At 59.2% G+C, this 115,343-nt stretch carries 105 protein-coding genes and 1 pseudogene; 21 read left to right on the plus strand and 85 right to left on the minus strand.

What is annotated here, in order from left to right; genetic code table 11:
• Positions 1 to 379: 379 nt before the first annotated feature.
• Together ADB08_RS00255 and metX are read left to right on the plus strand one after the other, a co-directional pair.
• Entirely contained in the window at positions 380 to 1,702 is a 1,323-nt protein-coding gene (locus ADB08_RS00255) for an O-acetylhomoserine/O-acetylserine sulfhydrylase (RefSeq protein ID WP_049169920.1), read from the plus strand.
• Positions 1,703 to 1,747: 45 nt separating this feature from the next.
• The gene (metX, locus tag ADB08_RS00260; protein WP_049169922.1) at positions 1,748 to 2,884 is read left to right on the plus strand and encodes a homoserine O-acetyltransferase MetX; all 1,137 of its coding nucleotides are present in this window, start codon (positions 1,748 to 1,750) and stop codon (positions 2,882 to 2,884) included.
• Positions 2,885 to 2,890: 6 nt separating this feature from the next.
• On the opposite strand, the gene ADB08_RS00265 is transcribed toward metX, so the two are convergent.
• The 5 genes from ADB08_RS00265 to ADB08_RS00285 form a co-directional block, all read right to left on the minus strand.
• Positions 2,891 to 3,259, minus strand: a complete 369-nt coding sequence (locus tag ADB08_RS00265; protein ID WP_005510063.1) for a DUF3017 domain-containing protein — start codon at positions 3,257 to 3,259, stop codon at positions 2,891 to 2,893.
• 20 nt (positions 3,260 to 3,279) lie between these two features.
• Positions 3,280 to 4,137, minus strand: a complete 858-nt coding sequence (locus tag ADB08_RS00270) for a bifunctional methylenetetrahydrofolate dehydrogenase/methenyltetrahydrofolate cyclohydrolase (protein ID WP_049169923.1) — start codon at positions 4,135 to 4,137, stop codon at positions 3,280 to 3,282.
• Positions 4,138 to 4,204: 67 nt separating this feature from the next.
• Complete coding sequence (locus tag ADB08_RS00275; RefSeq protein WP_049169925.1) at positions 4,205 to 4,744, minus strand: tRNA (cytidine(34)-2'-O)-methyltransferase; 540 nt, start codon at positions 4,742 to 4,744, stop codon at positions 4,205 to 4,207.
• A gap of 31 nt (positions 4,745 to 4,775) precedes the next feature.
• A complete protein-coding gene (locus tag ADB08_RS00280) occupies positions 4,776 to 6,740 on the minus strand; it encodes an alpha/beta hydrolase family protein (RefSeq protein ID WP_049169928.1) in 1,965 nt (654 codons plus the stop codon).
• A gap of 18 nt (positions 6,741 to 6,758) precedes the next feature.
• Positions 6,759 to 9,998: an error-prone DNA polymerase gene (locus ADB08_RS00285; protein ID WP_049170054.1), complete on the minus strand. Its 3,240-nt coding sequence runs from the start codon at positions 9,996 to 9,998 to the stop codon at positions 6,759 to 6,761.
• A gap of 247 nt (positions 9,999 to 10,245) precedes the next feature.
• On the opposite strand from ADB08_RS00285, the gene ADB08_RS00290 reads away from it, so the two are divergent.
• The 3 genes from ADB08_RS00290 to ADB08_RS00300 all read left to right on the plus strand — a co-directional run bounded on the left by ADB08_RS00290 (position 10,246) and on the right by ADB08_RS00300 (position 12,924).
• Positions 10,246 to 11,112 (plus strand): MetQ/NlpA family ABC transporter substrate-binding protein, encoded by an 867-nt coding sequence (locus ADB08_RS00290; protein ID WP_049169929.1) that lies wholly within the window; start codon positions 10,246 to 10,248, stop codon positions 11,110 to 11,112.
• A 64-nt stretch (positions 11,113 to 11,176) separates the two neighbouring features.
• Entirely contained in the window at positions 11,177 to 12,226 is a 1,050-nt protein-coding gene (locus ADB08_RS00295; protein WP_049169931.1) for a methionine ABC transporter ATP-binding protein, read from the plus strand.
• 65 nt (positions 12,227 to 12,291) lie between these two features.
• The gene (locus ADB08_RS00300) at positions 12,292 to 12,924 is read left to right on the plus strand and encodes a methionine ABC transporter permease (RefSeq protein ID WP_224433327.1); all 633 of its coding nucleotides are present in this window, start codon (positions 12,292 to 12,294) and stop codon (positions 12,922 to 12,924) included.
• Positions 12,925 to 12,948: 24 nt separating this feature from the next.
• Here ADB08_RS00300 and ADB08_RS00305 read toward each other — a convergent pair whose 3' ends face one another.
• The gene (locus tag ADB08_RS00305) at positions 12,949 to 13,860 is read right to left on the minus strand and encodes a sucrase ferredoxin (protein ID WP_049169934.1); all 912 of its coding nucleotides are present in this window, start codon (positions 13,858 to 13,860) and stop codon (positions 12,949 to 12,951) included.
• 164 nt (positions 13,861 to 14,024) lie between these two features.
• On the opposite strand from ADB08_RS00305, the gene ADB08_RS00310 reads away from it, so the two are divergent.
• Positions 14,025 to 14,705 carry an AMIN-like domain-containing (lipo)protein gene (locus tag ADB08_RS00310; protein WP_049169936.1) on the plus strand — a complete coding sequence of 227 codons (681 nt, stop codon included), beginning with the start codon at positions 14,025 to 14,027 and terminating at the stop codon, positions 14,703 to 14,705.
• A gap of 40 nt (positions 14,706 to 14,745) precedes the next feature.
• Here ADB08_RS00310 and ADB08_RS00315 read toward each other — a convergent pair whose 3' ends face one another.
• The 3 genes from ADB08_RS00315 to ADB08_RS00325 form a co-directional block, all read right to left on the minus strand.
• Positions 14,746 to 16,410, minus strand: a complete 1,665-nt coding sequence (locus ADB08_RS00315; RefSeq protein ID WP_049169939.1) for a Y-family DNA polymerase — start codon at positions 16,408 to 16,410, stop codon at positions 14,746 to 14,748.
• A complete protein-coding gene (locus ADB08_RS00320) occupies positions 16,410 to 17,105 on the minus strand; it encodes a hypothetical protein (protein ID WP_049169941.1) in 696 nt (231 codons plus the stop codon). Before ADB08_RS00320 ends, ADB08_RS00315 begins: the two co-directional genes overlap by 1 nt.
• A gap of 216 nt (positions 17,106 to 17,321) precedes the next feature.
• Positions 17,322 to 17,627, minus strand: coding sequence for an antibiotic biosynthesis monooxygenase family protein (locus ADB08_RS00325; protein WP_038629377.1), 306 nt, complete (start codon positions 17,625 to 17,627; stop codon positions 17,322 to 17,324).
• 65 nt (positions 17,628 to 17,692) lie between these two features.
• Between ADB08_RS00325 and ADB08_RS00330 the strand changes: the two genes are divergently transcribed.
• Positions 17,693 to 18,454, plus strand: a complete 762-nt coding sequence (locus ADB08_RS00330; RefSeq protein ID WP_049169943.1) for a hypothetical protein — start codon at positions 17,693 to 17,695, stop codon at positions 18,452 to 18,454.
• Between the two features lie 4 nt (positions 18,455 to 18,458).
• Here the strand turns inward: ADB08_RS00330 and guaA are convergent, their stop codons facing one another.
• The 4 genes from guaA to guaB all read right to left on the minus strand — a co-directional run bounded on the left by guaA (position 18,459) and on the right by guaB (position 24,643).
• Positions 18,459 to 20,033: a glutamine-hydrolyzing GMP synthase gene (guaA, locus tag ADB08_RS00335; RefSeq protein ID WP_048731530.1), complete on the minus strand. Its 1,575-nt coding sequence runs from the start codon at positions 20,031 to 20,033 to the stop codon at positions 18,459 to 18,461.
• 13 nt (positions 20,034 to 20,046) lie between these two features.
• Entirely contained in the window at positions 20,047 to 21,795 is a 1,749-nt protein-coding gene (locus ADB08_RS00340; RefSeq protein WP_049169947.1) for an FAD-dependent oxidoreductase, read from the minus strand.
• A 119-nt stretch (positions 21,796 to 21,914) separates the two neighbouring features.
• On the minus strand, positions 21,915 to 23,063 hold the full coding sequence (locus ADB08_RS00345; protein WP_048731529.1) for a GuaB3 family IMP dehydrogenase-related protein: 1,149 nt from the start codon (positions 23,061 to 23,063) through the stop codon (positions 21,915 to 21,917).
• A gap of 50 nt (positions 23,064 to 23,113) precedes the next feature.
• Complete coding sequence (gene guaB / locus ADB08_RS00350; RefSeq protein WP_016422119.1) at positions 23,114 to 24,643, minus strand: IMP dehydrogenase; 1,530 nt, start codon at positions 24,641 to 24,643, stop codon at positions 23,114 to 23,116.
• Positions 24,644 to 24,906: 263 nt separating this feature from the next.
• On the opposite strand from guaB, the gene ADB08_RS00355 reads away from it, so the two are divergent.
• Together ADB08_RS00355 and ADB08_RS00360 are read left to right on the plus strand one after the other, a co-directional pair.
• A complete protein-coding gene (locus ADB08_RS00355; RefSeq protein WP_038629374.1) occupies positions 24,907 to 25,275 on the plus strand; it encodes a DUF5319 domain-containing protein in 369 nt (122 codons plus the stop codon).
• A 137-nt stretch (positions 25,276 to 25,412) separates the two neighbouring features.
• Positions 25,413 to 25,736 carry a WhiB family transcriptional regulator gene (locus tag ADB08_RS00360; RefSeq protein WP_016422117.1) on the plus strand — a complete coding sequence of 108 codons (324 nt, stop codon included), beginning with the start codon at positions 25,413 to 25,415 and terminating at the stop codon, positions 25,734 to 25,736.
• Positions 25,737 to 25,855: 119 nt separating this feature from the next.
• On the opposite strand, the gene groL is transcribed toward ADB08_RS00360, so the two are convergent.
• The 10 genes from groL to ADB08_RS00410 all read right to left on the minus strand — a co-directional run bounded on the left by groL (position 25,856) and on the right by ADB08_RS00410 (position 36,515).
• Positions 25,856 to 27,460, minus strand: coding sequence for a chaperonin GroEL (gene groL / locus ADB08_RS00365; protein WP_016422116.1), 1,605 nt, complete (start codon positions 27,458 to 27,460; stop codon positions 25,856 to 25,858).
• A 19-nt stretch (positions 27,461 to 27,479) separates the two neighbouring features.
• Positions 27,480 to 27,779, minus strand: coding sequence for a co-chaperone GroES (gene groES / locus ADB08_RS00370; protein WP_005510054.1), 300 nt, complete (start codon positions 27,777 to 27,779; stop codon positions 27,480 to 27,482).
• A 156-nt stretch (positions 27,780 to 27,935) separates the two neighbouring features.
• Complete coding sequence (locus tag ADB08_RS00375; RefSeq protein ID WP_049169953.1) at positions 27,936 to 28,577, minus strand: hypothetical protein; 642 nt, start codon at positions 28,575 to 28,577, stop codon at positions 27,936 to 27,938.
• Positions 28,578 to 28,680: 103 nt separating this feature from the next.
• Positions 28,681 to 29,760 carry a tRNA (adenosine(37)-N6)-threonylcarbamoyltransferase complex transferase subunit TsaD gene (gene tsaD / locus ADB08_RS00380; RefSeq protein WP_049170057.1) on the minus strand — a complete coding sequence of 360 codons (1,080 nt, stop codon included), beginning with the start codon at positions 29,758 to 29,760 and terminating at the stop codon, positions 28,681 to 28,683.
• Positions 29,761 to 29,818: 58 nt separating this feature from the next.
• A complete protein-coding gene (locus tag ADB08_RS00385; RefSeq protein WP_042388422.1) occupies positions 29,819 to 30,247 on the minus strand; it encodes a hypothetical protein in 429 nt (142 codons plus the stop codon).
• 55 nt (positions 30,248 to 30,302) lie between these two features.
• On the minus strand, positions 30,303 to 32,039 hold the full coding sequence (locus ADB08_RS00390) for a pyruvate dehydrogenase (RefSeq protein WP_016422112.1): 1,737 nt from the start codon (positions 32,037 to 32,039) through the stop codon (positions 30,303 to 30,305).
• 38 nt (positions 32,040 to 32,077) lie between these two features.
• Positions 32,078 to 32,557, minus strand: a complete 480-nt coding sequence (gene rimI, locus ADB08_RS00395; RefSeq protein WP_049169956.1) for a ribosomal protein S18-alanine N-acetyltransferase — start codon at positions 32,555 to 32,557, stop codon at positions 32,078 to 32,080.
• Positions 32,554 to 33,204 (minus strand): tRNA (adenosine(37)-N6)-threonylcarbamoyltransferase complex dimerization subunit type 1 TsaB, encoded by a 651-nt coding sequence (gene tsaB / locus ADB08_RS00400; protein ID WP_049169958.1) that lies wholly within the window; start codon positions 33,202 to 33,204, stop codon positions 32,554 to 32,556. The genes rimI and tsaB overlap by 4 nt, the downstream gene beginning before the upstream one ends.
• Positions 33,205 to 33,234: 30 nt before the next feature.
• The gene (locus tag ADB08_RS00405; RefSeq protein ID WP_016422109.1) at positions 33,235 to 34,848 is read right to left on the minus strand and encodes a bifunctional alanine racemase/tRNA (adenosine(37)-N6)-threonylcarbamoyltransferase complex ATPase subunit type 1 TsaE; all 1,614 of its coding nucleotides are present in this window, start codon (positions 34,846 to 34,848) and stop codon (positions 33,235 to 33,237) included.
• Entirely contained in the window at positions 34,845 to 36,515 is a 1,671-nt protein-coding gene (locus tag ADB08_RS00410) for an NAD(P)H-hydrate dehydratase (protein WP_049169959.1), read from the minus strand. Before ADB08_RS00410 ends, ADB08_RS00405 begins: the two co-directional genes overlap by 4 nt.
• A gap of 24 nt (positions 36,516 to 36,539) precedes the next feature.
• Between ADB08_RS00410 and ADB08_RS00415 the strand changes: the two genes are divergently transcribed.
• Positions 36,540 to 37,601, plus strand: coding sequence for an esterase/lipase family protein (locus ADB08_RS00415; RefSeq protein ID WP_070545669.1), 1,062 nt, complete (start codon positions 36,540 to 36,542; stop codon positions 37,599 to 37,601).
• A gap of 218 nt (positions 37,602 to 37,819) precedes the next feature.
• Complete coding sequence (locus ADB08_RS00420) at positions 37,820 to 39,172, plus strand: HNH endonuclease signature motif containing protein (protein WP_049169963.1); 1,353 nt, start codon at positions 37,820 to 37,822, stop codon at positions 39,170 to 39,172.
• On the opposite strand, the gene glmS is transcribed toward ADB08_RS00420, so the two are convergent.
• A complete protein-coding gene (gene glmS, locus ADB08_RS00425) occupies positions 39,155 to 41,029 on the minus strand; it encodes a glutamine--fructose-6-phosphate transaminase (isomerizing) (protein ID WP_049169965.1) in 1,875 nt (624 codons plus the stop codon). The two genes, ADB08_RS00420 and glmS, sit on opposite strands and share 18 nt — an antisense overlap.
• A gap of 111 nt (positions 41,030 to 41,140) precedes the next feature.
• On the opposite strand from glmS, the gene ADB08_RS00430 reads away from it, so the two are divergent.
• Positions 41,141 to 41,992, plus strand: coding sequence for a dienelactone hydrolase family protein (locus ADB08_RS00430; RefSeq protein WP_049169967.1), 852 nt, complete (start codon positions 41,141 to 41,143; stop codon positions 41,990 to 41,992).
• Between the two features lie 15 nt (positions 41,993 to 42,007).
• Here ADB08_RS00430 and ADB08_RS00435 read toward each other — a convergent pair whose 3' ends face one another.
• The 18 genes from ADB08_RS00435 to eccCa all read right to left on the minus strand — a co-directional run bounded on the left by ADB08_RS00435 (position 42,008) and on the right by eccCa (position 63,042).
• Positions 42,008 to 42,289: a hypothetical protein gene (locus tag ADB08_RS00435; RefSeq protein ID WP_049169969.1), complete on the minus strand. Its 282-nt coding sequence runs from the start codon at positions 42,287 to 42,289 to the stop codon at positions 42,008 to 42,010.
• A complete protein-coding gene (locus ADB08_RS00440; RefSeq protein ID WP_049169971.1) occupies positions 42,289 to 43,560 on the minus strand; it encodes a hypothetical protein in 1,272 nt (423 codons plus the stop codon). The genes ADB08_RS00435 and ADB08_RS00440 overlap by 1 nt, the downstream gene beginning before the upstream one ends.
• On the minus strand, positions 43,560 to 43,895 hold the full coding sequence (locus ADB08_RS00445) for a hypothetical protein (protein ID WP_049169972.1): 336 nt from the start codon (positions 43,893 to 43,895) through the stop codon (positions 43,560 to 43,562). The genes ADB08_RS00440 and ADB08_RS00445 overlap by 1 nt, the downstream gene beginning before the upstream one ends.
• Positions 43,896 to 43,995: 100 nt before the next feature.
• The gene (locus ADB08_RS00450) at positions 43,996 to 45,186 is read right to left on the minus strand and encodes a hydroxymethylglutaryl-CoA synthase (protein ID WP_048731506.1); all 1,191 of its coding nucleotides are present in this window, start codon (positions 45,184 to 45,186) and stop codon (positions 43,996 to 43,998) included.
• A gap of 184 nt (positions 45,187 to 45,370) precedes the next feature.
• On the minus strand, positions 45,371 to 46,426 hold the full coding sequence (locus ADB08_RS00455; protein WP_016422099.1) for a hydroxymethylglutaryl-CoA reductase (NADPH): 1,056 nt from the start codon (positions 46,424 to 46,426) through the stop codon (positions 45,371 to 45,373).
• 93 nt (positions 46,427 to 46,519) lie between these two features.
• Complete coding sequence (locus tag ADB08_RS00460; protein WP_049169975.1) at positions 46,520 to 47,605, minus strand: phosphomevalonate kinase; 1,086 nt, start codon at positions 47,603 to 47,605, stop codon at positions 46,520 to 46,522.
• A 12-nt stretch (positions 47,606 to 47,617) separates the two neighbouring features.
• Positions 47,618 to 48,595, minus strand: coding sequence for a diphosphomevalonate decarboxylase (gene mvaD / locus ADB08_RS00465; RefSeq protein ID WP_049169978.1), 978 nt, complete (start codon positions 48,593 to 48,595; stop codon positions 47,618 to 47,620).
• Positions 48,592 to 49,617 (minus strand): mevalonate kinase, encoded by a 1,026-nt coding sequence (gene mvk / locus ADB08_RS00470; RefSeq protein WP_101687816.1) that lies wholly within the window; start codon positions 49,615 to 49,617, stop codon positions 48,592 to 48,594. Before mvk ends, mvaD begins: the two co-directional genes overlap by 4 nt.
• Positions 49,618 to 49,621: 4 nt before the next feature.
• Positions 49,622 to 50,278: an isopentenyl-diphosphate Delta-isomerase gene (idi, locus tag ADB08_RS00475; protein ID WP_016422095.1), complete on the minus strand. Its 657-nt coding sequence runs from the start codon at positions 50,276 to 50,278 to the stop codon at positions 49,622 to 49,624.
• Positions 50,279 to 50,294: 16 nt separating this feature from the next.
• Positions 50,295 to 51,638: a phosphoglucosamine mutase gene (gene glmM / locus ADB08_RS00480; RefSeq protein WP_016422094.1), complete on the minus strand. Its 1,344-nt coding sequence runs from the start codon at positions 51,636 to 51,638 to the stop codon at positions 50,295 to 50,297.
• Between the two features lie 102 nt (positions 51,639 to 51,740).
• The gene (locus tag ADB08_RS00485) at positions 51,741 to 53,429 is read right to left on the minus strand and encodes a VanW family protein (RefSeq protein ID WP_049170058.1); all 1,689 of its coding nucleotides are present in this window, start codon (positions 53,427 to 53,429) and stop codon (positions 51,741 to 51,743) included.
• A gap of 43 nt (positions 53,430 to 53,472) precedes the next feature.
• Positions 53,473 to 55,395, minus strand: coding sequence for an acyltransferase family protein (locus ADB08_RS00490; protein WP_049169981.1), 1,923 nt, complete (start codon positions 55,393 to 55,395; stop codon positions 53,473 to 53,475).
• A 220-nt stretch (positions 55,396 to 55,615) separates the two neighbouring features.
• Positions 55,616 to 56,176, minus strand: coding sequence for a 30S ribosomal protein S9 (gene rpsI / locus ADB08_RS00495; RefSeq protein WP_016422091.1), 561 nt, complete (start codon positions 56,174 to 56,176; stop codon positions 55,616 to 55,618).
• The gene (rplM, locus tag ADB08_RS00500) at positions 56,173 to 56,616 is read right to left on the minus strand and encodes a 50S ribosomal protein L13 (protein WP_049170060.1); all 444 of its coding nucleotides are present in this window, start codon (positions 56,614 to 56,616) and stop codon (positions 56,173 to 56,175) included. The genes rpsI and rplM overlap by 4 nt, the downstream gene beginning before the upstream one ends.
• A gap of 320 nt (positions 56,617 to 56,936) precedes the next feature.
• A complete protein-coding gene (locus ADB08_RS00505) occupies positions 56,937 to 57,224 on the minus strand; it encodes a WXG100 family type VII secretion target (RefSeq protein ID WP_049169983.1) in 288 nt (95 codons plus the stop codon).
• Between the two features lie 73 nt (positions 57,225 to 57,297).
• On the minus strand, positions 57,298 to 57,624 hold the full coding sequence (locus ADB08_RS00510) for a WXG100 family type VII secretion target (RefSeq protein WP_005510029.1): 327 nt from the start codon (positions 57,622 to 57,624) through the stop codon (positions 57,298 to 57,300).
• 202 nt (positions 57,625 to 57,826) lie between these two features.
• Positions 57,827 to 59,215 (minus strand): type VII secretion-associated protein, encoded by a 1,389-nt coding sequence (locus ADB08_RS00515; protein WP_049169985.1) that lies wholly within the window; start codon positions 59,213 to 59,215, stop codon positions 57,827 to 57,829.
• Positions 59,215 to 63,042: a type VII secretion protein EccCa gene (eccCa, locus tag ADB08_RS00520; protein ID WP_152682198.1), complete on the minus strand. Its 3,828-nt coding sequence runs from the start codon at positions 63,040 to 63,042 to the stop codon at positions 59,215 to 59,217. The genes ADB08_RS00515 and eccCa overlap by 1 nt, the downstream gene beginning before the upstream one ends.
• 193 nt (positions 63,043 to 63,235) lie before the next feature.
• Between eccCa and eccD the strand changes: the two genes are divergently transcribed.
• Positions 63,236 to 64,651, plus strand: a complete 1,416-nt coding sequence (gene eccD, locus ADB08_RS00525; RefSeq protein ID WP_224783772.1) for a type VII secretion integral membrane protein EccD — start codon at positions 63,236 to 63,238, stop codon at positions 64,649 to 64,651.
• A 14-nt stretch (positions 64,652 to 64,665) separates the two neighbouring features.
• Positions 64,666 to 65,904, plus strand: coding sequence for a type VII secretion-associated serine protease mycosin (gene mycP, locus ADB08_RS00530; protein ID WP_222867607.1), 1,239 nt, complete (start codon positions 64,666 to 64,668; stop codon positions 65,902 to 65,904).
• On the opposite strand, the gene eccB is transcribed toward mycP, so the two are convergent.
• Complete coding sequence (eccB, locus tag ADB08_RS00535) at positions 65,863 to 67,305, minus strand: type VII secretion protein EccB (RefSeq protein WP_049169992.1); 1,443 nt, start codon at positions 67,303 to 67,305, stop codon at positions 65,863 to 65,865. The two genes, mycP and eccB, sit on opposite strands and share 42 nt — an antisense overlap.
• A gap of 114 nt (positions 67,306 to 67,419) precedes the next feature.
• Between eccB and ADB08_RS11240 the strand changes: the two genes are divergently transcribed.
• A complete protein-coding gene (locus ADB08_RS11240; RefSeq protein ID WP_080971451.1) occupies positions 67,420 to 68,571 on the plus strand; it encodes a hypothetical protein in 1,152 nt (383 codons plus the stop codon).
• A 589-nt stretch (positions 68,572 to 69,160) separates the two neighbouring features.
• Here ADB08_RS11240 and ADB08_RS00545 read toward each other — a convergent pair.
• From ADB08_RS00545 to map, 9 genes are all read right to left on the minus strand, one after another.
• On the minus strand, positions 69,161 to 71,302 hold the full coding sequence (locus ADB08_RS00545) for a DUF6541 family protein (RefSeq protein WP_049169996.1): 2,142 nt from the start codon (positions 71,300 to 71,302) through the stop codon (positions 69,161 to 69,163).
• A gap of 59 nt (positions 71,303 to 71,361) precedes the next feature.
• Positions 71,362 to 72,252, minus strand: a complete 891-nt coding sequence (locus ADB08_RS00550; protein WP_042388414.1) for a tRNA pseudouridine synthase A — start codon at positions 72,250 to 72,252, stop codon at positions 71,362 to 71,364.
• Between the two features lie 293 nt (positions 72,253 to 72,545).
• Positions 72,546 to 73,016 (minus strand): 50S ribosomal protein L17, encoded by a 471-nt coding sequence (gene rplQ, locus ADB08_RS00555; RefSeq protein ID WP_016422080.1) that lies wholly within the window; start codon positions 73,014 to 73,016, stop codon positions 72,546 to 72,548.
• A gap of 37 nt (positions 73,017 to 73,053) precedes the next feature.
• Positions 73,054 to 74,079 carry a DNA-directed RNA polymerase subunit alpha gene (locus ADB08_RS00560; RefSeq protein ID WP_016422079.1) on the minus strand — a complete coding sequence of 342 codons (1,026 nt, stop codon included), beginning with the start codon at positions 74,077 to 74,079 and terminating at the stop codon, positions 73,054 to 73,056.
• Between the two features lie 73 nt (positions 74,080 to 74,152).
• On the minus strand, positions 74,153 to 74,758 hold the full coding sequence (gene rpsD, locus ADB08_RS00565; RefSeq protein WP_005509964.1) for a 30S ribosomal protein S4: 606 nt from the start codon (positions 74,756 to 74,758) through the stop codon (positions 74,153 to 74,155).
• Positions 74,759 to 74,782: 24 nt separating this feature from the next.
• Positions 74,783 to 75,187, minus strand: a complete 405-nt coding sequence (gene rpsK, locus ADB08_RS00570) for a 30S ribosomal protein S11 (RefSeq protein WP_016422078.1) — start codon at positions 75,185 to 75,187, stop codon at positions 74,783 to 74,785.
• Positions 75,188 to 75,190: 3 nt separating this feature from the next.
• Entirely contained in the window at positions 75,191 to 75,559 is a 369-nt protein-coding gene (rpsM, locus tag ADB08_RS00575; RefSeq protein WP_005509836.1) for a 30S ribosomal protein S13, read from the minus strand.
• 296 nt (positions 75,560 to 75,855) lie between these two features.
• Entirely contained in the window at positions 75,856 to 76,077 is a 222-nt protein-coding gene (infA, locus tag ADB08_RS00580; RefSeq protein ID WP_016422077.1) for a translation initiation factor IF-1, read from the minus strand.
• A gap of 285 nt (positions 76,078 to 76,362) precedes the next feature.
• Entirely contained in the window at positions 76,363 to 77,163 is an 801-nt protein-coding gene (map, locus tag ADB08_RS00585) for a type I methionyl aminopeptidase (protein WP_049170000.1), read from the minus strand.
• Positions 77,164 to 77,389: 226 nt separating this feature from the next.
• Here map and ADB08_RS00590 point away from each other — a divergent pair, with 226 nt between their 5' ends.
• The gene (locus ADB08_RS00590) at positions 77,390 to 77,971 is read left to right on the plus strand and encodes a hypothetical protein (protein ID WP_016422075.1); all 582 of its coding nucleotides are present in this window, start codon (positions 77,390 to 77,392) and stop codon (positions 77,969 to 77,971) included.
• A gap of 147 nt (positions 77,972 to 78,118) precedes the next feature.
• On the opposite strand, the gene ADB08_RS00595 is transcribed toward ADB08_RS00590, so the two are convergent.
• The 3 genes from ADB08_RS00595 to secY form a co-directional block, all read right to left on the minus strand.
• Positions 78,119 to 79,543, minus strand: a complete 1,425-nt coding sequence (locus tag ADB08_RS00595; protein ID WP_239659995.1) for an HNH endonuclease signature motif containing protein — start codon at positions 79,541 to 79,543, stop codon at positions 78,119 to 78,121.
• 454 nt (positions 79,544 to 79,997) lie between these two features.
• Positions 79,998 to 80,549, minus strand: a complete 552-nt coding sequence (locus tag ADB08_RS00600; protein WP_005509947.1) for an adenylate kinase — start codon at positions 80,547 to 80,549, stop codon at positions 79,998 to 80,000.
• A complete protein-coding gene (gene secY, locus ADB08_RS00605; protein ID WP_088611995.1) occupies positions 80,549 to 81,880 on the minus strand; it encodes a preprotein translocase subunit SecY in 1,332 nt (443 codons plus the stop codon). The genes ADB08_RS00600 and secY overlap by 1 nt, the downstream gene beginning before the upstream one ends.
• Before the next feature lie 355 nt (positions 81,881 to 82,235).
• Between secY and ADB08_RS11870 the strand changes: the two are divergent.
• Positions 82,236 to 82,895, plus strand: a pseudogene (locus ADB08_RS11870) (6-carboxyhexanoate--CoA ligase); the annotation flags it as partial.
• Positions 82,896 to 82,943: 48 nt separating this feature from the next.
• Positions 82,944 to 84,095 carry an aminotransferase class I/II-fold pyridoxal phosphate-dependent enzyme gene (locus ADB08_RS11875; RefSeq protein WP_414630013.1) on the plus strand — a complete coding sequence of 384 codons (1,152 nt, stop codon included), beginning with the start codon at positions 82,944 to 82,946 and terminating at the stop codon, positions 84,093 to 84,095.
• Between the two features lie 103 nt (positions 84,096 to 84,198).
• Here ADB08_RS11875 and rplO read toward each other — a convergent pair whose 3' ends face one another.
• From rplO to rplN, 10 genes are all read right to left on the minus strand, one after another.
• Positions 84,199 to 84,645 carry a 50S ribosomal protein L15 gene (rplO, locus tag ADB08_RS00615; protein WP_016422071.1) on the minus strand — a complete coding sequence of 149 codons (447 nt, stop codon included), beginning with the start codon at positions 84,643 to 84,645 and terminating at the stop codon, positions 84,199 to 84,201.
• Positions 84,646 to 84,652: 7 nt separating this feature from the next.
• On the minus strand, positions 84,653 to 84,838 hold the full coding sequence (rpmD, locus tag ADB08_RS00620; RefSeq protein WP_005509843.1) for a 50S ribosomal protein L30: 186 nt from the start codon (positions 84,836 to 84,838) through the stop codon (positions 84,653 to 84,655).
• A gap of 5 nt (positions 84,839 to 84,843) precedes the next feature.
• Positions 84,844 to 85,461 carry a 30S ribosomal protein S5 gene (gene rpsE, locus ADB08_RS00625; RefSeq protein WP_005510059.1) on the minus strand — a complete coding sequence of 206 codons (618 nt, stop codon included), beginning with the start codon at positions 85,459 to 85,461 and terminating at the stop codon, positions 84,844 to 84,846.
• A 34-nt stretch (positions 85,462 to 85,495) separates the two neighbouring features.
• Positions 85,496 to 85,894 (minus strand): 50S ribosomal protein L18, encoded by a 399-nt coding sequence (gene rplR, locus ADB08_RS00630; RefSeq protein ID WP_005510009.1) that lies wholly within the window; start codon positions 85,892 to 85,894, stop codon positions 85,496 to 85,498.
• Entirely contained in the window at positions 85,894 to 86,430 is a 537-nt protein-coding gene (gene rplF / locus ADB08_RS00635; RefSeq protein ID WP_005509895.1) for a 50S ribosomal protein L6, read from the minus strand. Before rplF ends, rplR begins: the two co-directional genes overlap by 1 nt.
• Before the next feature lie 15 nt (positions 86,431 to 86,445).
• Positions 86,446 to 86,844: a 30S ribosomal protein S8 gene (gene rpsH, locus ADB08_RS00640; RefSeq protein ID WP_005509822.1), complete on the minus strand. Its 399-nt coding sequence runs from the start codon at positions 86,842 to 86,844 to the stop codon at positions 86,446 to 86,448.
• Between the two features lie 403 nt (positions 86,845 to 87,247).
• On the minus strand, positions 87,248 to 88,144 hold the full coding sequence (locus ADB08_RS00645; RefSeq protein ID WP_049170004.1) for a GDSL-type esterase/lipase family protein: 897 nt from the start codon (positions 88,142 to 88,144) through the stop codon (positions 87,248 to 87,250).
• 382 nt (positions 88,145 to 88,526) lie between these two features.
• Positions 88,527 to 89,081 carry a 50S ribosomal protein L5 gene (gene rplE / locus ADB08_RS00650; protein ID WP_005509901.1) on the minus strand — a complete coding sequence of 185 codons (555 nt, stop codon included), beginning with the start codon at positions 89,079 to 89,081 and terminating at the stop codon, positions 88,527 to 88,529.
• Positions 89,082 to 89,083: 2 nt separating this feature from the next.
• Positions 89,084 to 89,398, minus strand: a complete 315-nt coding sequence (rplX, locus tag ADB08_RS00655; RefSeq protein WP_005509963.1) for a 50S ribosomal protein L24 — start codon at positions 89,396 to 89,398, stop codon at positions 89,084 to 89,086.
• The gene (rplN, locus tag ADB08_RS00660; RefSeq protein WP_005510044.1) at positions 89,399 to 89,767 is read right to left on the minus strand and encodes a 50S ribosomal protein L14; all 369 of its coding nucleotides are present in this window, start codon (positions 89,765 to 89,767) and stop codon (positions 89,399 to 89,401) included. It abuts the gene before it with no gap.
• Between the two features lie 281 nt (positions 89,768 to 90,048).
• Between rplN and ADB08_RS00665 the strand changes: the two genes are divergently transcribed.
• Positions 90,049 to 91,290 carry a multidrug effflux MFS transporter gene (locus ADB08_RS00665; protein WP_042388406.1) on the plus strand — a complete coding sequence of 414 codons (1,242 nt, stop codon included), beginning with the start codon at positions 90,049 to 90,051 and terminating at the stop codon, positions 91,288 to 91,290.
• A gap of 132 nt (positions 91,291 to 91,422) precedes the next feature.
• Positions 91,423 to 92,139: a VIT1/CCC1 transporter family protein gene (locus tag ADB08_RS00670; protein ID WP_049170007.1), complete on the plus strand. Its 717-nt coding sequence runs from the start codon at positions 91,423 to 91,425 to the stop codon at positions 92,137 to 92,139.
• Between the two features lie 44 nt (positions 92,140 to 92,183).
• Here the strand turns inward: ADB08_RS00670 and ADB08_RS00675 are convergent, their stop codons facing one another.
• The 18 genes from ADB08_RS00675 to rpsL form a co-directional block, all read right to left on the minus strand.
• Positions 92,184 to 92,966 (minus strand): formate/nitrite transporter family protein, encoded by a 783-nt coding sequence (locus ADB08_RS00675; RefSeq protein WP_049170063.1) that lies wholly within the window; start codon positions 92,964 to 92,966, stop codon positions 92,184 to 92,186.
• Positions 92,967 to 93,069: 103 nt separating this feature from the next.
• Positions 93,070 to 93,726 carry a class I SAM-dependent methyltransferase gene (locus ADB08_RS00680; protein ID WP_049170009.1) on the minus strand — a complete coding sequence of 219 codons (657 nt, stop codon included), beginning with the start codon at positions 93,724 to 93,726 and terminating at the stop codon, positions 93,070 to 93,072.
• Positions 93,727 to 93,779: 53 nt separating this feature from the next.
• Positions 93,780 to 95,129: a magnesium transporter gene (gene mgtE / locus ADB08_RS00685; protein WP_049170011.1), complete on the minus strand. Its 1,350-nt coding sequence runs from the start codon at positions 95,127 to 95,129 to the stop codon at positions 93,780 to 93,782.
• Positions 95,130 to 95,329: 200 nt separating this feature from the next.
• On the minus strand, positions 95,330 to 95,608 hold the full coding sequence (rpsQ, locus tag ADB08_RS00690) for a 30S ribosomal protein S17 (RefSeq protein WP_048760623.1): 279 nt from the start codon (positions 95,606 to 95,608) through the stop codon (positions 95,330 to 95,332).
• On the minus strand, positions 95,605 to 95,841 hold the full coding sequence (gene rpmC / locus ADB08_RS00695) for a 50S ribosomal protein L29 (protein ID WP_005509851.1): 237 nt from the start codon (positions 95,839 to 95,841) through the stop codon (positions 95,605 to 95,607). Before rpmC ends, rpsQ begins: the two co-directional genes overlap by 4 nt.
• Positions 95,841 to 96,257 (minus strand): 50S ribosomal protein L16, encoded by a 417-nt coding sequence (gene rplP, locus ADB08_RS00700; RefSeq protein WP_049170015.1) that lies wholly within the window; start codon positions 96,255 to 96,257, stop codon positions 95,841 to 95,843. The genes rpmC and rplP overlap by 1 nt, the downstream gene beginning before the upstream one ends.
• Before the next feature lie 3 nt (positions 96,258 to 96,260).
• On the minus strand, positions 96,261 to 97,001 hold the full coding sequence (gene rpsC, locus ADB08_RS00705; RefSeq protein ID WP_005509954.1) for a 30S ribosomal protein S3: 741 nt from the start codon (positions 96,999 to 97,001) through the stop codon (positions 96,261 to 96,263).
• Positions 97,001 to 97,363, minus strand: coding sequence for a 50S ribosomal protein L22 (gene rplV, locus ADB08_RS00710; protein ID WP_005509775.1), 363 nt, complete (start codon positions 97,361 to 97,363; stop codon positions 97,001 to 97,003). The genes rpsC and rplV overlap by 1 nt, the downstream gene beginning before the upstream one ends.
• A 3-nt stretch (positions 97,364 to 97,366) precedes the next feature.
• Positions 97,367 to 97,645 (minus strand): 30S ribosomal protein S19, encoded by a 279-nt coding sequence (rpsS, locus tag ADB08_RS00715; protein WP_005509882.1) that lies wholly within the window; start codon positions 97,643 to 97,645, stop codon positions 97,367 to 97,369.
• Positions 97,646 to 97,659: 14 nt separating this feature from the next.
• Positions 97,660 to 98,502 (minus strand): 50S ribosomal protein L2, encoded by an 843-nt coding sequence (gene rplB, locus ADB08_RS00720; protein WP_016422056.1) that lies wholly within the window; start codon positions 98,500 to 98,502, stop codon positions 97,660 to 97,662.
• Between the two features lie 37 nt (positions 98,503 to 98,539).
• Positions 98,540 to 98,845, minus strand: coding sequence for a 50S ribosomal protein L23 (gene rplW, locus ADB08_RS00725; protein WP_005509869.1), 306 nt, complete (start codon positions 98,843 to 98,845; stop codon positions 98,540 to 98,542).
• Entirely contained in the window at positions 98,845 to 99,492 is a 648-nt protein-coding gene (gene rplD, locus ADB08_RS00730) for a 50S ribosomal protein L4 (RefSeq protein WP_016422055.1), read from the minus strand. The genes rplW and rplD overlap by 1 nt, the downstream gene beginning before the upstream one ends.
• On the minus strand, positions 99,489 to 100,145 hold the full coding sequence (rplC, locus tag ADB08_RS00735) for a 50S ribosomal protein L3 (protein ID WP_005509762.1): 657 nt from the start codon (positions 100,143 to 100,145) through the stop codon (positions 99,489 to 99,491). The genes rplD and rplC overlap by 4 nt, the downstream gene beginning before the upstream one ends.
• A gap of 31 nt (positions 100,146 to 100,176) precedes the next feature.
• Complete coding sequence (rpsJ, locus tag ADB08_RS00740) at positions 100,177 to 100,482, minus strand: 30S ribosomal protein S10 (protein ID WP_003938093.1); 306 nt, start codon at positions 100,480 to 100,482, stop codon at positions 100,177 to 100,179.
• Between the two features lie 670 nt (positions 100,483 to 101,152).
• The gene (gene tuf, locus ADB08_RS00745) at positions 101,153 to 102,343 is read right to left on the minus strand and encodes an elongation factor Tu (protein ID WP_049170037.1); all 1,191 of its coding nucleotides are present in this window, start codon (positions 102,341 to 102,343) and stop codon (positions 101,153 to 101,155) included.
• A 502-nt stretch (positions 102,344 to 102,845) separates the two neighbouring features.
• Positions 102,846 to 104,978, minus strand: coding sequence for an elongation factor G (fusA, locus tag ADB08_RS00750; RefSeq protein ID WP_016422053.1), 2,133 nt, complete (start codon positions 104,976 to 104,978; stop codon positions 102,846 to 102,848).
• A gap of 299 nt (positions 104,979 to 105,277) precedes the next feature.
• Positions 105,278 to 105,748 (minus strand): 30S ribosomal protein S7, encoded by a 471-nt coding sequence (rpsG, locus tag ADB08_RS00755; RefSeq protein ID WP_016422052.1) that lies wholly within the window; start codon positions 105,746 to 105,748, stop codon positions 105,278 to 105,280.
• Positions 105,749 to 105,751: 3 nt separating this feature from the next.
• Positions 105,752 to 106,123, minus strand: coding sequence for a 30S ribosomal protein S12 (rpsL, locus tag ADB08_RS00760; RefSeq protein WP_038627636.1), 372 nt, complete (start codon positions 106,121 to 106,123; stop codon positions 105,752 to 105,754).
• Positions 106,124 to 106,665: 542 nt separating this feature from the next.
• Here rpsL and ADB08_RS00765 point away from each other — a divergent pair.
• On the plus strand, positions 106,666 to 107,313 hold the full coding sequence (locus ADB08_RS00765; protein WP_049170040.1) for an SDR family oxidoreductase: 648 nt from the start codon (positions 106,666 to 106,668) through the stop codon (positions 107,311 to 107,313).
• 309 nt (positions 107,314 to 107,622) lie between these two features.
• Here ADB08_RS00765 and ADB08_RS00770 read toward each other — a convergent pair whose 3' ends face one another.
• Entirely contained in the window at positions 107,623 to 111,594 is a 3,972-nt protein-coding gene (locus ADB08_RS00770) for a DNA-directed RNA polymerase subunit beta' (RefSeq protein ID WP_049170042.1), read from the minus strand.
• Between the two features lie 148 nt (positions 111,595 to 111,742).
• A complete protein-coding gene (locus ADB08_RS00775; RefSeq protein WP_042388391.1) occupies positions 111,743 to 115,231 on the minus strand; it encodes a DNA-directed RNA polymerase subunit beta in 3,489 nt (1,162 codons plus the stop codon).
• Positions 115,232 to 115,343 lie beyond the last annotated feature (112 nt).

The following is a 115,343-nucleotide window of genomic DNA, read 5'->3' on the forward strand; positions in this document are numbered from 1 at the left end:
TTGCTTCACTACTTCTCCTGGTCGAAAGTGGTGATGCATTCACCGCCTGAACCTACCGCCTTCAAACTGTCATAAAGGTAGGCACTAACTCCTTCGGCAAACCGCCACCCGTCGAACACCACTCGCCACGCACCACCCACCACCCACCACGCGCCACCCACGCCCCCATATACAGCAGCCTCCACCCCCCCCACAACCGACCACGCCCCAGAACTAATCAAACCAATCCGTACTAAGCGGGCTATAGCACTCTCGACACAGATACACACACCCTCTTACCTTGGGTTTTTCCAAAACTTTGCAATAGACAGCTTGGTTCACTATTGTTTGTAAGCAACGTTTTGAACGACCTCAAAAAAACCGCAAGGAAGTATCTGAAATGACCACCAAGTACGACAACAGCAACGCCGCCAACTGGGGCCTGTCCACTCGCGCTATTCACGCCGGCTTCGCTCCGGACGCACAGACCTCCGCGCGCAACCTGCCGATTTACAACACCTCCTCCTACGTCTTCGATTCCGCTGAGCACGCTGCCAACCGCTTCAACCTCTCGGATGCAGGCCCGATTTACTCCCGCCTGACCAACCCGACTGTGGATGCCGTCGAGCAGCGCATCGCCAGCCTCGAAGGCGGCGTCGCTGCCGTACTGTTCTCCTCCGGCCAGGCAGCTGAGACCGCTGCTGTCCTCACCCTGGCTCGTGCAGGCGACCACTTCGTCGTTTCGCCACGCCTCTACGGCGGTACTGAGACCCTGTTCAAGGTCACCCTGCCGCGCCTTGGCATCGACTGCACTTTCGTCGAGAACCCGGATGACCCGGAGTCCTGGCAGGCAGCAGTTCAGGACAACACCGTCGGTTTCTACGGTGAGTCCATCGCCAACCCTCAGATCGACGTCCTCGATATCCCGGCCATCGCCGAGGTTGCACACCGCAACAACGTTCCGCTGATTGTCGACAACACGGTTCCGACCCCGGCCCTGCTGCGCCCGCTCGAGCACGGTGCTGACGTCGTGGTTTCCTCCACCACCAAGTTCCTGACTGGTAACGGCTCCTCCCTTGGCGGTGTCATCGTCGACGGCGGCAAGTTCGACTGGACTCAGACCCGCAACGGCCGTTCCATCTTCCCGAACTTCACCGAGGCCGACGAGGCTTACCACGGCCTGAAGTTCGCCGACCTGGGCGCCCCGGCCTTCGCACTGCGTGCTCGCGCTGGCATTCTCCGCGACACCGGCGCTGCCCCGGCTCCGTTCAACGCTTGGGTTCTGGCTCAGGGCCTCGACACCCTGGCTCTGCGCATCGAGCGCCACAATGAGAACGCCAAGGCTGTCGCTGAGTTCCTCGAGAACCACCCGCTGGTCGCCAAGGTCAACTACGCTGGACTGCCGAGCTCCCCGTGGTACGAGACCCTGACCAAGCTGGACCTTTCCGGCGCCAGCGGCGTGCTCTCCTTCGACCTGAAGGATGCCGACACCGCCAAGGCGTGGAAGTTCATTGACGCTCTGAAGCTGCACTCCAACGTCGCCAACATCGGTGATGTCCGCTCGCTGGTTGTCCACCCGGCCACCACCACTCACTCCCAGTCCGATGAGGAGGGTCTGATCCGCGCCGGCATTTCCCAGGCCACCGTTCGCCTCTCTGTCGGTATCGAGAACATCGATGACATCATCGCCGATCTCGAGGGCGGCTTCGCAGCACTCGCGTAGACCGTTTGTACACAGACACAGAACGGACTAAGTAGTCTATAAGGCATGAGCTTTTCCCCATCTACCCCGGCCGCCCTCGCACCCGAGGGCGAACCGGGGCGTGTCTTTATCGGCGATGTCACAACCGAGGCTGGCGCGGTCATCCCCGACGTCACTGTCGAGTTCGAACGCTGGGGCCGGCTTAACGACGACTGCTCGAATGTCATCCTCCTCGAGCACGCTCTAACCGGCGACGCCCACGCTTCCGGCCCCTCGGATGAGTACCACCCGACTGCGGGTTGGTGGAACGGGATGATTGGCTCTGCCCGCGCCCTGGATACCGACGAGTACTGCATTATCTGCACCAACGTCATCGGTGGCTGTCGCGGTACAACCGGCCCTTCCAGTCCACATCCGGACGACGGCAAGCCCTGGGGCTCTCGCTTCCCCGCAATCTCCGTGCGCGACACGGTGACGGTGGAGCACCTGGCGCTGCAAGAACTGGGAATTTCCCGCCTCCAAGCTGTCATTGGCGGCTCCTTGGGTGGGGCCCGAGCGCTTGAGTGGTCACTGATGCACCCGGATTTCGTCGGCAAGGCATTGGTGATGTGTGTCGGCGCACGTGCGTCTGCTTGGCAGATTGGTATTCAGTCTGCGCAGATTCAATTCATTGAGTCCGATCCCGATTGGCATGGCGGCGACTACTACGACCGCGGTGTGACTCCGGCCCGAGGTCTGGGTTTTGCACGCAGGGTCGCGCATTTGACGTACCGTGGCGAGCTGGAGATGGATGACCGCTTTGGCGCGGCAGCGCAGCCCGGTGAGGATCCGTTGGGCGCGATGCGCACGGAAGATCGATTCCAGGTAGAAAGCTACTTGGATCATCAGGCGAAGAAGCTGGCTCAGCGTTTCGATGCCGGCTCGTATGTCGTGCTCACCGATACCTTGAATCGGCACAATATTGGCCGTGGTCGCGGTGGCCTCAACGAGGCGCTGCACTCGTCAACCGTGCCGACCATGGTTGCCGGTGTGGACACAGACATTCTCTACCCCTTCCACCAGCAGGAGCACCTCGCCCGCAATCTGGGCAACTGCTTGGGGCTAGAAAAGATTGAATCCGCCGTGGGGCACGACGGATTCTTGACGGAGTTCGAACGAGTGGATTCGATTGTGCGTAATTTCCTCGCCCGCGATGTCAGCTAATGTCAGCTAGCTTCCCAGCGCATCCACGCTGACTGCAAGGAATACGATTCCCATCCCGATTATGGAGCAAAACCATAGGTCAAAGGCCCGAGATCGCACAGAGAACACACCTAAAATGCTGTCCGGCAGGTACTGCCTAGCCACGCCGAGCAGCATCATTGTGCTTCCCAGCATGAATGTGGCACGTCGCCACCGCTCCAGCCCCAGGAACACAACGAAGGCGGACATGCCGAAAAAGAGCGCGCCGTAAATCGTATACTGCACCCACATTGGCCACGATGCCCCCGGCGGCGGGGTCTTCGGGCTGTGCGGGTTCAGCATTGGATCCGGCAGATCTTCCCGCCGGGCACGCTGCGCAATTTCCCTTTTCGACACGAGTTGTTCCTCCTGGCTGGCTAGGCCAGACCAGCGAGCTTTTCAGCGCGCTCGACGACATTGCGTACGAGGAAAGCGCGAGTCAGTGGGCCGACACCACCTGGGTTCGGGGATACGTAACCGGCAATGTCCCAGACGTCATCAGCAACGTCACCGGCCAGCTTGCCGTCGACACGCGAAACTCCCACGTCGAGTACAGCAGCGCCAGGCTTGACCATGTCTGCAGTAAGCATATGAGCGACACCAGCGGCTGCGATGATGACATCAGCCTGACGGGTTTCAGCGGCCAAGTCCTTGGTGCCGGTGTGACATAGCGTCACGGTGGAGTTCTCGCTGCGGCGAGTGAGCATCAGGCCGATTGGGCGACCAACGGTGACACCGCGGCCGATAACAACAACCTTGGCACCGTTGAGCTCGACGCCGAAGCGTCGCAGCAGGTGGATACAGCCGTTTGGAGTACACGGCAGTGGTGCTGGCTCATTGAGGACCAGCTTGCCCAGGTTTACCGGGTGGAGGCCATCGGCATCCTTCTCCGGATCGATGAGCCCCAGAATACGGTTTTCATCCAGGTGCTTCGGCAGTGGCAACTGAACAATGTAGCCTGTGCACTCCGGGCTTTCATTCAGCTCGGTGATTACTGCCTCGAGCTCTTCCTGCGTGGTGTCAGCCGGAAGGTCACGGCGGATAGAGGCGATACCAATCTGCTCACAGTCGCGATGCTTCATCTTGACGTAAGAGTGGCTGCCTGGGTCATCACCAACCAACACGGTGGCCAGCCCCGGGGTGTAGCCGGCTTCCATCAAACGCTCAACGCGCTTTTCCAGGTCTTCAAAGATTTCGTCTCGGTAGAGTTTGCCATCAAGCTTTGTCGCTGCCATGGCATTTATCTTAGGCACAGGAGCGAATAATGCCCAGAAACGCCCCGTAACCGCCCTCGCCTTGGCCCTATTTACCGCCCACAAAGCCCTGCTGACGCCAGACTTCATAAGCAGCCACTGCTGCGGCGTTGGAAAGGTTCATGCTGCGACGAGCTGGCAGCATCGGAATTCGGATTAATTGTGTAATTCGCGGATCATCGAGCACTGACTGTTCCAACCCGGTTGGCTCCGGGCCAAAGAGCAGTACATCGGTATTCGTGTACTCAATATCGGTGTGCCAAGTGTCAGCGTGAGCGGTGAAAGCAAAGATGCGGCACCCTTGGCTGGCAAAGGTCTCCAACGCTTGATCGATGGAATCGTGAATACGCACATCAGCCAGGTCATGGTAATCCAGCCCGGCGCGACGCAGATTCTTGTCATCGAAGTTGAACCCCAATGGCTTGGCCAGATGCAGCATAGCTCCAGAGCCCGCACACATGCGGATAGCGTTTCCGGTGTTCGGCGGGATGACAGGCCGGTCAAAAAGCACGTGGCAGGTGTGGCTCGTAATCCAGTCTGTGGAGTTGGTTGGCTCGGCGTTCGTTGGCTCGGTCGTGGCGCTATTCATTTCTTCCGTCAGTTCTTTTCCGCTGCTTCTTTTACTGCTCGTTGTTGGTTTCTGCTGCCGCTGTCGTGGCAGGCGCCGCATCGCACACACCGTGCTCGGTGAAAAACGCGATGATGGTCTCACCGATTAGCGCTCGGCTCCTCGGCTTCGAGAACTTATGGCCCTCTCCCTCGACCACTAGAAAATCGGTGGGCACGCCGTATGCGTCCATGGCGTTGCGCATCTGACCGGACTCTCGCGGAGGCACGTTGGTATCCCACTCGCCGTGGATAAAGAGAGTTGGAACCTTCATTTCCTCCGCACGGTGCAGCGGCGAGATATCGCGCAGAAGCTCAGCATCCTGGTACGGGTAGCCGTATCGGGGGAACGCGGCCTGCGCCAACCAGGGCTCGGTGGATTGGTAGTAGGTTTCAAAACTTGTCATTCCGCAGGCATCGACGATGGCCGCAAACTGATCCGGATACCATGCCGAGGCCAACAACGACATGAAGCCACCGTAGGATCGCCCGCCCAGAGCAATGCGTTCTGGGTCCGCCAACCCGGCATCAACGAGGAAGGCACGCGCCGCTGCGATATCCGCAATAGCGGCAAAGCGTCCATAGCGGTCACCTGCGTGCTCGAATGACCTACCGGACCCCGAGGAACCGCGCACGTTAGGAGTGAACACCACGAAGCCCGCCTCCACAATGCTGGCTAGAACATCGTGGTGGATGGGTTTCGCCTGCAGCTCTGGTCCGCCGTGGATGTGGATGAAAGCCGGCGGTAGTGCGTTTCCGGAAACGTCATTAGAACTATTGCGCACCGACTCCGGAAGGTAGAGCCAACCAGACAGTTCCAACCCATCGCGGGAGACAAAGTAGACCAGCTCTGGGGCCGGCATAGTCTCCAGATTCTTCTCTTCCAGAGCCAAAATCCGTTCGGTGCGATCCATGTCCAATGGCTCAATGACACCACCGATATTGCGCAGAATCTCCACCGTTGGCGCAAGGCCTGGCCCTTCTACTGTCAGGGAGATCAGCTCACCGTCCCCGGAGATTGACAGCTCGCGCGCAACCATGCCCGGCAATTCCACATTGCGGCGCACCATCACCCGCATGTCGTCAGTCTGCGGGTGAAGGCCAAGGGTTAGCACCTCGAGCGTGCTGACCCCACCGCTATTCCACAGCACAGCCGCGGTGGAGGAATCCTCACTAATGACGAATTCTTCGACGTCTTGATCCGGATTGCCAATGAACTCCTCGACATCAACTTCGATGCCAATCTTCATATCCAAAATCTCCGCTGCGGTCGATTCCGCTGTACGCGGCTCCGTGGTGCTGATACCGCTGTCGGGAGTAATACCCAGGCGCAGGATGCGACGCTGTTCCGCGCCATGATCTGAGAGCACGAATGCGGTCAGCTTCTCCTGCCCCGGATGCGCCAATAAGACACCGACATCCGTGGTAGAGCCAGGATCGGATGGCAACAGCGGCTGCCACTGCTGCCCCGGCCCGACTAGTAGTAACTCCCGGTGGCCTCGCGGTCCCACCCGCACGAGGCCAAACCCACCTTCAGCCGCTACCAGCTGGCTGTCAGTGCGTTTATCAATGACCTCATACTTTGAGTCCGTCGGGTTGACCAAACGCGCATAGTTAATACCCTGGGCATCGACCGCGTTCATCGCTAGGAGATCGTTATCCCATTCCACCAGTGTGGCGCGCATATCCGCATCCATACGCAGGGGGCGGGCACCGTCGACCTCCGGATCGGTGGATACCAGCCAGGTCTGCAAACGCTCCGTACCGTACGGAGAGACCTCGCAGGCAATCCACTTTCCATCCGGAGAGTGCAGCACCCTGGTAACCGGGCCTTCCACCGGCAGTTTCACGGGGCGCTCCGCCCCTAGCCCCTCCGGAGTAATCTCCTGCTGTACCGCACGCGGGTAGCCGCTATCGCGGACAATAAAGGCGATTGCACTCCCATCCGGTGCTAACGAGGATTCATAGGTCTGGCGCATGACAATCCATTCTAGTAGTCAGCGAAAATCTCTACTTCGACCTGCCACCACCGGCTGCCCCAGAGCCTCGGACATATCCACCAGACGATCGGCCACGATTGTCACCGCACCAGAGGCTGTCTGCGCGATACCGCGCACCACCATCGCCCGCGAATTCACCGCTACCGGCCGAAAACGATTCCACAGCCCCGGTGTACACAGCACATTCACCAGCCCAGTTTCGTCCTCCATTCCCAAAAATGTCACTCCGCCAGCTGTCCCTGGACGTTGCCTATGTGTCACGACTCCCGCCACTTCTACTCGTGTTCCGTCGGGCACTGCTTTCAGTTCTGCCGCAGGCACCACTCCACGTTCCTGCAGGTCTGCCCGCAACGCGGCCACCGGGTACTGCCCCGGGGTCACTCCCGTTGCCATCAAATCGGCAGCTGCCAGCTCAAACTCCGTCATGCCGGGCAACGCCGGTGCGTCGGCAAGCGTGAGCCCCGGCAGCATGCCCTCACTTTCCGTCGCCGCCACGCCCGCCGCCCACAGTGCTTGACGACGGTCAATCCCCAGCGACCCAAGTGCTCCTGCGCGCGCCAGTGCTTCCATGTGCCCAACACCCAGCCGAGCTCTGCGGGCGACATCTGCTGCGTTGACAAATGGCCGCGCTGCGACGATACGTTCCGCCACGTCATTGCCCACACCGGCAATGGCACCGATCCCCAAACGAATACGACCATCGATGACGCTGGCTTCCACGCCTGAAACTGCGATATCCGGACCATCGCAGCCGATACCGTGCCGGCGGGCATCGGCAATCAACGACTGCGGAGAGTAAAACCCCATGGGCTGAGCACGGAGCAACGCTACACAGAACTCCGCCGGATAGTGGTACTTAAACCAGGCCGAGAAATACACCAAGGAGGCAAACGACTGCGCGTGTGATTCAGGGAAACCGTAGGCGGCAAAGGCCACTATCTTGTTCCACAGTTGTTCCCCAATATCCGCATCAATGCCACTGGTGCGCTCCAGCCCAGCCAGAAAACGGGCATGGAGCGCTTCCATTTTGGCCACTGAGCGCTTCGACCCCATAGCGCGGCGCAGCGAGTCCGCTTCCGCCCCGCTGAAATCCGCCGCATCGACGGCCATTTGCATCAGCTGCTCTTGAAATAGCGGAATGCCCAGTGTCTTCCCGAGAGACTTCTCCAACACCGGATGCTCATAGGTCACCGGTTCGAGTCCATTTCGGCGGCGAATGTAGGGGTGCACGCTACCGCCTTGAATGGGGCCTGGGCGAATGAGTGCCACCTCCACCACCAGATCAAAGAACTCCCTCGGCTTCAGTCGGGGCAAGGTGGCCAGCTGCGCGCGCGATTCCACCTGAAACACGCCCACCGCGTCCGCGCGTGCCAACATCTCGTAAACCTCCGGTTCAGCGACATCTATTTCCCACAGGTTCACTCGGCGCCCATGCTGTTCATAGACCAAGTCAATGCAATGGTGGATGGCCTCCAGCATTCCGAGGCCAAGCAGGTCGAACTTCACCAGTCCCGCTGCCGCACAGTCATCCTTATCCCACTGCACTACTGAGCGCCCCTCCATGCGTGCCCATTCCACTGGCACGACATCCGCAATCGGCCGATCACAAATCACCATTCCGCCAGAGTGAATGCCTAAATGACGAGGCTGCCCACGAAGCTGCTCCGCCAGTTTTCGCACCGGCTCCGGCGGACACGCTTCCCGGTCTCTGACCCACGCATCGATAACGCCCGGCGAGTATCCCAACACCCGCGCCGCATCGCGCAATGCGCCGCGCCGCCGGTAGGTAATGACATTGGCTACCTGCGCGGCATTGTCACGACCATACTTTTCATAGACGTATTGGATAACCTCTTCCCTACGACCAGACTCGATGTCTACATCAATATCCGGCGGACCATCCCGTTCTGGCGACAAAAACCTCTCGAACAACAGCCCGGCACTAATGGGGTCAACATTGGTGATCCCCAGCGCAAAACACACCACCGAGTTAGCGGCCGAACCGCGCCCCTGTGCCAGAATTCCCGCCCGGCGACAGAACTCACAGATGTCGTGCACGATGAGGAAGTAGCCCGGAAAGCCCAACTCTCGAATCACAGTCAGCTCATGTTCTAACTGCGCCCACGCCCGCGCTTGCACGGAGCCGTCCCCAGCTCCATCGACCGGACCATACCGCCGCCGTGCCCCCGCACGGGCAATTTCCCGCAGCCAGGAGTCCTCATCGTGGCCCTCTGGCACTTCCCAGCGAGGCAACTCAGGCGCAATGAGGTCAAGCGTAAAAGCACACTCACCTGCAATGTCCTGTGTTGACCGCAGCACCTGCACCCCCAGATACCGTGTTGCCGCCGCTAGCTCCTCCCACGAACGCAACCAAGCTCCGCCTGCCGGCTCCAGTCGTGACTCGAACCCGCCTAAGTCCTCTCTCACAGCAAGAGCCTGTTTAGCCCCAGCCAACCGGCTTGTCGCAGGCGAAGCTGACGTCGCAGCAGAGGAAACCACCTCCCGCAGGCCATACTTCACAGCTGCGGCTGAAATAGCTTCCGCGTCATCGGCCGCCTGCGCGGTGGGGCTCACGCGGTGTTCGAGTGCCACATTCTCCGCACCGAAGGCCGCAATAAGTTCTTCCAGGTCGCCGAGCCAGTTAACGTCGGCAAGCACCTGCCAGAAACCACCTGCAGCCTCCCCCAACTTTGGCAGTGGAGGATAGCGGACGACGGACTTCTCCCCTGCCGACATATGCGCATCACACAGCGCGTGGCTCAGGCGCCGATAGCCCTCGGGCCCCCGCCCCAGCACCGTGAGGGGCCGCTGCGGAAGCCCCAGCTCCGCGCCGATGATTGTGGCAATACCAGCCTCCGCTGCAGCCTCGGCAAAACGAGCGATTCCATAGAAACCATCGCGATCTGTCAGCCCCAACACGTTTAACCCCAAACGCACAGCCTCGGACACCAATTCTTCCGGATCCGATGCGCCATGCAGGAACGAATAACTCGAACGACAGTGCAATTCCGCCTTAATATCCGCAGGCGTAAATGACATGCCACCTCTGCCACCAGCGCCGCTTTCCGGAGCTTCAAAAGCCCCAACGATGGAATCTGACAGCTGTCCCCGCCAGCCGTTGAAGCTACCATTAGGCTGTAGTTTTCCTGAAAATTTACCCGATAGAATACGCTCAATCCGCGACCAGCTCAGTGGCCGACCGGACTGCTCCGACTGTCCGTCCGAGATGTTTTCCATGCCACGAACATTAACCCACACCGCGGACTGCATTCAAACGTACTTTCGACTGGCATCTGCATTAAACGTCACCCCCGGGACGCATCCGTAAGTCACATCTCAGCCACGCTCGACTGTTTAGGCTGAAGTTGAATTTTCAGCACTACCTGGGCAAGTGCTAGCCTTAACCCCAGAATTAAAGACAGCTTGGTCTAGTTCTGCCTTAAAACTTCAGCTAACAAATCCCATTAAATAAGGAGACCCCTCGATGAACCTCAAGCGTTTTTCCGCCGGTGTACTCACTGTCGCATTCGCCGCAACCGGCCTTACTGCCTGCGGCAGCTCGGATGATGCCATTCGCATCGGCACCACGGATGCCAGCAAGAAGGCCTGGACCGTTTTCGAGCAGAAGGCTTCTGAACAGGGCATTGACCTGGATGTTCAGAACTTCTCCGACTACCAGACCCCGAACCGCGCACTCGATGAGGGCCAGCTCGACGTCAACCTCTTCCAGCACATCAAGTTCCTGGCTGAGTACAACGTCGGCGCTAAGTCGGACCTGACTCCGATTGGTTCGAGCGAGATTGTCCCGCTGGCTCTGTTCTGGAAGGACCACAAGTCGGTTGATGAGCTGAAGAAGGGCACCGAGGTCGTTATCCCGAACGACCCTTCCAACCAGGGGCGCGCTATTAACGTGCTGGCTCAGGCTGGCCTGCTAAAGCTGAAGCAGGATGACCTGCTGACTCCGTCCCCGGCCGACATCGATAAGGAAGCTTCCACAGTCACGGTCCTGCCAGTGGATGCCGCTCAGACCCCGGCCGCTTACGGCGAGGGCAAGCCTGCCATTATTAATAACTCCTTCCTGGACCGCGCCGGCATCGACCCGAACACCGCCATCTTCCAGGATGACCCGAACTCCACGGAGGCAGAGCCGTACATCAACGTCTTTGTCACCAAGGCTGAAAATGCTGACAACCCGAAGTACGCGGAGCTCTCCAAGATCTGGCACTCCAAGGAGGTCCAGGACGCAGTCGCAGAGGACTCCAAGGGCACCTCGGTTCCGGTTGACCGTTCGGCTAAGGAGCTGCAGGACATTTTGGACCGCGTCGAAGAGCAGCAGCGCGAGCAGAACTAACGCCACTGCCACTTAAGTACCGCCCAACACCAGGGAACACAGACCAAGGGGCACTGATTCATTCGTGACCAACAGGGGAACGAAGCTCGAATTCCGCGAGCTGAACAAGCAATTCGGCGACGTCACCGCGCTCGCCGACATCAACCTAACCGTTGAACCCGGCGAAATCCTCGGCGTCATCGGTTATTCCGGCGCCGGTAAATCAACGCTCATCCGTATGATTAACGGCCTGGAAAAGCCAACCTCCGGGCAGGTTTTGCTAGATGACACCGACATCGTCGGCATCTCCGAGCGCCAGCTACGGGGCTTGCGCCGCAATATCGGCATGATTTTCCAGCACTTCAACCTCTTCCATTCGCGCAACGCGATTCGCAACGTTGAATACCCGCTGGAACTGGCCGGCATGCCGAAGGCCAAGCGCCGCGCTCGCGCCCAGGAGCTGCTGGAGTTCGTCGGTCTCGGCGACAAGGCGGAGTCCTTCCCCGAGCAGCTCTCGGGTGGGCAGAAGCAGCGTGTCGGCATCGCCCGTGCGCTCGCCACCGAACCGACGCTCTTGCTTGCCGACGAAGCCACCTCGGCACTCGACCCGGAAACTACTTCCGGCGTCCTGGATCTGCTGCGTCGCATCAATCGCGAAATGGGTGTCACTATCGTGCTGATCACCCATGATATGTCGGTTGTACGCGGTATCGCTGACCGCATGGCCATCATGGAAAATGGTCACATCGTCGAAACCGGTACGGTCCACGAGGTTTTTGCCAACCCCAAGACTGAGGTTGGCCGCCGCTTCGCCACCACCGCACTGCGCGATGTTCCAATTGGCCGTGAACGCGATTCGGTGAATCAGTCTGCCGAGAGCGCAGCAGCTCGCCTGGTCACCATCACTATCAATGACGGTGTTGACCTCGGTGCCCTAGCACAGGCCACTAGTGCCCACGGTGTCGCCGCCTCGGTGGCACACGGCGCGGTCGCCAATGTGCAGGCGAAGTCCTACGGCCGCCTTACTTTGCGATTGACTCCGCTGACAGGCAATTCCGCCTCGGATTCCTCTGATTTCGATGCCGCCATTGCTGCTATTTCCGAACTGACACAGGTAGAGGAGCTTGCATCATGATCGGTCTCTTAAACTCTCTGCCATCGGTGAGTGGCAAGGACACCAACTGGGATAGCCTCGGCCCGATGCTGGGCGAGGCATTCGGCCAGACGCTCTACATGGTCTGTGTCGCCATGCTGATTGGCGGTGTCGCAGGTCTGGCAATCGGCGTGCTGCTCTACACCACCCGCGATGGTGGCGTACTGCGCAACAAGTTTGTCTACCAGGTCCTCAATGTCCTGATTAACTTTGTCCGCCCAATCCCGTTCATCATCCTGGTTACGGCCATCGGCCCACTGACAAAGAACGTGGTCGGCACCACGATCGGCACCGAAGCCGCAGTGTTCGTCATGTCGATTGCCGCCACCTTCGCCATCGCGCGCCTGGTGGAGCAAAACTTGATGTCCATCGACCCCGGCGTGATTGAGGCCGCCCGTGCGATGGGCGCAAGTCCGTGGCGCATCATCCGGACGGTCGTCGTGCCGGAGGCACTGGGCCCGCTGGTACTGGGCTACACCTTCGCATTCATCGCCGTGGTCGACATGTCAGCTATGGCCGGCTACATCGGCGGTGGCGGACTGGGCAACTTCGCAATCACCTACGGTTACCAGGCATTCGACTGGAACGTCACCCTGGTGACAACCCTGGTCATCATCTTCATCGTCCAGTTGGCGCAGATCTTCGGCAACTGGCTCTCCAAGAAGATTATGCGCAGGTAGCCGCGCACATTAGCTAGCCACTAGCTAGCGGCGGGTTACCTCGACCGCAGCCCAGCCCTTCTTTGGCCCTGGAGCATCACCGCAGGAAGACACAACGCCTTCCGTGGTGATTTTCTCCAGGGCCACTTCATATTCCACGACCTTGTCGCGGTCGCTGGGGCCGTCGTAAAGCGCGACGACTGCAGTCGTGCCGTCGACGTCAACGCGTGCGACATCATCTACGCCCCACGTATCGGCTTGACGACGCACAGCCAACTCGGCCGCCTGCCCCTGCGGGGTGTAGACACCACGGCCGCGGCAGCCCTCTGCATGCACGATGCCCTGCTGAGCGTCTTCGATGACCCCCTTGGCATCCACCGCACTCAGACGTCCAAAGCTGTAATTCCATGGCAACAGCACGCTGGCCGGCGCAAAGCGGTGCCCCTTAGAGTGCGAGGTTTCCCAAACAACCTCTGGGTAGAGATTGTGCATCGCAGCAGCGAGCGGGCGACCTTTAATCGCACAGCAACGATCGCGCTTACCGTGCGTACAGATGAGAAACAGTGGATGGTCCAGACGAGTGGCCCCCTCGGTGGGCTGGCCAGGGCGGATATCCAGAGTCATCAGGTCTTCAACATCGGCAACCATGCGATGTTCGAGAAAAACCTCAGAGCCATCCACTGATTCACAATGCGCGATATAGACGTTAACGCCATCACACGGCTGCTGGCCGATTCGGCCTGGCTTTCGAATCAGCTGCAACGCGCCGCCGCGTTCAGACAGCCAGGCCTCTACCTGACCGGTGATCTCTGCTCCCCATACCCCGCCGTCAAAAATATCGTGCGACCAACCGAGTTGGTGCTCCAACGCAATAAAGAGCTTTCCGGTCTTCGCAGTACCGGGAAGCGGCTCAGTCATCTGAGCGGAACAGGTGGTATCAAATTTGGCCTGGCTCATACGCCTAAGCGTAATTGAGTGCCCCCTGCGATTGGGTCTTAGGTCGCAGCGTTCACCCCTGTTTTATTACTATTGTGCAACACTTTGACAACAAATACTTCTGACCTCGACTTTTGTAGTTCAGCTTGTTGAAATTCCGTAACTGCGCACATACCGTCAGACGTATGAATACGAAATCGCTGGATGTTTCGCGCACCCGTACCCGTATCGCGGCATCCCTGTGCCTCGCATTGGGCCTGGCTCTCGGCGCTTGCTCCTCTGACTCATCCCCAGACTCGGCTGCTGCAGTGTCTATGAAGACTGACTCAACCGCTGGCACCTCCGATTTGTCAAGCAGCTCTAGCAGCTCCACTAGCTCATCTGCGGCGGCGCAAACCACCATGGATGACGATGCTGCTCCGGAGGGCGATTTCAATAGTTCCTCCTCAGAAGCTGCCCCTTCCGATGGCGCTTACTTGGGTATTGAAGATGTCCGTGTCGGTTCCCACGACGGTTACGACCGCATTGTCTTTGAACTCACGGGCGAGGGCACTCCGGGATATTTCGTCCGTTACGAGGATGTGCCGACCCAACAGGGCTCCGGCAAACCGATTTCGGTCGACGGCACAGCCAAGCTGGTAATCGACTTGCGGAGCATGGGTTACCCCTTTGATTTCCAGATGGAGGACTTCCCCTCTGACCCGGTCAAGCCGACATCGACGTCCGTTATTAAGGAAGTCGTTGGCGCCGGAACCTTCGAGGGACAGACTCAGTATGTCGTCGGGCTCAAGGGCGATAAGACCCCGTTCAAGGTTTTCTCGTTGAACAACCCGAACCGCCTGGTTATTGACTTCCAATCGAAGTAATCGGGTTGCCCCTCCCCGGTGCCGGCCCCTCGCTACGCCTCTACGCGTAAGCCCCCTCGATTCTCCATGCGCCGGCATGCCCTATGAGCAACCAGGCGACGATGGTACCGTCATGCGCTACCGCACGGATTTGCAGTCTTGCCGCTCGGCGAGCCTCATCGGGTACCCACCAGCGCTCGTCAATCGGCCAGGGCCCAGCCCACGATGACACGCGGTACGTTGTCACTCCATGCCGCACCAGAGATGGTTCCGCCGTCATGGTCGCTCGCCCAGTTACGCCCACGGTCTGCCCATTGTCATCGAGCACTTCCACCTCAGCATTAGCAGTCGCGGGAATAGTTGCCGGATTGGGAGCAAGAACGGCTCCCGGCCACGGCTGATTATTTTCCGCGGTTTTTGTGTTTTTGGGTTTTTCTCCGAAAGCGACAAATCCCACTCTTTCCCCTGGGCCACGCCCGCCCTGCATGATTGGTTGCTGTACTGCCTCTGACCCCAGTAACCCCTGCACACGCTCGGCAGCCCGGCGCGCTTTGGCTCGCGCATCATCACTACCGTGCCACAGATCCTGCTTTACGGTCCCGGCGGCGGCCACATCCAGTGGCTCTAACTGCAGCTCTACAATTCCGCGGCTGTCATCTCCATCATTTTCCTCAGCGCCGTCAACAGTTCCAGCAACAGTGCCGCTGTCCCCTCGTGGCTGCTGCCGATTCCTGTTATTCAGCCAGCCATCGAGCTGCCACCGAACCCTGTCAGCCGTAGTCTGTTCTGCCAGTGGCTCAGTGCAGCGCCATACTCTGCGCACCTCTGAGCCGTCACTAAATTGCGCCACCACCGCTAAGCGGTAACACGAATACCCATGGTTAAAAAGTTTTTCATGCAGTTGCCCAGCTAGAAAGCGCGCGACGAATGAGGCCTCATCCACTCTTCGGAGTGGACTCTCCCAAGACTGGTAGCTCACCGCCAGTCCTGGCGGCAAAGATCGCGGTGCCACCAACCGCACTTCCCCACGGCAGGCCAAATCGTGCCATCTAGCCCCCTGCGCCCCAAACCTGTTGGCTATATCCCGCTTAGGCAACGCAGCGACATCCCCCAATGTGCGCAGGCCGAGTTCCTGCCACGACTTCGCAAGCTCTGCGGGCATCTCCAGTGCACTTTCCGCCCTCAGCTCCACCAGAGAGATTCCCTGCCGAAATCTTTTGCCTTCATCTTCCCCGGGAGCTACCAGCACTCCCCTGCGCGCTGCCAAAATAGCTGTCACAATATCGTCCGCGAGCCCCAAGCTGCAGTCCACGCCCGGTACCGCAGCGGCATCAAGCAGCTTTTCCAAGGCCACATCCTGTCCGCCGTAATAACGCATTACCCCTCGCGCTGCCACAACCGCCAAGCCTGGCCGTAGAGCTTCGACCCCAGCTGCCACCGCCTCCAACCGTTGCAGCACGGACTCGAATTCTGCAGCGTCGCGCACCGCACTTTCCTCGACAACCTCCAGCTCCGGGCACAACGCTTCCGCATGGCGACGGCTTTGCCCGCGCCGTACCCCTGCACGGCGCGCACTCGGAGAACAAGCAGCTACTCCGCTATCACCCACAATCGCAACTGGACTGAGCGGATTAGCCTGCGACGTCACAGATGCTAGATGTGCTGCCTGCACTGGCCAATCAGGAAGCCATAGCGCCACCACACGGCTCGATTCCGCCGCTACCACTAGGACCTCCTCTGCGCGGGAAACGCGACCACATTGTTCTGTTCCACCTGTTCCCCCACCCGCCAACGGCACTGCCTCCGCGGAAACCGCGTCCCCGACACACTGACTTGGTAATCCACTGCTCGAATCCGGCCATAACCAGTGCCAAGCCCGGAAACACCAGCGACAGAGCTGGAAATTTCCGCAGCAGCGCCCGGCCACTGCTGCCCGACAAAAACCAGAGCACAACCACTCGTGCGCAGTCGTGCCTGCAGCGGACGTGCCTGCGACGGCGGCGGAGTGCGCGCCAACGAAGCCACCACCAAGTCAACGCCGTCCGCCAACAGCCCAATTACTTCAAGCGGCTGCATTCCAGGATCTGGCACACAGACAATGTTCGATAGCTTCCCGCCCAACTCCACCACGGAGAGCAACCCCTGTTCAGCGAGTCCAACTAGCGCAACATGACCTGTCTTCGTAACTTCCGCGATTAGACCTGCCAATACCGCACCGGGCTGTTCAATGACACTGACAGCCCCTTTTCGCACTACTCCCGCCAACGTATTTTCCAACGCCTCCGGCACCGGCAGAGCCTCACCGAGCCCAAAGGTTGCACCAGTTGCAGTCCCACCAGACTGGGCTGCCATCGCCTGCCGCAATGCCGCAATAGTCTGTTCCTTAGACTGCCCCGCAGCAATATTGACCGCCGTTGTCACTTCTTGTTCCACCTCATCCCGCTGCTATCCCACTGCCATCTCACTGCCATCCCCACTGCCCTGCCCACCACGAACACTGCTCGAATATTCTTTCCCAACAAGCGGATTAAACACTACCCTAAATAGCACGTACGTTCGATATTAATGCGCGAAGAAAAGCGCCGCACACCACCGCGCGACGCTCTAACCTCAGCCGAGTACTACATTTCGTACTACTTAGGCCTTCACATCGAGAACTACATCGAATTCGAGCAAATCAGCCGACGACGACACCGGCTTGCGCTTTTCGCCCTCATGCGAAGCCTTGAAGGCACGGCCCTCACGCCACCCCTGGTAGGCCTCCTCACTCTCCCACTCGGTAAAGACGAAGTAGCGGCTCTCTCCTGCAGTCGGACGCAGCAGTTGGAAACCAATGAAACCCGGCACATCGGTCATCTTTGAAGAGTTAGCGGAAAAGCGACGTTCGAGCTCTTCTCCCGCACCCTCAGGAACGGTAATAGCGTTAATTTTTACAATGCTCATGGCCTTAACACTAGCCACACAACTCTCAACAATCTATAGTTCCATCGCTACTAAACTTAAGAAGTATGACTGAACGCAGCCGGCACCAACACTCTTCAGGCTCTTACCAAGACGCAGCCGAACGCACGACGAAATTTATCAATAGTCCCGTGCGCCTGGGGACGGCAATTGGCGTCACCACCGCAGTGATCGCACTGCTCGCATTGCTTAAAGCCCACATCATCGGCTCCATTGGCTGGTGGATCCTGATCGCGCTTCTACTCGCACTCATTGGCACCACACTTTTCGTGCGCCAGGCAAAAACATCCACCAAAGAAACTCGGCCCTCCTACTTCGCCGAGCCAATGCGCGAGTCACCAAACGACATCTCGTGGAATAGCAGTCTAAGCGTGCTGCTGATGTTCCCCGGCGCATGGATTATTGCCGCCGTCGCCGAACGAATCTCCTCTACACCGGTCGCCTGCATAATGACCCTAGTTCTGTCCGCCATCACCGCTACCTGCGCAATCCTGCCGCGGCAATTCGGATTCCTCCCTCTCGCCGCGCATCTTCCTGACAATTTCGCCCAGCGCTGCCCCTACCCCGCCGACTCACCAGAGGCCCGCATCCTCACAGTCCTCTTCATCGCACGTCTACGCGACGGCTACGTCTTCTTCACCGACCAGCTCCCCTATTTCGCCATGCTTGACGACGATACCGTGAGCGCAGCTCTCCACACCCTAGCCGCCGATAAGCGCATCACCATCGCCAAGAACAATTCGGCCCTGACGGAAAAGGGCCGTGCCCGCGAGTTTGCACAACTCACAGACACGGCCCTTGCCAACTAGTGGCTTACTCCCACTCAATGGTTCCCGGTGGCTTGGAAGTCACATCCAGGACCACGCGGTTGACCTCAGGCACCTCGTTGGTGATACGAGTGGAGATTTTCTCCAGCGTATCGTAGGGAACACGAGTCCAGTCAGCGGTCATCGCATCCTCAGAGGAAACCGGGCGCAGCACGATTGGGTGGCCATAAGTACGACCATCACCCTGGACACCGACCGAGCGGACGTCGGCAAGCAGGACGACCGGGCACTGCCAGACAACCTCGTCCATACCTGCGGCCGTCATTTCCTCGCGTGCAATGGCGTCGGCGCGACGGAGGGTATCCAGACGCCCCTCATCGACAGCGCCGATGATGCGGATACCAAGACCCGGACCCGGGAACGGCTGGCGAGCGACGATTTCTTCCGGCAGCCCCAGTTCGCGACCGACCGCACGGACCTCGTCCTTGAACAGCAGGCGCAGCGGCTCAACGAGGGTGAACTCAACGTCATCCGGCAGACCGCCGACGTTGTGGTGGCTCTTAATGTTGGCGGTACCAGAACCGCCACCGGACTCAACCACATCCGGGTACAGGGTGCCCTGGACCAGGAAGTCCACGGTCTCGCCCTCCGGAGCGCCCTCCAGCGCCTGTGCGACAGCGCGCTCGAAGGAGCGGATGAACTCACGGCCGATGGTCTTACGTTTGGTCTCCGGATCGGTGATACCAGCCAGAGCATCCAGGAAGACCTTGGAATCGTCGACGGTAATCAGCTTCGCACCAGTTGCGGCAACGAAATCCTTCTCAACCTGCTCGCGCTCGCCCTGGCGCAGCAGCCCATGGTCGACGAAGACACAGGTCAGACGGTCACCAATAGCGCGTTGCACAAGTGCGGCGGCAACTGCGGAGTCAACGCCGCCAGACAGACCGCAAATTGCGCGACCGGTCTCACCGACCTGATTACGGACCTGCTCAATCAGCTCTTCCGCGATGTTAGCGGCAGTCCAGTCCGGCTCCAGGCCAGCAATCTCATACAGGAACTTCTCCAGAACCTGCTGACCATACGGCGAGTGGTTGACCTCCGGGTGGTACTGCACACCGGCCATGCGCTTTTCCAAGCACTCGAAAGCCGCTACCGGAGCACCCTTGGTGGACGCCGTAACGGTGAAGCCCTCCGGCGCCTTAGACACCGCGTCACCGTGGCTCATCCACACCTCGTGTGTCTCCGGCACACCAGTGTGAGCGACACCGCCACCGTCGACGACGTTCAGCTGCGTGCGGCCGTACTCACGGTCACCGGTAGCAGCAATCGTGCCGCCGAGCACCTCAGTCATCGCCTGGAAGCCGTAGCAAATACCAAACACCGGAATGCCCAGCTCAAGCCACTCTGGGTTGAGCTTCGGGGCACCTTCGGCGTAGGCACTGGACGGGCCGCCGGACAGCACCAGCGCAGCCGGGTTCTTGGCCTTAATTTCTTCGGTCGTCGCATCATGCGAGACCACTTCGGAATAAATTTTTGCCTCGCGCACACGTCGCGCGATGAGCTGCGCATACTGCGCACCGAAGTCCACGACGAGGACGGGCTTAGTCACCTGTTCAGACACGCCCTAAAGCTTATCAAGACTTACGGACTGCAGGCATACCCAGGTTCAGTGCAGCCGGAGCATCTTCCGGCACAGCCGGGTTCACCGGAGCAATCGGATCCAGGCGCACGTAGGACTCACCCTGCGCCGGACGCTGATCTTCCTCACCCTTATTCGGCCACAGCGACGTTGCACGCTCCGCATTCGCGGAAATCGACAGTGACGGGTTCACTCCCGGGTTGGCTGCCATCGCCGAACCGTCGTGAATCGAGAGCGTCGGGTAACCCCACACACGCAAGTACGGATCAACAACGCCGTTTTCGGGTGAATCCGAAATCGTTGCGCCGCCAATGAAGTGAGCTGTCAAAGGAATGTTTGCCAACTCACCGATAGTGCCCCCAGCCAGCACACGACCATTCCGACCACGTGCACTGAGCTTGTCCGCCGCACGTTGCGTAGCTTCGTTACCCGACGGAATCCACGTCGGATTCGGCTCCCCCTCGCCCTGCTTACTCATCAGGAAACGCACCGGCCCGATCTTTTGCAGGTACGTCGTAATCGAGTTGTCGCGATTCTGCATCACCAGAGAAATCACGGTGCGCTGCGACCACTTACGCAGATTCACGAGCTGCGTCAGGTAGTTAGGATGCTTTACGACGGTTCCCACAGCCTGCAACCATCGCGGAGTCCGACGACCTCCTTCGGTCATAATCATCTGCAGCATTGCGATGGCATTAGAGCCCTTACCGTAGCGCACTGGCTCGATATGGGTGTCCTCGTCCGGGAAGAATGACGAAGTGATGGCTACACCGTTAGAGAAGTCATTTTCCGGGTCCACCTTCGTACCCATCGCGCCCAAAATAGCCTCGGAGTTAGTGCGGGTCAGCTTGCCCAAAGACTTCGGCAGCAGCGGCAAGTGCCCATCGGCCTGCTGGCGATGCAGCAAATTCTGGGTGCCCCATGCACCGGCGGCGAGAATGACGCGCTTAGCGCTAAACTGCTGCTTGCCCTTAGCTACCCAACGACCAGTGCGCTCAGTGTCAATAACCCAGGAGCCATCAGCCTGAGGATGCAGACCGGTAACGGTAGTGCGGTCAAAGACCTGCGCACCAAACTTCTCCGCCAAGTAGAGGTAGTTCTTAACCAGGGTGTTCTTAGCATTGTGACGGCAACCAGTCATGCACTCACCACATTCCGTACAAGCAGTACGGTCCGGGCCAATCCCCCCGAAGTAAGGATCGGAAACTGTTTGCCCCGGCGCACCCTGACCACCGGTCTTGGCGCCAAAGAACACACCCACCGGAGTCGAGCGGAAAGTATGGCCCACACCCATATCTTCGGCTACCTCACGCATGACGACGTCGGCAGGCGTGTCGGATGGGTTGGTGACCACCCCGAGCATGCGAGATGCATTGTCATAGTGCGGAGTGAGTTCTGACTCCCAGTCGGTAATGTGCCCCCACTGACGGTGCTGGAAGTACTCGGTGCCCGGCTTATACAGAGTGTTTGCGTAGTTAAGAGAACCACCGCCGACGCCGGCACCAGCGAGAATCATGACATCTTTCAACATGTGCACACGCTGGACACCAAAGAGTCCCAGCTTAGGAGCCCACAGGTACTTGTGAAGCCGCCAGCTGGTCTTGGCAAAGTCTTTATCTTCGAACCGTCGACCAGCTTCGAGAACTGCCACTCGGTAGCCCTTTTCAGTCAACCGCAAAGCAGAAACAGAACCACCGAAACCGGAACCGACGATTACAACATCGAAATCACGTTGTTTACTCATGGGAAAAGCCACCTTCTCTAAGGGCGTAACGCTAATGCGCGGAACTCATGTTCCTAACCCTAAGCGGAGGTGGCTTTTCAGTAAGGTAGTTTTGCGAAAAAACTATCCGATTACTTTAATTAAAAACCCTTTGGACGTACCGACAGCTCAACGCGGTGGAAGGACTTCAGGTTGGTAAAGCCGCACTTGGCCATTGCGCGACGCAGGCCACCGGCGAGATTGCGGTCACCGAACGGCGAAGCGGAAGGGCCAAACAGAGCCTCTTCCAGGCTGACCAATTCCTTCTCATCGTCGACGACCGGCCACACCGCACCGCGCGGGTACTTCGGATGTGCCGCAACAGACGGCCAGGCGTAGCCCTGCCCCGGAGCTTCGTGGACGGTTGCCAGCACACTGGACAGTGCCACAGCATCCGCACCGCAGGCGATTGCCTTGGCGATGTCACCGACGGTATCAATGCCGCCATCGGCAATGATGTGGACGTAACGCCCCTCGGTCTCATCGAGGTAGTCCTTACGAGCAGCTGCAGCATCCGCAATAGCGGTAGCCATTGGCACATCGATACCGAGCGCATCCGGGGACGTCGTAAAGCCCGTACCGACAATCACACCAGCTGCGCCTGAACGCATCAGATGCAGCGCAGTCTGGTAGTCGACAACGCCACCGGCGATAACTGGAACGTCCAGGCTGCCGATGAAGTCCTTGAGGTTTAGCGGTTCACCCTGAGCCGTGACATGCTCTGCGGAAATCAGCGTGCCCTGGATAACCAACAAGTCGATGCCGGCCTTGATAGCCAGCGGAGCCAGCTCACGGGCATGCTGCGGGGAGACACGAACTGCAGTAATCGCGCCGGTTGCGCGAATCTCCTTGATGCGCTCAACCAACAGGTCAGTATCAATTGGAGCAGAGTGCAGTTCCTGCAGCTTGCGGTTCGCTGCCTCGGATTCACGCTTGGTGGCGGCATTCTTTGCCAACTCCACCAGCTCGGCGATCTTGTCCTGCGCATCGGCGTGACGGGCCCAGATACCCTCGGCGTTGAGAACCGCCAAACCGCCCAGGCGAGCAAACTCAGCGACGGATTCCGGGCTGGCGATGGCATCTGTCGGATGCATCATCATCGGGAGTTCGAAATCGTAGGCGTCAATTCGCCAGGAGGTATCGACGTCCTTGGACGACCGGGTACGCCGAGTGGGAACGAGTGCAATATCGTCCAACTCGTAGGTCCGGCGTGCCTCGCGGCCAATACCGATTTCAACGATGTCGCGCATGAGCTTTCCTCACATGCCCTTTCCGTGGAATTTAACTCGACTAAGCCAGTTTAGCGCTGGTAGTAGTTCGGCGCTTCGACAGTCATCTGGATATCGTGCGGGTGCGACTCGCGCAGGCCTGCAGCGGTGATCTGGACGAACTGTGCGTCGTGCAGCTGCTCGACGGTAGCGGAACCGGTGTAGCCCATAGCTGCACGCAGACCACCGACCAGCTGGTGAACGATGGAGTCGATACTGCCGCGGAACGGAACACGACCCTCAATGCCTTCCGGAACCAGCTTCTCTTCGCTCTTGACATCAGCCTGGAAGTAGCGGTCCTTGGAGTAGGAGCGCTTCTCACCGGTCAGGCCGCGGCCCTGCATGGCACCCAGCGAGCCCATGCCACGGTACATCTTGTACTGCTTGCCGTTGACGAAGGTGACCTCACCCGGAGCCTCAGCGGTACCGGCCAGCATCGAACCGAGCATGACGGAGGATGCCCCGGCTGCCAGAGCCTTGGCGATGTCGCCGGAGAACTGCATACCGCCATCGGCGATAATCGGAACGCCAGCCTTCTTAGCTGCGACAGAGGCTTCCATGATGGCGGTGATCTGCGGGGCGCCCACACCTGCGACAACGCGAGTGGTGCAAATCGAGCCTGGGCCGATACCGACCTTGATGGCATCTGCACCCGCGTCAATCATGGCCTGTGCAGCGCCACGGGTAGCCAGGTTGCCGCCGATAATCTGGATGTTCTCGCCGAATTCCTTCTTAACGCGGGAGACCATCTCAAGTACACCTGAGTTGTGGGCGTGAGCGGTATCAACAACGAGCACGTCTACGCCTGCGTCAGCCAATGCGTGCGCGCGCTTCCAGGAGTCCTCGCCGGTACCGATGCCAGCACCGACCAGCAGACGGCCGGAACCATCCTTGGAAGCATTCGGGTACTGATCCTTCTTGACGAAGTCCTTGACGGTAATCAGACCAGTCAGGCGGCCTTCGCCATCGACGATCGGCAGCTTCTCCACCTTGTGAGCGCGCAGCAGGTTCAGCGCCGCATCGCCAGACACACCCTGCTCAGCCACGACCAGCGGCATCGGGGTCATGATTTCGGAAACCTTGCGGTTCAGGTCTGCCTCAAAACGCATGTCGCGGTTGGTGCAGATACCGACCAGCTTGCCGTCCTTGTCGACGACCGGCAGGCCCGAGATGCGGTAACGAGCGCACTTGGCATCTACTTCGGCGATGGTGTCATCCGGGGAACAGGTCACCGGGTCGGACACCATGCCAGCCTCAGAGCGCTTCACAATCTCGACCTGCTGCGCCTGCTCCTCAATGGACAGGTTGCGGTGCAGGATACCCATACCGCCCTGGCGGGCCATAGCAACAGCCATGCGGGCCTCGGTGACGGTGTCCATAGCAGCGGACACAACCGGAATGTTCAGACGCAGCTCACGAGTGAGCTGCGTCGAAGTATCAACGCCGGAGGGGATAACGTCCGAAGCATCCGGCAGCAGCAGGACGTCATCGAATGTAAGGCCGACTAGTGGAATCTTGTTGGGATTGTCTCCGCCGAGGCTAATTCCCGTGGGGTTGGTCATGGACTCCTCCTGCTCCACCCTTGCCGACATCCGGCCAGGGGCGCTATCGCTTCGTGGTTGCCAAACGTTATATACAGGGTAGTCCTTCAGTGATGAAACGCGACAATTAGGCGGAGCGACAGGTGCCCGACAAGGGTTAGCCGAAAGCTAGCTGAGGGTTATTCCAAGGTGAACTAAACCCCAACTAAGTGCATCGCCAATCGACAGGATTGCCGTACAGAGCTGTTACGGTAGTGGTTGTGAACCACAACTTTTTCTCATCCATGCCGCGGGATCCGTTCGAAGGAGATCCCAATGACCCGGCAAGCTTTCTCGAGCCGGATGAGCCGTTTGCTCCACTGACAGACCAGGAACGTCGAGAGGTTCTTGAAGATCTGGCCGCAGTTCGCCTATTCCGCACCGCTTTGAGCCCAGAGGGATTACTGGGCGTCTGCATGTTGTGTGAGGACTGCGGTGACGAGCACTTTTATAACTGGGAGGTTTTGGAAAACCACTACCTGATGCTCCTGTCTGGACAGGCATCTCCGGTTCACGAGCCACAATTCGATCCAGACCCCTCCCGTTACGCCCCATGGGACTACTGCGCAGGCTTTGTCGACGGTCTGCGTTCTCGACGACCTGGCCGTTTCTAAAAATTTGGTAAGAGTTTGACGGAATTGTTTGCGTAGTATCCCGGCTGGCCTCCTTAGGTTTACCAACCGTTCATTGTTGGCCTCCACACTTGAGCTCACTGCTTCAAGAAAGCTCAATGAAGGAGACATCAATTCCGATGACGTACATCGACCACTTGCCCGGGCCCAATGCGGATTTGTGGGATTGGCAGCTGCACGGCTCTTGCCGCGGGCAGGACTCCGCGACCTTCTTCCACCCGGAAGGCGAGCGCGGACGCGCACGCAGCCTGCGTGAAGCCCGTGCGAAGGCTATCTGCCGTTCTTGCCCTGTTCTTATGCAGTGCCGTAGTCACGCACTCAAGGTTGGTGAGCCATACGGTGTCTGGGGCGGTCTCAGCGAATCTGAACGAAATGAAATCCTTCGAGCTAAGCCGGCCGCACGTGAACGCGAACTTGAACGCGTTCTAGTTACTGCCATGTAGTCCCTCCCCTCTCTCGGACTCCAGCCGGTTCACATAAAAACCAAAATGCTCCCCACCCTCAGATTGAAAGGTGGGGAGCATTTTACGTGCCAAAGGCCCGGGCACTAGCTCACTGACAATTAGTGAGCGTGATCGTGCTGCGGCTCTTCCTCCGGCTTATCCACAACGGAAGCCTCGGTGGTCAGCAGCATACGCGCCACGGAGGTTGCGTTGACGACTGCGGAGTGAGTGACCTTGACCGGGTCGATGACGCCGGACTCAATCAGGTTCTCGTAAGTGTCAGTAGCAGCGTTGTAGCCGTTGCCGTTCTCCAGCTCACCAATGTGGTAGACAACGACAGCACCGTCCTTACCAGCATTCTCAGCAATCCAGAAAGCCGGACGGGTCAGAGCCTTGGCAACTGCACGGACACCGACTGCCTCGTCGCCCTCGAACTCGTCAGCGAATGCCTCGAGTTCACGGGAGATCTGCACCAGTACGGAACCGCCGCCGGCGATGACGCCTTCCTGAGCTGCCGCACGAGCAGCGTTAATGGCATCCTCGACACGCAGCTTGCGCTCGTTGACCTCGGTCTCGGTAGCAGCGCCGACCTTAATGACAGCCACGCCGCCAGAGAGCTTCGCCAGACGCTCTTCCAGCTTCTCGCGATCCCAGTCAGAGTCAGTGCGCTCAATCTCGGCACGGATCTGGTTACGACGCTCTTCCACAGCCTCAGCGGTGCCGGCACCGTCAACCAGAACGGTCTCGTCCTTGGTAATGGTGATACGGCGTGCGTTACCCAGCACCTCAAGTCCTACGTCCTTCAGCTGCATGCCAGTGTCAGCCGTAACGACGGTTGCACCGGTGACAACTGCCAGATCATCCATGAACGCCTTACGACGGTCACCGAAGTACGGTGCCTTCACTGCGGCAACCTTCAAGGTCTTGCGCATAGCGTTGATGACCAGTGCGGACAGCGCCTCGCCCTCGATATCCTCAGCCATAATCAGAGTCGGCTTGCCGGACTCGGCAATCTTCTCCAGAATCGGCAGGAACTCCGGCAGGGAGGAAATCTTCTCACGGACCAGCAGCACCTGTGCACCGTCAAGAATTGCCTGCTGAGCCTCGACGTCGGTAATGAAGTACGGCGAGAGGAAGCCCTTGTTGAAAGACACGCCCTCGGTCACGGACAGCTCGGTGGCAATCGACTGCGACTCCTCCACAGAGACGACGCCGTCCTTGCCAACCTTGTCCATGGCACCTGCAACCAGGTCACCAATTTCAGTGTCGCGCGAGGAAACGGTTGCCACCTGTGCGATGGCAGCAGAGCTGCTGACCGAGGTGGCGCGCTGCTTCAGCAGCTCAACCGCCTTGTCGGATGCAGCGTGAATACCACGGTTCAGCGAAATCGGGTTTGCGCCGGCTGCAACGTTGCGCAGACCCTCGTGGACCAGCGCCTGTGCCAGCAGCGTTGCGGTAGTAGTACCGTCACCGGCAACGTCATTGGTCTTGACCGCAACGGACTTAACCAACTGCGCGCCGAGGTTCTCAAACGGATCCTCAACGTCGATGTCGCGGGCGATGGTCACACCATCATTGGTGACCAGCGGACCGCCGAAGGCCTTGTCCAGGACAACGTTGCGACCCTTCGGGCCAAGCGTGACCTTGACTGCGTCGGCAAGCGTGTCCACACCGCGCTTGAGGCCTTCGCGAGCCTCTTCGTTAAAAGCAATAAGCTTCGCCATGTGTGGGTACGTCCTCCCTTTAGTTCTCGATAACAGCCAGGATGTCGCGCTGCGACAGCAGCAGGTACTCTTCGCCCTGGTACTTCAGCTCAGTGCCGCCGTACTTGGAGAAGATGACGATGTCACCCTCCTTGACGTCCATAGGAATGCGGTCATCGTCATCGGCCCAACGACCCGGACCAACTGCGATAACGGTAGCTTCCTGCGGCTTCTCCTTAGCGGAGTCCGGGATAACCAGGCCAGAAGCCGTGGTGGTCTCTGCTTCGTTGATCTGGACGAGGACGCGGTCCTCCAGCGGCTTGATGTTGACGTTCGCCACGATGAATTCCTCCATACATGCGGTGATGTGATGTTCTTGTGCCGGTTGGTCTGCCGTGCACAGCCGTCGTCGCGGGTGAACAACTGTGTGTCAAACAACCTTCGTTAGCACTCTACCCCTGCAAGTGCTAACACTCAACAATAGTGAGCGCTAATGCTAATTGGTCAGCTTGTCGGGGTTACACGCCATACGACCGAACACAGTAACCGTCATTCCGTGTTCCTTGATGTACTCATCGCTAAAGCACGGGCCACCAGAACCGGTTGTGTAACGACTGTCTGGCTCCCTCCTTTGCCAGGCACCTTCGTCCCATTGGTAGACCGCCAGTCCACCACTGTTTGCGCGCCCACCCAGCGCCCACCATCCGTCACAGGCGACAATCGTAAAGTTTTCCTCCGTAGTCGGGAACGCCGATGCCTCGCAATCCCCACTAATCGGATAATCGGGCGTAGCCGTACTCGTAGTTTCCTTCTTGGCTTTCTCCGGCGACTTCACCTTCACGGTCTCCGTCGCAGTCGCAGTAACAGTGAGCTTCGGCGTTACTTCATCCTTGGCACCTGCACCAAACCATTGCTCACCTCGACCACTCACAACTAGGTAAAGCACCGCCGCTACAGCGACAATCACCACAAGCAGCAGCGCGATGACTGCCCATAGCACTCCCCGAGCACGACCGCGCTGATGTTCAACTTGCGGTGCTTGCGTTGTTTGCAGTTCACCCTGCGGCGCAAACAGCTCAGTCTGATTATGCGAATTATCGGATGGCTGAAGTTCCCACTCGCTGTAGTCTTTACTCATTTTTGGGCAAGCGCTTTCCTGTAATTGTCCTGCGATCCATGGCAGAGAAACAAGTCAAAGTCAGTTAACGAAATTTAACATGGATCCGAGGGGCAATCACTGCTTATTGCATTACAGGATCTTCCACAGGCATGGAGGGGTCGGTCGGGCAGGCGTAGCCAGAGGGCTTGACCCCCGCGGCAATGAGGTAGGCGGCAGCTGCGCCAATCATGACACCGTTGTCGGTGCACAGCTTAATCGGTGGCACGTGCAGCGTAATTCCTGCCGAGGTAGCTCGCGCCGCTGCGAGTTCACGCAACCTCGAGTTCGCAGCCACACCACCACCGAGCAGCAGCGTAGTGGCCCCCACATCCTGAGCTGCGCGAACGGCCTTCTTGGTCAATACATCGCAGACCGCCTCCTGGAAGGAAGCACAGACGTCCTCTACGGAGTATTCACGACCTTCCTTCTCTGCCGCTTCGACATAGCGGGCCACGGCGGTTTTCAAGCCGGAGAAGGAGAAGTCATGGCGCGCATCCTGCTGGCGCATCATGGCGCGAGGAAACGCGATGGCCTTGCGATTTCCCTGCTTAGCCAACTTATCGATAATCGGGCCGCCCGGGTAACCCAACCCAAGCAACCTCGAAACCTTGTCGTATGCCTCTCCGGCTGCGTCGTCAAGCGTCGATCCGAGCTCCTCCATCGGACGACCAACCCCCTGCACGCGCAGCAGCTGCGTGTGCCCGCCGGAAACCAAGAGCGCCACTGCGTTGGATAGATCCGCGCCGTCGAGAGCTCCGACAGCAACGTGGCCACCAAGGTGATTAATGCCGTAGAAAGGCACACCCCAGGCGGCGGCATAAGCCTTCGCGCCTGCCGAACCGACCAGCAGCGCACCGGCGAGACCGGGTCCCACGGTAGCGGCGACGGCATCTGGGATAAAAGTATCGATACCGAGCTTGGCAGCTGCTTGCGCGCGCGCCTCGGAGACTACTGGCTGCAGGGCTTCCAAATGAGCGCGGGAAGCAATCTCCGGGACCACACCACCGAAGCGGGCGTGCTGTTCCATGGAGGATGCGACGACGTCGGCAAGCACTTCCACCTCGGGAATGGCGGGGGCGCTGGTGTCGGTGTCGTCGTAGCGCACACGCATCACTGCAGCGCCAGTCTCATCGCAGGAACTCTCGATTGCCAGCAGGGTCAACTCGGTCATAGCAGTCATGGTACTAGCGCACCACCGGGTCACTTACCAGCGACCGAGTTTAAATTTCGAGGCGACCGAGGTTCCGCACAGCGGCACGCCAGAGAGCGTATTCCTCTGGGTAGTCATCGCGGTAGTGACGCACGGCGCGCATACCGTGCTTAATACGCTCGATTTCCTCGTCGCCGATATCCTTGCCCTCGGCGTCGACAAATACGACCGTTCCGCAAATTGCGGTGGTGGGGTCGGTAAAGAAAGCCGAGTTGCCCGTAGCAGCCTCATTGCGGCCGAGGGACGCGACCGGATTCGGTTCAGCGCCCTCAGCCTTGGCCGTCGGGTTGTAGAGAGCGGCGTAATCGGCGCCGTCTTCCTGAAACGCCACCGAAACACGGTCGGAGGAAACTCCGCCGAGGAATGTAGCAGCGGCCTCCAACTCAAATTCGACGATGCGATGCGTCAGGTCAGGGTTCACCAGAAAACCTTTAATCATGGAAACAGAGGTACCGCACCGCACCCGCTCCCGCATCTCGAGAGCGCTACCCCCACTATGGCCGCGGGATGTTGCGGAGGTTCGACCGTGCCATGTTGATCATCTGACCAACGCCGCCGCCGAAGACGGTGCGAGTAGCGGCCTTGGAGAATCCCATCAGCATGTCCCAGGTGATGTTTGCCGGGATGGACAGGGCATTCGGGTCGGTGATCATATCCACCAGCACCGGACCGTCGTATGCCAGCGCCTCTTGAATCAGGCGAGGCGCATCGGCCGGATCTTCAATTCGGATGGCCTTGATACCCAACGACTCTGCGACTCCGGCGTAGTCCACTGCGTCGTGGTCGGTCTCGTGCTCCGGCAGCCCCTGAACCAGCATTTCCAGCTTGACCATGCCGAGCGAGGAGTTGTTGAACACAAACATCTTGATGGGCAGCTGCTCCTGCTTCACGGTGATGAGCTCACCGAGCAGCATTGACAGGCCACCGTCACCGTTGAAGGTAATGACCTGACGGTCCCGGTCAGCAGCCTGCACACCAATGGCCTGCGACAGTGCATTGGCCATAGTGCCGTGACGGAAAGAACCAATCTGCTCTCGCTTGCCATTCGGCGTGACGTAGCGTGCAGCCCAGACATTGCCCATGCCGGTATCCACGGTGAAGACGGCATCGTCATCGGCGTACTTATCAATCAGGTCGGCCACATACTCCGGGTGAATCGGTCGCATGTTCTCAACGTCGTGGGTGTATGCCTCGATGACGTGGCTGAGCAGGCGCTCGTGGTTCCGCAGCTGCTTGTCCAGGAAGGAACGGTCAGTCTTTTCATCCAGGTGCGGCAGGATGGTTTCAATCGTGGCAGCCACATCGCCGACGACTGGGTACTTCACCGTGGTACGACGACCGATGGCGCGACCATCGATATCGACCTGTGCGACATTCTTAGTCGGCAGGAAGTCGTTGTACGGGAAGTCAGTACCGAGCAGAATCAACAGATCAGCATCGTTGGAGGCATCGTGGCAGGCGCCGTAGCCCAGCAGGCCAGACATGCCGACGTCATAGGGATTGTCGTACTGGATGTACATCTTGCCACCCAGCGCATGGCCCACCGGCGACTTAATCTTCTCCGCAAGCTTGAGCACCTGTTCGCGGGCGTCCTTCACACCTGCGCCACAGAAAAGCGTGACGGTTTTAGCCTCGTTGATTGCGTCGGCAAGCGCGGCGGCCTGGCCGGCGTCAGGGAATACGACTGGGCGACCGCTGCTGATTGTGGAGGTGACGAACTCATCATTCTCCACTTCATGCGTTGTAATGTCGCCCGGCAGAACCAGCACGGAAACACCGTGGCCAGTCATGGTCGACTGGATAGCGTGATGCAAAACGACGCCACCCTGCTCAGCGGAGTTGACCATCTCGCAGTAACCGGAGCACTCGTTGAAGATGAACTCCGGATGGGTCTCCTGGAAGAAGTTCGAGCCAATCTGGCGGGAAGGAATGTGCGATGCCAGCGCCAGCACCTTTGCGCCGTTGCGGTGGGAGTCATACAGGCCCTGAATGAGGTGGGTATTACCCGGGCCACAGGAGGCCGCACACACTGCTAATTCGCCGGTGACCAGGGACTCCGCGCCGGCGGCGAAGGCGGCAGCCTCTTCGTTGCGAACGTGCACCCACTCAATGGAGGACTCGCGCACAGCGTCGACAATGGGGTTCAAACTATCTCCAACGAGTCCGAAGATTCGCTTGACACCCTGCTTCTCTAGGGTTTCTACGAGCTGTTTTGCAAAGGTTTTAGCCATGTGCCTGGTTTAACGCAGATTAGTCAATACGTCAACATCTAGCTGGCCAACTCAGGCCGACACATCGTGTACGCATCCGCCCCAGAGCCCGGATAATAGTTCTTTCGCAGCCCCATATTCTCGAAGTCATAGCGCCGATACATGGCGATTGCGGGTTCGTTATCTGTGCGAACTTCCAAAAACACCGGGCCCGGATCCTCCTCCACAGCTGCCATCAGCGCGTCCATCAGCTGCGCCCCAAAGCCCCGGCGCTGCCACTTCTGCCCCACCCCGATGGTGTGAATCTCGTATTCGGCGGCCCCCGCAGGCCCCAGCTTGGTAATCCCCGCATAGCCGCACAGTTCTTCGTCCTCGTCTACATCTGCAATCAGCCCGACGTAGAAATTGTTCGGCGCGGCCAGCTCGGCCATAAAGGCCGATTCCGACCAGGGATCGTCGCCGGCAAATAGCTCCGCCTCAATCGCCGCACACGCCTTGGCCGCAGGAGGTCCGAGACGCACTAGCTTGACGACGCTCATCTCATAGCCTTCGGGACAACGGCATCCGGACGGCGCAAGTACAGCGGCACCAGTGGGCCCGGCGCGGAGTCAAAGTCGACCGCTTCAACCATGGCTGTCGGAGTGGGAAAGACTTGTTCGGCAGCAACCTCAAGCCCGGCAATTTGCTCGATGTGGCTGAGACTGCCGCGGGCCTGGCTCGGCGCGAAGTCGGCGGCTTCTGCTGCAAGTTCTTCCTTGAGCAGCTCCATGACGTCGGCTGGCTTGGCCACTCCCGGGCCGAAAACTCGCTGGCCATCGCGGTAGGCGGCGAAGTACACCTCGCGGCGGCGGGCATCGGTGACGACCAGTTCATCGCCAACGCCACCCGCGAGCGCATCCAGGCTGCAGATGCCGTAGCAGGGAATTCCCAGAGCGTCGGCGAAGGAGGCTGCGGTGGCCATACCAACGCGCAAGCCCGTAAACGGCCCCGGCCCACAGCCGACAACCACGGCATCTAGCTCGGTTGCCGCCACCCCACTGTCAGTGAGGCACTGCTGAATCAGCGGCACCAGCACCTCGTTGTGCGCACGGGCATCCAGGTGCAGCTTTTCGGCCACGGTTTCACCATCGCGGACAATTCCCGCGGTGACCTGTGGAGTCGATGTGTCAACGGCCAAAATGTTCATACTCAGTAACCTACTTGAACCGACTTGGAGCTACTTGCTCCACTTCCAGGTGACGACGCGGGCATCGTCGTCACGCGAACGATCGATACTCACCTGTAGATAGCGCTCGGAGAGCACCTCGGCGAGCCCCATTCCCCACTCGGCGACCACGACGCTGTCCTCGAGGTCGGTATCCAAATCGAGCGAGTCCAGCGCATCGAAGGCCTCGCCATCGGAGCCGGGGCCCTCTTCGCCAAAGAGTCGATAGGCGTCGACGTGGATGAGGGTGACGCCGTCGGTTGCAAGCGGACGGTGCTCGCGGGCGATTGTGAACGTCGGCGACGTCACGCGACCGCGCACGTTCATGCCACGGGCGATGCCCTGCGTGAGGGTCGTTTTGCCCGCGCCGAGTGGGCCATCGAGAATCACCAGATCCCCAGCTGCCAACTCCCGGCCAATCTCCTCGCCGAGGTCACGCATGTCCTCTGCGGTTGGCGCGAGCCGGCTGCGCACCCACTTTCGCTCGCTACGCCCCTTCGGTGCGGTGAGGATTTCGTAGTTAATGGTGCCGGATGCCTCCGCGAGGTCATCGAGACCGGGCTCCCCCAGTGTGGGATCACCGACGATAACCGCAGTGTCGCCGGCCTCGACTTCGGTGTCGGGCCCCAGGTCGACGACGAATTGATCCATACACACGCGCCCTACCTGCGGATAGCGCGTGCCATTGATGCTGACCTCGAAATGCCCGGAGGCCGAGCGCATCATACCGTCGGCGTAGCCACAGGGCACGATGCCGATGGTGGTATCGCGGTCAGCTGTCCACGTCTGTCCGTAGGACACCGACTGCCCCGCCGGCAGCTTCTTGACCAATATGACCGACGCTTCCCACCTCATCGCCGGACGCAATCCATGGGTGATCCCCACAATTGGCTCGCCACCATAAATCGCCAGCCCTGGACGCACCATATCGAAGGCCAGGTCAGGACGTGACAACGATGCCGGCGAATTCGCCGCATGGTTAATCAGCTCGTCCAGCCCCGCCTCACGCAGTGCCGCAATCGCAGCACAGAAATTCTGTGCCTGCTTATCGACGCTCTCGTGGCCCGGCTCATCCGCGCACGCAAAGTGCGTGAAAGCACCGGTGACGTTCAGAGCACCGGTCTTGTGCAGCTCAACCAGCTGAGCGACCGCATGCTCAAAGTCCCCATTGGCCATAGAGAATCCCGAGCGCCCCAAGCCCGTATCGACCATCACCGTCACACGTGGTGTCACCGACAGCGCCCGCCCGGCATTGGCCACGGCCAGCGCATGAACCATCGACGGCAGACCGAGGTCAATATCTGCAGCCACAGCTCGCTGCACCAACGAGGTGGCCGCTGCGTCCCAGATCCAGGCAAGGATGGGGATGGCGTGGCCGTCGTCAAGCGTGGCGCGGAGTTCCTCGCGGAGGGAGAGCGCCTCGTCGATTGTTGCGACACCGAGCTGCGTTGCCCCGCCGGCCAGCGCGGCACGCGCGGTCTGCAGCGCACCCTGCGAGTAGCCGTCCGCCTTGACGACGGCCATGAATTCCGACACCCCTGCGATGGCCTTGACGGTCTTCACATTGTGGGTGATCGCGTCGAGATTAACGGTATGGGTCAGGATGGCTGGTGCCGAGGAAGTCATAGCCGTATTTTGCCACTGCTGCCTTCGTTGGTGAACCATGCGGTGGCATCTCGGATGGATTCGGCGATGTCCTGGGCGCTGCAGGGTGCTGGTCCGAACTCTGTCTGCGCGGCCAAAAATGCGGCGCGCGCATGAATAATTGCTGGTAGATAGAGGGCTTCGCCACGCGCTACCCAGGCGCCGATGAGCCCGGACAGTACATCGCCAGAGCCCGGCGTGGCTGCCCAGGAGCTACCCGCGTCAACCACGACTGTGCGCTGCGTTGTCGGATTGACCATCACAGTGCGGCGTCCCTTGAGCAACACTTCGGAGGAGAACTGCTCGGCAAGTTCACGCGCATCTGCGATGGGGTTAGTGACCTCGTGCCCGGTCAGGCGCTCGAATTCACCGGCGTGCGGCGTGAGAACAGTGCGCAGGTTGCGCTCCTGGCCGCGCTCACTAACGAGCTGTCGGATGTCCTCATGCTTCGACAGCAGTGTCAGTGCGTCAGCGTCGATGACCACTGGTTTGTCAGTGGCCAGAATGTCTCGCAGTTCCTCGGCGGCTTTCTCATCAGTGCCCCGACCGGGACCGACGACCCAGGCATCGACGCGTACCTCTTTGCGATCCACCGAGTCCTGCTGCGCAATGACCGTCGGCAAGGCTGCGGTGATGCGGTTGCGTGCGGCCGCGTCGCCGACATAGATGACCGCGGGACTGGTCGCATGCACGGCAGCGGTGGCGCACAGCTGACCTGCGCCGGGATACGCCTCGCTACCAGCGGCGATTCCTGTAACTCCAGTGGAGTACTTGTGGTCTGCAGCACCGGGTTCGAGCGGGGTCATCGCGCCAAGTGGTGCCGGAAAGCTCCCGCCTAGGGCTTCGTAGAACTCCACGGTCGGAGTCTGGTGGTGGACGGCATTGTAGGTACCGTTTTCATAGAGCGTCTGCCCCAGTCCTGGAAGTTCGAGGGAGAAGGAGTCGAGGGAAATTTCATGTAATTCGACGGTGCCACAGGATTCGGACAGCGAGTGCGCGTAGCGCAGACCGCCGAAAGTCACCGTTGTCGTGGCCTCGACGTGGGATGGCAGGTACGGGCTCTGTCCCTCCTCCAGATCAGGGTCTGGATTGATGGTCTGGGCAGGCGGGTCAAAAGTTCGCCCGGTATCGGCTTCTACGCCGCTCGGCACATCAACCGCGAGAATGGGAACTTTGCCCAACCGCGCTTCGCGCACCAACCACGCGGCCTCTTCACGCAGCGCGCCGTGACCTCCGAGCCCCACGATGCCGTCGATGATCAATGCGTAGTCTTCACTAATCGACCACAGAATCTTCGATAAATCCGTCTCCCGGTCACACCCCAGCGGCAGCACCCGCCCACCTGCGAGCTCAAAAGCTTTCAGTGCCCGCTCGTGTGGCTTCGAGCCCAGCAAAACCGCATCCACGCCATGCCCATCCGAGGACAAGTCCCGACCAGCATAGAGCGCATCACCACCATTGCCTCCCGATCCAACCAACAGCAGCACGCGACCGCGACCAGGCTCCGGATATGCCTCTGAGAGCATCCGCTCCGCCACCTCCGACACAGCGGCGGCTGCGTGGCGCATGAGTTCGTCGTCACGCGTTTGTGCGTCCAGATAGGGCTGTTCCGCGGCGCGAATTTCGGCAGCTGTGTAGCAGTACGTCATAACCCCAGCCTACGATTAGCCCCTATGGATGACTACTCCCCGAGCACGCGAGTTTTCGGCCCTCTACTGCGCGCCTTTCCGCAGGCATATCTGCGCTCGTTGCGTCATCCCGAATGGATCCCCCACGGCGTGCAGGACGTTCGCGAAATCCTCGACGGCAAAGTCACTCCTGACCTGGACAGATACAACGGTCGCACACCAATTGTCCTGGTTCACGGCACCTGGATGAACTCGTTCAACTCCTTCGCCATGTTGGGGCCGTTCCTCGCCCGGAATCGCCCCGTATTCTCACTCGATTACGGCTCCGACCCCGCCGCGCTGGTCAGCCGTCTCCGTAGCGTCAAAGCCACCACCGATTTGAGCGATGCGCTCGCCGAAGTCACCGACCTTCTCGACCGCTTCCGTGCCCACCTCTCCCTACCCCGCATCGACCTCATCGGTCATTCCCAGGGCGGTCTACACTGCCGCAGCTACGCCAACGCGAGCATCGATTCGCTTTACGACGAAGCTCTGAACCGTGGCCTCAACGAAGAAGCAGCCGAGCAGTACGCCTCCGACAACAGCCCCGTGCGGGCAGTCATCTCTCTTGCGGGAAACCACCGAGGCACTACTGCGTGGGGCATGCGCCGAAGGCTCAGTGCCCTTGAGCGATGCGGCCTACCGATGCACAAACTCGTCGACCGCCTTGTCGGCCGTGCCTGCATTCAACAGCTGCTGGACTCTGACTACATTGCGACTCTGAACCGCGCAGCGCGTGGCATTACCCGACGTGGTCCGCACTACCTGAATATCGGCACCCCTTTTGACACCGTGGTTCGCCCGTGGACCGGCGCCTTTTTGCCCGAACAAGAGGGTCACCACATTACGAACGTCAACAATGCCACTGGCGGTGGCGACTGGTCTGATCACCTCGCACTGCTCTACTCCCCCAATACGCTCGAACGCATTCACGAGTTCTTGGAGGAACTGGATGGCGCTGAAGCTGGTGATGTTCCGCATCATCCGCGACAGCGAGTCCTGCCTTTGTACGGCGCCCTGCCGAGGGGCCTCGGACGGAGGAGGCTCGGACGGAGGGGCCGGATCTAATTCAGCACAGAATTTTAGAACATATTTCCAGAATTCTATTGACAGTTTTTCAAACAGGTGTACGATTTGGGCTGTAGGGAAAATTTGTAAGCGAAAGTTCTTTGTCCGGTGCACAGGGGTTGGCGGGACTGGTTGACACAGCCTCTCCATGCTTCTCTCCACCACAGAACTCAATCTTCAATTCTCCGGCGGACACGTAGTAATCAGGGGGATAACCAATGTCATCGCCGCCCACAGAACTTCCAGCACCAGGTCAAAAGCCCTCATGGGCCAACCAGCAATCCGACGACCCGATTAGCAGCGCGGCCCGTGCCATCAACGCCGCAGACCTTCAACTGATCGATATCTGCGCTCCCGGTGAGGAGGTCGATGTCAATCACCATCTTGCCCGCATAAGCATTCGAACCGGCCTTAGCCGCGGCAAGTGTTCTACGCTGTGCGAAATTGCGCTGATGTTCGAACGCCTACCAAAAGTCCGGGCTCTCATCGAATCCACCTTCTGTTTCTCGTTAGCCCATCTCCGCGCCATCGCCAATGGCGTTGCCGGGCTGTCACCAGATCAGTTCGACACGGTAGAGCCCCATCTTTTGGAAATGCTCACTCCGACGCGACCTCGACAAGCAATGGTTGGTGTCTACACGCTGTCTCGTCTAATCGGCGACTTGGTTTCTGAGTACAACGACTGCGCCCGCAACGACGGCACCCAACGGGTTCCAGAAGGCGAAGCGGTCGCACTCTCCGACACGGGCGATGGCAAGCACAAAAAGGTCACAGCAATCCTTGAAAACGACCGCGCGACCGAGCTCATGGCCAGGATTCAGGGGATTCGCAACACAGCAATCAATCGTGGTGAACAGTGCACGCAGGCGGAAGCGCTACTACAGCTGGCACAGAAATCGACCAATGCCGAGATTGTCATCAATGTCTACCGCGAGGTCGGCGGTGGGCCAGCATGGATTGATGGCGTCGGCTGGTTGAGCGAGGTAGCCACCGAAGAATGGCTTGCCCGCGCAACTCACATCCGTATCTCCGCCGACAGCAAGGTGGATGGTTACCGCCCCACCGAGAGCCAGGTGGCTCGCGTCCGTGGGCGTGACGGTACCTGCCGCTTCCCCGGCTGCGACGTCCCGGCAGCCAAGTGCGACCTGGACCATATTCAGCCGTACAACCACGACAATCCCAAGCAGGGCGGGCCGACTGACACTGAGAATCTGCACTGTCTCTGCCGCCGACACCACAATCTAAAAACGCACGAGGGCTGGGATATCGACAGATACCCCGACGGAACAGAAGTGTGGACTTCCCGTAATGGGGACACCGCGACTAGCGTTCCGGTTGGGCCGCTAAAGAACGTCGGCAAGCAAACTTTTCATCAGCGTGTGACACGGAAGATGAAGACGATTCAGAAACGCAACCTCGATTGGATGTTGTCATTTTGCCATGTATCCGATGAGGTCTGGGACCTATCCGAGGAAGAAGCAAAACGCATCGAGTCCCTCACGGATGAAGAACTCGATGCGGAGATTGAGCAGTACCGACGAAAGCAGGACGAACTACTCGACGGTGACTGACTTAGCCAGGTTGCGCGGCTTATCGATGTCCTCGTTACCGCACTGGCGAGCGATCTCAGCTGCCAGGAACTGCATCGGAATCGTAGACAACAGCGGCTGGAGCAGCGTGGACGTCTCCGGGATTTCAATCAGGTAGTTCGCAAAAGGAACCACCGACTGATCCCCTTCTTCGGCAATCACGATGGTCTTGGCACCACGGGCACGAATCTCCTGGATGTTGGAGACAATCTTGGAGTGCAGCACGGCGCGCCCCTTCGGCGATGGCACTACGACGACGACCGGAAGATCATCCTCGATGAGTGCAATTGGGCCATGCTTGAGCTCGCCTGCCGGGAACCCCTCTGCGTGAATGTAGGCAAGCTCCTTGAGCTTCAGCGCACCCTCAAGTGCGACTGGGAAACCAACGTGACGGCCGAGGAAGAGCATCGTCGGAATAGCACCGATTTCCTTGGCCGTGTCGATGAACTCATCGCCCTTAGCGACGACCTTGTCAATCAGTGCCGGGATGGTCTCCAGCTCTTCAAACTCGCGAGTGACCTCGTCCGGGTACTTAGTGCCGCGTGCCTGGGCAAGAGCCAAACCGACCAGGTAGTTTGCGGCTACCTGCGCCAGGAACGACTTGGTTGCAGCAACACCAATCTCCGGGCCGGCGTGCGTATAGAGCACGGCGTCAGACTCACGTGGAATCTGTGCACCGTTGGTGTTACAGACAGCCAGCACGCGGGCGCCCTGGCTCTTTGCGTGTCGCACGGCCTCAAGGGTGTCAGCAGTCTCGCCCGACTGCGAAATAGCGACCACCAGCGTCTGGCGGTCCAGCACCGGATCGCGGTAGCGGAACTCGGACGCGACCTCAATCTCGACCGGGATACGAACCCAGTGCTCAATGGCGTACTTGGCCAACAAACCGGAGTGGTATGCGGTACCACAGGCGACGACGAAGACCTTCTCGATGTCACGCAGATCTTGGTCACTCAGGCGGGACTCGTCGAGAACGATGCGGCCGTCAACGAGGTGACCGGCCAACGTATCGCGGACGGCGGCAGCCTGCTCGTGGATTTCCTTCATCATGAAGGAGTCATAGCCACCCTTTTCGGCTGCGGCGAGATCCCAGTCGATGGTGAATGGTCGACCCTGCTGCTCGTTGCCGGCGAAATCCAGGATGCGGTAATCATCTGCGGTGATGATGACGACGTTGTCCTGACCCAGCTCCACGGCCTCGCGGGTGTGTGCGATGAAAGCCGCAACATCGGAGCCGAGGAACATTTCGTTTTCGCCCACACCGACAATCAGCGGAGTGGAGCGACGAGCAGCGATGATGCGGTCCGGGTGGTCTGCATGAGTAAACAGCAGCGTAAAAGCACCCTCGAGGCGGTTGAGCACGGACAGCGCAGAGGCCTCGAAATCACCAGCGGTAGATCCGCCGTCGGAACCGTCCAGGGCACGGGCGAGCATGTGCGCGGCGACCTCGGAGTCGGTTTCGGACTTCAGCTCAATGCCGGCATCCTCCAGCTCCTGACGTAGCGGAGCAAAGTTCTCGATAATGCCGTTGTGGACGATAGCCACCTTGCCGTCATAGGACTGGTGTGGGTGGGCATTCTCATCAATTGGGCGACCGTGGGTAGCCCAGCGGGTGTGCCCAATTCCGGTGGTTCCAGTGATTTTGTCGCGCCCATCCGCATCAAGGGCAGCCTCGAGGTTGGCGAGTTTACCGGCCTTCTTCTCTACAGTGATATGCCCCTGATCGTCGACAATGGCAACACCCGCGGAGTCATAGCCACGGTATTCCATGCGTCGTAGCGCATCGACAGCAATATCCAGGGCGGGCTGATGGCCCGCATATCCAACGATTCCACACATGCCCTACAGAATAACCCGCGAAGCGGAAAATCGTCATAACGAAATAGACATTCTCGCTCATCCTGGCACTTTTTCAGCAAAGGTATGCACCTTATAGTTAAGCTATTCACTGTGGCTGACAACTTGAAGACTCTGACATCTAATCTTTCCAAGCGTGGACCGCACCGCGTCATGGTCGGTGATCTCGCTTTTACTGGCCTGCCGGGAAAGGTCTACACGCCTGCCGAGGGCAATGGCATCCCCGGTATCGCCTTCGCACACGATTGGCGCACACCGATTGAGGAGTACCACGCCACGCTGCGTCACCTAGCTTCGTGGGGCATCGCGGTCGCTGCTCCGGACACCGAAAATGGCATCGTGGCAGATCACCGTGGTCTCGCCAACGATTTGGAGACAGCGCTCCAGATTCTCGCTGGTGTCCGCCTCGGTGAGGGCAAGGTCGTCGTCCACCCGAAGAAACTCGGCGTTGCCGGCCACGGCATGGGCGCGGGTGTAGCCGTCCTCGCCGCTGCTGGTCACGACCTCATCTCCGGCGTTGGCTGCGTCTTCCCCGCAACTACCGCGCCTTCCTCCAGCGCCGCTGCAACTAATGTCTCGGCCCCGGGCCTCGTCCTGGCCCCTGGCGAGGATCAGTGGCTCGATCGCGGTAACCCGGCTCGCCTGGCTGTTCAGTGGAAGGGCGATGTCGTTTACCGCGAAGTAGACAAGGCTGACCAGGGCAGCTTCTCGGAAACAACTCTTCTCCGTCGTCTAGCGGGCTTCTCTTCCTCCAAGGTGAAGTACCAGGAGGTCGCGCGCGCCGCACTCACAGGCTTCCTGCTGGCCACGGTCGGTGACGACAAGAAGTACTCGGATTTCGCAGACCCGACCGCCACTATCAAGGGCACAACTAACCGCGATATGGAGTGGCTCATCAAGGAGCTGCCGGAAAACCCGGAGCACTCGCTGATTCCCGGCAAGTAGTCACTAGGCCACGCTTCAGGACACGCCCCGAATCGACTTCACCGTCGGCGTCCCTTTCCCCGCCCGCCCGAACAACCGCGTAACGGTTCCCTTCGGTCGGGCGGTTTTTTGTTGCTTTTCGACGCCCGCTGCCACCTCCCTCTCCTTAATTTCGCGTGCTTTACGACGCTCTTCCAAACCCTGCAATTCTTTCTGTGCCCTCTGTATCTCCGTTTCGAACTCCTGCCTGGTCATTGCAGCAGCGTCGTAATAGGCCTGCCCAATCCGGTCATATTTCGCGGCATGCTTACTCCCCATTACCACTCACCTGCCGTTGGCGAATTAACCGCGCCCACAAGCTCCTGGGCGTTGGGCTGCTCAGGGGGCTCGGGCACAGCTGAAGCAGATTCCTGCACTGATGCTGCCGAGTCCTGAGCTGGTTCTGGCTGTGTTTCTGCTTGTTGTTCTGGCTGCGGCTCCTGTGGCAGCTCGATTCCCAGGTGCTTTAGTTTCTCAGCTGGAGGAGGCGGTTCAGGAACATTTTCAGGTTCGGGCTTGGGTTCAGGTTCGGGCTTGGGTTCAGGTTCGGGCTTGGGTTCTGGTTCGGGTTCCGGCACACAGTCCTCCGGCGCAGGAGCTGGTGCTGGTGCTGGCGCTGGCGCAGGTGCCTGTTCGCACACTGGCTCTTCCGTCTCCGTGCACATGTCTAAGTTGAGCAGTGAGGACGCGACACTGCCTGCAACCCCGACAGCTCCCGCAATTCCAGCGATACTGGCCGCCCCGGCAGCGCCAATGGCACCTCCAACGGATATTCCAGCAGCAACGCCTGCCTCTATCCCAATATCAACGTTGGCAACGACCCCAATTCCACCAGCGGTAGCACCGTTGCCACCGGTTACAGTAGCTCCTTCGCCACTCCCAGACTCAGCCACCTCTGCACAGGCCGCCGAGGTAGCACCCGAACTGGCTGGAACAGTAGGAGGCTGCGGCGGGGTGGCGACCACCGCGGCCTCAGTGTCACACGCTGCCTGCTCAAGACACTGCTCGATGCAACTATTACGCGCATCGTAGAGCTGACCAGTGGAGTCGACGAGACTGTTACACACCTGCTGGGCCACTTGTGCGGCTTCGGCGCCGACCTCCGGATCGTCGACAAGCGCTTCGCACTGAGAGAGGATGCCGTCGGTTTGCTCAGCCATATCTTCGGCCTGCTTCTCGCAATCCTCAAGGACCTCGTCGACTTTCTTGCCGCACTCGCCGACGCTCTGCGCGCCATTGGCGGACTGCTCATCCTGATTCGCACAGTCCTGCGCAGCTTTATCGCAGCGCTCCTTGGCGGCGTCGGCGGCATCGCCTTTCAAACCGCCCCAATCGAAAGCCATAGCAATAGTTATCGCGGAGGCTATCAACCCCACGGAGTTAGAGAACTTGGACAGGGCGCTGCCCTTCCAGCCGTCAGCGCGTCGCACCTTATCCAAGACTTTGGGCAGATTCTTGCCGATGCCGCCAACCCCGCGCTTGGCTCCAATACGGCTTCCACGGCCAATAACACGCACCAATATCGGAAGAATTCGAGCAACCCATGGCATCAGTCCACTACCTCAATTCCACCGAGGTCGGCGCTCCCGGCGCTGTCACAGCCTGCAAAGACACGCCACTGTTCCCGCACTGCCGGAGCATGATTGCCAAGTCCCGCGTACATCGATTGCCCGTGCTCACGCAGCCTCGCTGCCGCCTGCTGCAGACGGCGCCCCTGGGCGGCAAAACCCTGGCCACAATCTGCTGCGGAAATATCAGGAGCGCTTCCCCACCGCTCATGGCCTTCACGGCCGCGCTGCTCGATCTCTCGGGCAGCCGCTGTCACTGCATCTTCCGAAAAGTGCAGCAAGCCTCCGCCACTGCCTCCAGTAAAACGTGCGGACACGAAAAATCCCCTTCCCCGCGAAAAACAGTTCTTATTACTGTTAGGCGCGAAAAAAGAGGATTCGGTTCCGTCTAAGTACTAGCGCGGGTGCCCCCGGGGGCTAACGAGCGCGGTAGATGCGCTTACACCCCTCAACACCGGTGAAGCTGAATGGGCCGGTGCCAATCAGGGCGTCGTCTCCCAGGTTGGAGTACTCACCCGGATCTTCATGCGTCACCTGAGCGTGGCGGTAGTAGGTCGGATCATCGAGCTTCACGCGTTCAGCCAGTTCACGCGCATTATCTGCGGCGCGCAGCTGGGACTCGTAGCCCTCGACCACATTGCCGGTGAGGAACTCAGCAACCGAGCCGGAACCATAGGAGACAACAGCGACCTTCTTACCAGCCAGGTCCTTCTCGGTGTCCAGCAGCGAGAGCAGGCCGAAGTAGGCCGATGCGGTGTAGGAGTTACCGATGATGCGGTTGTACTCAGTGGTTGGGCCGAGCTGGCGGGCCTCATCCTCTGCGGTGAGCTCCACACCGTTATTGGCCGAAAGCTGCCGGTGCGCCTTGTAGGCCATCTTGGTAAACGGCTGGTGGTAGCTGAAGTAGTCAATCTCGCTGAAGTCCACGCCGCCGCGGGCACGGTAGTCCTCATAAGCACCCTGAACAGCGTCAATGTAAGCGCTAATAGAGAGCTTGCCCTCCACCAACGCCTGGCTGCGGTGGTTCGGACGCCAGAAGTCCATAACTTCGCGGGTGAAGACGCCCGAAGCGGCATCGATAGCCAGGATGCGCGGATTAGCGGTCACCAGCATGGCTACAGCACCTGCGCCCTGGGTCGGCTCCGCAGCGGAGTCCAGGTCATAGCGGGCAATGTCGGAGGCGACAACGATGACCTTCTCCTCCGGATTGCGGGCCACCAGAGCGCACGCGAACTGCAGCGCCGCGGTACCGGAGTAGCAAGCCTGCTTCAGCTCAACAGAGCGCGCATGCGGGTCAAGACCGACCAACTCATGCACATAGACAGCAGCGGCCTTCGACTGGTCAATACCGGTCTCAGTGGCGAACATGATGGTGCGCACGCCGTCGATACCGTGGCGGTCGACGATCTTCTTCACCGCGGTCGCGGCCATCGTCACCGGATCTTCATCAGAGGCAACCACGCTGGAGCGTTCCTGCCCCAGGCCCTTGTGGTACTTTGCCGGTTCCGCTCCGAGTCGGGGCGCAATATCGGCGAGGTCAATGCAGTACGAACCCGTCGCAAAGGCGATGTCATCAATACCGATCGGGGTCACATTGCTTGTTGTCATCAAAACCGTGCCTTCACTACCTCTACAGATTTTTAAGAAATAACGGGCAACGAAACATCCCTATGCCATCAGAGCAGTCATCAGACCACGGGATATTTTGCCCACAAAATGTTAATTGCCTACTACAGAAATCTAGCGCGTTTACCTGAGATTTGTCTTAGGTTTTGCGAATTGTTGCAAAGCACTACTTCGCACGCTCGATAGAAACGTGCGCCTCCATCAGCTCACCCGGGTTCGTCTGTGCCGCGAGCAGGGAAAGCTCACCACACCAGACGATTGCCGCGCAGCACGCTGCTAGACGACGGGCATTCTCGCCCGGCTCACGGTCCTCCTTGCAGCCCAGCGCTGTGAGATTCTTCTCCACGAAGTCCAAGCCCTTGCCGTTGCCCACGGAACCGACGATCAAATGTGGCAGGGTGCAGCTAAAGCGCACGGAGCCGTCGTCAAGCGCCTCTACCTGCGTCAGTCCCTGCGAGCCTTCGACGATATTCGCAGCGTCCTGACCGGTAGCGAGGTAAAAGCCCAGCAACATATTGGCGTAGTGCGCATTACCGCTGCGCAGTGAGCCCGCCATGATGGAGCCGACGAGGTTCTTGCGTTCGTTGAGCTCAGCCAGGCGCTTGGCGGTAGTGCGCAGACGCTCGCGGACAACCGGCTCCGGAATGACGGCCTCGGCGATCACGTACTTACCTCGGCCCAGAATGCCATTGACGGCGGAGGTCTTCTTATCGGTGCAGTAGTTGCCCGAGATGGAGCCATAGCCCAACTCTGGCATCTGCTCCATCAGGTAGGACATCAAACGCTCAGACGCCAGCGTGGCCATGTTGTGGCCCGAGGCGTCACCGGAGAAGAAGTCAAAGCGGACAAAGAGAAGACGCGATGCAATCTGGAAGTGAATATCTACCAGCTTGGCAAAACGCGAGGAGGACTCCACGACCTTCTTCAGCTCGTCATAACGAGACAGGATGTTGTCGCGCGCAATGACTGCATCAGCTGCCGAGTCGAGAGTGAAAATCACCGATCGGGTCATCTTCTCACCGACGAAAGTGCAGGTAATGCCACCTTCGATCATGCGGGAGACCTTCGCACCGCGACCACACGACGGCCACAGCGGGGTCTCGTAAGTCGCCAGCGGAATCTTCACCTCGTCATTCATGACGTTGCCACTAATGCGCACCGGACCAATCCAGCTCAGCGGTACGTGTGCATATTCCAGGTCGTGCGAGCTCTTTTCAGCCATTGTCCTAAGCGACCCTTTCTAGCTGCATGCAGCTTCGGTTCCCAGCTTCTGTAAATTTCAGCTGTCTTAAATTCTACGGTCAAAAAACTGTGGTCAAAGTTGAGCGGCCAGCTTCAGCGGCAACGGCTGGATGCCAGCGGCTTGCCAGCGCGCGGTGATGTCCGCGGCAGTCTCCTCGGCATCGGCATCTTTTGAGACTCCCACCAGCGCGATTCCACAGTCACCACCACCGGAGCCACTGCTCTTGCCCGCAGACCCCGCGCCATCGGCGATGTCGGCGAGCGCTTTCAGTTTCTCCGTCTCGATGCACACAGCACGCTCACGCTCATAGTCCTGCAGCAGCGTCCGATTCTCACGCAGGCAGGCAAACGCCGCGGTGTGGTCGCCGTCGGCAAGCGCCTGCCAGAGTCTTTCGCTTATCGACGAGACCCCGCGCACAAAATCACGGTCTGCGCCACCGGCCTTCTTCAACTGCGAGTCCGTCTTCACCGGACTGCCCGTCCAGCCGACCAACAGTTGTAGCCCACCGAGGTCGGTGCGGGCGTCAATGCGAAGATTCGGCCACGGTGCCGCCACGGCAGCGACAGGATCAGCCGCCGCGAGCTCTGCGAGCGCCGTCGGATTCGGCCGGCGATAGAGCACCACCCCGCCATGCGCGGAGCACGCGATATCGCCGCCGGAACCAGCTGCACCAGCCAGAAGCGTGGCCACCATCGCAATCTTGTACACGTCCAGTGAATCCAGCTCCAGACCTAGGTGCGTCCCCAGCGCACGAGTCACAGCCACAGCGACAGCCCCGGAGGACCCCAGGCCATACTTCGCACCGCTGTCGGCGTCATCGAGGTCTGATTCAATGACGATATTGATGGGGCGCTCTGGGGTGTTTTCCAGCTCGCCCGCAGCAATGCGATAGACCAGGGAAATCGTATGGGTAGCGATGTCATCTGGTGCATCGATATCAATGACGCGCCCCTGCGGGCCGTAATAGCTGGAGTACACGCGAGAGACCGGCTGCGATGGGTCGGCACCGTGGCACCGAACCGTCACATAGCGGTTGACTCCTGCGATGACGGCCAGTCCCTCGACATCCATCACCGCATATTCGCCGGTGAGATACAGTTTGCCACAGCCGCGGCCGATGGACTCGCCTTCGATAGGTCCGCCTTTAGCGTTGCTCAACTACTCCCCCAGCTACACCAGGTAAGCGCCGGGGCCGGAGCCGGAAACCAGCACGTCAATATCCTCGAACTCTGCGCGGAAACGATCCGCGATGGTCTCGGCATCGCCGGTGCGGCACAGCACCTTCACGTTCGGGCCGGCATCCATGGTGGCGTAGCACTCAGTGCCCTCGTCACGCAACGTAGCGACGAGATCGAGAGCCGCCACCGAATCCGGATTCCAGTAACGCACCGGAGGAAGAGCCCCCAGCATAGTGGCGTGCATGCGCATGGCATTGGCCTCGGCAAGCTCGCCGACCGCCGTGAAGTCCGCAGCGGCGATGGCGGCCTTCATGTCCTCGATATCGCGGGGCACCTGCTCCACCCAGGCCGGGAAGAACGGTGATGTCTCGACCGTGCGACGCATGGCGGCACGGCTGTCAATCTTCTTGCGCCCCGGGGCCAAAACCGCCACGACCAGGGAGAGGTCCAGGCCGGAATCCGGCAGAGCCACTGCGTGGCTGGAAGCATCGTCATCGCCGGGCAGCCACTCAACGAGGCCGCCGAAAATAGAGCGACAGGCCGAGCCCGAACCGCGACGGGCCAGAGCCGAGAGCTGTTCCGGGGTGTAGTCCAGGCCGTAGGCCTTCGCCGCGGCCAGCGCGAGAGCGCCAAAACCCGACGCGGACGAAGCCAGACCCGCACCCGTCGGAATCTCGTTGGTGCTGGTCACCTCTGCGAAGCTAGTGCTGCCCGCACGCTCGCGGACCAAATCCAAAAACTTCTGGACACGGGAGAGGTCCTTGCCCACCATCTCCTGGCCGTTCAGAGTGCCCGAGTCGGCGGTGACGCTGGGATCGTCGATAAGCGACACCGTGGTCGTCGTCGGAGCGATGCCCAGAGTAAGGGACAGCGAACCTGTGGCCGGTAGCTGCACGGCCTCATCGCGCTTGCCCCAGTATTTAATCAGGGCGATGTTGGGATGAGCGACGGCGGTAGCGGTCGTGGTCACGAGGGATTTACCTCCACAGTCCAAGTAGCAACGGCATTGGCGCCCATCATGGCATGGCTAATCAGTTCCGCGTGATCGGCGGACTCTGCCAGCGCCATCACACAGCCACCGCAACCGGCACCAGTGAGCTTTGCCCCGTGGGCACCTGCCAGTCGGGCGGCAGTGACGAGATCGGTAATGGACTCATGCCCAACACCTAGTTCCTCTAGCGCTTCCTGCGCCGAGTCCATTCGATGCCCCAGACGGGCAAAATCACCCTTGGCCAGGTTGTGCACCGCGCCGTCGGCCAGCTGCCCCAAGTGGTCCAGCAACTCTTGGCCATGGACTCGGTGGGAATCGACGAAACCACGCACGCGGGCAACGGCCAGCGACGTCGAACCACGCACACCGGTATCCCCCAGCACCAGCCACATCTTCTTGGCCACCTTCAGCGGATGGAACTCACCCTGCTTGAAGTAGACCGGACGCGATGCACGGGCAACCGTGGCATCCAGGCCAGAGGGGTTACCGTGCGCCAGACGCTCAGCTTCCTGCACCAGGTCAAAGCGCTGACGCTCGGTCAGAGTGCCATCGGCGAGGTCACGCACTGCGTCGATAAGCGCATGTGCCACTGCGGCAGAACCACCCAGCCCTGCAGCGGGTGGGATACCGGAGCGGAGACGAACCAGCAGGTCGCGTTCGGGAATACCGAAGGTGCGCAGGCCAGCGCGGAGTGCAGCGGCGATGGAGGCAAAGCGCTCCGGCAGCTCGTCGATGTCGATGACCTCGCCGTCCATGGAAAACAGGACGGGAGAATCCTCCACGCGGTCAATCCACGCCATCGTGCGCAGCGACGTCACCGGCAGTGCGATAGCCGGCTTGCCGTAGACGACAGAGTGCTCACCCAACAAAATCGACTTGGCATGGCCTTCACCGAATGCGGCACCCTGTTCATTGGCCAGGGCATAGAACTCCCCGGTCTCCAATTCCTCGGACTTGTCGAGGCCGAAGTCGTCGACGCTGGCGTTTTCTACGCTGGTCACGAAGCTACACATCCTTTTCCGAAACCGACTGTGCGGCAGCCTGCGCCTCTGCGGGGCCATGGATACCCGGCACACCCGCAATGTCGAAACCGTACTTGGAGAACTTCTCCGCCCCGACACCCCAGACGTGGTTAAACCACTCCGTCATCGGTTCGTTCGCACGACGTTCTGCGAGCTCCTGCGGGGTCACGTACACCACTTCATCGACCTCATCGGGGTTGATATCCACCGACTTCGGATCGACGATGCCGGCGTACACGTGGTTGTACTCGTGCTCTGCCAATCCCGAACGATCATCGATGACCTGGTAGATAACAATGCCGATTTCCTCCAACTGGGAGACATCCGCACCGAGCTCTTCCTTCGCACGACGCTCAACGGCATCGGCCACCGGCTCCCCCGGCAGTGGGTGCGAGCAGGTCGCATTCGTCAGTAACAGTGGTGAGTGATACTTCGACTCCGCACGGCGCTGCAGCAGCATGCGTCCCTGCTCATCGAAGAGGAAAAGAGAAAAAGCACGGTGCAAAATTCCCGGTGGAACGTGTGCTTCAAGCTTGCCGACGGTACCGAGAACCCGACCGTCACGATCGACTACCTCTACCTGGATGTCGGCTTCACCCGGGGCAAAGCGGGCTTTAATGTCCTCTGGCGCATCATTCATTTCCACACTCCTGACTCTAGACTGCGGCCACAACCGCAGCTAACTCCCCGGCAATCTTGCGGGCCGATTCCGCATCGGCGGCCTCCACCATGACGCGGAAGAGTTCCTCGGTGCCGGACGGGCGCAACAACACGCGACCGGTGGAACCCAGCTTCTCCTCGGCTGCATCGATGGCGGCCTTGACCTCATCAGACTCCAGAATTGCGGCCTTGTTGGACACCGGCACGTTGATAAGAGTCTGCGGCAGCACCTTCATTACGGAGGCCAGCTCAGCCAGAGACTTACCGGTGCGTGCCATCCGCGCCATGAGGTACAGACCCGTGAGGGTGCCGTCACCAGTGGTGGCATGATCCGGAATGACCACGTGCCCCGACTGCTCACCGCCGAGCGAGTAACCGCCAGCGTTCAAATCAGCCAGCACATAGCGGTCGCCGACCTTGGTGGTACGCAGGGCGATATCGTTTTCCTCCATCGCCAGCTTGAGGCCGAGGTTACTCATCACAGTGGCCACCAGCGTGTTGTGGTGCAGTAGCCCCTCTTCCTTCATGGCGACGGCCAGGATGGCCATGATTTGGTCACCATCGACGATGTTGCCCTGCGAGTCCACAGCCAGGCAGCGGTCGGCATCGCCATCGTGAGCCAGACCCAGATCCGCACCGTGCTCCAGCACTGCCGCGCGCAAAACCTCAATGTGGGTGGAACCGCAGTTGTCGTTGATGTTGTAGGAGTTCGGCTTGTCATGAATAGCGACGACGTCGGCACCGGCGGCCGCGTACGCCATGGGGGCGGCCTGCGAAGCAGCACCATTTGCACAATCCACCACGACACGAATGCCGTCGAGCTTGGTGCTGACCGCACGGGAGAGGTGGAACAGGTAGCGGTCGAGCCCGTCTGGGGCCTCCTCGATGACACGCCCCACTCCGGTGCCCGTGGGGCCGGTCTCCGGCAGGTTGTGGAGAGCGTGTTCGATTTCCTTCTCCACCGCGTCGTCAAGCTTGGTGCCGCCCGCGGCGAAGAACTTGATGCCGTTGTCCGGCATGGGGTTGTGAGAAGCCGAAATCATCACACCCATGTCGGCACCGTAGTCGTCGGTGAGGAAAGCGACAGCCGGAGTGGGCAGCACGCCGACACGCAAAACGTCGACGCCCTGGGAAGCCATGCCGGCAGACAGCGCTGCGGCGAGCATCTCACCGGAGACACGCGGATCGCGGCCAACGATGGCCAGGGGACGACGCCCCGACGGATTCGTGCCGCTAGTCAGCACAGTGGCCGCAGCAGCACCCAGCCGCATTGCCAGCGGTGCGGTCAGAGTCTTATTCGCCAAACCGCGGACGCCATCAGTTCCGAAAAGACGTGCCATTGTTGCTAGACCACTCCTTGGGGGTTTTATGAGTTTTGGTATCGCGGACTATTGCATTGTCAATGCTGTATTACTTTAGCCGGTCGCGCAGGCGAATCCAGACTAGCCACAGGACACAATTGGCTGCGGGTCATAAACCGTAGTCTGAGTTTCACGCGATATTTCCGCGCCCGAGAGGTCCCGAATGACGCGTGTATCGGAAGTGGTGAAGCCCTGCGCACCCGACGACGGCTGGCAAGAGCTGCCACTGACCTGCATACGCTGTGGTTGCGTGTATGCCCAACGTCCACCATTGATGGACTCAACGTTGACCTTCTTCACACCCTTGATGCGCACAGTGACGTCGGAGCCAGTAGTAACGGCCTCGATGAGAATCGGAGTGTCGGAACTGTTCTTAAACGCTAGGTCGATTGCGCCCTCGTACACCGTCGCCTCACGGCCGGCCGGGTAACGCGAAATGTAGTAACTGTGCGGAGTGTGCGCGACATCCTCCATGCCCGCAAAGTACGAAGCATTGTACAAAGTGGTAGCGAACTGGCTAATGCCACCGCCGACAGCCTTATCCGCATGGCCGTTGAGGATGATGCCCGACTCGACAAAACCCTGCGCAGTACCGCGCGGACCCGTGTAGCCGTTCAGGCTGAATGTATCGCCCGGCGCCACGAATGCGCCGTTGACCATCTGCGACACCAGGGCAATGTTTGTTCCCGATGCCGAGCTGAAGCCACCGGTGGTGAACTCACCAATGACATCATCGAAGGTGGCACTTTCCGCTTGTTCGGTGGTGTAGGTGGCGGGCTTGTCCTCGTAGACCGCATCGAACTCGCGCTTATCCGTCGAAGTCACACGCTCGGCGAAGTCCTTCATAGTTTCATCCCACTTCACGGCTACGCCATCAACCGAGGGGACCACTTCACGCGAACCACCGCTGAAGCGTATCGACGCATTGCGCTTATCAACCTCGGAAGCAGCCAGCCCCTCCTCGAGGATCTCGCGTGCGCGGTCGACATTAATATCGGCGGCCAATCCACCGTCGCGCGGCACAAAGCTGATGATTTCAGCCATGCGCTCCGGAGGAATTACACCATCTTTGCCATCACGGCCCTTGGCAACAATGGGGCCCGACACCGCATCGGTGGCCTCTCCCTCAGCTGCCTCACGGACCTGATCCTCACCGATAGCCGGGTCGTGCGCGGTGGTCTCTACATCGATACCCTCCGGCGACAACCACTTGGCGGCCAAATCCCCGCTGACCGCATTGCGGTCGACATCTTGGCCGATGACCGGTGGAGTTGTTTCCACGCGGCCGTCGACAAGCTTGACCTCACCATCGACGGGAGCAATAGTCAGTTCGCCGACGAGACGGTCGACCTGCGGCTCGAACTTAGAGCTATCGATATCGCTGACCAAATCCAGCTCACGGGTAGTAAAGAAACTGCGCACCCAGGTAACTGGGTTCGCCGTCTGCTTACCCGCCTGCGCGACCGTCTTCTCCCAGTCGATGCTCAGCCCCGCCTCCTCGGGCAGAACCTCCGCCGTGCGTTCGCCGGCACGAAACGCCACTGGATGAGTGGAAAGATCACCGAGCTGCTCTTCGAGCTTCGCCTCAGCGTGATTCGCGCTCAGCGTGCTGATGTCAATACCCGCAACGGTAGACCCGCGCGGGACATGGTCCTTGTTCAGCACGTAATCGACAGCGTAAAACACACCGAAGAGCGCGAAGATACCGAGGACGATGCCGAGGAAAATCTTTAATCCACGGTGACTGGAGGAAGACTTTTGTTTGGCCACAGCCACTTACTTTACCGTGGAAACACTACTAACTAGATTTTTATTAGATTCCGCAGGTGTCCGGAATGCGTTTCTTGTTCTTCGCATACTGCTGGAAAGCATCGACCACGGCATTGGCATAGACCTCGGCGCCATCCGGGGTCGGGTGGATAAGGTCCGCGCGCAGCTTGGACAAATCATCACGCACACCATGACACCAGTCAGACACATAGACATTGTCGCGCTTCTTTGCCGCGTCGAGGACTTCCCTCTCCGACTGCGGCATCCACACACGATCACCGTACGGGTTGATGAGGACAATGATGCGGTCTTCACCCAGCGAATCGAGGATCTCATCCAACAGGTGTTCGTCCGATGCCGCAGCCGACTGATTGATACCAAGACCCAGCACGACGAATGGATCGAGCGTACCCGCCGCCTTCATACTGGCGATAATCTCTGGCGCAGCCGGATAACCACGAGAAACAGCCGCATCGATATAGATACCGGGCAGCTTCTCTTCCAACGCGGACGCCGAGGCGAGCATCACAGAGTCGCCGATAGCGGTGATCTGGTCACCACGCGGCATAACGCGCTTGGCCAACTCGGCTTCCTCCGCCTTTTGTGCCTGTGCACGGCGCTCAGCTGCCTCCTGTAGCTGTGCCTCCAAACGCGTCATCTTCGGCGCCGTGGCCATTCCCACAACTGCACCAACCACGACGACCAGCGCCAGCCCTGCTGCAACGCGCGGCTTCCAGGAACCGGCAAACTGCGTGCCCGAAAACTGCGACATCCAACGGCGGTAACCCATCCGGCGAATTGGCGATTCCACATTCTTGTACGACCAGTTCGCCAAAAGCAGCGATAGCGCGATGCCTGCGAAGGCAGCGAGGTTCTCATACTGCATGGCCTCATTGCGCTCCAGCAGTTCGCGGATGAGCACGATGACCGGCCAGTGCCACAGGTACAGCGAGAAGGAAATCTTTCCCAGCCAGCACAGTGGCTTGAACTCAAAAATCTGACGCACGGGTGAGACACCGCGAACGACAAGATAGAGAATCGCCACCGACAGCAACGAGGCGAACACCAACCCACCGCGGTAAGTCGCCGACGCAGTATCCGACATCATCAGCAGAACCAACGAAAGGAAGATCAGAGGCAGCGAGGCCACTACGAAAGCTTGGGCAGAACTGCCAAAGAAGTCCCGCAGCAGGGGTTCTGTGCGTGGCCAGGAGTCCGCCTCTGCGCGTGACGACGTCGATGTCAACCACAATGCGAGGGCCGCGCCAAACAGGAGTCCAAAGGCGTGAGTATCGGTGCCGTAGTAGACCCGCGTGGGGTCGACCTTCGGATCATAGAGCGAGACCATCCACACGAAAGAGGCAACCGCCCCAATGCCCGCCACTGCTGCCAGCTTGCGAGATGCCAGCTTCAAGGCGAGAAGAGCCACAAAGATCAATGGCCAGAGCAAGTAGAACTGCTCCTCCACCGACAGTGACCAGTAGTGCGCTAACAGCTGCACTCCGGAATCCGCGAAATAGGACTGAGAGCCCGCAATCTGCGTCCAGTTATTGACGAAAAAGACCGTGCCGAGAAACTGCGTCGACAAGCCAACAGCGGGATCCCCGCCGACCAGACCTGCGACGGCGATGGAAATAAACAACACGAACATCGCAGCCGGGGCGATGCGGCGCAGCCGACGAAGCCAGAAGTCCTTTAGATCGATGCGCCCAGTGACCGCGCGTTCGCGCACCAGAAGCGAGGTGATAAGAAATCCGGAGAGCACGAAGAAGATATCCACACCGATGTAGCCACCGGGCAGCACATTATCGAAGTAGTGGTAGATCACCACTGTGGCAACAGCCAGACCGCGCAGCCCATCAATGCCTGGTACGCGTCGAATGCGGAAGGGATGCTTCGCCACCGACGACGAGCTAGAGGAGCTCTTCGCGTCGGAGGTCTTGGTGGCTGTGGTGCTCACCGCCATACGGTTTCCTTCTTCCCATCGCACTGCAATCGCACTTTCATCGCACTGCAATCGCACCGCGATAAACGATTCTCGTGGCAGTTTTTAACGGATAAAAGTCTAACGTACGGGGCTTGTCTCAAAAATGCAGCCATGCCTGGTAACGGCGGACTTTAACCCAAAAAAGCACCTCGGCTTGCGTGTAATACGCAAACTGAGGTGCTTTTCGAAGCAGTAAAGCTTAACGCTTGGAGTACTGCGGTGCGCGACGGGCCTTGTGCAGACCAGCCTTCTTGCGCTCGACAGCACGAGCGTCGCGGGTGAGGAAGCCAGCCTTCTTGAGAACGCTGCGCTCCTCCGGGTTGAACTCGTTCAGGGCACGAGCGATAGCCAGGCGCAGAGCACCGGCCTGACCGGACGGGCCACCACCGTTGATGTTGGCCTTGATGTCGAACTGGCTCTCGCGCTCGACCAGGACCAGCGGATCCTTGATCTCCTGCTGGTGCAGCTTGTTCGGGAAGTAATCCTCGAGCTCGCGGCCGTTGCAGACAATCTTGCCGGAACCAGCGGTCAGAACGACGCGGGCGACAGCGCGCTTACGACGACCGACAGTCTGAATCGGGCGATCCAGGGTCAGCGGTGCAGCCGGAGCAGCCTCAGCCTCGGTCTCGGTAGCAACTGCGTCGCCGATGGAAGAGGTGAACTCTTCAGTGGCAGCAGCAGCGGCAGCCTGAACATCATCGTAGGAAGCCTCGGTGGCCTCTACGTTCTGGTTCTCATTGACGTCCTGTGGGTTGGTCACTGTGCCACCGCCTTGATCTCGTAGTTTTCAGGCTTCTGACCGGCGAACGGGTGCTCGGAACCGGCGAAGACGTGCAGCTTCTTGATGGACGCACTCGAAAGCTTGTTGTGCGGCATCATGCCCTCAATAGCCTCAGCGATAACACGCTCCGGGTGAACCTCGAGGGAACGACCCAGGGTCATCGACTTCAGGCCGCCCGGGAAGCCCGAGTGGCGGTAGCGCATCTCACGTTCCCGCTTGTTCGAGGAGACGTGTACCTTATCGGCGTTGATGATGATGACGTGGTCACCGCAGTCGACGTTAGGGGCGAAGTAAGCCTTGCCCTTACCGCGCAGCAAGTCTGCGGCGTGAGTAGCCAGACGGCCGAGAACAACGTCGGTAGCGTCGATGACGTACCACTTGCGCTCGATGTCACCGTCCTTCGGATGGAAAGTAGACAACATGACTCCTTTTAGGGTCCGTGTAGATTTGCCAGCCACCGTGCACACTGTTGTTATTCCCCGGCGGCCGGTGGAGACCCGAGGCAACATTCACGTGTGCGCACACAGTTTGACTACTCTACCTTGAGATGGCACTAGAACAAAAAATGCCAAAGCCAGTCTCAGCCGCAAACTGCTGAGACTGGCCTTTCCCCCCCCCTGGAGTGCTGCTAGCAAGAATACTTCAAAGGCAGATACCTAACTGAAGATCTCAATTGAGCAATGTCCTCCCCTCCCCCGGTTACATAGCTCAATCAAAAGTGCCTCAAGCAGGAACCAAGCTATCCCCAGCTAGCTGCCGCGCGGCGGTTAATATCCACCATTCGCTGGCTACCTGCGCTGACCGTATCCGCGATAGTCGTGAGAATCATATTGAGCTCCTCCGCTGCTGTGTCCCATTCACGCTGAGCCTCCTGGTAAGAATCCGAAGAGTCACCCTCCCACGTAGAGACCATCGGCGCGATGCGCTTCTTCAAATCTCCGAGCAGCCCGTTGATGGTGCCAGAAGTGGACCGAATGTCATCGGCAGCACCGTCGATGCCGCCAAAACTGTACCTAATTGGTTGCATTAAGAACCCTTTCCCCAAAAGGTGATGTGTGTTGTGTGATTCAGTGTTGTGGTTGTGCGATTCGATAAAACGTTTAGAGGTTCAGCAACGACGCACCCGCTGCTGCCACCTGCTTGAACGACGACGCCCCCTCGTCCTCGCCCGCATCGAAGCTGCTGGAATTTGCGCGGATGTTATCCGCGATATCCGTCAGCGCATTGGATAGACGCATAGCTGCGTCATCCCAACGAAGCATCAGATCATCGAAGCTGTCTTTAGCCTGGCCCTTCCATTCCCCCGCCAGACCGTCCACGACGCCTCGAATGCGACCCAGCTCGCCCTGTACTTCCGAGTTGACGCCATCGACGTCCCCCGCGGTAGTGGTCATTTGATCTGATTCGGCTGCAAATAGGTTTGCCACTGTTTCCCCCTTATTCGTGTTGAGTGACTGATTAACGACGGCATTTTTACCTCCCCGCGCGAGCCAGCCAGCTTCCCGCGTTAAAAACCCGTCATATTGTTTGGCGCGAAAAACCCCGATTCGGTTCCATTTTGGTTTTCCAACCTTTACCCCTGCCTACCCCCGCCCATCCCCCAGTCACTTTCTCTACGCCCCTTGCGTGTTACGGCACCGGCCGAGCGCTTACTACTGCCTGGTCGCATACGGGCCGTACCGGCGCAATAGTCCTTCCTCTGAACTGGCACCCCACACTGACTTGAGTTCCGTCCATCACTTTGTGATGCCAGAGCACTATCGAATTACCTGACGGCAGCCGCTCCTCTACGACTACGACATCGGTGCCCAGTACTTGTCTGCGTTCCGGCGCGGACTTTGTCTCATCCCCGGCAACGGAGCTGCTCAAAGCGGCGGCTAGATGTTCAAGCGCCATGTCCTGCGAAAGCGGGCTAGCGAGCACCAAGACGCGCATATCTCCGCCATCCACCGCAATCAGACGGTCTAACGGACTTGCCGAGTCAAGCTCCCACCCGCCGGGAAACCGAGCTTCCACGCCCGCATTGGTCAGTTTGACTATTGGAGCAGAATCGGGAACTGGTTTCGATGTGGATGGAGGCGTCGTTACAGGAGGCGTAGTTACAGGAGGAGCCTGTGCGTGCGATGTCTCACGCTGCTTCTGTCTCCCTTCGTTCTCCCTAACTATGCCGCCACTAATGAGCCATGCAGCAATCCCAACAATCAGAACCACCACCGTCAACAAACCAACGGCAGCTACTGACACAACTGTGCTTTGATTCGACGCTGAGCTGACTTCTGCCCTGGCTGCAGGACGCCGCCCCGCGAAATCCTCCGACGGCTCCACTTCACCGGCTTCAGCGTCGCCGATGTTTTTCAACCAGGCCGGATTTACGCACTCCCCGAGCCGCGATGCTGGGCAGTCGAAGACTAAAAATCCACGGTCGCGCAGACGATCGACTAGTAGAGCTCGCCGCGGGTTCGCTAGCCCGGGTGGAACTTCGCCGACGATGAACTCAATATCCTCCTGCCAGCGGGGCGGATACTCAGTGATACCGCGCCCACCACTAACTTCCACATCATCGGGTATCCCCTGGGGCGCATCCGGATACATGGTCAGCTGATAAGCCAGCGCAATGACTGTTTCCACCAATGGTGCGCTGTCGTTCGCTCCGACCAAATGTGTCATCCGACTGGCAATGTGGCCCCCGCTCAGACGAGTGACACAGACACGCGTTTCCTCTACTTCCACCAACACGCTATGAGACACAGTTGCCTCATCGAGTTCCACAACGGCGTCGGCAAGCGTCAGGATGTACGGATTGAGTTCGGTAGCCAATAGCGCGGAGGCCAACCGGCACTGTCGCACAGCACCCCAATAGCTGGGCACAATGACTGTTTGCATGCTCTCGAGAAGCGGTCTAGGGCCATGCACCGCCAGTTCTGCGGTGTCTGCAGGTGCCGCGAGTCCCCACAGGTGCCAGGTGCCGTGGCGCAGCGTCGGGGTCTGGGTGGTGGAAGAAGATTCGACCCGAATCATCAACTGTCCTCCTGGTCACCAGCGGTATCCAACCAACCCAACTGCACAATCTGCGGACTCTGGCCGTGCGCCACCCAATAGCCACGGCCCGGCGGCTGCTCGCAAGGCTTTACGCCGAGGATGGGGCCGTCGTCGCGTGTGCCGTCCATAACAAAGACGCTGGCACCCTGGTCCTTAACCGCACCCATGACCGGGTCGTGGAGGGATCGCAACGCCCCGCTGATTCGACGGGCAAAAAAGATATTGAGCCCAATGTCGGCGGCGTGAGCGATGACTTCTGCCAGCGGCTGCAAGGGGTTACCCCGCGAGCCGGCCACGAGGTCATAGTCGTCCACGATGACATTGATGGTTGGACCACTCCACCAATTTCGGGCCTTCAACTGCGCTGGGGTGATATCCGGTTGCGGGAGACGGGCCTTCAGTACCTCTGCCAGCTCTGCCAGCATGGGTGTCGCCACCGCAGCCGAGCCCGCATAGCCGGCCAGCCGCTCTTGGGGCACGGCCTCCATTAGCCCACGGCGGTAGTCAATTACGACGAATTTCGAGTCCGACTGCGAGTACCGCAACTGGTGAACGATGCCCCTCAACGCGGCGGTTCTGCCACTGCCTGCCGAACCGAATATCAGTAGGTGACGATCCTTATCTGGGTGGAATATCACCGCGCCCAGACCGGCTTCTTCGAGCCCCACTGCAATCGCACCTCTCGCAGCGGCCGCTGGTCGCGGCAAACGCGCAATATCAATCCGCCGTGGCAACAACTGGAGCTTTGGTGCCTGCTCACCGTGCGGCGCTGTCTCTGCAATCCGCTTAGTGTCTGCAGCGCCGGTGAGAGCTACCAGCATCGCAAACCCGCCCGGCGCGACTCCGCGTCCTGGGCTCTCCGGCACCAGCTCCGCTGCCTTGCGGTCAATCATTGAATCCATCGACTCCGCCTGCCGCAGCTCAATCCGAGTACCAATCAGGTCGCGAACGGCAGGTCTCATGTCCGTCCAGCGATAGGCCGTGAGCAGGACATGAATTCCCACCGCCAATCCATCTGCAACCAGCGCCTGCACATCGTCACTCAGCGCCGGAAACTCCGTTTTGAACGCACCCCAGCCGTCAATGACCAACACCGAATCCGGCTGACCCGCCGCCCGTGCTGCTTCCGGAGAGAGCCATCCATTAGTGCGAAAGAGCTGTTCCCGACGACTTACCTCACGACGCAAGAAACCAATCGTACGGCGAATAAGCTCCTCGTCTCCGCGGTGTGCAACCGACGCGACATGCGGCAACTCAGCCAGGTCGCTCAGGCCGCCCGCACCACAATCGACGATATAAAAATGCAGGTCACGAGCGCTGATACCGTCGGCTAGCGCGAGGATCGCTGTGCGTGCGGCAGTGGTCTTTCCTGACCGCGGCGCTCCGACGATTGCCACGTGCCCACCGGTCGTGCGCAGGTCAATACGCAGTGGGTCCTGACGCTGAAACAGCGGCTTGTCCACCAGCCCAATCACACCGGTCAATCGCTGTCGCGGCAGCTGCTCGTCGGGCTGAAGCTCGATGGCCTCCGGCAATGGTGGCAGCCACACCCGATGCGCACGTGTCGATACGTGCGACACCGCTGCCACCACGGCACCGAGCACCGTCTGCTCCGATGTCTGCGCAGGCGGATCGGCCATTCCACCATCGCTTGACGACGCACCGAAAGCCTCCCGCGTCCAATTTTCAGCGGTAAATTCAGCGACAGCTACGGCCTGGCCCTGCAGCCCCTGCTCTGCCCCAGCCGTCGCACCGTCAATAGGCTGCGGACGGACCACCGGGCCGGAAACATACGCCGACCGAAACCGCACCGGCTCGGCGGCAGCAGATTTGATATATCCAATGCCCGGGATGGCCGGCAGATGATAGGCGTCCGGAACGCCCAGCACGCTGCGGGACTCCGCGACGGAAAAGGTCTTCAACCCAATACGATAGGAAAGATGGCTTTCCAACCCGCGCAAGCGGCCTTCCTCCAGACGCTGACTGGCCAGCAGCAAATGCATGTGCAAACTGCGCCCCAACCGACCAATCGCAACGAAGAGCTCAGCAAACTCCGGGCGTGCGGAGAGCAGCTCTGAAAACTCATCCACCACAATCAGCAACGCGGGCATGGGTGGCGCATCTATCTGCCCAGCGCGCCGGGCTTGCTCATAATCGCTGACACCGGCGAAATTCCCTGCAGCGCGCAGCTGCTCTTGGCGCCGCGTCATCTCACCGCGCAGTGCGTCTTCCATGCGGTTGACCAGGATAAGCTCCTGCTCCAAGTTGGTAATCACCGCCGAGACATGAGGCAATTGATCCAGTCCCAGAAACGTCGCCCCGCCTTTGAAGTCCACCAGCACAAAGTTCAACTGATCCGGGCTGTGCGTAGCTGCGAGCCCTACCACGGTCGTTCGGAGGAATTCCGACTTACCCGACCCTGTGGCACCAACGCACAGACCGTGTGGCCCCATGCCGCCCTCAGCACTCTCCTTAAAATCCAGATAGACCGGAGCACCACCGTCATCAGCTCCAACAGGAATGCGCAGACGAGCACTGCCGTAGCGCGGTCGGTAGCGCAGAGTTGTCGGAGGCGGGTACAGCCCGAGCTCCTCCATGACCGGGTCTTCCGAGGTCTTAACAGAATCATCTGCGCTTGTTGGCACTTCAAAACGCGCCAAGCTCCGCCCAAGCACCTCCGCTTCTGCTGGACTCAGCTGATCAGGTACGCCAATCTCCTCCCGTCCGGACGCAGTTTCCGCATGCACAGCAGTAGCGGAAACAACCAGCGCGATGCCATGGTGAACCGCTGCCTCCCACAACGTTGACTGCGCTTCCACGACGGTCAGCAAAACTACCGAGGTCTCCGACCCCGCCGCGTCAAAAATCGGTGTCAGTTCAGTGACATCGTGCTGTCCGTTCGAATCCGCCAGCACAATCAGCACTGCAGCTGGCAGTATGTCGATAGCCGTGAGCAGCTCAGTCAGCTGCGCACACGTCGCCGCCCGCAACCGCGCTGGGCCACAGGCATCAGTAACTGCGGGGTGTCCGTGGTGTGGCGTCCATTTCAGCCATTCCCACTCATCTCCCACAACTGCAATCAGGCAATCCTCCGGATGATGCAGCGCAGCAGCTTGGGCGACCATTGCTCGAGCCAGCCCCTGCGCCGCGGTATCTCCAGTGAGCGCGATGATCTCAAAGGCTGACACATCTATGGCAAAGGGCACGCCCTCAACCTGACGAGCCGATCGAATAACTTCCCGCAGTGCTACGGCGGAAACCGGATCCAGTTTCTCCGGCGCCGGAATTGCCGGTGGTGTTACGGGCGTTGCGGGCTGCTGCGTTGCCACCCCGATGCGCAGCTGCAAGAAATCCGGGTCCCCCTTTCGGCGTTCGCACGCCCTCCCCATCGCCCCCAGCTGCCACAGAGTTCCAGGCCGAGGGTGGATAAACTGCGCCGATTCACGCTGCATCCTCGCTGCTTTCGCCACCGCGCGGCGAATACTGGACAAATGCCTCTGATAGTCCTTCCGCACCGGTGCCATGTCCTTATTTCCCGCCCCGCCCGACACCATCATGCCCACAGTGGAAAACACCATCATCAGCGGAAACATAAACGACATCGGGTTACGTCCCATCCCAGAGACAAACATCAACACCACCATGCCAACCACTGCCACGACCATGATTAACGGCATGAGTGCACGCATCAGCGGCACCGACTGTGGTTCCGGCGCTTCCGGTGGCGCATCCGGCGCGATTGTGCCTGTCATAGGCTGCAGCCCCGCTTTTCGGGTAGCCGAAATCTCCGCCTGTGCACTAGTCACAAAAATCCCCCCGCTATGTGTCGCCCCTTGTGTTCACTCGACGGCCAATCCCCCGACCAATCGGTGTACGCATAGCTTAAAACACACTCCGGATTCTCGCAGCGCATGACCGAAACTGATAGCGGGGGCACGCGCAGTTACTACTCCGAGTAGCGCTCTAGCGAGTTGTACGACACTCTAGAGGGACTAAAGCATGCAGAATTCATGGGGGAAATACATGCTGGGGGAACTCATTCGCGTGCGCATTGATGCCGCACACATGCCCGAAGACACCAACCGAGCACACGCAGACCTTGCATTACCGACCAACGTCGCAATCGCCGCACTTGTACCGGATATCCTGCAAATTTTCGATATCGACATTGCGGACTTCCCGCTGGCACAGTGGCAGCTACGGACCGCCACTGGCACGATTTTGCTTGCCGACGACACCCTGAACGATGCCGGTATTGCACCAGGCGAACGCCTGGTTGTTATCAACGACCCAGGTCCCGTGCCCAAACCTCGGCTCTTCGATGCCGCCGATGCTATTACCGACACCACCTATACCGACGGTATCGGGACGGCTGATTTGGTTGTTGGCTGTACCGCAGCCCTCGTGGCCACAGCTTCAATCGCAGCTGCCTCATTGAGCTTGAGCAGTACCGATTCCACACTGGCCGCGGCAATCAGCTTCATCGCGCTGCTGGCAGTAGCCGGTGGACTGCGCCTGGCTCTGTTGCGTAGCGCAAAACCGGCGATTGTCATGTCCCTGGAGCTGCAAGTGCTCATTCTGGGCACCTCTTCGGGGCTCTGCTTCGTTGGCCTCGACCTACACCGCATACTCACCGACTGGCCGCCGACTGCTGCGATTAGTGTCGCGCTTGCCGTCATCGGTTTGATTTTTCTCATTTCCAACACCGGCGACGGCGACAACCGCATCACCGTTACCCTGGGCGCGACGAGTCTCAGTGCTGCAGTTACCTTCGGTATTTACGCTGCGGCTGTCGCACTTTTCCACAACTCGGTTCAATCAGGAGCGCTCACCGCTGCTAGTGCAGTCATCCTGATACTGCTGGCACCTTCCATCGCTATCAAGGCTGCCGGTATTCGCGTACCCAAAGTCCCTGCCGCCGGCGAGAGCTTCGATGACAGCGAAACTCCCGAAATATCCCACAACGCACCTAAGCGAGCGGGGTGGATTCTCGATGGCATCCTCTGCAGTGGCACCGGAAGTCTCAGCATCTTCACCCTGGTGGTACTTTTCTCCGGAGCCTATGCGAACAAGTGGTGGCCTCTAGGCATGGCTGCTGCTGTCATAGTCTTTTGTGCAATTCACTCCCGTGGCCAAGCCCGGAAAGTAGCTTCCACCTGTACTGCTTTAGCTGGTCTTGCCGTCATTGTGGCCGTCGCCTTTCAACAGTGGTTCGAGGGCAATTGGCCAGTCGCCGCTGGCCTGGTCGTCCCCATGCTTGCAGCCACCGCCTTAGCCGCATTTCCCGCGTCACGCATCTCACCTACAACGCGCCGCATAGCTGAGCTAACCGAGGCCTGCAGTATCGCCGTTATTTTGCCCATTGCGGCCATCATTGCCGAATTCCCTGAGTTCGTAAGTGGGTTCTTCCAGTGAAAAACCCACTTTTCATGAATGCCATAAAAACTCGTCTCACCGCCACGGCCGCACTTTCCACAGTGCTTATCTCGACGTTGACGGCGGCCACCGCAGTAGCACCGTCGGGCATCGCACCAATAGCGGCTGCCCAGAACAGCCAGGACTGCGTGGCCACGATGCTGTCGTCGGAAAGCGCACTGCATGAACCGACGGTGATCGAAAAAGCGCTTCGGTTTCGCCAAGCATGGCAACTGACGACGGGTGCGGGGATTACGGTGGCGGTAATCGATACCGGGGTCTCACCCAATGAGCGCCTGGGCGAGGTTCTCGACGGTGGCGATTTTGTCGACGGCAACAGCGGGTTCGTAGACTGCGACGGTCACGGAACTCTAGTAGCTGGCATTATTGCAGGCCGGCCCGGTGCCGATGGTTTCGCCGGACTGGCGCCCGACGCGCACGTGTTGTCGATAAGACAAACAGCCGATGGCGAAGGCAATTTGGAGTCGCTGGCACAAGCTATCGACAGGGCCGTCGCGGAGGGCGCGCGGGTCATCAATATCTCGCTCACATCGTGTGCCCCGGCAGGCGTAATGCCCCAAGGTGCAACAGATGTTGCTGAGAGCGTCGCACGCGCGGAAGTCTCAGGCGCAGTAGTGGTCGCAGCGGCAGGCAATAAGGGCGATAGCTGTCAGGACGGATCCGTAGCGTGGCCCGCAGTTCTGCCGGAGGTAATCGCAGTATCAGCAGTACAGTTCGACGATGCCGGCCAAGCACAACCCGCGGAGTATGCAATCACGGGACAATGGGTCAATGTCTCCGCTCCCGGCGGCCCCGTACTCGGTCCCGATCCGCGCACCCCCACCGGTCTCATAGACCGCCACGTGCTCGGGTCCGGGGATAACACCCGAGATCAACAGATTGCCGGCACCAGCTTTGCCACGCCAACCGTGTCGGGCACAGCTGCCCTGCTGCTGGCACGAAACCCAGAGCTTTCCCCAGCACAGGTTCGCGACATCATCCTTAATTCCGCGAGCCCAATTAGTTCCGGGCTCGGCCTTGGTCGCGGCATCATTGCACCTTATGACGCTCTGATTTGGACCACTGTAGACACCGCTGCGCAGCACGCAGCCAACCCCGCTGCCGCACCGGCTCCGCCGGATCTGCTTTCTTCGCAGGAGCGCAATGCACCGCTCCGGGCGACTGGATTGCTCCTGATATGCGCGCTAGGCCTAGGTGCCTGGTTGCTCTCGCGTCCCAGACAGCGGCCCTAGCGCCGCCTGCTTACTCAGCTCAGGGCCTCCGCGCAACGCGGCCAGCACTTCCCAGTCCACTGGTCGCGTGCCACCGCTATCGGCATTGGTTGATGCATTAAACCCGAGGGCAGCCAGCGTTGTGCGATCGTGCACAGCAAAGCGCATCCCCTCTGGCGAAATGACGTGTACGGCCCCATTTACGCTTACTGCAATTGAGCTGCGCTCACGGCTGCGACCATCCACGAAACCGTCGACGGCCGCACCCGAACCGTCGGCATGTGGGTAATCCACGTGCCGCCCCTCCGGAGCATGCTGCGACCACTGCACCAGAGCTTGCGGCCGTCCTGCTATCCGGCCGGCACACAACCAGCCATCAGCATCGGCAAACGTCAACGGCTTTTCAGGTAGCCCCGGGACTGCTGGCGCATTCGCAACGGGAACTGCCGCCAGCTGCCCCTCACTGGCCTGCAGAACTGGGCTATGCGCAGCTAATAGCTCTCCTAGCACCGGGGAGAGAATCGCGGCACCGTCGTCAAGTACGATAACGCGCCGCTGCCCGACCTCAATCACATTGCCGACTGTGTCGAATGGAGCGGCGAAGTGCGTGGGTGCGCCGCGGTTCGGGATTGCTGGTGCGGCCAGAATCGGAACCTCCGGAATCGTTCTGAGCAACGCAGGGCTGACAGGCCGGACTGCGGCGCGCTCCAACCCCAGCGCTCGAGAAACAGCGGCGTGCTCCGGGTGGTTGACATCCAACCGCGAGCGGTAGCCCTGCGTAATCAGCCAGAGGTTTTGGCCATCGGCAACGACGGCACTGTCCGAGTGGGTTCGGGTAAGCTGCTGCGGTTCCCCACGTACTTCTTCAAGACGCGCAAGTGACTCTGCAACAATCCACGGCTGCCCGAGGTCTTGGACCGTCCGCTCGCACAGAGACAGTGCCAACTCCGGCGCACCTGCACTGCCCCTCTTGGCAGCTCCCGAGGCACCAGAGCCTGCCGGCGCGGCCGGAACTGCGGGAGCGCCCTCAATCCCGACAGCAAAACTGATGTCCTCTTTGTCCAACTCACTACTGCGCACCCGTTTCGGCTCAGCAGGATTGCCCAAAATTAACCGCGCCGATGCGAGATTCGCGACTGGATGCAATCGACCATTGACACGTACATGCAGGCCCTCCGACCCCGATACGACAATCAGCTGCTCATTGGAGCTCGAACCGCCCTGCGGCCGCACCAACGACAGCACCGCAGTGCCGGCGGCCAGTAAAACCACCAGCGCACAGCCGATAAACAGTGCTCGCGTACGCGTGCGCAGAGGATCGTGCAGCATTCGCGAATCCGCACGCACAAGCGCGTGCTCAATCCGACGAATCAAGAATCGATGACCGCTGACCTGGCTAGGCGTAGTCGGCGTACGTGGCATGAGTTTCCCCCAAAACTATTCCCCCAAATAATCTCTACCCTGCAGAGTAAGCCAGGCCGCGCTACTGTGCGACCAGGGGAATTTTAGTGGGGAACATATTGGGGGGATTTTCACATGCCATTGTCATTGTGGCTACTCATTACAGCAATAACCATCACTGCAGGCGCGCATGTCCCTGTGCGCGGCCGCAGCCTTCGTGACCGCCTGCGACGCACCGAACCAGGACAACTCATCGGACTACGTCTCACACCAGGCCTGCGAAGCCAGCTAAGCGCTGCGGATATCGTCTCGCTTGCCGACGACAGCCCAGTGACCCTGGATGCGCTGTGCTTTTATCACATTGCGCCGGAAGTCCGCGGAGAGCATGCGCACCGCTACTTCCGAGCAGCCGAGCGCTCCGGCACAGCCCCTGAACCCTGGACACATCTGGTGGCAACTCTTCCGGTGGAAGCCTCCGCTGACCAAGCCCTACGCTTCCTCATCCACCGGCTGGGAACCCTTGGTATTCGCGCACGGCGATTGACGGCACCGGAATGTGCTCTGACTGAGAGCTCTGCGGAGGTCGTGCAGCTGCGCCGCACTGGACGCTCTCATCATGTGGCGGCGTTGGGACGCAAACCGCACCTGTGGTTAAGCCGACAACGTGACATCGCTATCACTAATGGTCCGGCGCAGGTCATAGGAGCCGGGAGCAGCGGACAAACCATCACAATGTGTCCCGCGAACTTACCCCGGTTGGAGGTCGACTGCGGCAATCAGGACATTTGTGAGCTGCTCATCGGAATGCTCTCCCTCGGCTATCGAGTAGGAATTCGCACGGCCCGACCACATTTCTATACTGTGGCCCTTGATCTGGGCGCAGTACTTCTCGCGCGAGCTGGAGACGACACCGTCGATGTGGTTGTTGTCGAAGAGTATGAGCCCGACCTGTGTACTGGAATCGCGAGAATCATCGAGGTCAGTCGTACAGGTTCGCCCACGGCAGCAGCGGAAATGCCAGCTTCGTGCCCTCGACTGGCGATGGGCGAATTCACCTGGACGCTATCTACCGCCCGCACTACCGATGAATTGCAGCCACTAGCTATGCGGGCAACTAGCGGTTCAGTCCCGGAATCAACGCACCCAAATCTGGCAGACCGCCCGGCGCCTGGGAGCCGTCAGGCTCACCCTGCTGCGCCGGGTCATTCGGAGCGCCATTTTCTTGGCCACCCGGCTGACCGCCTGCTGCAGGAGGCACATCCTCCTTCGGCATCTGTGCACCAGTGACATTGCCATTGTCGATAGTGGCAGCGCCCGCTGGTCCCGAGCACTCCAGAGTCGACGGGCCATAGGCCGCACAGTTGTAACCGAATGCGCTCAACTGAGAATTCGCTGGCAGCGTCTTCATCTCACCCGCCGGCGGGAACGTCAGGACCTCGTAAGTAACTCCCCCCGGGTTCCAGGACACAGCATTGGCGGGAACCTTGTTTCCCGTGCCGTCATCGACCATCGGAGGATTGGCAAGATTCACCTGGCAGGCCAAGTAGGCGTCACCGCTCAGATCGTTGAGGAAGCAACGTGTCGTGCCATCCTCCAACTGAAAGAGTCGAGTATTTGGGCCGTCCGCCGGGGTGTAATCCGCATCATTGACCTGGGTGATTGCAGGAGTTTCCGTCGGCGTCTCTGATTCTGTCGGTGTCGTCGACTCCTCAGTCGGCTTCGGCGGAGTCGAGGATTTAGTCTTTGCGGAAGAACTGACGGAGCGATTCGAGACTTCCGGCTTAGCCGGCTCGTCGTCTCCACATCCGGCCAGCGCGAAAGTCATCATCACACCAGCTGCGATCGTTGCCATAAATTTATTCATCCGCATGGTGTCCTAACCTACCCGACCATCGCTCCATCCCCTAGTAGCCGAGGGAGGAATTACTTCCGGAGAACTAGCTCGCATCTCGTCGATGCGTTCTGGCGTAATCACGTCATTGAAGGCGAAGATAGTTACTTCCCTATCTCGATAAACAGGGGTTACCCCTGGAGCTACCCAGAGCCCTTCACCAGGAAACTCTAAATCCTCCTTGGAATCCCAAATACCCGGGGGTGACAAATAGATGAATCCCACGTTCAGCTTTCGGGCTGAGCGATCGACATCGTTCACCCCATCCGGCCGGTCGGGGTCTGGAAAACCGAGGTAATCAGCGTGCCAATACAGCATTGAGGTGGCAGTCCACTTATTCGCCACTGGCCAGTCATAGTGCGGGAACACTACTGGCAAGTCATTGCGAGCGTACATCCAGCTGGACCCCTCCGGCGGATTGGTAAACGTGCGGTACTTATGTGCCTCCGGCTGCTCGGCCAACCAATCAAATGCCTTCAAGTCAGCCTTGGAAATGATTTGCCATTCCCTAGGGCTCTTGTAGGCGAAATCCGCAGCGCTAGCATTAGACGCCACTCCATAGACCACAAGTACAGCAGAGCTCACCGTCGCTAAGCTCAACCCCAGAACCCGCCCCGTCGATGGCACCTTTGACTCACTAATTCGAGCCGCCCACGCGCAGCCCCACGCAACGGCGATACCCGCAAACGCGGAATACAGGTACGCGGTGACCATCACCAACCGGTGAGGCGTCGAATAGTGAAGATCCGTATACAGCGCGAGAATATCGCCCGGCACGCCACCAAAATGATTGAGCGCGTGGGTCGTCATCAACACCGAAACAAACCAGGCCGGTACTACCCACACCCGTCGGCGCGAAGTATCTGCGAAAACCAAAAACGCCATCCCGATGAAACCAAGGATGATAATTGGCCAGAACGGCCGGAATTCCTCAGTGTGGCGAGTCAGCATTGTGGCGCCTCGATACCACGCATCGAAACGATCGAGGTCGTCTACTTCAGCACTAACCGCGCGCACATCCTCGGTCTGAGAAGTTCCCGTAAGCCACTGCGGCAGTAGTACTGCCACTGCTGGCACAAAGGCGGCTGCAATCACCGCGACGTCGTAAAGCTTGGCGCGAACCGCACCCAGTTCAGGATGCGCGGGACGCGGCAGGCGGTAGCACAACCACCAAATTGCACCGAGCATAACGACTGTAGGCACCGATGCCGGATGGAGCTCTCCGATACCGATTATCGAAAGCGCAGCGCTCAAGATGCGCTGAGGTGCGTGTGGGAGCGACGTAACAAAGGCAAAAACGGTAATCGCTAGCGCAATCGAGACCTGGTACGGCCAGGCCCCCACGAAGACCCCGACGGGCATCAATACCGGAAGCGCTGCGGAAACAAGCGCCGCAACCCCCGCAGCAACGGCGGTGGACAGCTTTCGGCGATCAATAATTCGCCAGGTCAGCGCCGCAGCCGCCGTGGGTATGGTCACGGCCGGAATGATAATGCCGAGGTAATTGACCGCCTCGGTGATTGGTAGACGGACAATCAATATCCAAAGCGCACCGAACGCATGCCATGCGGCGGGATAGTAGGACACCGCCTGAGTTTCCACATTCTGAATCTCGCCCATTCTAGTGGCCGAGGCCATGCCGTCTTCCGTAATCGAACGGAGCACACTTGCATGCCAGAGTGTGTCCCAGCCTTGCTGGATGGTCGCCATCCCCTCGGACATTGAAGCGATGCGGCCGATAGCGGTCCACGTGAGAACCGCCGCTGCGATGATGACTCCGATACTTGCGATTAGCCCATAGCCCAACTCGCGCCATCGACTTGCGGCGGGCGGCTGCGTCTCGGCCGACACTGAGCGATCGACACTACCGCGCCGCCGCCGAATCAAAGCGCTGCCGCCACTCCAGCAAAGCGCGAGAAGTAGTGTCACGGCCCAGCAGATAGACGCACTGACCAAGGTGAAGCGCACTTCGATAGCGCCGAGCGCCCACCCTGCGGTACCTGCGATACCAAACGTCACCGCAGGACCGAGGGCCAGCGCCCACGGAGTACGAACGCCGCTGGCTCTCACTACAACAGCGCCGGGGATTACGAGCAGCGCAACCAAGCTAACAATTGCCCACACCACTACCGAACACTCCTCCTACGGTCACTTTCTTCAGGGAATATTACCGAGAGCTTGTACATTTAAGCCTCGTCCCCATCTGTCCGGGCATCACGACGCTCGCGGGTCTGCTCCGCCCTGGCCGCCAAATCAGCATCGCCGGGGTAATCAACACCTACCAGGCTGAGCCCACGCGCCTCTGCCACCGGGACCAACGGGGAACGCTTCCCTTCACTCAACAACTGTTCAGTGAATCCAACCGCACGTCGCCCCTCACCGACACTAAGGCAGGCCCCAACCAGTGAGCGCACCATAGACCAGCAGAACGCGTCGGCAGTCACATGGGCCTCGTACAGCTCTGGTTCTTCCCGCGTAGATACGTCGAACCACTGGAACCGCTGTAGATCTCTAGTGGTCGTCGCATGTGGCTTGTGTCGACAAAAAGCGGCAAAGTCATTGAGCCCCAGTAGGGCATCAGCCGCCACCTGCATGCGGTTGATGTCCACTGACCGCCGCCAGTGGGCCGTATCGCGAGCACGGGTAGGAAGCGGGCCACTGACGCAACTAGTGACGCGATAGACATAGTGCCGACGTAACGCGGAAAAGCGGGCATCGAAACCCGGGGGCGCAAACGAGGTGCCCCGAAGCGTCACGTCCGCGGGCAATAGTCGCGCTACACGACGAACCAAATTACTCGGGTCCCCTGCGATAGAACGTGTGTCTAAACAGGAGACAGGAACATCTGCGTGAGCCACCTGCCCGGAGGCATGAACACCGGCATCTGTACGACCGGCCACAGTCAGTTGCACGGGAGTGCGCAACACCTTCTCCAAAGTGGATTCCAACGTCGCCTGCACAGTCCGCACCGGTTCTCCAGTAGGCTTATCGCGCTGAGCAGCCCAACCATGGAAATCGGTCCCGTCATAGGCAATGTCAAAACGCAACCGAACCAGGTCGGAGTCGGTGCTCCCCATAGCGGCTCGATCGGGAGAATCGCACGGGGTATCCGGAGTCGTTGGAGTAAGTGATGTCACGGTTAACAGATTGTAGCCGGGACCCCGGATTAGATAATCAGCAGTTTCCACCGCAGGGTCTCCGTATTGCTCTCAATGTTGGTGCGTAATCCGTCGGTGTAACCGGAGGCAGAACTGGAGTCGGGCGCTATGCACCGTCGTCAAGCACAAAGAACCCCCGGAAGAGCGTTCAGATATGAACTGCTCAACGGGGGTTCAAAGCTGTGACGGTCAGAAGCCGTCAGCGAGGGGAATTACTCCTCCTCTGCAGCCTCAGCCTCAGTAGCCTCAGCCTCTTCGGCCTTTGCCTCTTCAGCCTGCTTGGAAGCAGCAGCGCGAGTTGCGCGAGTTGCCTCAGCAGTTGCGGTCTCTTCCTCAACCAGAGCAATCAGAGAGATCGGGGCATTGTCGCCCTTGCGGTTACCCAGCTTGATGATGCGGGTGTAGCCGCCGTCGCGATCAGCGAACTGCGGACCAATCTCGTCGAACAGCTTCTTAACTGCGTAGTTGTCGTTAAGCAGCTTTGCAACGTTGCGGCGATCTGCGAGAGTGCCGCGCTTTGCCTTGGTGATCAGCTTCTCAACGTACGGACGCAGCAGCTTGGCCTTGGTGTCGGTGGTCTTAATCTTGCCGTGCTCGATGAGCTGCTTCGCGAGGTTGGCCAGAATCTTCTTCTGGTGCGAAGCGGAGCCGCCGAGACGGGAACCCTGCTTAGGGGTAGGCATAGGTATCTCCTCGTTTTAATGAAGTCGCGTCGGTGAACTACTCGTCGTAGCCAGCGCTTGCGCCATCAGTCCAGTCAGCGTCATCGCCCGAGGCAGCGTCCAAATCAGCGACAGCAGCCGGGTCGAAGTTGTTCGGGGAATCCTTCAGAGCGAGGCCAAGCTCAGCGAGCTTCTCCTTGACCTCATTGATGGACTTGTCACCGAAGTTGCGGATATCCAGCAGATCCGACTCGGTACGAGCAGCGAGCTCACCGACAGTGTGGATCTCCTCACGCTTGAGGCAGTTGTAGGAGCGCATAGAGAAGTCCAGATCCTCAATCGGAGTCTGGTACGCAGCGACATCCTCAGCCTCGCGCGGGCTCGGGCCAATCTCGATGCCCTCAGCAGCCTCGTTCAGCTCACGTGCCAGACCGAACAGCTCAACCAGAGTCTTGCCTGCCGACGCCATCGCGTCGCGGGCGGTGATCGAGTTCTTGGTCTCGACATCGATGATCAGCTTGTCAAAGTCGGTGCGCTGCTCAACACGAGTAGCCTCCACCTTGTAGCTGACCTTCAGAACTGGCGAGTAAATCTGGTCCATCGGAATGCGGCCGATTTCGCCACCGGAGTTCGGGGTCGCCGGCACGTAGCCACGACCACGCTCAACGATCATCTCAATATCCAAGCGACCGGAATCATTGAGAGTAGCGATGTGGTGGTCCGGGTTATGAATCTCCACACCTGCTGGGCACTCAATGTCTGCAGCGGTCACCGCGCCTGCACCTTCGCGACGCAGGTAAACGGTAGCCGGCTCATCGAACTCGCTCGAGAGCACCAGACCCTTGATGTTCAGGATGATATCGGAGACATCTTCCTTCACGCCCGGGATAGTGGTGAACTCGTGCAGCACACCGTCAATGCGGATGCTGGTGACTGCAGCGCCCGGAATGGACGACAGCAACGTACGACGAAGGGAGTTACCGAGGGTGTAACCGAAACCCGGCTCCAGCGGCTCGATAACGAACCGGGAGCGAGAGGAATCAATGTAGTCCTCAGTCAGCGTTGGGCGCTGGGAAATGAGCATTTTCGAAAATCCTCCAGGTGGCGACCGCTATATGACGCCATAGGGAATGAATGGATGCAAGCGAAGTTGGTTATTACTTCGAGTAGAACTCGACGATCAGCTGTTCCTGAAGCGGAATGTCGATCTGTGCGCGTTCCGGGGTCTGGTGCACGAGGATGCGCAGGGACTCAGGAACAACCTGAAGCCATGCCGGGACGACAGCGTCGACCAGGTTCTCCTGTGCCTCTTCGAACCAAATCATCTTCTGCGACTTCGGGCGCACGTCGATGATGTCGTACTGGCTTACCTGGAAGGACGGCACGTTGATCTTCTTACCGTTAACGGTGAAGTGGCCGTGGGAAACCAGCTGACGAGCCTGGCGACGGGTACGAGCCAGACCAGCGCGGTAGACAACGTTGTCGAGACGCGACTCCAGCAGGACGACGAGGTTATCGCCAGTCTTGCCCGGACGACGGTGAGCCTCGGCGTAGTAGCGACGGAACTGCTTCTCCATCACGCCGTAGGTGAAACGTGCCTTCTGCTTCTCCTGGAGCTGGAGCAGGTACTCCGACTCCTTGATACGAGCGCGGCCAGCCTGCCCCGGAGGGTAGGGACGACGCTCAAAGTTCATGTCGCCACCGACGAGGTCGACGCGGAGACGACGGGACTTACGGGTTGCGGGACCGGTATAACGGGCCATTTCTGTTCTCTCCTTACCCTATTCCTAGACGCGACGACGCTTCGGCGGACGGCAGCCGTTGTGCGGCTGAGGGGTCACATCCGAGATCGAGGACACCTCAAGGCCAGCGGCCTGGAGGGAACGGATGGCGGTTTCGCGGCCCGAACCCGGACCCTTAACGAAAACGTCAACCTTCTTCATACCGTGCTCCATGGCCTTACGAGCAGCGTTCTCGGCGGCCATCTGAGCAGCGAACGGAGTGGACTTACGAGAGCCCTTGAAACCGACGTGACCAGAGGAGGCCCACGAGATAACAGCGCCCTTCGGGTCCGTGATGGACACGATGGTGTTGTTGAAGGTGGACTTGATGTATGCGTGGCCCTGAGCCACGTTCTTCTTTACAACGCGACGGCCGGTACGACGGCCGCGTGCGGACTTCGGAGCTGCCATGTTTTACTTCTTCTTTCCGGCGATCGTCTTCTTCGGACCCTTACGCGTACGAGCGTTGGTCTTGGTGCGCTGACCACGGACTGGCAGGCCACGACGGTGGCGCAGACCCTGGTAGGAACCAATCTCAATCTTGCGGCGGATATCAGCCTGAACCTGGCGGCGGAGGTCACCCTCGACCTTCCAGGTAGCTTCAATCACGTCACGCAGCGCAGCAACCTGCTCATCGGTGAGAGCGTCGGTGCGCAGATCCGGAGAGATGCCGGTCTTCTCCAGCAGCTCATTGGCACGGGCGGGGCCGATGCCATAGATGTAGGTAAGAGCGACCTCCATACGCTTGTTGCGTGGCAGGTCAACTCCAGCAAGGCGTGCCATACGGCAATTTCCTTCCGGTTGATGCGGTGGTTTACTCCACTGCCATCCTTCCCAGACCCGGCTTACTCGGTCGGACGCCGAGTCGCGCAAGTGTTATAGAAAGGCTCCAGCCACCGTTGCCGGAGGTATTCTCGCTTACTTCTGTGGAAAAGCTTTCATAAAGAACCGCCGCGCTAATCTGCTGAGACACCCGGTCTCAACATCACGCGGCCGTCACCAGAAGCAGCTAGGACGGTGGAGTTTCTGTCTAGTTAGTAAATAAGCCCATAACCACTACCAACAGTGGTCAGGTCGATTTACTTGTAGCGGTAGACGATTCGCCCACGCTCGAGATCGTACGGAGAAAGCTCCACTACGACTCGGTCTTCCGGGAGAATACGGATGTAGTGCTGGCGCATCTTGCCACTGATATGGGCGAGCACCTTGTGCCCGTTGTCCAGCTCCACTCGGAACATCGCGTTCGGCAAGGGCTCGACGACGCGACCCTCAACCTCAATTGCGCCTTCCTTTTTAGCCATGTCCTCCACGTCTCTCTGGTGGATACCCGGGACAACCCCGGCACCAGTTGGGAAATCTCTACTCTGCCTGGTGTTTTAGCAGTTGCGCGCAGGAATAGTCATCACTGCAGCGAAACTGCGCCCACACCATCGCCCAACTTTACACGCGACCTGCGTTTTTTACCAAATACGACCACTCTGGGGCCGCCTGCAAGCGACGGCAGGCGGATTCACCCCACGGGGACAGAGGCCATCGCGTCTCAAGTGGCAATATTCTGACCTTTCGCGTGGCCTCTCACGCACTAGTTATTCATATCGAGGAGTCAAAATACGGGGGCCGTCCGCCGTGGCGGCAACTGTGTGTTCCCAATGGGACGCCGGCATTCGATCAGCGCTGACGACCGTCCAGCCGTCGTCAAGCTCATCGCTACCCCACTCGCCGCCGAGAATGAGCATCGGTTCGATGGCCAACACGGAGCCTTCGACGATGCGGGGGCCCTTGCCTGCTTTGCCTTCGTTGGGGAGGAAGGGATCCATGTGCATCTCGCGCCCGATGCCGTGCCCGCCGTAGCCATCGACGATGCCGAGTTCAATATCGTGGCGCAGTTCAGCCTCACGGGTGGCCGTTTCAAGCGCATATGAAATATCGGTGAGGCGAGCACCCGGCACCATGGCCTTAATACCTTCGGCGAGGACCTCCGACGTCGCGATGTTTAGTTTTTCGACATCTTCACTCAGCTTTCCGACACCGAAAGTCAGTGCCGAATCGCCGTGCCAACCGTCCAAAATTGCGCCACAGTCAATCGAGACCAGGTCACCTTCGGATAGAACTGTGGCCGAGGACGGAATGCCATGGACGATAACTTCATTCACGGATGCACAGATAGATGCCGGGAAACCTTCATAACCAAGGAAAGATGGCGTTGCACCCGCATCGGTAATGACCTGATGCGCAATCTCATTGAGATCCGCCGTGGTCACCCCTGGCTTAGCGGAATCTCGGCAGGCTAGCAATGCACGACCGACGATCTCGCCGGCCGCTTGCATCGCATCCAGCTCTCCCTCGGTGCGGGCAGGAACTACTTTACGGCGGCGTCGAAAACTCATCACGCTGGTTGAGTCTACTCTGACTCAGAAAATAGCCACCGGCTAGCCGCATCCCACCACCTACGAAGGCACCGCTACCCCAGCCAGCACTTTGCTTCATGCATTTTTGCATCGCGTTGCATGGGAATTTTTATGGATGTTCATTCGTGACAGTTAATCCGCAATCGGATTGCTACCACTTCCGAGCAATTTACACCCAAAGATGAGCTGCCCTACGATAACTGGCATGCATTCACTGTTGAAGTCCACGCAGATTGGTGGCGTTGTTATTGCTGCCAGCTCGCTTTTCCTGATTGGCGCATGCTCAAGCAACCCCGAACCGTCGCCAGCGCCGACTGTCCCTTCCACTTCCCCTGCCTCGGAATCGCCGGAGGCCCCTGGAAGCACCTCGGGTTTCATGGGCACCTCTGCACTGCCTGAGTCAATCCAGAATTTCACTCCTGATGCTGTTAAGGAAGCGGTTGGCAGCTGCGTCGAGTCGGATGACTCTAAACCCGTCATTTTTGGCAGCGAGAGCGTACATGGCTTCACCTGCGTAATGGCTGTTGGCGACGGCGGCACTGCGATGCTCAGTACGGCCGAGGACCCGGCCACTGTCAGCCGGATTAATGAAAAGGCTGAGTCCGTCGAGAACTACGTGCCATACGAGCTACCCGGCAAGCACGCATTTAGCGGCGTCAACAAGGGCTCCCCTTTCGTTATGGTCATCGACGAGGATAACCGCATCTACCAGGAGTTTGTTTTCGCGAATATTGATGCCGAGGCCGCACAGCCCCTTATCGACGAAATCATTCAGGACTTCCAGTAGCCCCAACCTGCAGTTCAATCCAGGGAACTCACTCAGCATCACCGCTCCGCTGCCGTAACGCTCTGATTTCGCTACGGTCGGAGCGCTTCTGCTGTACTCGCCCCCAGAAGAGTCTTCACCTCCCGCCAGCGTTACCCCTACGCCTCACTATCGCCCGCCCCCTTCGTCATCCACGTCCGCACCGCACCCGCCCGCACCGTTGGGGTCAGCGTCATCCTTATCGCCTTGGTTACGCTTCGCCCCTTTTTGCCGAAGTATTCGCCGCAACCAACGTCCTGGGTTATCAAAAGCGTTTGAATCTTGATTCGAATTCCTGTTGCCCCCTTCCGATGAATCATTCGTCTTTCGGTCTTTTCCTGGCTCAATCCACACCACCCGTTCCGTTTCGACAGGCTCCCCTTCACACTCATCCGGCCGCAACGTCCACCAGGATTTGTCATTCGACCGACTGTCATCAATCTTTCGATGCGTACCGGGGTCAACAAATGTCAGATTTGAAATGTCCGTTGCCCCGCCCCTCGCCCAGGACTCAATATGATGCATATCGCACATAGCCGGTGGCGTAGCTTTGCCCGGCGCGGAAGATCCGCCCTCCTCGCCGCACAGCGCAAGGTACTGGGCCATCGTCCCTAGTCTCTGCGCTCGGCCAAGAAACAGACTCTGCCCCTTGTCTCCCAAAACCTGCAAGAATGAATTTCCGGCCACAACCTTCTCGATCGCCTCAGCGATTGACATTCGCACACCACCATCGCTGATTGCTTTCCCCGCCCCCGGCAGCTTCCAACCATCCGTGCCTTGCAGCTTTACGCCCGCTATTTTCGCGATATCCGAAATATGGGCGACAGTGACAACCGACGTGGTGCCCCGCACCGGCTTTAAGGTCGCACCTATCCCAAAACCGGCATCGACCGCAGCCTCAAGTGCATCATGAAACCGCTGCTCTGGAGCGCGCTCATCCTTAGCGCCTTCCTCCAAGAGTCCACCCGGCCGCCCGTAGTCAGCCTGCAACCTCTTCAGCATCGCCGCGAAGTGCGGCGTAATCAGCCCCGTCAACCGACTCATACCGTCGGCTCGCTGCGGTCCGATCTTCACTCCCCGCAGCCGCTGCCTGTCCTCATCCGTATATGGATCATCCAATCCCAACATCGCCCGCAGTCGATGTGACAGCGCACCCAAGTCGTCGACACGCACCTGTGTCACAACCTCACTGGCATGCTCATCCAAGGCCTGCGCCACCCGCGCATGTTCTGATTTCGGGAGACCTTTGACAGCTTTATCAATCTTTTGAACCGCATCCGCCCCTACGACCCCTTCGGATACCTTGTCCCGCAGAGCAGGCATTCTTTCATCATCGCTTTTCGACGAAAAAGGCTCCGCTTCCTTCCGGAGCCGCCCTAAACAACTAATTCGCTGACGAGCCTCCGCACGGGAAATATGAGACTCTTCCGCCAGCCAAGCAACTTTCCGATGATTCGATGAAGGTATCTCCGGCGCAAGCGCCGCCAAGTACTCCGCGTCAACTATGGCTAGGCGCTTCCGAGCCCTCTCAATCAATGCATAGGCATCTCGCATATGAACTGGTGATAAATCACCGAAGCTCTCCACAACTAACCGAGACAGAGCTTCGAATTGAGTTATCAAGTCTAATATCTGCGACACCGACAGTGCTTGATTCAGCCCCCTTGACGGCTCCTGACCTTGCGGTTGATTAGGTCGCATCATTCCCCTCCCCTCGAATCCCCTAGAAATCGCTTTCGCTTTTACTTCCCTAACTATCCCCTACTGCATACAAATATCGCACACCCATTCGGGTACGTCAATACTCTTTTTCGTATTTCTTTTCCCTTTTAGCTCCACACCATTCAAGCCAACTAGGCCCCTTCCCGAGCCCACTCAACACAAAAACCGCCCTTCCAAACCTCAACGGTTCGAAAGGGCGGCTTCAGTAACCATCTACTACAGGTCAAACCCATCGGCCCGACCAACGCAAAGTTGCCAGAGCACCAAATACCGGCACGCCAGGAGCTTAGTTCAGCTTCTCCAGCTCAGCCATCGTGCGCTCGTTAATCTCCTCAACGGATCCCTCAGCGGCAATCTTGATGATCTTCTCCGAGTAGTAATCCAGCAAAGGAGCGGTCTCATTGGTGTACACATGCATGCGGTTGCGGATGACCTCTTCAGTGTCGTCTGCGCGACCACGGGCCAGCATGCGCTCGACGACGACATCCTCAGAAACGTCGAACTGTACGACCGCATCCAGCTCAGTGCCGAGGTTGGACAGCAGACGCTTCAGCTCTTCTGCCTGACCAACAGTGCGTGGGAAGCCATCCAACAGGAACCCCTTGGCAGCGTCGTCCTCATTCAGACGGGACTCGACCATACGCACAGTCACGTCGTCCGGAACAAGGTTGCCGGCGTCGATGTAGGACTTCGCCTCAATGCCGAGCGGAGTGCCTTCACCGATGTTTGCGCGAAACAGGTCACCGGTGGAGATGTGCGGGACACCGAGCTTCTCCGAGAGGATAGCTGCCTGAGTGCCCTTGCCTGCACCGGGAGGACCTACAAGTACGAGTCGCATTACTTCAAGAACCCTTCGTAGTTACGTTGCATCATTTGGCTTTCAACCTGCTTGACCGTCGTCAGCGCAACACTGACCAGAATCAGCAGGGCTGTACCTCCAAACATACCGCCTGTACCGGAGTTCGCGTCGCCAAGCCCCATATCAAGAGCGACATTTGGCAGAACAGCAATCAGCGCCAGGTACAGCGAGCCGACAGTCAGCAGGCGAATCAGGACGTAGGACAGGTATTCAGCAGTCGGACGTCCCGGGCGGAAGCCCGGAATGAATCCACCGTATTTCTTCATGTTCTCCGCCTGCTCGTGCGGGTCGTACTGCACGGAGGTGTAGAAGAAGGAGAAGAAGATGATCATCAGGAAGAACAGCAGAATGTACTGCCAACTGGACGGCGCCAGCAGGTACTGAATGACATTGCGCTGCCACCAGTTGTCCATGTTCGGATTCGACTGACCGGACTGAACAATCTGGGTAATCAGAACCGGCACGTAAATCAGAGAGGACGCGAAGATGACAGGGATAACACCGGCCTGGTTCACCTTCAGCGGCAGGTAGGTGGAAGATCCGCCGTACTGGCGACGACCAACCATGCGCTTTGCGTACTGCACCGGAATACGGCGCTGTCCCTGCTCAATGAAAATAACGCCGATGATGAGAATCAGCACGGCAACAATCACGGTGGCGAACACGACACCGGTGGTGGAGCGCAGAATGTTCGCTCCCTGCGCCGGCATACCAGCGGCGATACCGGAGAAAATCAGCAGCGACATACCGTTGCCGACGCCTCGGTCAGTGATGAGCTCACCCATCCACATGACCAGCACGGCACCGGAGGTCATCACAACGACCATCACCACGAGGTCAAAGACACCCGCATCCTTAACCAGCAGCGACTGCGAGCCACCCAGCAGGGCACCTCGGTCTGCCATGGCCACAATGCCTGCAGACTGCAGCAACGCCAACGCCACTGTGAGGTAGCGGGTGTACTGGGTCATCTTTGTCTGACCCGACTGCCCTTCCTTCTTCAACTGCTCGAAGTGTGGAATCACCACCGTGAGCAGCTGGACGATAATCGAGGCCGTAATGTACGGCATAATGCCGATGCCGAAAATCGCCATCTGCAGCAGAGCGCCACCTGAGAACAGGTTAATCAGCGAGTAAACGCTGGACTGATCTTTCGAAATCTGCTCGAGCTGCGCGTTGACCAACTGGTAGTCGATACCAGGGGTTGGAATCTGCGAGCCGATTCGGTACAGAATGATCATCGTCAGAGTGAAGAAGATCTTCTTACGCAAATCGGGATCGCGCAACGCCGCAATGAGACCGGAAGCCACGTGCATCCTCCCGAGGTCAAGAAATCCGCTTCTCCCACGCTTTTCCCGAAAGACTTACCCGCTTATCCGCCAGTAGTCTCCCGTTTTAGTTAAGCAACGCGGATGACGTATTCCTCAAACCTTTAATTGACAGTATTTGACGTAGTGAGTCTACCAGCGTTTCTCCACATCGTCGCAATACACCTCCATATCACCGTTAGTACAGCGCCCCGCCAATCACCTCTTTTCGCTTGACGACGATCCCAGCGCCCCCTCCCCTCTGAGCCCACGCCCCCTCACTGTGCCTCACCCAATTTTCCCAGACAAAACTTGAACAGTGTTAAAGTTTTGCTCTGTGAGTACCTACAGCATCCGCATGCGATCCAGCGCCGATGGCTGCCATATCTCTGGCGCTGAGCGTCTTGCACCGGCCGTCGAACTACCTCAGCTGGCTTCTGCAATGACTAGCCGTGCACTTCACCACGACAAGGGTCGAGCCGACACAATTCACATCACTGTGGACAAGGTTGAAGAGTCGACTATCGGCACCGTGTCCGCGTTGACTCCCTTTCTAGAGTCGAACCCCAGCCCTGAGGACGCACGCAATCTCATTGCTCAACGCCTACACGCTGCAGGCATACAAGCAGCCGACATCGCCGTCGAAATGGCCTATTCACTCACAGGTCTCCGCGGTGCCGCTCTCATCGATGCCTCCTCCGGTGAACGGCTCGACCCAAATCCTGCCCGTGGTGTACGGGTTTCCACTTTTGATGCCATCTCGCACCCCAGTAAGGACTGCACCAAGGATCATTTTCACGAGGCGCTCATCCTCGCATCTAAGGTTCACAGCGCCCCGGGTATCGTCGCAGAAATCTGCCTCTCCGATGACCCCTTTTACACGCGGGGATATCTGGCGCTGGACGGAATCTTTCACCGTATCCCCAATATCAAGGACCACGGCAGCACTCTTGGTACTCGCATCTTCATCGTTGAACCCGGCACCGATATCCCCGAGCTAATCGATTACCTGGAGAACGCGCCGGTCTACGTCGAGCTCCCAGCTGACGCCAGTTCCTCGCCGGACGTGACCGCCCCCAACAGCGACCTCTCAGCAATCGCCGCCCAAAGGAACTCGGCCTGGGCCGCTGAAGGGCTTGCCCGCACACTGCGCACTTTCGAAACCGGACAACTGCCACACAGCCGAATTGACGGAACCGACTATCTACTGTTTTCTTCTTCGGACTACCTCGGCCTGTCCACGCACCCTGAACTCATCTCAGCTGCCACCGAGGCAATTGGACATTTCGGCACCGGGTCCGGCGGCTCTCGCCTGACCACCGGCACTAGCATCCACAGCGCACTTGAGAATGAACTGGCGCAGTTCTTCGGTTTCGACGATGCCGTTCTCTTTGCGACTGGCTACCAGGCGAACCACTCAACCATCGCTGCCATCGCCACCGCCGACGTGGAAATCTTCTCCGACGCCGCCAACCATGCTTCCATCATCGACGGGTGCCGCAATGCCCGAGCTAACGTCACGGTCTTTCCACATGCTGACTACCAGGCACTCGACCGTCTCCTCGCAGCATCGAGCGCCCGCCACAAGCTTGTCATCTCCGACTCCGTGTTCTCTATGTCAGGCGAGGTCATCGACGGCCCCGCACTCGAGCGCACCTGTCGCCGTCACAACGCATGGTTGATGCTTGACGACGCCCACGGCGTCGGCGTTATCGGAGAGCGAGGCCGTGGCACCGCAGCGCACCTGGGCATTCACCCGGACATTGTGGTCGGCACCGCGAGCAAGGCTCTCGGTGTCGAAGGAGGATACGTTCTCTGCTCCGCACCAGTTGGCGACCTGCTACGCAATCAAGCCCGTAGCTTCGTGTACTCAACGTCGATGAACCCCGGTTCCGTCGCAGCTATCCGCGCCGCGTTGAAGCAGTTGGAGGCTGGGGACGTCGTCAAGCGATTGCAGCGTAATATTGCGCGCGTCCGCTCCCTGGTTGACGCACAGTCAGACCCCGCATCTGCAATCATCCCACTGCCCGTTGGCGACGAGGCCGAAGCGATGGACGCCTCAGCACGGTTGGCGGAGCTAGGCGTGTACATACCTGCGATTCGCTACCCGACGGTTCCCCGTGGTGAGGCAATGTTGCGATTGACCATTACCGCGCTCCATACGGACGCTGACATCGACCGACTGGAGCAGGCTCTGCGCCACACCGGCCTGCTGTAAGCGGGCGGTTTGCGCTGCCCTCCCCTCCCCTTTCCTCCCCCTCAATACAAAAAGAGCTCTTAACCACTTGGGTTAAGAGCTCTTTTGTTAAAGCTTAAATGCTTTAGGCCTCAGTGACAGAGCCGCCTGCAGCCTCGATCTTGGACTTTGCGGAGCCCGAGAACTTGGTTGCGGTGACGTTGACGGAGACGTTGATGTCGCCGTCGCCGAGGACCTTCACCGGCTGGTTAGCGCGGACAGCGCCCTTTGCAACCAGGTCGGCGATGGTGACGTCGCCACCGTTCGGGAACAGACGCTCCAGATCCGAAACGTTGACCACCTGGAAGGTGACCTTCGCCGGGTTCTTGAAGCCCTTCAACTTCGGCAGACGCATGTGAAGTGGCATCTGGCCACCCTCGAATGCTGCCGAAACCTGCTTGCGGGCCTTGGTGCCCTTGGTGCCGCGACCAGCGGTCTTACCCTTGGAAGCCTCACCACGGCCGACGCGAGTCTTCTTCTTCTTAGCACCCGGAGCCGGGGCCAAGTCGTGGAGCTTAATTGGTTCGCTCATGGTTTACCTACTCCCCCGCTACTTCTTCAACCTCGACCAGGTGACGCACAACGTTCACGAGACCGCGCACAGCCGGAGTATCCGGGCGAACGGCGGAATCGTTGATGCGCTTCAGGCCGAGGGTGCGCAGCGAATCCTTCTGGTTCTGCTTGGTACCAGCGGTACCACGGACCTGGGTAATCTTCAGTGCCATGGAAATCACGCTCCCTGACCTGCGCGTGCGCGCAGCATACGTGCTGGGGTGACCTCTTCGAGGGACTTGCCACGACGTGCGGCGACCTCTTCAGGGCGAACCAGCTGCTTGAGGGCATCAACGGTTGCGTGAACAACGTTGATGGAGTTGTTGGTACCCAGCGACTTGGACAGAACATCCTGAACACCGGCGCACTCGAGAACCGGGCGGACAGCGCCGCCGGCAATCAGACCGGTACCCGGAGCAGCCGGGCGCAGCAGGACGATGCCAGCAGCGGTCTCACCCTGAACCGGGTGGGTAATGGTGCCAGCAATCATCGGGACGCGGAAGAAGTTCTTACGAGCCTCTTCAGCACCCTTCTGGATAGCTGCCGGTACTTCCTTGGCCTTGCCGTAGCCGACGCCGACCATGCCCTCGCCGTCACCGACGATGACCAGAGCGGTGAAGCTGAAGCGACGACCACCCTTGACGACCTTGGAAACTCGGTTGATAGTTACTACGCGCTCGATGTACTGCGAACGCTCGTCCTGCTGGCGACGGTCGTTACCGCGGCCACCACGACGGTTGTTGTTCTTGTTGTCAGCGGAGTTACGTCCGCCTTCGCGCTTATCGCGTTCCGACATCACGCATTCCTTCCGTTGGACTTGTAAGTGCGCATTAGAACTTCAGACCACCTTCACGGGCAGCCTCGGCCAGAGCAGCAACGCGGCCGTGGTACTGGTAGCCACCGCGGTCGAAAACGACCTTCTCGATGCCAGCATCCTTAGCGCGAGCAGCAATCAACTCGCCGACCTTGGCGCTCTTGGCCTTCTTGTCGCCCTCGAAGCCACGGAGATCTGCGTCCAGAGTGGAAGCAGCTGCCAGGGTACGACCGATGGAGTCGTCGATAACCTGAGCGGTGATGTGGCGGGAAGAGCGGTGCACGACGAGGCGCGGTGCCTCGGAGGTGCCGCGGACGTTCTTGCGCAAGCGTGCGTGACGGCGGGCGCGGGCGACACGACGACGAGTCGAGATGTCCTTGCCTACCGGGAGGCGCTTTTCGTTGGTGTTGCTCATTACTTACCCGTCTTTCCGATCTTGCGACGGATCTGCTCGCCATCGTAACGAATGCCCTTGCCCTTGTAAGGATCATCCTTACGCAGACGACGGATGTTAGCTGCGAGCTGTCCGACCTGCTGCTTATCAATACCTGTGATCGACAGCTTGGTGGTGCCGTCGACGTCGAAGGTGATACCTTCCGGTGCTTCGATCAGGACTGGGTGCGAGTAGCCCAGGGAGAACTCGAGGTCCTTGCCCTTCTTGGCGACACGGTAACCGACACCGAAGATTTCCATCTTGATGGTGTAGCCCTCGGTCACACCGACAACCATATTGTTAATCAGCGAACGGGACAGACCGTGCAGGGAGCGGCTCTTACGGTGGTCATCCGGGCGGTTGACCACAATCTCATTGTCCTTCAGCTCAACGGTAATTGGAGCCGGGATAGAGACAGACAGCTCGCCCTTCGGGCCCTTGACGGAAACGTCCTGGCCGTTGACCTGGGCAGTAACGTTTGCCGGGACAACGACAGGGTTCTTACCAATACGAGACATTGTGTAGTTCCCCCTTTACCAGACGTAAGCGAGGACTTCCCCGCCAACCTTCTTCTCGTAAGCCTGACGGTCAGTCAGCAGGCCCTGAGACGTGGAGATGATAGCCACGCCCAGGCCGCCGAGGACCTTCGGCAGGTTAGTGGACTTTGCGTAAACACGCAGACCCGGCTTGGAGACGCGACGCACGCCAGCGATCGAACGCTCGCGGGACGGACCGTACTTCAGGTTCAGGGTCAGGGTCTTGCCGACCTTGGCATCCTCGACTGCGTAGTCCGCAATGTAACCCTCAGACTTGAGAATCTCGGCGATGTTAGCCTTCAGCTTGGACGACGGCATCGAGACAGAGTCGTGGTACGCGTTGTTAGCGTTGCGCACGCGCGACAGCATGTCGGCGATTGGGTCAGTCATGGTCATGGTTAGTGACCGCTTCCTTTCTCGCTGCGGTTCCTTCCCACCTCGTGGCTAACTCCAATGACCGCGCAAACAGCAACTGCCACACGGCAAAAGCTTAAGTTGGAGCGATTTCCAATATCGTGATTCCGGCGATTTAAGGGCTACTGTTCGCCAACTCGGTTCAATAGCCGAGTCAGCTCGCCACCCAGGTGACGCCAGAGACGATGCGAGGCGAGGGGCCTACAGCAAAGTTCTTACATTTTTACTGCCGCACCTCTTATAGAGGGCAGACCTGGTGATACTAACAAATACAGGCCGAAATGCAAAAACGCCGCAGACGGACGTTAGTCCGCTCGCGGCGTGAAGCCCCACCAATTAACAGTGGAACTCAATTCCTAGCCGACATGGCGCCGGCTAGAGGAAATTAGTAGAGCTGGTCGGCGATGATGTTACCCATTGCCTTTTCACCAGCCACCGTCGGGTGGTTGGTCATCGGACCCATCACCGGGTCTGCGAAACCGGCGACGAAGCGCTCATCCGGGTTCGGGTTGCAGGTACCGTGGCCGAGGGTTGCCTCGTAGACGTCAATGAAGCCGGCACCTACGTGGTGAGATGCGGAGCGAATGCTGTCACGGAATGCACCCTGGATCTCGCTGGCACCCGGTGCCGGGATCGGGAAGGTCTGGTCCGAGGTGTTCACCAGGCACAGCTGATCATCAGTGGCGTACTCAGGGTACGACGCCAGGACGACCTGAGCGCCCGGGGCAACCTGGTGGACGCGGTCAGTGAACTGACGCAGCGTCTGCTTGAACGCGGATGGAGCCTGGGGATCCGGCTTTGCGACAAGCTCGCCTGCCACGTCAACCCACTGGACCCAGTCCATGCCGCCGTACATCAGGACAACCTTCTCGGTGCCCTCTCCGATGTCGCCGTACTGGATGGAAGCCTCCAGGTATGCGAGGAGCTGACCCGGGAAGCCGCCAAGACCGTTACAGGACCAGTCACCCAGGGACTTGTTCAGCTTCGAAGCTGCAATCTTCGGCCAGTTTTCCATGTCGGTAGCGCAGTTAGCGACCAGTGCGTTCTGTCCCGGCGCCAGGCCACGCGGGCCGCCCTTACCGGCATTAGCGGTGAAGGAGTCACCGAAGGTAACGATTTGCTTAACGCCCTTCGGGCCGGTGTCGCCGATACCCGGAATCGGAATGTTCGGCATTTCCGGCAGTGCCGGCTGTGCGTTGGCAGCACCTGCACCCAAGCTCAGACCCAGAGCCGCAACAGTTGCAATAGCAGCCGAGCGGACGGCCACGGAGAAGTTCTTCATGTAGTTAATCCCTTTGCGTTTTAACTTAAGAACCGCTCTGTGTAGAACCACTGGCTCAATCACACAGAAGCTGAAGTCACTTAAGCCTTGCCCAAATTGATAACGACCACAATGCATTTTGGCGGCCGTCACTATGACGAATGGCAGTTTACAACGAAATCATCACAAACGCCTAACTTTCAACTGAGAAACCTTGTGGCTTTACTAATTTCCAACCCCCAAAAAGGGTCAACTTTCCCACCAGCAACACTGGTAACTTTTACGCAGGCCCCGCACAGCGACCTCACTCCCCCACGAACATAAGCAGTTAACAGAGCAGCAAAAAGCCCCGGAGGCCAAGCGGCATCCGGGGCTTCAGGCAAAAGCTACCGAAGAGGCAAAACTACTTCTTGAACGGGAAGCCCAGCTCGCGCAGCAGCGCGCGGCCTTCCTCGTTGTTGGTAGCGGTGGTCACGACGGTGATGTCCATACCGCGCGGGCGGTCGATCTTGTCAACGTCGATCTCGTAGAACATGGTCTGCTCAGACAGGCCGAAGGTGTAGTTACCGTGACCATCGAACTGCTGATCAGACAGACCGCGGAAGTCGCGGATTCGCGGCAGAGCCACGGTCAGCAGACGATCCAGGAACTCCCACATACGGTCGCCACGCAGGGTGACGCGAGCGCCGATGGCATCGCCTTCACGGAGCTTGAAGTTAGCGATCGACTTGCGAGCACGACGGGTCTCCGGCTTCTGACCGGTGATCAGAGTCAGGTCGTTGATAGCACCGTTGATCTGCTTCTTGTCCTGAGCAGCAGCGCCGACGCCCATGTTGACGACGACCTTGGTGACGCCCGGAATCTGCATGACGTTCTCGTAGGAGAACTCTTCCTGCATCTTGCCGCGAATCTCATCGCGGTAACGGGCCTTCAGACGAGGGGTGTAATTTTCGCTCATGCTTAGATGTCCTTCCCGGTACGGCGGGAGATGCGAACCTTCTTGCCGTCCTCATCGAAGCGGTAACCGACGCGAGTCGGGGTACCATCTTCGTCGACCAGCATGACGTTCGACACGTGAATCGGAGCTTCCTGAGTGACAATGCCACCCGAGGAAGCGCCGCGCTCCGCAGCGGAGTTTGCAACGTGCTTCTTGATACGGTTAACGCCCTCGACCAGGACCTTGTCGCGCTTCGGGTAGGCCTCGATGACCTTGCCCTGAGCACCCTTGTCCGGACCGGAGATAACCAGCACGGTATCGCCCTTACGGATCTTCACTTAAATCACCTCCGGTGCGAGCGAGACAATCTTCATGAACTTCTTGTCACGCAGCTCACGCGCGACCGGGCCGAAAATACGGGTGCCCTTCGGCTCGCCGTCGGCCTTGATGATGACAGCTGCATTCTCGTCGAACGAGATGTAGGAACCGTCCGGACGACGGGTCTCCTTCTTCGTGCGGACGATAACTGCCTTAACGATTTCGCCTGCCTTGACGTTTCCGCCCGGAGCAGCTTCCTTGACAGTAGCGACGATGGTGTCGCCAATGCCAGCGAAGCGTCGGGTCGAGCCACCGAGAACGCGGATGCACTGGATTTCACGTGCACCAGTGTTGTCGGCAACGCGCAGACGGGATTCCTGCTGAATCACTGCGTTTCTCCTGACCTGGTTGCATTGTGCGTCAGATTTCCGTCCTAAACGCACGCGGTCTTTATGTCTTGCGTTTACGCTTTACGACGGAAGCACCTGCTAGAGGTAGCTTTCCTATCGCTTTGACCTCGTGCTTACTACGGTTCTAGACCGTTGAGAGCAGCACGCAGTCGCTTCGCGCAACCTGTGTATTATGGCACGTTCGTGCGGGACAACAAAATCCCTTAGTTTCATGCCCCCAACATGGTTTATGCCTTGTGCGGCAACCCTATACTGAGACAGTGACAAATCAACATTCCGGGAGCGCTCAGACACAGCCAGCACAGACGCTGCCGGTATCGCTACTTGCCGGCTTGGCCTTATTATCCGCCGCCGCCCCGTTCGGCGCAGATACATATCTGGCATCCTTCGTGGAGATTGCACGCGAGTTCTCCACGACCGAGTCGATGGTTCAGCTCACGCTGACAACCTTCATGATTGGCATGGCTGCTGGACAGCTCGTCATTGGCGCTCTCTCCGATAGTTTGGGCCGCAAGAAGCTGCTTCTCATTGCGACTTTGGTGTTCTTGGGCTCGTCAATCCTCTGTGCAGTAGCACCGAATATTGGCACGCTTATTGCAATGCGCCTGTTCCAGGGGTTAGCTGGTGGCTCCACAGTTGTTCTGGCTCGTTCTGTAGTACCAGACCTCTTGACGGGCAAGGCATCAGCGAGAGCTTTCTCCACGCTGATGGGCATTTCCTCCATCGCCCCGGCAATCGCTCCCCTTGTGGGCGGTTTTCTAGGCCCCGCATTCGGCTGGCGCAGCGTGTTCTGGTTTCTCGCAGCCATCAACGTCGCGATGGTCGCGATTGTGATCCTGATGGTTCCGGAAACCCTGCCGCCTGAGCGACGCTCCACAGGCGCTCTGCGCAATCTCCTGCCCAATATTGGCAGGCTGCTGCGGCGGCCAGTATTTGTCGGCTACTTGTTGGCTTTCGCTGGTGGCTTCTCGGTGATGTTTTCCTATATCGCTGCGTCACCCTTTATCTTCCAGGAGCTGCTGGGGCTCACCCCTACTCAGTTTTCTCTCGTGTTCGCATCCAATGCAGCGATGTTGACATTTGTGTCAATCCTCAACGGCAAGATGATCAACCGGCTTCATCCCCGCAAAGGCATTTTAGTTGCCCTTACGGTCATGCTCGTGACGTCGATAGGCCTGATTATTAATGCCCTCGTCGGGATTACCTTCTTCACTACTTGGCTGTTGCTGTTCATTACGGTACCGATGATGCCGCTAATCTTCGCCAATGCCACGGCACTCGGAATTGAGGAGGTTCGAGATATCGGAATTGGCTCAGGTTCCGGTCTCATGGGCTTCACACAGTTCCTCGCGGCCGCCACGGTTTCCCCGTTGGTGGGGCTTGGTTCCAATCTTCCCCTCTCGATGGCTATTTCGATGTTGACCTGTGCATTGATTGCACTGACCGCGGTGTTGACATTGACGCGCGCCGACCTCCACAAACGCTCACACCGACTTCCATAAGAGCTACGCGCGCGAGAGGACTCCCCGCGTTTCACTTCACTGGTTGAGAATGTGCCCGAATCGGCATTAAATCGATGGTGAGGCCTCGTACCACCCGTAGGCATGGGGCTGACATGGGAGAAAGGTCCTGCCATGACCACGCATGCACATCCTCATGAACCACATAAGGCATCTGAGTCGGCGAAGCTCAACTGGCTTCGCGCCGGAGTTCTCGGAGCCAACGACGGTATCGTCTCCACTGCTCTAATCTTGCTCAGTGTGATTGCAGCAGGTTCCTCTCGCGAAGCCATTCTGACTGCTGGCGCCGCGGCCGTTATCGCTGGGGCTATCTCGATGGCCCTGGGTGAATACGTCTCGGTTTCAACCCAGCGCGATACTGAGCGGGCACTGATTGCCAAAGAAAAGGCCGAGCTTAAAGACTTTCCAGATGAAGAGCATAAAGAGCTCGTGGGGATTCTCTCTAGCTACGGCATCCCAGAACATATCGCCGAAGATGCTGCCCACGGCATCGCACAAAGCGATCCGCTGGCGGCTCACCTAAAGCTGGAATTGGGCATTGACGGTGAGGAACTTACCAACCCCTGGGCTGCTGCCGGTTCTTCGGCACTGTCGTTCCTACTCGGCGCCATCCTGCCGATGATTGCGGCACTGGTTTTCACCGGCCCCACTTCTGGCGCAATCGCAGTCACTGTTGTCACCATCGTGACTCTGGCTCTAACCGGCTACATCAGCGCCAAGCTCAGCTCCACGCACTCCGGCAAGGCTGCTCTGCGCCTGGTAATTGGTGGTGCGCTCGGTTTGATTGTGTCCTACTTCGTCGGTCTGCTCTTCGGGCAGGCTGTCGGTTAGACCGTCAAATAGGTGCCCGGTTAACGCACAGCGAAACTCAAAACCTAGTCAACATAGCTGGTCTTCGTCTGGTTCAACCAGGCGTAGACCGCGCCGATCCCCAGGCCACCACCTACGAAGTTGCCCAGCCACACGGCCACCCAGTTAACAGTTATGTGCAGACCATCGAAGGCTGCAGGATGCGGATCAGCGAAAAAGGCCAAGGAAAACAACGAGAAGTTCGCAATCACGTGCTCGAGTCCAAGCCCAACGAACACTGCAATAATCGGCAGAATCACAACGAACTTCGAAATGATTTCTTTGGCTTGAAGTGCACCTAGGACAGCCATATTGACCACGAAGTTCGCACCCATGGCCTCTACGAAAGCGCCGAAGAACGGCTTGGCCAGCTTCCCCTCAGTCAAGGTGGAAATCAGATGTGTGTCATCGATCCCACCGAGCTTGGCGCTCTGGCTGAGCACCAGCGCCACAATCGCCGCACCGATGAAGTTGTAGAACGTAGCGACGGCCACCATTCGAAAGGCCACTCCCCACGCCATGCGTCCGCGTGCGGTGGACCAGGACACAAACATCATGCTGCCGGTCGCAAGCTCCGCACCGAGCACCACAATGGCGAACAGCCCAAGCCCGAACAGGCACGCAAAAACCAGTCCCCCAGTGCCCGGAGCAACACCTTCGGCCACTTGGCCAGCTACCGCTGCAAAGGCCGTTCCCAACGTCAGATACATGCCCGCCAGGACCGCTCGAACCGCAAAACGTCCGTAGTCCTGCGTCATCAGCTCCCGTTTTTTGTCACCAGCCGTATCCAGCGTTTCGTATAGCGTCACCGCCGAAGCCTTTCCCTGCGTACCGTTAATTGCAGTTATTCGCATAAAAGAATAACGACAGTCCGGCACGGAATCGCAACCGCTTTACGACGATCACAGCTCCTTACCCCCGTTCAAGCACTGCAACCAGGAACTGAGACTCATCCTCAAACGGACGAAGATCCCACGTCGAATAACGCTGAATCACGGTGAGCCCCGCCTCCTGCGCAATGGTTTCAAAATCCGGAAAGTCCCATCCACGGCCGGCACCGAAGCCGATGATGGCACGACCGCCCTCCGGATTCAGTGCCGCTGCGAAGGCCCGCAGTACCTTCGTGCGGTCTTCTGGCGCTACGAAGGTCAGGACATTGCCGGGGCAAATGATGACATCGAAAGCGGATGCCGTGTCATCGTGGGGCGTGTTCTCTAGGCCGTCGTCAAGCACGTGGGGCAATTGCGCCAAGTCCCCTACCAACCACGTCGCGTCCGGGAACTGGCGCTTTGCCTCATCGATGAGATAGGGGTCGACGTCGACACCAACGACCTGGTGTCCAGCCTTCGCCAAGTAACCGCCCACGCGTCCTTGACCACAACCGGCATCTAGAATTCGAGCGTGGCGTGGCGCCATCGCATCCACCAGCCGCGCCTCACCATCGATATCGCGGCCCTCGCGAACGAACCCCCGCCACCGGTTGGCGTAGCGCCGGGAATGCTGCGGATCGGCAGCGATAATTTCTTTCCAAGTGCGGTGATTGTGGGTGCCATTGCTCATGGCCACCATTATGGCGCAGCTGGACACTTTTTATGTATCGGTGCAGCTGCGCACCGTGGGGTCTAAATCCCCAGTACCGACTTAGCAATCAGGAAGTAGATGATCAGACCGGAGGCGTCGACAAGCGTCGTAATGAACGGGTTAGCGAAGACTGCTGGGTCAATGCCAAACTTCTTACCAATCAGCGGCATAATGCCACCGACGGTTGCCGCGAGAGTACAAATACCCAGCAGCGTAAGGCCAATCACTAGGCCGATGTCCCAACCGTAAACCAAGCCAGCTAGCAGCAGGCCGAGAGTGCCAAGCAATAGACCGAGGAACGCGCCGACCCTCACCTCTCGGAGAATGACTTTGAATATATCGCGGGGTTGGACATCCCCCAGCGCCAACGCACGCGTAATCGTAGTTGCAGCCTGGTTACCGGTATTGCCACCTGTACCAATCAGCAGCGGCACGAACACCGAAAGAACCACCATCTGAGACAGCGTCTCTTCGAAGGTTTCCAGGACTTGCACAGTCAATGTCGCACCGATTGCCAGCACGAGCAACCAGACCACACGAGAGCGAACAATCTCAAAGATTGGCGTAGCAAGGTACGGCAAGCGCAGAGGCTCAGAACCGGAAATACGAGCTTGGTCCTCGGAGTCTGCCTCCTCCAGAATCCGGAGTGCGTCGTCCACCGTGAGCAGACCGATAACACGCTGCTCGCTGTCGACAATCGGCAGAGCTAGGCGCTTACGATCAGCGCACATGCGAGCCACCTTCTCTTCAGACTCGGTGGCCTCTGCGTAGTCTGCCTTCCGCAAAATCGCCGCAACATGGATATCACTGCTGGCGCGCATCAAATCACGAAGGCTGACCACGCCCACCAGGCGGCGATTCCGGTTCGACACCGGCAGGGTGTAGATGGATTCGGCATCATCCAGATGCTTGTAGACGGTCTCCAGAGCCTCCCCCACCGTCATATCGTCGTGAAGCGACACCAGCTCCGGGCTCATTCGACGCCCAATGGAACCATCGGCGTAACCGAGAACAATGTTGGTCAGCTCTCGCTCATCATCCGGTAGATCGGCGAGCAGTTTTGAAGCAACCGAGGCTGGTAACTCATCGAGCAACTCAGCTCGGTCGTCCGGTTCCATCTCCGCAAAGACTGCGGTGACTTCAGGATCGCGGAGGCTATCAATCAGGTGCGCCTGCAGAGCGGAGTCCAGCTCATCGAAGGTCTCAACCGCGGTGTCTTTCGGTAGCGTGCGGTAGAACAGCGCACGGTCCTCATGGCTGAGGCGGCGCATCTTTCGAGCGGCAGCCTTGGGCTCAATATCAGCTAAAAGCCGCGACAATGTCGCCACGTCGTGTGAGCGAAGTGAGGACTCCAGGTCTCGATCATCAATCCTGGTCACGTCAGTAGTCACCGAACTTCTCCCCTCACATAGCATAAATCCTCGCCAATGCTATCAGAGATACAAACCCAGCAAACTTGCACTGAGGGGAATAGAAACACGAAGAAACATGGCTTGCCAAAAACAAAACCCCCGCCACAGAAAACACTTGCGTGTTTCCCGCGGCGGGGTTCTCGTCGTAAAGCCCTGGCTGATTGCTCAGCTATCGGGTCTTACTTAGCCTTCTCGACGATCTCGAGCAGGCGGTAGTGCTTGTCCTTGGAGAGCGGACGGCACTCTTCGATGCGGACGCGGTCGCCCACGCCAGCCTCTTCGTTCTCGTCGTGCGCCTTGACCTTGGAGTTCGTGCGCATGATCTTGCCGTACAGGGCGTGCTGCTTGCGGTCCTCGAGCTCGACAACGATGGTCTTCTGCATCTTGTCGGACACGACGTAACCGGTGCGCACCTTACGTGCGCCAGCCTCGGTGGTGTTCATGTTTTCCTCACTCATGCTGCATCACCATCGGTTGGTGCAGCAGACAGGCCGAGCTCGCGCTCACGCATAACGGTGTAAATGCGAGCAATATCCTTGCGGACAGTGCGGAGACGGCGGTTGTTGGTCAGCTGACCGGTAGCGCTCTGGAAACGGAGGTTGAACAGCTCCTCCTTAGACTCCTTGAGCTTGGCAACCAGGTCATCGTTATCCAGCGAGCGAAGCTCGTGGGCGGGAATGCCGTTCGACATCAGTACTGATCCTCCTTCCGAACGATTCGGGTCTTAATCGGCAGCTTAGCGCCTGCGCGCTTCAGTGCCTCGACGGCAACTGCCTCGTCCGGGTAGGACATCTCGAACATGATGCGACCCGGCTTGACGTTTGCAATCCACTTCTCGACTGGGCCCTTACCGGAACCCATACGAACACCCAGCGGCTTCTGGGTCAGCGGACGGTCCGGGAAAATCTGAATCCAGACCTTACCACCACGCTTGACGTGGCGGTTGATGGCAATACGCGCTGCCTCAATCTGACGGTTGGTGATGTAGGCCGGCTCGAGAGCCTGGAGACCGTATTCACCGAAAGTCACCTTGTTGCCGCCCTTGGACATACCAGAACGGGTCGGGCGGTGCTGGCGACGGAACTTAACGCGCTTCGGGATGAGCATGAATTAGCCCTCCTTCTTCTCAGATGCACGCTGACGACGCTTGCCACCGCGACGCGGGCGGTCGTTGCCGCGACGCTGGCGGGCGTTGCCGGCGTTGATCTCGGACTCGCGACGGCCACCGATCACGTCACCCTTGTAGATCCACACCTTGACGCCAATGCGACCGAAGGTGGTGTGAGCTTCGTGGGTGCCGTAGTCGATCTCCGCACGCAGGGTGTGCAGCGGAACGCGACCCTCGTGGTAGCGCTCGGTGCGGCCCATCTCGGCACCGCCGAGACGACCGGAGCAGACAACCTTGATGCCCTTGACGTGCGGCTGACGCATTGCAGACTGGATAGCCTTGCGCATTGCACGACGGAAAGCGACACGGTTGGCGAGCTGCTCAGCGATGGACTGAGCAACCAGCTTCGCATCCGCGTCAATGTTCTTGACCTCGAGGATGTTCAGCTGAACCTGCTTGCCGGTGAGCTTCTCGAGCTGGCCGCGGATGCGATCAGCCTCGGAGCCACGACGACCGATAACGATGCCCGGGCGTGCGGTGTGGATGTCCACACGCACGCGGTCACGGGTGCGCTCGATAACGACATCGGAGATGCCGGCGCGCTCAAGACCGGTGGACAGCAGATCGCGGATCTTGATGTCCTCGGCCAGGTAGTCAGCGTACTGCTTGTCGGCGTACCAGCGGGACTTCCAGTCGCTGGAAATACCGAGGCGAAGACCGTGTGGATGGATCTTCTGTCCCACTATCGGTCACCTTCCTTCTGGCTCTCGACGACCACGGTGATGTGGCTGGTGCGCTTGCGGACGTGGAAAGCACGGCCCTGCGCACGCGGGCGGAAGCGCTTCATGGTCGGTCCCTCGTTGGCGTAAGCCTCGGAGATGACCAGAGTACGACGGTCCAGGCCGAAGTTGTTCTCAGCGTTTGCAGCTGCAGACGCAACAACCTTGGCAACTGGATCAGCAGCACCCTGCGGAGCGTACTCCAGGATGTTAAGTGCCTCGTCGACGGACTTACCGCGAACGGTGTCCAGGACGCGACGTGCCTTCATCGGAGTAACGCGGACGAAGCGCGCAGTTGCGCGTGCAGAAGTAATGTCGTTGCTCATGGCTTATCGACGTCCCTTCTTGTCATCCTTGACGTGACCCTTGAAGGTCTTGGTCGGGGCGAATTCGCCCAACTTGTGGCCGACCATAGAGTCATCCACGAACACCGGCACGTGCTTGCGACCGTCGTGAACGGCGAAGGTGTGGCCGATGAAATCGGGGAGAATCGTGGAGCGGCGAGACCAGGTCTTGATGACCTGCTTGGTGCCCTTCTCGTTCTGTGCATCGACCTTCGCGAGGAGGTGCTCATCGACGAACGGGCCCTTCTTAAGGCTGCGTGGCATTCTCAGTTCCCTCCTTAGCGCTTCTTATTCTTGTTGGTACGACGGCGACGAACGATCAGCTGGTCGCTCGGGCGGTTCGGCTTACGGGTGCGGCCTTCCTTCTGGCCCCACGGGGAAACCGGGTGGCGACCACCGGAGGTCTTACCCTCACCACCACCGTGCGGGTGGTCGACCGGGTTCATGACAACACCGCGGACAGTCGGGCGCCAGCCCTTCCAGCGCATACGGCCGGCCTTGCCCCAACGGATGTTGATCTGATCCTGGTTTCCGACCTCACCGACGGTTGCACGGCAACGTGCGTCGACGCGACGAATCTCAGAGGACGGCATACGCAGAACTGCGTACTTGCCTTCCTTACCGAGAAGCTGAATAGAAGCACCAGCAGAACGTGCCAGCTGTGCGCCAGCACCCGGCTTGAGTTCCACGCAGTGAATGGTGGAACCAGTCGGGATGTTGCGCAGCGGCAGGTTGTTACCAACCTTGATGTCGGCGTTAGCGCCGGACTCAACGATGGCACCCTGCTTCAGGTTCTTCGGAGCGATGATGTAGCGCTTCTCACCGTCTGCGTAGTGCAGCAGTGCGATGTTGGCGGTACGGTTCGGGTCGTACTCGATGTGAGCGACCTTTGCCGGAATGCCGTCCTTGTCATTACGACGGAAGTCGATGACACGGTACTGGCGCTTGTGTCCGCCACCCTTGTGGCGAGTGGTGATGTGACCGTGAACGTTACGGCCACCGGTCTTCGACAGCGGGCGCAGCAGAGACTTCTCAGGAGTCGAGCGAGTAATCTCGCTGAACTCGGAGACGGAGCTCTGGCGGCGACCCGGCGTAGTCGGCTTGTACTTACGAATAGCCATACTTTTGCTCTTCCTTAACTTCCTCGTCGGCTAGCGGCTAGGCTGCCGAACCGCCGAAGATGTCGATGGGATCGCTGCCGGCCGCGAGAGTCACGTAGGCGCGCTTGGTGTTCTTGCGCTTGCCATAGCCGGTGCGGGAACGCTTGCGCTTGCCCTCACGGTTGAGGGTGTTGACGGAAGCGACCTTGGCACCGAAAATCTCCTGGACCGCGATCTTGATCTGGGTCTTGTTAGCGTCGGTGTGGACCAGGAACGTGTAAACGCCCTGCTCCATGAGTCCGTAGGACTTCTCAGACACTACCGGTGCAACAATGATGTCGCGGGGATCTGCGATGGTAGCCATTACTTCTCCTCCTTACCGGCGGTGCGAGTGATGAAGTCATTGAGTGCCTGAACGGCGAAGATGACGTCATCGGCCTTCAGAACGTCGTAGGTGTTCAGCTGATCCTCAGACAGGATGTGGACACCTGGCAGGTTACGAACCGACTTCCACGAGTTGACGTCCTCGCGCGGCAGAACGACGAGCACGTTGCGGCGCTCAGTCAAACGCTCGACGAAAGTACGAGCTGCCTTGGTGGACGGGGTCTGGCCTGGGACCAGTTCCTCGACAACGTGGATGCGGTCATGGCGAGCACGGTCAGAGAGTGCGCCGCGCAGAGCAGCTGCAATCATCTTCTTCGGGGTGCGCTGGCTGTAATCGCGCGGCACCGGGCCGTGGACAACGCCACCGCCGGTCCAGTGCGGAGCACGGATCGAACCCTGACGAGCGCGACCGGTACCCTTCTGGCGCCACGGCTTGCGGCCACCGCCGCGAACCTCACCGCGGGTCTTGACCTTGTGGGTGCCCTGACGAGCTGCTGCACGCTGTGCGACAACAACCTGGTGCATCAGGGCGATGGACACCTCCGCGTCGAACACGGAAGCAGGAAGCTCAACCGAACCGTTCACGCCGCCTTCAGCGGTGTGTACGTCTAGCTTGAGGTTGGTCATGCGTGAGCACCACCCTTCGTGGCAGTCTTAACAACCAGCAGGCCGCCGCGTGCACCCGGAACTGCGCCCTTGATGAGCAGCAGGTTCGCGTCAGCGTCAACCTTCTGGATCTTCAGGTTCTGGGTCGTGACCCGGTCGTTACCCATGCGGCCTGCCATGCGCTTGCCCTTGAAGACGCGTCCTGGCGTGGCGCAGGCGCCAATGCCACCAACACGACGGTGAGCAGCCTGGTTACCGTGAGCGGCACCCTGGCCAGCAAAGCCGTGGCGCTTCATACCACCGGCGAAGCCGTGGCCCTTAGAGGTACCAGTGACGTCGACGTACTCAATTTCGCCGAAGATGTCGACACCAACGGACTGGCCGACCTCGTAAGAGGAAGCGTCCGGGGTGCGAATCTCAACGCTGTGGCGACGCGGGGTCACACCGGCCTTCTTGAAGTGGCCGGCCTCCGGCTTGTTGACCTTACGCGGGTCAATTTCGCCGTATGCAATCTGGACGGCGTCGTAGCCGTCGGTTTCCTTAGTGCGCACCTGAGTCACTACGCACGGCCCAGCCTCAACGACGGTAACCGGAACAACGCGGTTCTCCTCGTCGAAGATCTGAGTCATACCGAGCTTCGTGCCCAGGATGCCCTTGATCTCGTTTTCACTCATTTATCTTGTCTCCGCTACCAAAAGTCCAGGATCACTGAATGTTCACATCGACACTTGCCGGAAGGTCAATGCGCATAAGTGCATCGACTGTCTTCGGCGTTGGATCGAGAATGTCGATCAGACGCTTGTGAGTGCGCATCTCGAAGTGCTCGCGCGAGTCCTTGTACTTGTGCGGCGAACGGATAACGCAGTAAACGTTCTTTTCGGTTGGCAACGGCACCGGGCCAACGACGCGTGCACCCGTACGGGTAACGGTCTCCACGATCTTTCGCGCAGAAGCGTCGATAGCCTCGTGGTCGTAGGCCTTGAGCCTGATGCGGATCTTCTGTCCGGCCACGCTTGTCCTCTCCTCGGTCGGCGCGCCCCAATTAAAGGGGCGTCGACCCTGTCAATGTTTCTCGACGCCGTCAGCAACTATGGCCAGCGCCAGAAATCAAAACTGGGTTGTGCATTACTTCAAAGCGATTTCGTCTTCGATCGTCATGGCAAATTAACTTATGGCCATGACCCGAGCGGACGAATAACGCCTTGCACTCAAATCCCAGTGGAAAACAAGTCCCCCTCGTGGGGCTCTTCATTTTGCCTACTGCCGCTGTTAATTTGCCATGCCACCTCCGACCCCCGCGGTCGGGCGTGTCGCCCGTTTTCTCCGTGAGGCACGATTGGGAAGAAACTTCCCTACGTGGTCATGCTCGCCTTACCATAGGCGCTAAATCCAATTTCGTACTGGTTCCCAGCTGGGCCTGATACAACAATTGGCGCGAACGCCTTTGTTAAAGCAACCTCCGTATTAAAGCACGTCCGGGCTACGAATGTAAAATCACGATTCCAAAGTGCAACGTACATCACACCCATTACGGCACAGTCTGCTTGACGACGGCTATTGCGCCGCCCCGCCCGGTCTAGTGTCGGCTATGTACAGATACAAAAAATCCCGACTTCCGCTTACGCGGAGTCGGGATTCTTCTAAGACTTAAGTTAAAGCATTTCCCCTATAGGGAAAAGACTTACTTAACGATCTTGGTAACGCGGCCAGCGCCGACGGTGCGGCCACCCTCGCGGATAGCGAAGCGCAGGCCCTCGTCCATTGCGACCGGCTGGATCAGCTTGACAGACATGTCAACGTTGTCGCCCGGCATGACCATCTCGACACCTTCCGGCAGGGAAACGACGCCGGTGACGTCGGTGGTGCGGAAGTAGAACTGCGGACGGTAGTTGTCGAAGAACGGGGTGTGACGGCCGCCCTCATCCTTGGACAGGATGTAGACGGAACCCTCGAACTCGGTGTGCGGGGTGTAAGCGCCCGGCTTAGCAACGATCTGACCGCGCTCGATGTCCTCACGCTTGGTACCGCGGAGCAGCAGACCACAGTTGTCGCCAGCCTCAGCGGAATCCAGCAGCTTGCGGAACATCTCGATACCGGTAACGGTGGTCTTCTGGGACTTCTCCTTGATGCCCAGAATCTCGACCTCGTCGTTAACGTTCAGAACGCCGCGCTCAACACGACCGGTAGCAACGGTGCCGCGACCGGTAATGGTGAAGATGTCCTCAATCGGCATCAGGAACGGCTTGTCGGTCTCGCGAACCGGATCCGGGATGTTCTCGTCGCAAGCTTCCATCAGCTCGAGGATGGAGTTGACCCACTTCTCTTCGCCCTCAAGAGCCTTCAGAGCGGAGATGTGGACGATCGGAGCTTCCTCGTCGTAGTCCTGCTCAGCCAGCAGCTCGCGGACCTCCATCTCGACGAGCTCGATGATCTCTTCGTCGTCGACCATGTCGCACTTGTTCAGTGCAACGAGGATGTACGGAACGCCAACCTGGCGAGCCAGCAGAACGTGCTCGCGGGTCTGCGGCATCGGGCCGTCAGTAGCAGCGACAACCAGGATTGCGCCGTCCATCTGAGCAGCACCGGTAATCATGTTCTTGATGTAGTCGGCGTGGCCCGGGGCATCGACGTGAGCGTAGTGGCGCTTCTCCGTCTGGTACTCAACGTGGGAAACGTTGATGGTAATGCCACGTTCCTTCTCTTCCGGTGCCTTATCGATGGCATCGTAAGCGAACGACTCGTTCAGGTCCGGGAACTTGTCAGCCAGAACCTTGGTGATAGCGGCGGTAGTGGTGGTCTTACCGTGGTCAACGTGACCAATGGTACCGATGTTGACGTGCGGCTTCGTACGCTCGAACTTCGCCTTTGCCACTTTTAGTCCTCCTGGAGGTCTAGGTGGCCACGACTCTCGCAGCCACAATTTTGTGGTCACTCAATCCGCCTTCACAAGCATCAGAAGCCTTGAAGCTGTTCGCTTCCGACTTCGGAACGTGCGCGCGCAAAAGAGCACTATTCTTTCACTGTGCCAGTTACTCGATACTAGGGCAGGATACTGGAGTTTTCCAAACCAGACCAACCCCCTAGTTAAGGGTGGGTAACGGCCAGCAACTCACATCGTCATTTACCTGCATAAATGCTAGATATTTGAGCTGCGATCTAAAATCGGCCAACGATATGAATTGCGAGCAGCTACCCCCTAGAGCTTGCCTGTGCTAACACACGCCAACAGTCTGACGATGTCTCAGCACAGTCAAAGCTAGAGGGAATCTACTAAAGCTGCAGACCCTCGCACTGCGTTCTCTAAAAGAGTGACAGTGCAGTGCGTGCAGGGATGGGGTCAACTCTGATTGAGTGCCCCACCCTACCGGCGTGATTTAAGCGCCGGTACGAGCTGCAATGATCTCCTCGGCCACGGAGGACGGAACCTCAGCGTAGGAGTCGAAGATCATGGTGTAGTTAGCGCGACCCTGGGTCTTGGAACGCAGGTCACCAACGTAGCCGAACATCTCGGACAGCGGAACCAGAGCCTTGACAGCCTTGACGCCGGTGCGGTCTTCCATGGAGTTGACCTGGCCACGACGGGAGTTGATGTCACCGATGACCTCACCCATGTACTCTTCCGGAGTAATGACCTCAACGGCCATCATCGGCTCGAGCAGGACCGGCTTAGCCTTCTGAACAGCTTCCTTCAGAGCCTGCTGACCAGCGATCTTGAAGGCCATTTCGGAGGAGTCAACCTCGTGGTAAGCACCGTCGAGCAGGGTTGCCTTGATGTTCACCAGCGGGTAGCCGGCGAGGGTACCGTACTGCATTGCATCCTGGATACCAGCGTCGACAGACGGGATGTACTCCTTCGGAACGCGGCCACCGGTGACCTCGTTTGCGAAGAGGTAAGTTGTGGACTCGCCTTCTTCCACCTCTTCAGCGGACGGGGAGTACGGCTCCAGAGCAATGATGACGCGGGCGAACTGACCCGAACCACCGGTCTGCTTCTTGTGGGTGTACTCGAACTTCTCGACCGGCTTGCGGATGGTCTCGCGGTAAGCAACCTGCGGGTTACCGATGTTTGCTTCGACCTTGAACTCGCGCTTCATGCGGTCAACCAGGACGTCGAGGTGGAGCTCGCCCATACCGCCGATAACGGTCTGGCCGGTTTCCTCATCCAGGTGAACGGTGAAGGTCGGGTCCTCTTCAGCCAGACGCTGAATAGCGGTACCCAGCTTCTCCTGGTCAGCCTTGGACTTTGGCTCAATAGCAACGGAGATAACCGGATCCGGGAAGGACATGGACTCCAGAACGATCGGAGCATCCTGTGCACACAGGGTGTCACCGGTGGTGGTGTCCTTCAGACCAATGAAGGCGTAGATGTTACCTGCCACTGCCTCGTCAACAGGGTTCTCCTTGTTGGCGTGCATCTGGAACAGCTTACCGACGCGCTCCTTCTTGTCCTTGGTGGAGTTCAGGACCTGCTGGCCAGGCTCCACACGACCGGAGTAAACGCGGACGAAGGTCAGCTTGCCGAAGAACGGGTGAGCAGCAATCTTGAATGCGAGAGCGGAGAACGGCTCATCCTTAGACGGCTTACGGACCATATCGACGTCCTCGTCGCCCATCTGGTGGCCGTGAACCTCACCGATGTCCAGCGGATTCGGCAGGAAGTCAATGACAGCGTCGAGCAGCGGCTCAACACCCTTGTTCTTGTACGCGGTACCACAGTAGACCGGGTAGACCTCAGAGTTGATAACCATCTTGCGGATGGCGCCCTTGATCTCGTCCATGGTCAGCTCTTCGCCACCGAAGTACTTCTCCATGAGCTCCTCGTCGGACTCAGCGACGGTCTCAATGAGCTTCTCACGGTACTCGTTAGCCTTGTCGACCATGTCCGCCGGAATCTCCTCGACCTGCGCAGGAGTACCGATCTCAACCTTGCCCGGCCACATGAGGGCCTTCATCTCCAGCAGGTCAACAACGCCGTCGAAGTCATCCTCAGCGCCAATCGGCAGCTGCATAACCAACGGCTTAGCACCGAGGCGGTCAACGATGGTGCCAACGGTGTAGTAGAAGTCAGCGCCCAGCTTGTCCATCTTGTTGACGAAGCAAATACGCGGGACATCGTACTTCTGAGCCTGACGCCAAACCTGCTCAGACTGCGGCTCGACACCTTCCTTACCGTCGAAGACTGCGACGGCACCGTCGAGCACACGCAGGGAACGCTCAACCTCAACGGTGAAGTCGACGTGGCCCGGGGTATCGATGATGTTGATCTGGTTGTCGTTCCAGAAACAGGTCACAGCAGCGGAGGTAATGGTGATACCGCGCTCCTTCTCCTGCTCCATCCAGTCGGTGGTAGCGCCACCATCGTGAGTCTCGCCGACCTTGCGGTTAATACCCGTGTAGTACAGGATGCGCTCAGTCGTAGTCGTCTTACCAGCATCGATGTGCGCCATGATGCCGATGTTGCGGACCTTGTGGAGGTCCTTCTTAACGGGAAGTGCACCTTCAGCCACTTGATTCCCCACTCGTTTCAAATCGGTTTGGCGGTGAGACTCAATTACGGGATTGCAATTGGCCGTCAAATCCGCCGTCGGTCGGGTTTGCTTTATCTATAATGCCACCGTCTTGGCGCGAAGTCGCGCCGTGACGTACACCTATTGCGTAAATTCTACGCAAGACATCGGGTGTAAGCGCCGGGCTGGCCCCTATTGAGTGACCCTTAAAGATCTGTGGACCGCGACCGACGCGCGCCGTTGACATACCGGCAGCTGCTCTACGACGGTGACCACTCGCGGCCTCCGTCGATAAGCGATTACCAGCGGTAGTGAGCGAATGCGCGGTTAGCTTCCGCCATCTTGTGAGTGTCCTCACGACGCTTGACGGATGCACCCAGGCCGTTGGATGCATCGAGGATCTCGTTAGCGAGACGCTCGGTCATGGTGTTCTCACGGCGCTGACGGGAGAACATCAGCAGCCAGCGCAGTGCCAGCGTGGTGCCGCGGCCCGGGCGAACCTCGACCGGGACCTGGTAGGTGGCGCCGCCAACACGGCGGGAACGAACCTCAAGAGCCGGCTTGACGTTCTCGATTGCGCGCTTCAGAGTCAGCACCGGATCAGTACCGGTCTTCTCTTCGCACAGCTCAAGTGCACCGTAGACGATGCGCTCTGCAGTCGACTTCTTACCGTCGATCAGAACCTTGTTGACCAGCTGCGACACCAGAGGGGAGCCGTAGACCGGGTCGTTGACGACAGGACGCTTCTGTACTGGGCCCTTACGTGGCATGGCTTACTTCTCCTTCTTTGCGCCGTAGCGGGAACGAGCCTGCTTGCGGTCCTTGACGCCCTGGGTGTCAAGGGAACCACGGACGATCTTGTAGCGGACACCCGGGAGGTCCTTAACACGACCACCGCGAACGAGCACCATGGAGTGCTCCTGCAGGTTGTGGCCCTCACCCGGAATGTAAGCCGAAACCTCGACACCGGAGGTCAGGCGAACACGAGCGACCTTACGAAGAGCCGAGTTCGGCTTCTTCGGGGTGGTGGTGTAAACACGGGTGCAAACGCCGCGGCGCTGAGGGGAACCCTTCAGAGCTGCGGTTGCAACCTTAGCCTTCTTGTCATGGCGGCCCTTGCGGACCAGCTGCTGAATAGTGGGCATGAAGCCTCTTTCTGTTTTCAATCCTCGCTGGACATTCTCACGACCGATGCCAACCGCAGCGGAGTAACCACCTTCCGTGTGAATGCATCACAAGAAAAGTTATTACTCATCCAGTGGTGAGCCCATCGGTTGAACGCAAGAAATGGAGGGATTTTGAACGTGCGAAACCCAGTCAGCCGCTCTCGCTGGCCTACTGGGTAATGTCTCAAGTTCCCAATTCTTTTCTGGGATCGTTGTATAACAGTACGCGAGCTGCGGGTTTAGTCCAAACACCCTGGTAATGGCCTATAAATTTCAAGCACTTTGAGCGCTTGTGGGCTTGGTGATCAAATTTTTGGGTGTTCAGCACGGCGCGCCTCGCCCCAAAAGACGCAGACGTTACTATGCCGGTTTGAATCGATAACTCGGCCGATTCTGCCGTCCGTTCGGTTTGCCCATAGTACTGTCCTGCATCAGCACTGGAGAAACTTAATCGCCATGTTCACCACAGGCGAATGCCTTCTTCATTGCCAGCAGTGTACTGGCAGCGTATAGGTGGGGACATGTCTAAGAAGGTTATTGTCATTGGCGGCCACGGCAAGGTGGCCCAAATCGCTACTCCCCTACTTATCGACGATGGCTACGAGGTCACGTCTGTTATTCGCAACCCCGACCAGGTTCCGGATATCGAGGCTCTCGGCGCCACACCAGCCGTTTACGACATCGCCAGTCTCTCGACCGAACAGTTTGCGGACCTTCTCAGCGGGCACGACGCTGTGATTTGGTCCGCCGGCGCTGGTGGAGGTTCACCAGAACGGACGTACGCGATCGACCGCGACGCAGCTATTACTTCGATTGCCGCAGCCGAGCAGGCTGGCGTTAAGCGCTACGTGATGGTCTCTTACTTTGGTGCGGGCCACGACCATGGCGTTCCAGAGGATTACAGCTTCTTTGCCTATGCCGAGTCCAAGGCTGCAGCCGACGAAGCGCTGCGCGCTTCAAACCTGGAATGGACCATTCTCGGCCCGAGTGCGCTCACGCTCAACGAGGGCCAGGATTCCATCGACACCACGGCGGACAAGGCAGGCGAGGTCGCTCGTGCGACCGTTGCCAATGTCATCGCGCAGACCGTGTTCAACGAGGCTACCGTTGGTCGCATGATTAACTTCAACGAGGGCAACACCCCGATTGCAGAGGCTCTCAAGATGTAGAGGAGGGAGGCCGGGACGGCCCCCTAGCCCTCCCTCCCTCCCGCCCCTGCCTCTGCCTCTGTTCCTATCGCCTTTCTTCAGTCTCCAGCCGAGTTTTCCAGTTGGGTTGCCTCGACAAAGAAAAATCCTCCGGCACGACCGTGACGAACTAGCAATCCGCTAGTAAGCCACAACTGTGCCGGAGGATTTTTCCGGTTGCCACCTAACAGGTAGCGCACGAAGCCCCAACTGTCAGGCGAGGTGCTTTGCCAGACAGTGACCGAGGGAATTCTCCCGCTCCCCCAGCCGCTGCCGCAAAGCTATTGATTTTTACTCGAAGGTTCCGATGTCATCCAGCGGAACTGCGGAACCGACCTGATCGATGCCGTAGGTGTCCTCGGCACCGTAGAAGCCCTCGCCGAAGGAAGCGAACGGGGCGGCTGCCTGGCGGGCAGCTTCCTCAGTCGGCTCAACCGTGATGTTGCGGTAGCGCGAGATACCCGTACCAGCCGGGATCAGCTTACCGATGATCACGTTCTCCTTCAGGCCGATGAGCTTATCCGAGCGCTTGTTGATAGCGGCGTCGGTAAGCACGCGCGTCGTCTCCTGGAAGGAGGCGGCGGACAGCCAGGACTCGGTGGCCAGCGATGCCTTGGTAATACCCATCAGCACGCGACGGCCTTCGATGACGCTGCCACCGGAGGCGACAATCTCGCGGTTCTTCGCCATGACCGTGGAGCGCTCGACCAGTGCACCTGGCAGCAGTTCGGAGTCACCTGGCTTAGACACAATCACGCGGCGCAGCATCTGGCTGACGATAACCTCGATGTGCTTGTCGTGAATGGCCACACCCTGATCACGGTAGACCGACTGGACTTCCTCGATAAGGTGGCGCTGGACGCCTCGGCGGCCCAGAACCTCGAGGACCTCGTGCGGATCGGCAGCGCCCTTGAGCAGCTGCTGACCCTTGACCACGTGGTCACCATCGCGGATGGCGCGACGACGGCCATCGACAGTGATTTCAGCCAGGCCCTGACGCTTGGACAGCTTGTCGTATACGACCTCGTCCTCGCTGTTGGCATCCGGGATGAGGGTGAGCGTGTAGAAGTGCTCGTCCTCCTCCAGGCGCACGCGACCGTTTTCGCGGACCAGCGGAGCCTTGTTCTTCGGCACGCGGGCCTCAAACAGCTCCTGGACACGCGGCAGACCACCGGTAATGTCGCCACCGACACCACCCTGGTGGAACGTACGCATGGTCAGCTGGGTACCCGGCTCACCAATGGACTGCGCAGCAACAATGCCGACAGCCTCTCCGATGTCGACCAGCTTGCCGGTTGCCATCGAGCGACCGTAGCACTTGGCACAGACACCGGTTGCGGTGGAACAGGTCAGAACCGAGCGGACCTTGACTTCCTTGACACCGTGGCTGAGAGCCAGGGTGATGTGGTCGTCGTTCAGGTCGGTGTCAGCCGCGATAAGGACATTGCCCTCAGCGTCGGTGACATCGGCTGCCAGCACACGAGCAATCGCGGCGGTCTCGACATACTTCGCACGACGGATCTCGCCGGTCGGGTTGCCGGTTGTGTCCAGAACATCCTCGCCGATCTCGACAATGACACCATCGTGAGTGCCACAGTCCTCTTCGCGAACGATGACGTCCTGCGCAACGTCGACCAGACGACGGGTCAGGTAACCCGAGTCAGCGGTACGAAGCGCGGTATCGGCCAGACCCTTACGGGAACCGTGCGAGTTGTTGAAGTACTCGAGAACCGACAGGCCTTCGCGGAAGGAGGTCTTAATCGGACGGGTGATGTATTCACCACGCGGGTTCGTAACCATACCCTTCATGCCGGCCAGCGAGTGAATCTGGCCCATGTTACCGGCAGCACCCGACTTCACGATCATCGGAATCGGATTGTCATCCGGGTACAGAGCCTCGACCTTTTCACCGACCTCAGCCGTCGCAGCCTTCCACAGGTTAACCAGCGACTCGTGACGCTCAGCAGCCGAGAGCTTACCACGGCGGAACTTCTTCTCCACCGTGGCGGCCTTCTCTTCGTAGCCGTTTAGGATCTCCCGCTTGTTCGGGAGAACCAGCACGTCAGACATAGCAATGGTGACACCAGAACGGGTAGCCCAGTAGAAACCAGCATCCTTGAGCTTGTCGACGGTCTGAGCGACCGTGATCATCGGGTACTTGGCAGCCAAGTCGTTGATGATCGCAGCCTGCGGCTTCTTAGCCATAACGCCTTCGACGTATGGGTAGTTCCACGGCAGCAGGTCGTTGAACATAACGCGGCCCAGCGTGGTCGAAGCCAGCCAAGTATCGCCCTTGTTCCAACCGTCTGGGAACTGCTCGGATTCAATCTCAGCCGGCGGACGCAGGTGGCTGATGCGAACCTTAATCGGGCTCTGCAGGCCAATTGCACCGCGGTCGTAAGCCATGATGGCTTCGGCCGGGCTGGTGTAAATACCCTGCTCCGGTGCGTCCTCGGTGGCATCCTGGTGGCCACCCGGCAGCTCTGGCTTCTCCAGCGTCAGGAAGTACAGGCCAGTGACCATGTCCAGACGCGGCATAGCCAGCGGCTTACCGGAAGCCGGCGACAGAATGTTGTTCGAGGACAGCATCAGGACACGAGCCTCGGCCTGCGCTTCAGCGGACAGCGGCAGGTGGACTGCCATCTGGTCACCGTCGAAGTCGGCGTTGAAAGCCTCACAAGCCAGTGGGTGCAGCTGAATTGCCTTACCCTCAACCAGGACCGGCTCGAACGCCTGAATACCCAGGCGGTGCAGCGTAGGTGCACGGTTCAGCAGAACCGGGTGCCCGGTAATGACATCTTCGAGGACGTCCCACACCTCTGGGCGCTGACGCTCAACCATGCGCTTCGCGCTCTTGATGTTCTGCGCGTAGCTCTTGGCCACGAGCTCCTTCATCACGAACGGCTTGAACAGCTCGAGAGCCATCAGCTTCGGCAGACCACACTGGTGCAGCTTCAGCTGCGGGCCGACGATAATAACCGAACGGCCGGAGTAGTCAACACGCTTACCCAGCAGGTTCTGACGGAAACGCCCCTGCTTACCCTTGAGCAGGTCGCTCAGGGACTTCAGCGGGCGGTTACCCGGACCAGTGACCGGGCGGCCACGACGTCCGTTGTCGAACAGTGCGTCAACGGATTCCTGAAGCATGCGCTTCTCGTTGTTGACAATGATCTCCGGAGCGCCGAGGTCAATCATGCGCTTCAGGCGGTTGTTGCGGTTGATGACACGACGGTAGAGGTCGTTCAAGTCCGAGGTCGCAAAGCGGCCACCGTCGAGCTGCACCATCGGGCGCAGCTCCGGCGGAATCACCGGGATGCAGTCAAGCACCATAGCGGCCGGGTCGTTGCCGGACTGCAGGAATGCAGTGACAACCTTCAGGCGCTTGAGGGCGCGCATCTTCTTCTGACCCTTGCCGTCGCGAATAATCTCGCGCAGCTCCTCGGCCTCCTTGGCCAAGTCGAAGTTACGGATCAGGGTCTGAATAGCCTCAGCCCCCATACCACCGGTGAAGTAATCCTCGTAGCGGTCGACGAGCTCGGTGTAAATACCCTCGTCGATAATCATCTGCTTCGGCTCGAGCTTGATGAAGGTGTTCCAGATCTCGTCGAGACGATCCAGCTCGCGCTGGGCGCGCTCACGGATGTGGCGCATCTCGCGCTCGGCTGCAGACTGAACCTTCTTACGGGCGTCAGCCTTGGCACCGGCTGCCTCGAGCTCAGCCAGATCCTCTTCCAGGGTCTGGGCACGCTCGGCCAGCTCCTGGTCGCGGTCGTCCTCAACCAGCTTCTTGTCCACGAGCATGTCTGCTTCGAGGGTTTCCTGGTCGTTGTGGCGAGCCTCTTCATCCACAGAAGTGATGATGTTGGCAGCGAAGTAGATGATCTTTTCCAGATCCTTCGGAGCCAAATCGAGCAGGTAGCCGAGGCGAGACGGCACACCCTTGAAGTACCAGATGTGAGTGACCGGAGCGGCCAGCTCAATGTGGCCCATGCGCTCACGGCGAACCTTCGACTTGGTCACCTCAACGCCACAGCGTTCACAGATGATGCCCTTGAAGCGAACGCGCTTGTACTTACCACAAGCACACTCCCAGTCACGGGTCGGGCCGAAGATACGCTCACAGAAAAGGCCATCCTTTTCCGGCTTCAGCGTACGGTAGTTAATCGTCTCGGGCTTCTTGACCTCACCGCGAGACCAGCGGCGGATGTCGTCGGCGGTAGCGAGCCCAATCCGGAGCTCGTCAAAGTTGTTGACGTCGAGCACCTGTTTTCCCTTTCCCTCCGCATCGAAGTAATGCGGAAACCAAATTCTCTGCGGAGGTTTTTGTACGTTGTCGTCTGTGTTGGGTTATTCGCGAGTTAGGGCTTCCCGACCCTGATACTCACGCAATGTTTCGTCGTTAAGCGAGAAACTATGCGGAGTCAGCGTCAGAACGCTCGTCGCGGGACAGGTTAATGCCGAGGGAAGCGGTCGCGTGGTCGAGTTCCTCATCGTCGGAGGAGCCCAACTCAACCGGAACGCCGTCGGCCGAAAGGACCTCAACGTTCAGGCAGAGCGACTGCAGTTCCTTCAGAAGCACCTTGAACGACTCCGGAATACCCGGATCCGGAATGTTGTCGCCCTTCACGATTGCCTCGTAGACCTTGACGCGGCCAACCACGTCATCGGACTTGATGGTGAGCAGCTCCTGCAGGGTGTAGGCAGCGCCGTATGCCTGCATTGCCCACACCTCCATCTCACCGAAGCGCTGACCACCGAACTGGGCCTTACCACCCAGCGGCTGCTGGGTAATCATGGAGTACGGACCGGTGGAACGAGCGTGAATCTTCTCGTCGACCAGGTGGTGCAGCTTCAGCATGTACATGTAGCCCACCGAAACCGGGAACGGGAACTTCTCGCCAGAGCGGCCGTCGAACAGCGTGGCCTTACCGTCAGCGTTGACCAGCACCTCGCCGTCACGGTTCGGGCGGGACGACGCGAGCAGACCAGCGAGCTCCTCGTTCTCAGCACCGTCGAACACTGGGGTTGCGACCAGGGAGTCGGACGGAACGTCGTGCAGGTCTGCCGGAAGACGCTTAGCCCAATCCGGGTCGCCCTCAATGCTCCAGCCGGCCTTCGCCAGCCAGCCGAGGTGAACCTCGAGGACCTGGCCGATGTTCATACGACGCGGAACACCGTGGGTGTTCAGAATGATGTCGACCGGGGTGCCGTCCGGCAGGAACGGCATGTCCTCCTGCGGCAGGATCTTGCCGATAACACCCTTGTTACCGTGGCGACCTGCCATCTTGTCGCCGTCCTGGATCTTGCGCTTCTGCGCAACGTAGACGCGGACCATCTCGTTGACACCCGGTGCCAGGTCGTCATCGTCTTCACGGGAGAAGACGCGGACGCCGATGACCTTGCCGGACTCACCGTGCGGAACACGCATGGAGGTGTCACGGACCTCGCGGGACTTCTCGCCGAAGATAGCGCGCAGCAGGCGCTCCTCCGGAGTCAGCTCAGTCTCGCCCTTCGGCGTGGTCTTAGCGACCAGGATGTCACCGTCGCGAACGTCGGCACCGATGCGGACGATACCGCGGTCATCCAGATCCTTCAGCATCTCCTCGGATGCGTTCGGGATGTCACGGGTGATTTCCTCCGGACCCAGCTTGGTGTCGCGGGCATCAATCTCGTGCTCCTCGATGTGAATCGAGGTCAGGATGTCCTCCTCAACCATGCGCTGGTTCAGGATGATGGCGTCCTCGTAGTTGTGTCCTTCCCACGGCATGAATGCCACGAGCAGGTTCTTACCAAGTGCCATCTCACCGTTGTCGGTACCCGGACCGTCAGCGATGACCTGGCCGGCCTCAACACGCTGGCCTTCGTCAACCAGAGGCTTCTGGTTGTAGCAGGTGCCCTGGTTGGTGCGTTCAAACTTGCGCAGCAGGTAGGTGTGGCGCTGGCCCTCATCATCCATGATGGTGATGAAGTCTGCCGACACGGTCTCGACCACACCGGTGGCCGAAGCGACAATGACATCGCCGGCGTCGTAAGCAGCACGCTGCTCCATACCAGTACCGACGAACGGAGCCTCCGAACGCAGCAGCGGCACAGCCTGGCGCTGCATGTTCGCACCCATCAGGGCACGGTTAGCGTCGTCGTGCTCGAGGAACGGAATCATGGCGGTAGCCACGGAGACCATCTGACGCGGGGAAACATCGAGGTAGTCGACCTCATCGGCGCGGACGGACTCGACGTCACCACCCTTCTTACGAACAGACAGGGTCTCCTGAACGAAGTGGCCGTTCTCGTCGATCGGGGTGTTGGCCTGCGCGACGACGTAGCGGTCTTCCTCATCAGCGGTGAGGTAGTCGACCTCGTCGGTGATGACACCATCGCGGACGCGACGGTACGGAGTCTCAATGAAACCGAACGGGTTCACGCGTGCGTAGCAGGACAGCGAACCAATCAGGCCAATGTTCGGACCCTCTGGGGTCTCAATTGGACACATGCGACCGTAGTGGGACGGGTGAACGTCTCGAACCTCAAGGCCAGCACGGTCACGGGTCAGACCACCCGGGCCCAGTGCAGACAGACGACGCTTGTGGGTCAGACCCGACAGCGAGTTGTTCTGGTCCATGAACTGGGACAGCTGGGAAGTACCGAAGAACTCACGGATAGCCGCGGAAACCGGGCGCACGTTAATCAGGGTGGTCGGCTGGATCGACTCCACGTCCTGAGTGGTCATGCGCTCACGAACCACGCGTTCCATGCGGGACAGACCCACGCGGACCTGGTTCTGAATCAGCTCGCCTACGGTACGCAAGCGACGGTTACCGAAGTGGTCGATATCGTCGGTCTCAACCGGGATCTCAACACCTTCCGGCGAGGTCATAACATTCTCGCCGTCGTGCAGGCGCACAAGGTATTCGATGGTGGTAGCAATATCCTGCTCGGTCAGAACCATCTCGCCGGAGGCATCAGCGCCCAGACCCAGCTTGCGGTTGACCTTGTAGCGACCGACCTTAGCCAGGTCGTAGCGCTTCGGCTTGAAGAAGTTGTTCTCCAGCAGAGCCAGCGCGGACTCGCGCGTCGGCGGCTCACCCGGGCGCTGCTTGCGGTAAATCTCCAGCAGAGCCTCGTCGGTGTTTGCAACACCGTCCTTCTCCAGGGTGGCCATCATGATCTCAGAGAAGCCGAAGCGCTCCTTGATCTCCTCGGTGGTCCAGCCGAAAGCCTTCAACAGAACCGTGACCGGCTGGCGACGCTTACGGTCAATACGAACGCCGACGGTGTCCCGCTTGTCGACGTCGAACTCCAGCCACGCACCGCGCGACGGAATAATCTTCACCGAGTGCAGCGGGCGCTCGGTGGACTTGTCGATGGTCTCATCGAAGTAGACGCCCGGAGAGCGCACCAGCTGAGAAACAACGACACGCTCAGTTCCGTTGACGATGAACGTACCCTTGTCCGTCATCATCGGGAAGTCACCGATGAAGACAGTCTGGCTCTTGATCTCACCGGTCTCGCGGTTGGTGAACTCCGCGGTGACGTAGAGGGGAGCCGAGTAGTTGATGTCCTTATCCTTGGACTCATCCACGGTGTTCTTAACGGAGTCGAACCATGGGTCCGACAGCGTCAGGGACATCTTCTGGGAGTAGTCCTCAATCGGAGAGAGCTCTTCTAGAATATCTTCGAGACCGCTGGTAACCCGAGCGTCTTCTCCGAGCTCCTCCTGGCGACGAGCACGCCACTCAGGCGTGCCAATGAGCCATGCGAAAGACTCACGCTGCAGGTCGAGCAGACCAGGAACCGCAATCGGCTCCTGAATCTTTGCAAACGAGTACCTCTTCGAAGCTCCGGGAATACCGGTTACTGCCTTGGTCTGGCGGGAGACTGCCAAGATGCGTCCTTCCAGCACCTCACGCGGTGGAGCACACCGGCAACCGGTGGTGCGCTCCGCCCGCTTGGTTTATACGCGATTCAAGTTGCAGGAATTATTTCTGTTGCGCACCGGGATACTTTGCGTCTAA

The sequence above is a fragment of the Corynebacterium sp. 239_CJEI genome (assembly GCF_001055995.1).
Taxonomy (GTDB): Bacteria; Actinomycetota; Actinomycetes; order Mycobacteriales; family Mycobacteriaceae; genus Corynebacterium; species Corynebacterium jeikeium_D.

What these genes read in the sequence shown, in the direction of transcription:
- rplD (WP_016422055.1), bottom strand. Translation starts at nt 99,492, where the DNA reads ATGACCAACCTCAAGCTAGACGTACACACCGCTGAAGGCGGCGTGAAC.
- ADB08_RS00590 (WP_016422075.1), top strand. Translation starts at nt 77,390, where the DNA reads ATGCATTCACTGTTGAAGTCCACGCAGATTGGTGGCGTTGTTATTGCT.
- ADB08_RS00490 (WP_049169981.1), bottom strand. Translation starts at nt 55,395, where the DNA reads ATGGCGGTGAGCACCACAGCCACCAAGACCTCCGACGCGAAGAGCTCC.
- rplV (WP_005509775.1), bottom strand. Translation starts at nt 97,363, where the DNA reads ATGAGCAACGACATTACTTCTGCACGCGCAACTGCGCGCTTCGTCCGC.
- ADB08_RS00325 (WP_038629377.1), bottom strand. Translation starts at nt 17,627, where the DNA reads ATGAGCATTGTAAAAATTAACGCTATTACCGTTCCTGAGGGTGCGGGA.
- metX (WP_049169922.1), top strand. Translation starts at nt 1,748, where the DNA reads ATGAGCTTTTCCCCATCTACCCCGGCCGCCCTCGCACCCGAGGGCGAA.
- infA (WP_016422077.1), bottom strand. Translation starts at nt 76,077, where the DNA reads ATGGCTAAAAAGGAAGGCGCAATTGAGGTTGAGGGTCGCGTCGTCGAG.
- rplC (WP_005509762.1), bottom strand. Translation starts at nt 100,145, where the DNA reads ATGAGTGAAAACGAGATCAAGGGCATCCTGGGCACGAAGCTCGGTATG.
- glmS (WP_049169965.1), bottom strand. Translation starts at nt 41,029, where the DNA reads ATGTGTGGAATCGTTGGATATGCGGGCCATCAGCCCGCCCTGGATATT.
- ADB08_RS00310 (WP_049169936.1), top strand. Translation starts at nt 14,025, where the DNA reads ATGAATACGAAATCGCTGGATGTTTCGCGCACCCGTACCCGTATCGCG.
- rplF (WP_005509895.1), bottom strand. Translation starts at nt 86,430, where the DNA reads ATGTCTCGTATTGGTAAGAACCCTGTCGTTGTCCCGGCAAACGTTACT.
- ADB08_RS00305 (WP_049169934.1), bottom strand. Translation starts at nt 13,860, where the DNA reads ATGAGCCAGGCCAAATTTGATACCACCTGTTCCGCTCAGATGACTGAG.
- eccD (WP_224783772.1), top strand. Translation starts at nt 63,236, where the DNA reads ATGCAGAATTCATGGGGGAAATACATGCTGGGGGAACTCATTCGCGTG.
- ADB08_RS00340 (WP_049169947.1), bottom strand. Translation starts at nt 21,795, where the DNA reads ATGAGTAAACAACGTGATTTCGATGTTGTAATCGTCGGTTCCGGTTTC.
- rpsE (WP_005510059.1), bottom strand. Translation starts at nt 85,461, where the DNA reads ATGTCGGAACGCGATAAGCGCGAAGGCGGACGTAACTCCGCTGACAAC.
- ADB08_RS00595 (WP_239659995.1), bottom strand. Translation starts at nt 79,543, where the DNA reads ATGCGAGATGCCTATGCATTGATTGAGAGGGCTCGGAAGCGCCTAGCC.
- ADB08_RS00670 (WP_049170007.1), top strand. Translation starts at nt 91,423, where the DNA reads ATGACCACGCATGCACATCCTCATGAACCACATAAGGCATCTGAGTCG.
- ADB08_RS00515 (WP_049169985.1), bottom strand. Translation starts at nt 59,215, where the DNA reads ATGATTCGGGTCGAATCTTCTTCCACCACCCAGACCCCGACGCTGCGC.
- rpmC (WP_005509851.1), bottom strand. Translation starts at nt 95,841, where the DNA reads ATGTCGAACGGCATTCCCGCCCACGAGCTTCGCTCGCTGGATAACGAT.
- ADB08_RS00410 (WP_049169959.1), bottom strand. Translation starts at nt 36,515, where the DNA reads ATGACGTACTGCTACACAGCTGCCGAAATTCGCGCCGCGGAACAGCCC.
- ADB08_RS00375 (WP_049169953.1), bottom strand. Translation starts at nt 28,577, where the DNA reads ATGAGTAAAGACTACAGCGAGTGGGAACTTCAGCCATCCGATAATTCG.
- ADB08_RS00560 (WP_016422079.1), bottom strand. Translation starts at nt 74,079, where the DNA reads ATGCTCATTTCCCAGCGCCCAACGCTGACTGAGGACTACATTGATTCC.
- ADB08_RS00360 (WP_016422117.1), top strand. Translation starts at nt 25,413, where the DNA reads ATGACGTACATCGACCACTTGCCCGGGCCCAATGCGGATTTGTGGGAT.
- glmM (WP_016422094.1), bottom strand. Translation starts at nt 51,638, where the DNA reads ATGGCACGTCTTTTCGGAACTGATGGCGTCCGCGGTTTGGCGAATAAG.
- ADB08_RS00765 (WP_049170040.1), top strand. Translation starts at nt 106,666, where the DNA reads ATGTCTAAGAAGGTTATTGTCATTGGCGGCCACGGCAAGGTGGCCCAA.
- ADB08_RS00550 (WP_042388414.1), bottom strand. Translation starts at nt 72,252, where the DNA reads ATGGGGAGCACCGACTCCGACCTGGTTCGGTTGCGTTTTGACATTGCC.
- ADB08_RS00645 (WP_049170004.1), bottom strand. Translation starts at nt 88,144, where the DNA reads ATGAAGAACTTCTCCGTGGCCGTCCGCTCGGCTGCTATTGCAACTGTT.
- groL (WP_016422116.1), bottom strand. Translation starts at nt 27,460, where the DNA reads ATGGCGAAGCTTATTGCTTTTAACGAAGAGGCTCGCGAAGGCCTCAAG.
- rpsD (WP_005509964.1), bottom strand. Translation starts at nt 74,758, where the DNA reads ATGGCCCGTTATACCGGTCCCGCAACCCGTAAGTCCCGTCGTCTCCGC.
- ADB08_RS00405 (WP_016422109.1), bottom strand. Translation starts at nt 34,848, where the DNA reads ATGACTTCCTCGGCACCAGCCATCCTGACCCATACCGTTAATCTCGAC.
- rplO (WP_016422071.1), bottom strand. Translation starts at nt 84,645, where the DNA reads ATGAGCGAACCAATTAAGCTCCACGACTTGGCCCCGGCTCCGGGTGCT.
- ADB08_RS00390 (WP_016422112.1), bottom strand. Translation starts at nt 32,039, where the DNA reads ATGGCTAAAACCTTTGCAAAACAGCTCGTAGAAACCCTAGAGAAGCAG.
- ADB08_RS00440 (WP_049169971.1), bottom strand. Translation starts at nt 43,560, where the DNA reads ATGCCATGGGTTGCTCGAATTCTTCCGATATTGGTGCGTGTTATTGGC.
- rplR (WP_005510009.1), bottom strand. Translation starts at nt 85,894, where the DNA reads ATGAGCAACACCAACGAAAAGCGCCTCCCGGTAGGCAAGGACATCTCG.
- map (WP_049170000.1), bottom strand. Translation starts at nt 77,163, where the DNA reads ATGAGTTTTCGACGCCGCCGTAAAGTAGTTCCTGCCCGCACCGAGGGA.
- ADB08_RS00255 (WP_049169920.1), top strand. Translation starts at nt 380, where the DNA reads ATGACCACCAAGTACGACAACAGCAACGCCGCCAACTGGGGCCTGTCC.
- rpsK (WP_016422078.1), bottom strand. Translation starts at nt 75,187, where the DNA reads ATGGCAGCTCCGAAGTCCGCACGCGGCCGTCGTACCGGCCGTCGCGTT.
- ADB08_RS00415 (WP_070545669.1), top strand. Translation starts at nt 36,540, where the DNA reads ATGGATGACTACTCCCCGAGCACGCGAGTTTTCGGCCCTCTACTGCGC.
- ADB08_RS00300 (WP_224433327.1), top strand. Translation starts at nt 12,292, where the DNA reads ATGCTGGGCGAGGCATTCGGCCAGACGCTCTACATGGTCTGTGTCGCC.
- ADB08_RS00450 (WP_048731506.1), bottom strand. Translation starts at nt 45,186, where the DNA reads ATGACAACAAGCAATGTGACCCCGATCGGTATTGATGACATCGCCTTT.
- rpmD (WP_005509843.1), bottom strand. Translation starts at nt 84,838, where the DNA reads ATGGCACTGAAGATTACCCAGGTCCGTGGTACCGCTGGTACCAAGCAG.
- ADB08_RS00275 (WP_049169925.1), bottom strand. Translation starts at nt 4,744, where the DNA reads ATGAATAGCGCCACGACCGAGCCAACGAACGCCGAGCCAACCAACTCC.
- ADB08_RS11240 (WP_080971451.1), top strand. Translation starts at nt 67,420, where the DNA reads ATGCCATTGTCATTGTGGCTACTCATTACAGCAATAACCATCACTGCA.
- rplE (WP_005509901.1), bottom strand. Translation starts at nt 89,081, where the DNA reads ATGAGCGAAAATTACACCCCTCGTCTGAAGGCCCGTTACCGCGATGAG.
- ADB08_RS00420 (WP_049169963.1), top strand. Translation starts at nt 37,820, where the DNA reads ATGTCATCGCCGCCCACAGAACTTCCAGCACCAGGTCAAAAGCCCTCA.
- rpsH (WP_005509822.1), bottom strand. Translation starts at nt 86,844, where the DNA reads ATGACCATGACTGACCCAATCGCCGACATGCTGTCGCGCGTGCGCAAC.
- ADB08_RS00270 (WP_049169923.1), bottom strand. Translation starts at nt 4,137, where the DNA reads ATGGCAGCGACAAAGCTTGATGGCAAACTCTACCGAGACGAAATCTTT.
- ADB08_RS00330 (WP_049169943.1), top strand. Translation starts at nt 17,693, where the DNA reads ATGACTGAACGCAGCCGGCACCAACACTCTTCAGGCTCTTACCAAGAC.
- rpsL (WP_038627636.1), bottom strand. Translation starts at nt 106,123, where the DNA reads ATGCCCACTATTCAGCAGCTGGTCCGCAAGGGCCGCCATGACAAGAAG.
- rplP (WP_049170015.1), bottom strand. Translation starts at nt 96,257, where the DNA reads ATGCTCATCCCGAAGCGCGTTAAGTTCCGTCGCCAGCACCGCCCGACC.
- ADB08_RS00285 (WP_049170054.1), bottom strand. Translation starts at nt 9,998, where the DNA reads ATGGAAAACATCTCGGACGGACAGTCGGAGCAGTCCGGTCGGCCACTG.
- ADB08_RS00680 (WP_049170009.1), bottom strand. Translation starts at nt 93,726, where the DNA reads ATGGTGGCCATGAGCAATGGCACCCACAATCACCGCACTTGGAAAGAA.
- tsaB (WP_049169958.1), bottom strand. Translation starts at nt 33,204, where the DNA reads ATGAACATTTTGGCCGTTGACACATCGACTCCACAGGTCACCGCGGGA.
- ADB08_RS00345 (WP_048731529.1), bottom strand. Translation starts at nt 23,063, where the DNA reads ATGCGCGACATCGTTGAAATCGGTATTGGCCGCGAGGCACGCCGGACC.
- ADB08_RS00355 (WP_038629374.1), top strand. Translation starts at nt 24,907, where the DNA reads ATGCCGCGGGATCCGTTCGAAGGAGATCCCAATGACCCGGCAAGCTTT.
- rplB (WP_016422056.1), bottom strand. Translation starts at nt 98,502, where the DNA reads ATGGCTATTCGTAAGTACAAGCCGACTACGCCGGGTCGCCGCCAGAGC.
- ADB08_RS00290 (WP_049169929.1), top strand. Translation starts at nt 10,246, where the DNA reads ATGAACCTCAAGCGTTTTTCCGCCGGTGTACTCACTGTCGCATTCGCC.
- ADB08_RS00385 (WP_042388422.1), bottom strand. Translation starts at nt 30,247, where the DNA reads ATGATTAAAGGTTTTCTGGTGAACCCTGACCTGACGCATCGCATCGTC.
- ADB08_RS00280 (WP_049169928.1), bottom strand. Translation starts at nt 6,740, where the DNA reads ATGCGCCAGACCTATGAATCCTCGTTAGCACCGGATGGGAGTGCAATC.
- rpsS (WP_005509882.1), bottom strand. Translation starts at nt 97,645, where the DNA reads ATGCCACGCAGCCTTAAGAAGGGCCCGTTCGTCGATGAGCACCTCCTC.
- guaB (WP_016422119.1), bottom strand. Translation starts at nt 24,643, where the DNA reads ATGACCAACCCCACGGGAATTAGCCTCGGCGGAGACAATCCCAACAAG.
- eccB (WP_049169992.1), bottom strand. Translation starts at nt 67,305, where the DNA reads ATGCCACGTACGCCGACTACGCCTAGCCAGGTCAGCGGTCATCGATTC.
- ADB08_RS00435 (WP_049169969.1), bottom strand. Translation starts at nt 42,289, where the DNA reads ATGGGGAGTAAGCATGCCGCGAAATATGACCGGATTGGGCAGGCCTAT.
- rimI (WP_049169956.1), bottom strand. Translation starts at nt 32,557, where the DNA reads ATGAGCGTCGTCAAGCTAGTGCGTCTCGGACCTCCTGCGGCCAAGGCG.
- rplW (WP_005509869.1), bottom strand. Translation starts at nt 98,845, where the DNA reads ATGGCTACCATCGCAGATCCCCGCGACATCATTGTTGCACCGGTAGTG.
- ADB08_RS00505 (WP_049169983.1), bottom strand. Translation starts at nt 57,224, where the DNA reads ATGCAACCAATTAGGTACAGTTTTGGCGGCATCGACGGTGCTGCCGAT.
- rplQ (WP_016422080.1), bottom strand. Translation starts at nt 73,016, where the DNA reads ATGCCTACCCCTAAGCAGGGTTCCCGTCTCGGCGGCTCCGCTTCGCAC.
- rpsM (WP_005509836.1), bottom strand. Translation starts at nt 75,559, where the DNA reads ATGGCACGCCTTGCTGGAGTTGACCTGCCACGCAACAAGCGTATGGAG.
- mycP (WP_222867607.1), top strand. Translation starts at nt 64,666, where the DNA reads ATGAATGCCATAAAAACTCGTCTCACCGCCACGGCCGCACTTTCCACA.
- ADB08_RS00600 (WP_005509947.1), bottom strand. Translation starts at nt 80,549, where the DNA reads ATGCGACTCGTACTTGTAGGTCCTCCCGGTGCAGGCAAGGGCACTCAG.
- rpsG (WP_016422052.1), bottom strand. Translation starts at nt 105,748, where the DNA reads ATGCCACGTAAGGGCCCAGTACAGAAGCGTCCTGTCGTCAACGACCCG.
- idi (WP_016422095.1), bottom strand. Translation starts at nt 50,278, where the DNA reads ATGAATGATGCGCCAGAGGACATTAAAGCCCGCTTTGCCCCGGGTGAA.
- ADB08_RS00455 (WP_016422099.1), bottom strand. Translation starts at nt 46,426, where the DNA reads ATGGCTGAAAAGAGCTCGCACGACCTGGAATATGCACACGTACCGCTG.
- rpsQ (WP_048760623.1), bottom strand. Translation starts at nt 95,608, where the DNA reads ATGAGTGAGGAAAACATGAACACCACCGAGGCTGGCGCACGTAAGGTG.